The sequence below is a fragment of the Billgrantia saliphila genome, assembly GCF_002930105.1.
Taxonomy (GTDB): Bacteria; Pseudomonadota; Gammaproteobacteria; order Pseudomonadales; family Halomonadaceae; genus Halomonas; species Halomonas saliphila.
In genome coordinates this window covers 1-111714 of the sequence record NZ_PJRN01000013.1, presented here as the reverse complement: position 1 = coordinate 111714, position 111714 = coordinate 1, and the positions used below count along the sequence as shown (strand labels likewise).

General features: G+C 65.8%; 108 protein-coding genes, 1 tRNA gene and 1 pseudogene (1 of these 110 only partly in view). 59 read left to right on the top strand and 51 right to left on the bottom strand.

From position 1 onward, the window contains the following. Both secD and secF read left to right on the top strand, forming a co-directional pair. A protein-coding gene (gene secD / locus CYJ07_RS14940; protein ID WP_104204507.1) for a protein translocase subunit SecD crosses the window boundary here: on the top strand, positions 1–1777 show its 3' portion. 74 nt of this gene lie to the left of the window's left edge; only the last 1777 of its 1851 coding nucleotides appear in the window; its start codon lies off the left edge, out of view; it ends in the stop codon at positions 1775–1777. 22 nt (positions 1778–1799) lie between these two features. Beyond that, the gene (gene secF / locus CYJ07_RS14935; RefSeq protein WP_104204506.1) at positions 1800–2726 is read left to right on the top strand and encodes a protein translocase subunit SecF; all 927 of its coding nucleotides are present in this window, start codon (positions 1800–1802) and stop codon (positions 2724–2726) included. 117 nt (positions 2727–2843) lie between these two features. Here secF and CYJ07_RS14930 read toward each other — a convergent pair whose 3' ends face one another. Then, positions 2844–3638, bottom strand: coding sequence for an inositol monophosphatase family protein (locus tag CYJ07_RS14930; protein ID WP_104204505.1), 795 nt, complete (start codon positions 3636–3638; stop codon positions 2844–2846). A gap of 176 nt (positions 3639–3814) precedes the next feature. Between CYJ07_RS14930 and trmJ the strand changes: the two genes are divergently transcribed. The 15 genes from trmJ to CYJ07_RS14855 all read left to right on the top strand — a co-directional run bounded on the left by trmJ (position 3815) and on the right by CYJ07_RS14855 (position 17920). Next, positions 3815–4585, top strand: coding sequence for a tRNA (cytosine(32)/uridine(32)-2'-O)-methyltransferase TrmJ (gene trmJ / locus CYJ07_RS14925; protein WP_104204504.1), 771 nt, complete (start codon positions 3815–3817; stop codon positions 4583–4585). 80 nt (positions 4586–4665) lie between these two features. Then, complete coding sequence (gene cysE / locus CYJ07_RS20845; protein ID WP_104204503.1) at positions 4666–5547, top strand: serine O-acetyltransferase; 882 nt, start codon at positions 4666–4668, stop codon at positions 5545–5547. Between the two features lie 129 nt (positions 5548–5676). Further along, positions 5677–6147: a Fe-S cluster assembly transcriptional regulator IscR gene (gene iscR, locus CYJ07_RS14915; RefSeq protein WP_104204502.1), complete on the top strand. Its 471-nt coding sequence runs from the start codon at positions 5677–5679 to the stop codon at positions 6145–6147. Between the two features lie 40 nt (positions 6148–6187). Further along, positions 6188–7336 carry an aminotransferase class V-fold PLP-dependent enzyme gene (locus CYJ07_RS14910; protein ID WP_104204501.1) on the top strand — a complete coding sequence of 383 codons (1149 nt, stop codon included), beginning with the start codon at positions 6188–6190 and terminating at the stop codon, positions 7334–7336. Positions 7337–7384: 48 nt separating this feature from the next. Next, positions 7385–7711: a HesB/IscA family protein gene (locus CYJ07_RS14905; protein ID WP_104204500.1), complete on the top strand. Its 327-nt coding sequence runs from the start codon at positions 7385–7387 to the stop codon at positions 7709–7711. Positions 7712–7938: 227 nt separating this feature from the next. Next, the gene (gene ndk, locus CYJ07_RS14900) at positions 7939–8364 is read left to right on the top strand and encodes a nucleoside-diphosphate kinase (protein WP_104204499.1); all 426 of its coding nucleotides are present in this window, start codon (positions 7939–7941) and stop codon (positions 8362–8364) included. 77 nt (positions 8365–8441) lie between these two features. Next, a complete protein-coding gene (rlmN, locus tag CYJ07_RS14895; protein WP_104204498.1) occupies positions 8442–9566 on the top strand; it encodes a dual-specificity RNA methyltransferase RlmN in 1125 nt (374 codons plus the stop codon). A 138-nt stretch (positions 9567–9704) separates the two neighbouring features. Next, positions 9705–10430, top strand: a complete 726-nt coding sequence (pilW, locus tag CYJ07_RS14890) for a type IV pilus biogenesis/stability protein PilW (RefSeq protein WP_104204497.1) — start codon at positions 9705–9707, stop codon at positions 10428–10430. Positions 10431–10460: 30 nt separating this feature from the next. After that, on the top strand, positions 10461–11459 hold the full coding sequence (locus CYJ07_RS14885) for a RodZ domain-containing protein (protein ID WP_104204496.1): 999 nt from the start codon (positions 10461–10463) through the stop codon (positions 11457–11459). Positions 11460–11464: 5 nt separating this feature from the next. Beyond that, on the top strand, positions 11465–12580 hold the full coding sequence (gene ispG, locus CYJ07_RS14880; RefSeq protein ID WP_104204539.1) for a flavodoxin-dependent (E)-4-hydroxy-3-methylbut-2-enyl-diphosphate synthase: 1116 nt from the start codon (positions 11465–11467) through the stop codon (positions 12578–12580). A gap of 29 nt (positions 12581–12609) precedes the next feature. Continuing rightward, entirely contained in the window at positions 12610–13905 is a 1296-nt protein-coding gene (hisS, locus tag CYJ07_RS14875) for a histidine--tRNA ligase (protein WP_104204495.1), read from the top strand. A 35-nt stretch (positions 13906–13940) separates the two neighbouring features. Next, positions 13941–14600 carry a YfgM family protein gene (locus CYJ07_RS14870; protein ID WP_104204494.1) on the top strand — a complete coding sequence of 220 codons (660 nt, stop codon included), beginning with the start codon at positions 13941–13943 and terminating at the stop codon, positions 14598–14600. Next, a complete protein-coding gene (gene bamB / locus CYJ07_RS14865; RefSeq protein WP_104204493.1) occupies positions 14597–15763 on the top strand; it encodes an outer membrane protein assembly factor BamB in 1167 nt (388 codons plus the stop codon). Before CYJ07_RS14870 ends, bamB begins: the two co-directional genes overlap by 4 nt. Further along, positions 15760–17163 (top strand): ribosome biogenesis GTPase Der, encoded by a 1404-nt coding sequence (gene der, locus CYJ07_RS14860; protein WP_104204492.1) that lies wholly within the window; start codon positions 15760–15762, stop codon positions 17161–17163. The genes bamB and der overlap by 4 nt, the downstream gene beginning before the upstream one ends. A 118-nt stretch (positions 17164–17281) precedes the next feature. Beyond that, complete coding sequence (locus tag CYJ07_RS14855; protein WP_104204491.1) at positions 17282–17920, top strand: hypothetical protein; 639 nt, start codon at positions 17282–17284, stop codon at positions 17918–17920. On the opposite strand, the gene CYJ07_RS14850 is transcribed toward CYJ07_RS14855, so the two are convergent. Further along, on the bottom strand, positions 17921–18802 hold the full coding sequence (locus CYJ07_RS14850) for an ATP-binding protein (RefSeq protein ID WP_104204490.1): 882 nt from the start codon (positions 18800–18802) through the stop codon (positions 17921–17923). It lies immediately after the preceding gene. 121 nt (positions 18803–18923) lie between these two features. Between CYJ07_RS14850 and CYJ07_RS14845 the strand changes: the two genes are divergently transcribed. After that, positions 18924–19724 (top strand): M48 family metallopeptidase, encoded by an 801-nt coding sequence (locus tag CYJ07_RS14845; RefSeq protein WP_104204489.1) that lies wholly within the window; start codon positions 18924–18926, stop codon positions 19722–19724. Positions 19725–19892: 168 nt separating this feature from the next. Continuing rightward, the gene (locus CYJ07_RS14840; RefSeq protein ID WP_104204538.1) at positions 19893–20153 is read left to right on the top strand and encodes a hypothetical protein; all 261 of its coding nucleotides are present in this window, start codon (positions 19893–19895) and stop codon (positions 20151–20153) included. 9 nt (positions 20154–20162) lie between these two features. On the opposite strand, the gene aroE is transcribed toward CYJ07_RS14840, so the two are convergent. From aroE to CYJ07_RS14815, 5 genes are read right to left on the bottom strand one after another with little or no spacing between them, the layout of a single operon-like run. After that, entirely contained in the window at positions 20163–20990 is an 828-nt protein-coding gene (aroE, locus tag CYJ07_RS14835) for a shikimate dehydrogenase (protein ID WP_104204488.1), read from the bottom strand. After that, positions 20987–21916, bottom strand: coding sequence for an oxygen-dependent coproporphyrinogen oxidase (gene hemF, locus CYJ07_RS14830; RefSeq protein ID WP_104204487.1), 930 nt, complete (start codon positions 21914–21916; stop codon positions 20987–20989). The genes aroE and hemF overlap by 4 nt, the downstream gene beginning before the upstream one ends. 36 nt (positions 21917–21952) lie before the next feature. Next, positions 21953–22510 (bottom strand): L-threonylcarbamoyladenylate synthase type 1 TsaC, encoded by a 558-nt coding sequence (gene tsaC, locus CYJ07_RS14825; protein WP_104204486.1) that lies wholly within the window; start codon positions 22508–22510, stop codon positions 21953–21955. 39 nt (positions 22511–22549) lie between these two features. After that, positions 22550–23605: a DNA-processing protein DprA gene (gene dprA / locus CYJ07_RS14820; protein ID WP_104204485.1), complete on the bottom strand. Its 1056-nt coding sequence runs from the start codon at positions 23603–23605 to the stop codon at positions 22550–22552. 59 nt (positions 23606–23664) lie between these two features. Beyond that, the gene (locus CYJ07_RS14815) at positions 23665–24771 is read right to left on the bottom strand and encodes a LysM peptidoglycan-binding domain-containing protein (protein ID WP_104204484.1); all 1107 of its coding nucleotides are present in this window, start codon (positions 24769–24771) and stop codon (positions 23665–23667) included. 175 nt (positions 24772–24946) lie between these two features. Here CYJ07_RS14815 and def point away from each other — a divergent pair, with 175 nt between their 5' ends. The 8 genes from def to CYJ07_RS14775 all read left to right on the top strand — a co-directional run bounded on the left by def (position 24947) and on the right by CYJ07_RS14775 (position 33653). Then, positions 24947–25459, top strand: a complete 513-nt coding sequence (def, locus tag CYJ07_RS14810) for a peptide deformylase (protein ID WP_104204483.1) — start codon at positions 24947–24949, stop codon at positions 25457–25459. A 110-nt stretch (positions 25460–25569) separates the two neighbouring features. Then, the gene (gene fmt, locus CYJ07_RS14805) at positions 25570–26556 is read left to right on the top strand and encodes a methionyl-tRNA formyltransferase (RefSeq protein WP_104204482.1); all 987 of its coding nucleotides are present in this window, start codon (positions 25570–25572) and stop codon (positions 26554–26556) included. Continuing rightward, on the top strand, positions 26556–27947 hold the full coding sequence (rsmB, locus tag CYJ07_RS14800) for a 16S rRNA (cytosine(967)-C(5))-methyltransferase RsmB (RefSeq protein ID WP_104204481.1): 1392 nt from the start codon (positions 26556–26558) through the stop codon (positions 27945–27947). The genes fmt and rsmB overlap by 1 nt, the downstream gene beginning before the upstream one ends. After that, complete coding sequence (locus tag CYJ07_RS14795) at positions 27944–28150, top strand: dodecin (protein WP_104204480.1); 207 nt, start codon at positions 27944–27946, stop codon at positions 28148–28150. The genes rsmB and CYJ07_RS14795 overlap by 4 nt, the downstream gene beginning before the upstream one ends. Before the next feature lie 73 nt (positions 28151–28223). Next, positions 28224–29636, top strand: a complete 1413-nt coding sequence (gene trkA, locus CYJ07_RS14790; RefSeq protein WP_269320553.1) for a Trk system potassium transporter TrkA — start codon at positions 28224–28226, stop codon at positions 29634–29636. Between the two features lie 43 nt (positions 29637–29679). Next, on the top strand, positions 29680–31128 hold the full coding sequence (locus tag CYJ07_RS14785) for a TrkH family potassium uptake protein (protein ID WP_104204478.1): 1449 nt from the start codon (positions 29680–29682) through the stop codon (positions 31126–31128). Between the two features lie 79 nt (positions 31129–31207). Next, complete coding sequence (locus tag CYJ07_RS14780; protein WP_104204477.1) at positions 31208–32452, top strand: TraB/GumN family protein; 1245 nt, start codon at positions 31208–31210, stop codon at positions 32450–32452. A gap of 1 nt (position 32453) precedes the next feature. Then, entirely contained in the window at positions 32454–33653 is a 1200-nt protein-coding gene (locus CYJ07_RS14775; RefSeq protein WP_104204476.1) for an alpha-hydroxy acid oxidase, read from the top strand. On the opposite strand, the gene CYJ07_RS14770 is transcribed toward CYJ07_RS14775, so the two are convergent. Further along, positions 33650–34084 carry a transcriptional regulator gene (locus CYJ07_RS14770; protein WP_104204475.1) on the bottom strand — a complete coding sequence of 145 codons (435 nt, stop codon included), beginning with the start codon at positions 34082–34084 and terminating at the stop codon, positions 33650–33652. The two genes, CYJ07_RS14775 and CYJ07_RS14770, sit on opposite strands and share 4 nt — an antisense overlap. A gap of 173 nt (positions 34085–34257) precedes the next feature. Here CYJ07_RS14770 and CYJ07_RS14765 point away from each other — a divergent pair, with 173 nt between their 5' ends. Next, the gene (locus CYJ07_RS14765) at positions 34258–36180 is read left to right on the top strand and encodes a sensor domain-containing diguanylate cyclase (protein ID WP_104204474.1); all 1923 of its coding nucleotides are present in this window, start codon (positions 34258–34260) and stop codon (positions 36178–36180) included. Positions 36181–36185: 5 nt separating this feature from the next. Here the strand turns inward: CYJ07_RS14765 and CYJ07_RS14760 are convergent, their stop codons facing one another. The 3 genes from CYJ07_RS14760 to aceK all read right to left on the bottom strand — a co-directional run bounded on the left by CYJ07_RS14760 (position 36186) and on the right by aceK (position 39560). Then, positions 36186–36923 (bottom strand): tRNA-uridine aminocarboxypropyltransferase, encoded by a 738-nt coding sequence (locus CYJ07_RS14760; RefSeq protein WP_422666968.1) that lies wholly within the window; start codon positions 36921–36923, stop codon positions 36186–36188. A 58-nt stretch (positions 36924–36981) separates the two neighbouring features. Then, positions 36982–37716 carry an SIR2 family NAD-dependent protein deacylase gene (locus CYJ07_RS14755; protein ID WP_104204472.1) on the bottom strand — a complete coding sequence of 245 codons (735 nt, stop codon included), beginning with the start codon at positions 37714–37716 and terminating at the stop codon, positions 36982–36984. Positions 37717–37814: 98 nt separating this feature from the next. Further along, positions 37815–39560, bottom strand: a complete 1746-nt coding sequence (gene aceK / locus CYJ07_RS14750) for a bifunctional isocitrate dehydrogenase kinase/phosphatase (protein WP_104204471.1) — start codon at positions 39558–39560, stop codon at positions 37815–37817. Between the two features lie 196 nt (positions 39561–39756). Between aceK and CYJ07_RS14745 the strand changes: the two genes are divergently transcribed. Both CYJ07_RS14745 and CYJ07_RS14740 read left to right on the top strand, forming a co-directional pair. Next, positions 39757–40923: a glycosyltransferase family 4 protein gene (locus tag CYJ07_RS14745; RefSeq protein WP_104204470.1), complete on the top strand. Its 1167-nt coding sequence runs from the start codon at positions 39757–39759 to the stop codon at positions 40921–40923. Beyond that, on the top strand, positions 40895–41437 hold the full coding sequence (locus CYJ07_RS14740; RefSeq protein WP_104204469.1) for a phosphatase PAP2 family protein: 543 nt from the start codon (positions 40895–40897) through the stop codon (positions 41435–41437). Before CYJ07_RS14745 ends, CYJ07_RS14740 begins: the two co-directional genes overlap by 29 nt. 8 nt (positions 41438–41445) lie before the next feature. Here CYJ07_RS14740 and CYJ07_RS14735 read toward each other — a convergent pair whose 3' ends face one another. After that, positions 41446–42111: an SDR family oxidoreductase gene (locus CYJ07_RS14735; RefSeq protein ID WP_104204468.1), complete on the bottom strand. Its 666-nt coding sequence runs from the start codon at positions 42109–42111 to the stop codon at positions 41446–41448. Between the two features lie 208 nt (positions 42112–42319). Between CYJ07_RS14735 and CYJ07_RS14730 the strand changes: the two genes are divergently transcribed. Continuing rightward, positions 42320–43738 (top strand): hypothetical protein, encoded by a 1419-nt coding sequence (locus CYJ07_RS14730; RefSeq protein WP_104204467.1) that lies wholly within the window; start codon positions 42320–42322, stop codon positions 43736–43738. A 56-nt stretch (positions 43739–43794) separates the two neighbouring features. Here CYJ07_RS14730 and CYJ07_RS14725 read toward each other — a convergent pair whose 3' ends face one another. Further along, the gene (locus CYJ07_RS14725) at positions 43795–45534 is read right to left on the bottom strand and encodes a bifunctional diguanylate cyclase/phosphodiesterase (RefSeq protein ID WP_104204466.1); all 1740 of its coding nucleotides are present in this window, start codon (positions 45532–45534) and stop codon (positions 43795–43797) included. 150 nt (positions 45535–45684) lie between these two features. Between CYJ07_RS14725 and CYJ07_RS14720 the strand changes: the two genes are divergently transcribed. The 4 genes from CYJ07_RS14720 to CYJ07_RS14705 all read left to right on the top strand — a co-directional run bounded on the left by CYJ07_RS14720 (position 45685) and on the right by CYJ07_RS14705 (position 48924). Then, positions 45685–46983, top strand: a complete 1299-nt coding sequence (locus CYJ07_RS14720; protein WP_104204465.1) for a Glu/Leu/Phe/Val family dehydrogenase — start codon at positions 45685–45687, stop codon at positions 46981–46983. Positions 46984–47063: 80 nt separating this feature from the next. After that, a complete protein-coding gene (locus tag CYJ07_RS14715; RefSeq protein WP_104204464.1) occupies positions 47064–47831 on the top strand; it encodes a pseudouridine synthase in 768 nt (255 codons plus the stop codon). Positions 47832–47851: 20 nt separating this feature from the next. Continuing rightward, positions 47852–48685, top strand: coding sequence for a tRNA cyclic N6-threonylcarbamoyladenosine(37) synthase TcdA (gene tcdA / locus CYJ07_RS14710; protein ID WP_104204463.1), 834 nt, complete (start codon positions 47852–47854; stop codon positions 48683–48685). A gap of 14 nt (positions 48686–48699) precedes the next feature. After that, positions 48700–48924, top strand: coding sequence for a DUF1653 domain-containing protein (locus CYJ07_RS14705; RefSeq protein WP_104204462.1), 225 nt, complete (start codon positions 48700–48702; stop codon positions 48922–48924). 130 nt (positions 48925–49054) lie between these two features. Here the strand turns inward: CYJ07_RS14705 and bfr are convergent, their stop codons facing one another. From bfr to lptF, 5 genes are all read right to left on the bottom strand, one after another. Continuing rightward, on the bottom strand, positions 49055–49537 hold the full coding sequence (gene bfr / locus CYJ07_RS14700; RefSeq protein WP_104204461.1) for a bacterioferritin: 483 nt from the start codon (positions 49535–49537) through the stop codon (positions 49055–49057). 187 nt (positions 49538–49724) lie between these two features. Next, positions 49725–49931, bottom strand: a complete 207-nt coding sequence (locus tag CYJ07_RS14695) for a (2Fe-2S)-binding protein (RefSeq protein WP_104204460.1) — start codon at positions 49929–49931, stop codon at positions 49725–49727. Between the two features lie 88 nt (positions 49932–50019). Then, on the bottom strand, positions 50020–50508 hold the full coding sequence (locus CYJ07_RS14690) for an RDD family protein (protein WP_104204537.1): 489 nt from the start codon (positions 50506–50508) through the stop codon (positions 50020–50022). Positions 50509–50545: 37 nt separating this feature from the next. Next, positions 50546–51610, bottom strand: a complete 1065-nt coding sequence (gene lptG, locus CYJ07_RS14685; protein WP_104204536.1) for an LPS export ABC transporter permease LptG — start codon at positions 51608–51610, stop codon at positions 50546–50548. A gap of 2 nt (positions 51611–51612) precedes the next feature. Continuing rightward, a complete protein-coding gene (lptF, locus tag CYJ07_RS14680; protein WP_104204459.1) occupies positions 51613–52692 on the bottom strand; it encodes an LPS export ABC transporter permease LptF in 1080 nt (359 codons plus the stop codon). A gap of 117 nt (positions 52693–52809) precedes the next feature. On the opposite strand from lptF, the gene CYJ07_RS14675 reads away from it, so the two are divergent. The 5 genes from CYJ07_RS14675 to CYJ07_RS14655 all read left to right on the top strand — a co-directional run bounded on the left by CYJ07_RS14675 (position 52810) and on the right by CYJ07_RS14655 (position 60107). Continuing rightward, entirely contained in the window at positions 52810–54330 is a 1521-nt protein-coding gene (locus CYJ07_RS14675; RefSeq protein ID WP_104204458.1) for a leucyl aminopeptidase, read from the top strand. A 168-nt stretch (positions 54331–54498) separates the two neighbouring features. Next, positions 54499–55560: a branched-chain amino acid aminotransferase gene (locus tag CYJ07_RS14670; protein ID WP_104204535.1), complete on the top strand. Its 1062-nt coding sequence runs from the start codon at positions 54499–54501 to the stop codon at positions 55558–55560. A 285-nt stretch (positions 55561–55845) separates the two neighbouring features. Beyond that, complete coding sequence (locus tag CYJ07_RS14665; RefSeq protein WP_104204457.1) at positions 55846–56286, top strand: DNA polymerase III subunit chi; 441 nt, start codon at positions 55846–55848, stop codon at positions 56284–56286. Positions 56287–56397: 111 nt separating this feature from the next. Further along, complete coding sequence (locus tag CYJ07_RS14660) at positions 56398–59247, top strand: valine--tRNA ligase (RefSeq protein ID WP_104204456.1); 2850 nt, start codon at positions 56398–56400, stop codon at positions 59245–59247. A gap of 119 nt (positions 59248–59366) precedes the next feature. Continuing rightward, positions 59367–60107, top strand: a complete 741-nt coding sequence (locus tag CYJ07_RS14655) for a phosphatase PAP2 family protein (protein ID WP_231489648.1) — start codon at positions 59367–59369, stop codon at positions 60105–60107. A 137-nt stretch (positions 60108–60244) separates the two neighbouring features. On the opposite strand, the gene CYJ07_RS14650 is transcribed toward CYJ07_RS14655, so the two are convergent. The 3 genes from CYJ07_RS14650 to CYJ07_RS14640 form a co-directional block, all read right to left on the bottom strand. Next, on the bottom strand, positions 60245–60700 hold the full coding sequence (locus CYJ07_RS14650; protein ID WP_104204454.1) for an META domain-containing protein: 456 nt from the start codon (positions 60698–60700) through the stop codon (positions 60245–60247). A gap of 20 nt (positions 60701–60720) precedes the next feature. Continuing rightward, on the bottom strand, positions 60721–61161 hold the full coding sequence (gloA, locus tag CYJ07_RS14645) for a lactoylglutathione lyase (RefSeq protein WP_104204453.1): 441 nt from the start codon (positions 61159–61161) through the stop codon (positions 60721–60723). 111 nt (positions 61162–61272) lie between these two features. After that, positions 61273–61749, bottom strand: coding sequence for a DUF411 domain-containing protein (locus CYJ07_RS14640; protein WP_104204452.1), 477 nt, complete (start codon positions 61747–61749; stop codon positions 61273–61275). Between the two features lie 87 nt (positions 61750–61836). Between CYJ07_RS14640 and CYJ07_RS14635 the strand changes: the two genes are divergently transcribed. Beyond that, positions 61837–62373, top strand: a complete 537-nt coding sequence (locus CYJ07_RS14635; RefSeq protein WP_104204451.1) for a DNA-3-methyladenine glycosylase I — start codon at positions 61837–61839, stop codon at positions 62371–62373. Between the two features lie 39 nt (positions 62374–62412). Beyond that, on the top strand, positions 62413–63480 hold the full coding sequence (locus CYJ07_RS14630; RefSeq protein WP_104204450.1) for a metal-dependent hydrolase: 1068 nt from the start codon (positions 62413–62415) through the stop codon (positions 63478–63480). 29 nt (positions 63481–63509) lie between these two features. On the opposite strand, the gene CYJ07_RS14625 is transcribed toward CYJ07_RS14630, so the two are convergent. Both CYJ07_RS14625 and CYJ07_RS14620 read right to left on the bottom strand, forming a co-directional pair. Beyond that, complete coding sequence (locus CYJ07_RS14625; RefSeq protein WP_104204449.1) at positions 63510–64118, bottom strand: FMN-dependent NADH-azoreductase; 609 nt, start codon at positions 64116–64118, stop codon at positions 63510–63512. 150 nt (positions 64119–64268) lie between these two features. After that, positions 64269–64847, bottom strand: coding sequence for a superoxide dismutase (locus tag CYJ07_RS14620; RefSeq protein ID WP_104204448.1), 579 nt, complete (start codon positions 64845–64847; stop codon positions 64269–64271). Positions 64848–64975: 128 nt separating this feature from the next. Between CYJ07_RS14620 and CYJ07_RS14615 the strand changes: the two genes are divergently transcribed. Beyond that, a complete protein-coding gene (locus CYJ07_RS14615; protein ID WP_104204447.1) occupies positions 64976–65620 on the top strand; it encodes a helix-turn-helix transcriptional regulator in 645 nt (214 codons plus the stop codon). On the opposite strand, the gene CYJ07_RS14610 is transcribed toward CYJ07_RS14615, so the two are convergent. Next, positions 65617–66381 (bottom strand): MliC family protein, encoded by a 765-nt coding sequence (locus CYJ07_RS14610; RefSeq protein WP_104204446.1) that lies wholly within the window; start codon positions 66379–66381, stop codon positions 65617–65619. The genes CYJ07_RS14615 and CYJ07_RS14610 overlap by 4 nt on opposite strands. Positions 66382–66475: 94 nt before the next feature. Further along, positions 66476–68773 (bottom strand): 5-methyltetrahydropteroyltriglutamate--homocysteine S-methyltransferase, encoded by a 2298-nt coding sequence (metE, locus tag CYJ07_RS14605; protein WP_104204445.1) that lies wholly within the window; start codon positions 68771–68773, stop codon positions 66476–66478. Between the two features lie 100 nt (positions 68774–68873). On the opposite strand from metE, the gene CYJ07_RS14600 reads away from it, so the two are divergent. Next, positions 68874–69788, top strand: coding sequence for a LysR family transcriptional regulator (locus CYJ07_RS14600; RefSeq protein ID WP_104204444.1), 915 nt, complete (start codon positions 68874–68876; stop codon positions 69786–69788). Here the strand turns inward: CYJ07_RS14600 and CYJ07_RS14595 are convergent. Next, complete coding sequence (locus CYJ07_RS14595; RefSeq protein WP_104204443.1) at positions 69775–71412, bottom strand: ATP-binding protein; 1638 nt, start codon at positions 71410–71412, stop codon at positions 69775–69777. The two genes, CYJ07_RS14600 and CYJ07_RS14595, sit on opposite strands and share 14 nt — an antisense overlap. A gap of 3 nt (positions 71413–71415) precedes the next feature. After that, positions 71416–72129 (bottom strand): winged helix-turn-helix domain-containing protein, encoded by a 714-nt coding sequence (locus tag CYJ07_RS14590; protein WP_104204442.1) that lies wholly within the window; start codon positions 72127–72129, stop codon positions 71416–71418. A gap of 350 nt (positions 72130–72479) precedes the next feature. Between CYJ07_RS14590 and CYJ07_RS14585 the strand changes: the two genes are divergently transcribed. The 4 genes and pseudogenes from CYJ07_RS14585 to CYJ07_RS14570 form a co-directional block, all read left to right on the top strand. Further along, positions 72480–75431 (top strand): ribonucleoside-diphosphate reductase subunit alpha, encoded by a 2952-nt coding sequence (locus tag CYJ07_RS14585; RefSeq protein ID WP_104204441.1) that lies wholly within the window; start codon positions 72480–72482, stop codon positions 75429–75431. Positions 75432–75562: 131 nt separating this feature from the next. Next, a complete protein-coding gene (locus CYJ07_RS14580) occupies positions 75563–76810 on the top strand; it encodes a ribonucleotide-diphosphate reductase subunit beta (protein ID WP_104204440.1) in 1248 nt (415 codons plus the stop codon). Positions 76811–76972: 162 nt separating this feature from the next. After that, positions 76973–77302: a hypothetical protein gene (locus CYJ07_RS14575; protein ID WP_104204439.1), complete on the top strand. Its 330-nt coding sequence runs from the start codon at positions 76973–76975 to the stop codon at positions 77300–77302. 41 nt (positions 77303–77343) lie between these two features. Further along, a pseudogene (locus CYJ07_RS14570) lies at positions 77344–77583 on the top strand (phospholipase D-like domain-containing protein); the annotation flags it as partial. Between the two features lie 23 nt (positions 77584–77606). Here the strand turns inward: CYJ07_RS14570 and CYJ07_RS14565 are convergent. Continuing rightward, complete coding sequence (locus tag CYJ07_RS14565) at positions 77607–78848, bottom strand: cation:proton antiporter domain-containing protein (RefSeq protein WP_104204437.1); 1242 nt, start codon at positions 78846–78848, stop codon at positions 77607–77609. A gap of 146 nt (positions 78849–78994) precedes the next feature. On the opposite strand from CYJ07_RS14565, the gene CYJ07_RS20765 reads away from it, so the two are divergent. Continuing rightward, a complete protein-coding gene (locus CYJ07_RS20765) occupies positions 78995–79120 on the top strand; it encodes a hypothetical protein (protein ID WP_269320550.1) in 126 nt (41 codons plus the stop codon). A 35-nt stretch (positions 79121–79155) separates the two neighbouring features. On the opposite strand, the gene CYJ07_RS14560 is transcribed toward CYJ07_RS20765, so the two are convergent. The 17 genes from CYJ07_RS14560 to CYJ07_RS20340 form a co-directional block, all read right to left on the bottom strand. Then, the gene (locus CYJ07_RS14560; RefSeq protein WP_104204436.1) at positions 79156–80289 is read right to left on the bottom strand and encodes a pilus assembly PilX family protein; all 1134 of its coding nucleotides are present in this window, start codon (positions 80287–80289) and stop codon (positions 79156–79158) included. A gap of 28 nt (positions 80290–80317) precedes the next feature. Further along, complete coding sequence (locus tag CYJ07_RS14555) at positions 80318–80911, bottom strand: PilW family protein (RefSeq protein WP_231489647.1); 594 nt, start codon at positions 80909–80911, stop codon at positions 80318–80320. Between the two features lie 11 nt (positions 80912–80922). After that, positions 80923–81324, bottom strand: a complete 402-nt coding sequence (pilV, locus tag CYJ07_RS20760) for a type IV pilus modification protein PilV (RefSeq protein ID WP_104204434.1) — start codon at positions 81322–81324, stop codon at positions 80923–80925. Positions 81325–81333: 9 nt separating this feature from the next. Next, on the bottom strand, positions 81334–81768 hold the full coding sequence (locus tag CYJ07_RS14545; protein WP_104204433.1) for a GspH/FimT family pseudopilin: 435 nt from the start codon (positions 81766–81768) through the stop codon (positions 81334–81336). 4 nt (positions 81769–81772) lie between these two features. After that, positions 81773–82237, bottom strand: coding sequence for a type IV pilin protein (locus tag CYJ07_RS14540; RefSeq protein WP_269320549.1), 465 nt, complete (start codon positions 82235–82237; stop codon positions 81773–81775). Positions 82238–82338: 101 nt separating this feature from the next. Then, positions 82339–83316, bottom strand: coding sequence for a 4-hydroxy-3-methylbut-2-enyl diphosphate reductase (gene ispH, locus CYJ07_RS14535; protein ID WP_197038381.1), 978 nt, complete (start codon positions 83314–83316; stop codon positions 82339–82341). Between the two features lie 77 nt (positions 83317–83393). After that, a complete protein-coding gene (gene fkpB, locus CYJ07_RS14530; RefSeq protein ID WP_104204430.1) occupies positions 83394–83840 on the bottom strand; it encodes an FKBP-type peptidyl-prolyl cis-trans isomerase in 447 nt (148 codons plus the stop codon). 67 nt (positions 83841–83907) lie between these two features. Next, positions 83908–84438, bottom strand: coding sequence for a signal peptidase II (gene lspA, locus CYJ07_RS14525; protein ID WP_231489650.1), 531 nt, complete (start codon positions 84436–84438; stop codon positions 83908–83910). Then, positions 84431–87280 (bottom strand): isoleucine--tRNA ligase, encoded by a 2850-nt coding sequence (gene ileS / locus CYJ07_RS14520; RefSeq protein WP_104204429.1) that lies wholly within the window; start codon positions 87278–87280, stop codon positions 84431–84433. Before ileS ends, lspA begins: the two co-directional genes overlap by 8 nt. Positions 87281–87290: 10 nt before the next feature. Further along, positions 87291–88352: a bifunctional riboflavin kinase/FAD synthetase gene (gene ribF / locus CYJ07_RS14515; protein ID WP_104204428.1), complete on the bottom strand. Its 1062-nt coding sequence runs from the start codon at positions 88350–88352 to the stop codon at positions 87291–87293. A 92-nt stretch (positions 88353–88444) separates the two neighbouring features. Beyond that, a complete protein-coding gene (murJ, locus tag CYJ07_RS14510; protein ID WP_422666966.1) occupies positions 88445–90055 on the bottom strand; it encodes a murein biosynthesis integral membrane protein MurJ in 1611 nt (536 codons plus the stop codon). Positions 90056–90195: 140 nt separating this feature from the next. Continuing rightward, on the bottom strand, positions 90196–90462 hold the full coding sequence (rpsT, locus tag CYJ07_RS14505) for a 30S ribosomal protein S20 (protein ID WP_104204427.1): 267 nt from the start codon (positions 90460–90462) through the stop codon (positions 90196–90198). A gap of 209 nt (positions 90463–90671) precedes the next feature. Beyond that, positions 90672–91820 carry a glutamate 5-kinase gene (proB, locus tag CYJ07_RS14500; protein WP_104204426.1) on the bottom strand — a complete coding sequence of 383 codons (1149 nt, stop codon included), beginning with the start codon at positions 91818–91820 and terminating at the stop codon, positions 90672–90674. Between the two features lie 144 nt (positions 91821–91964). Next, entirely contained in the window at positions 91965–93155 is a 1191-nt protein-coding gene (gene cgtA, locus CYJ07_RS14495; protein ID WP_104204425.1) for an Obg family GTPase CgtA, read from the bottom strand. A gap of 85 nt (positions 93156–93240) precedes the next feature. Then, positions 93241–93498 carry a 50S ribosomal protein L27 gene (rpmA, locus tag CYJ07_RS14490; RefSeq protein WP_104204424.1) on the bottom strand — a complete coding sequence of 86 codons (258 nt, stop codon included), beginning with the start codon at positions 93496–93498 and terminating at the stop codon, positions 93241–93243. 32 nt (positions 93499–93530) lie between these two features. Then, positions 93531–93842: a 50S ribosomal protein L21 gene (gene rplU / locus CYJ07_RS14485; RefSeq protein WP_104204423.1), complete on the bottom strand. Its 312-nt coding sequence runs from the start codon at positions 93840–93842 to the stop codon at positions 93531–93533. Between the two features lie 139 nt (positions 93843–93981). Then, positions 93982–94131, bottom strand: coding sequence for a hypothetical protein (locus tag CYJ07_RS20340; protein ID WP_156085509.1), 150 nt, complete (start codon positions 94129–94131; stop codon positions 93982–93984). On the opposite strand from CYJ07_RS20340, the gene ispB reads away from it, so the two are divergent. Together ispB and CYJ07_RS14475 are read left to right on the top strand one after the other, a co-directional pair. Continuing rightward, the gene (ispB, locus tag CYJ07_RS14480; protein ID WP_104204422.1) at positions 94130–95137 is read left to right on the top strand and encodes an octaprenyl diphosphate synthase; all 1008 of its coding nucleotides are present in this window, start codon (positions 94130–94132) and stop codon (positions 95135–95137) included. The genes CYJ07_RS20340 and ispB overlap by 2 nt on opposite strands. 132 nt (positions 95138–95269) lie before the next feature. Further along, positions 95270–95346: transfer RNA gene (locus CYJ07_RS14475), tRNA-Pro, on the top strand. 97 nt (positions 95347–95443) lie between these two features. Here the strand turns inward: CYJ07_RS14475 and CYJ07_RS14470 are convergent. Beyond that, positions 95444–95962, bottom strand: coding sequence for a hypothetical protein (locus tag CYJ07_RS14470; RefSeq protein WP_197038380.1), 519 nt, complete (start codon positions 95960–95962; stop codon positions 95444–95446). A gap of 242 nt (positions 95963–96204) precedes the next feature. Here CYJ07_RS14470 and CYJ07_RS14465 point away from each other — a divergent pair, with 242 nt between their 5' ends. From CYJ07_RS14465 to CYJ07_RS14455, 3 genes are read left to right on the top strand one after another with little or no spacing between them, the layout of a single operon-like run. Next, positions 96205–97440, top strand: a complete 1236-nt coding sequence (locus CYJ07_RS14465) for a porin (protein WP_104204421.1) — start codon at positions 96205–96207, stop codon at positions 97438–97440. 10 nt (positions 97441–97450) lie between these two features. Further along, positions 97451–97876 carry a type 2 periplasmic-binding domain-containing protein gene (locus CYJ07_RS14460; RefSeq protein WP_104204420.1) on the top strand — a complete coding sequence of 142 codons (426 nt, stop codon included), beginning with the start codon at positions 97451–97453 and terminating at the stop codon, positions 97874–97876. Further along, the gene (locus tag CYJ07_RS14455; RefSeq protein ID WP_197038379.1) at positions 97869–100193 is read left to right on the top strand and encodes a putative bifunctional diguanylate cyclase/phosphodiesterase; all 2325 of its coding nucleotides are present in this window, start codon (positions 97869–97871) and stop codon (positions 100191–100193) included. Before CYJ07_RS14460 ends, CYJ07_RS14455 begins: the two co-directional genes overlap by 8 nt. Positions 100194–100346: 153 nt before the next feature. On the opposite strand, the gene CYJ07_RS14450 is transcribed toward CYJ07_RS14455, so the two are convergent. The 3 genes from CYJ07_RS14450 to CYJ07_RS14440 form a co-directional block, all read right to left on the bottom strand. Further along, on the bottom strand, positions 100347–100796 hold the full coding sequence (locus tag CYJ07_RS14450) for a universal stress protein (protein WP_104204418.1): 450 nt from the start codon (positions 100794–100796) through the stop codon (positions 100347–100349). Positions 100797–100891: 95 nt separating this feature from the next. After that, positions 100892–102406 (bottom strand): phospholipase D family protein, encoded by a 1515-nt coding sequence (locus tag CYJ07_RS14445; RefSeq protein WP_231489645.1) that lies wholly within the window; start codon positions 102404–102406, stop codon positions 100892–100894. A gap of 49 nt (positions 102407–102455) precedes the next feature. Further along, a complete protein-coding gene (locus CYJ07_RS14440) occupies positions 102456–102698 on the bottom strand; it encodes a hypothetical protein (RefSeq protein WP_104204417.1) in 243 nt (80 codons plus the stop codon). A gap of 133 nt (positions 102699–102831) precedes the next feature. Between CYJ07_RS14440 and CYJ07_RS14435 the strand changes: the two genes are divergently transcribed. Both CYJ07_RS14435 and rapA read left to right on the top strand, forming a co-directional pair. Next, entirely contained in the window at positions 102832–103632 is an 801-nt protein-coding gene (locus CYJ07_RS14435; protein WP_104204416.1) for a TlpA family protein disulfide reductase, read from the top strand. Between the two features lie 138 nt (positions 103633–103770). After that, on the top strand, positions 103771–106722 hold the full coding sequence (gene rapA, locus CYJ07_RS14430) for an RNA polymerase-associated protein RapA (RefSeq protein ID WP_104204531.1): 2952 nt from the start codon (positions 103771–103773) through the stop codon (positions 106720–106722). Positions 106723–106749: 27 nt separating this feature from the next. On the opposite strand, the gene CYJ07_RS14425 is transcribed toward rapA, so the two are convergent. After that, on the bottom strand, positions 106750–107661 hold the full coding sequence (locus CYJ07_RS14425; protein ID WP_104204415.1) for a TIGR01777 family oxidoreductase: 912 nt from the start codon (positions 107659–107661) through the stop codon (positions 106750–106752). 133 nt (positions 107662–107794) lie between these two features. On the opposite strand from CYJ07_RS14425, the gene CYJ07_RS14420 reads away from it, so the two are divergent. The 3 genes from CYJ07_RS14420 to phrB all read left to right on the top strand — a co-directional run bounded on the left by CYJ07_RS14420 (position 107795) and on the right by phrB (position 110654). Then, positions 107795–108175, top strand: a complete 381-nt coding sequence (locus CYJ07_RS14420) for a sirohydrochlorin chelatase (RefSeq protein ID WP_104204414.1) — start codon at positions 107795–107797, stop codon at positions 108173–108175. A 121-nt stretch (positions 108176–108296) separates the two neighbouring features. Continuing rightward, entirely contained in the window at positions 108297–109214 is a 918-nt protein-coding gene (locus CYJ07_RS14415) for a MerR family transcriptional regulator (RefSeq protein ID WP_104204413.1), read from the top strand. A 24-nt stretch (positions 109215–109238) separates the two neighbouring features. Continuing rightward, entirely contained in the window at positions 109239–110654 is a 1416-nt protein-coding gene (gene phrB / locus CYJ07_RS14410) for a deoxyribodipyrimidine photo-lyase (protein WP_104204412.1), read from the top strand. Between the two features lie 78 nt (positions 110655–110732). On the opposite strand, the gene CYJ07_RS14405 is transcribed toward phrB, so the two are convergent. Then, a partial coding sequence (locus CYJ07_RS14405; RefSeq protein WP_156085508.1) for a putative bifunctional diguanylate cyclase/phosphodiesterase occupies positions 110733–111714 on the bottom strand: 982 nt, incomplete at its 5' end.

The following is a 111714-nucleotide window of genomic DNA, read 5'->3' as shown; positions in this document are numbered from 1 at the left end:
GCCCAACCTCTTTCCCGAGGACCCGGCGGTACAGATCAGCAGCGCTCAGGGCGATTCCACCATCGATGACGCGCAACTCGACCGTCTCCAGCAGACCCTGCGCGACGCCGATATCGAGATCAAGGCCATCGAACGCGACGAGACTCGCGTCCTGATCCGCCTCGACGATCCCGATCATCAGCTGCGCACCCGCGACCTGGCGGCCGAACAGCTCGGCGACGACTACGTGGTCGCGCTCAATCTCGCCGAATCCACCCCCGACTGGCTGCAGGGGCTCTCCGCCTCGCCCATGACCCTGGGCCTGGACCTGCGCGGCGGCGTGCACTTTCTGCTCGAAGTCGACATGGAAGCGGCACTGACCCAGCGCCTCGAGGTCAACGCCAGCGCCATCCGCGAACAGCTGCGCAGCGAGCGCATCCGCTATCGCGGCACCGAGATCGAGGATCGTACGCTCTCCATCGCCTTCGGCAGCGAAGAGGATCGCGATGCCGCACGCCGGCTGATCAGCCGCGAGTTCCCCGGCTTCGAGTACGCCAGCGAGCAGCAGGGCCGCGCCGCGCTGCTGGTCATGACGCTGACCGAGCAGACGGTGAACGAGATCCAGGACTACGCCATCAACCAGAACCTGACCACCCTGCGCAACAGGGTCAACGAGCTGGGCGTGGCCGAGCCGCTGGTGCAGCGTCAGGGGCCGGATCGCATCGTGGTCGAGCTACCCGGCGTGCAGGACACCGTGGCCGCCAAGCGCGTGGTGGGCGCCACCGCCAACCTGGAATTCCGCCTCGAGGCGCGCCCCGACACGCCGGATGCCGAGACCGAGACATTCAGCTTCCGTAACACCCCCTCGCGCACCGCCGACCTGATGCGCGACGTGATCATTACCGGCGACAGCGTTTCCAGCGCCAGCCGCAGCTTCGACGAGAACGGCCGCCCCCAGGTCAACATCAACCTGGACGGCACCGGCGGCACACTGATGAACCGCGCCACGCGCACCAACATCGGCCGCAACATGGCGGTGCTGTTCATCGAGCACAAGACCCGCGACCGTACGGTGATGGAAGACGGCGAGCCGGTCATCGTGCGCGAGCCTTACACCGAGCGCGGCATCATCAGCCTGGCCACTATCCAGAGCGCGCTGGGCAACAGCTTCCGCATCACCGGACTCGACTCGCCCACCGAGGCGGCCGATCTCGCCCTGCTGCTGCGCTCCGGCTCGCTGGCCGCACCGATCTACTTCGTACAGGAGCGCACCATCGGCCCAAGCCTCGGTGCCGAGAACATCGAGCGCGGCATCCTGTCGGTACAGATCGGCCTGCTGCTCGTGGTGCTGTTCATGCTGATCCGCTACAAGGTGTTCGGCATCTTCGCCAACGTCGCCCTGGCACTGAACCTGACCCTGCTGGTGGCCGCCATGTCGCTGCTCGGCGCCACCCTGACGCTGCCCGGCATCGCCGGCATCGTGCTGACGCTGGGCATGGCGGTGGATGCCAACGTGCTGATCTTCGAGCGCATACGCGAGGAGCTGCGCGGTGGTCTCTCGGTCCAGCAAGCGATCCATGCCGGCTACGAGCGCGCCTTCAGTTCCATCGTCGACGCCAATATCACCACCCTGCTGGTGGCGGTCATTCTGTTCTCGATCGGCACCGGTCCGGTCAAGGGCTTTGCCGTGACCCTGTCGCTGGGGATCCTCACCTCGCTGTTCACCGCCCTGATGGTGACCCGCGCGATGGTGAACCTCAGCTACGGCGGCAAACCGGTCAAGAAGCTCTGGATCTAAGGCTCACCAACTTGAGGTGGTTATGAAGACCCTCGTCATCCGTCAGATCGACTTCATGGGCAAGCGCCGGATCGCCTTTGCGCTCTCCGGCCTGCTGATCCTGCTGTCGATCGCTTCGCTGTTGTTCCAGCAGCTCAACCTGGGACTGGACTTCACCGGCGGCACACTGGTCGAGGTCCGCTATGGCGTCGCGCCCTCTCTGGACGCGGTACGTCAGACCCTGGAAGCCGCCGAGTTCCGTGACGTCTCGGTACAGACCTTCGGTGCCTCCAACGAGGTGCTGATTCGCCTGCAGCAGGCCTTCGACGCCGAGGTGGGCGACCGCGTGGTCGAGCTGCTGCGCGCCGAGGGCGACGCGGTCGAGCTGGTGCGCGCCGAGTTCGTCGGCGCCCAAGTCGGCGAGCAATTGCGCGACCAGAGTGGCCTGGGCCTGCTGGTGGCACTGGGCGTGGTGATGCTCTACGTCGCCTTTCGCTTCCAGTACAAGTTCGCCATCGGCGCCCTGCTGGCGCTGATACACGACGTGATCGTCGTGGTCGGCATATTCTCGCTGTTCCAGCTGGAGTTCGACCTGACGGTGCTGGCCGCGCTGCTGGCCGTGATCGGCTACTCGCTTAACGACACCATCGTCGTCTACGATCGCATCCGCGAAACCATCCGCACCTCGCGCATCGAGGACATGCCGGCGATCTTCAACGAAGCCATTAATCTGACCCTGTCGCGCACGCTGGCGACCTCCGGCACCACGCTGCTGGTGCTGCTGGCGCTACTGGTGCTCGGCGGCGACATGATCCATTACTTCTCCATCGCCCTGATCGTCGGCATCGTGGTGGGTACCTTCTCCTCCATCTACGTGGCGGCCGCCCTGCTGCTCACCGTCAAGCTGGAGCGCAAGGACCTGATCCCGCCGAAGAAGGAGGCGGATGAAGAGGAGGAGCAGCTGCCCTGAGGAGAGCATCGTAACTTGATGCGCTCTGGAGCCTTTCCTTTCTTCTGGATTTGCAAAGCAAGACCGCCCCCGCAGCGCTGCTGCGGGGGCGGTCTTGTTTCGGGTCTAGGCTTTCGCTCAGAAATGAGGCTTGAGCTGCTGCACCAGCGCCTTGAACAGGCGCGGACCTGCGGCCATCAACTGGCCTTCGGTTTCCACCGAGGGCTGGCCGTCCGGCGTTCCCAGCAGCGCCCCGGCCTCCTTGAGCAGCAGGCTTCCGACCAGGCGATCCTGCTCTTCGAGACCCAGCACGAAAGCGGCATCCGCCCGGCCCGCGGCGAGTTCGGCCAGATCGAGCAGGCCGCTACCGGTGGCCAATTGGGCCTCGATCTGCGGGCCGAGCTGCTGGATCAGGGTCAGGTAGGCTGGCAGCAGGCGCGTACGGTAACCGCTCTCGGGCAATCCCATGGCCACGCGCGTGCCGGGGATGGCGGTCGTCTTGGATACGCGGATGCGCTTGCCGTTGTGCTGGGCGCCGCGGCCGCGGCTGGCCAGGTATTCGTCGTCGCTGAAGGGGCAGATCACCACCGCATGCTCCGGGCGACCCTTCACCAGGCAGACCACCGACAGGGCGCAGCCGCTGCCGGCCACCCCCAGACTGGAGTAGCCGTGGAAGGGCTCGATCCGCCATTCGATGTCCCGCCCTTCGCCTTCGCCGGCGCGGTGCGGGGTGAAACGGCCAATGACACCGTGCTGAGGGTAGCCACGGCTGAGCTGACGCACGATCAGCGTCTCGGCGTTACGCGCGGTATCTTCGAGCAGACGCTCGAGATTGTGTTCTTCGTGTGCGTTTTCGATGCGCTCACGAATGCGCAAGAACTGTTCGGCGGCGCTGCGCGTGGCGCGCAGCGCAAATTGGACCATCGGATGCATGATCGGGCCTTGGAGCGTCGGTGATGTTAAAGAACAGGCTAGTTCGAACGATGGAGTGGGGTCGAACGTGTCGGCGCGCATCCTAGCAGAGTCGCGCCCCCTGCGCCATCGTCGGGGTGCCGTGGTAGACTCGCCCTTTCCCATGGACACGACGGAAATCCGCGAGGCCGCCCCGCATGCTCGACCGTATTCGCATCGTGCTGATCGGCACCAGCCATCCCGGCAATATCGGCGCCACCGCTCGCGCCATGCACAATATGGGGTTGTCTGACCTGGCTCTGGTCGCGCCGCGCTGCGAACCGCTGACCAGCGACAGCATCTCGCGGGCATCAGGCGCCGATCATATCGTGCATGCCGCCCGGGTGGTCGGGAGCCTGGTGGAGGCCATCGCCGACTGCACCCTGGCGGTGGGCGCCAGCGCCCGCTCGCGCACCCTGCCGTGGCCGATGATCGCGCCGCGCGAGCTGGGCAGCCGCCTGCCGCTCGAGCTGGCCGACGCCGAGGCGCGAGTCGCCTTGGTCTTCGGCCGCGAGGACAGCGGTCTCTCCAACGCCGAGCTGCAGCGCTGCCACGCTCACGTGCACATCCCCACCAACCCGGACTTCAGCTCGCTCAACCTGGCCGCCGCGGTGCAGGTGCTGGCCTACGAATGCCGCCTGGCGTGGCTCGAAGCCGGAAGCGACGTCGACGCACAGGACGATGAGCCGCACCAGCCGTTGGCCAGTCACCGGGAGCTCGAGCACTACTTCGCTCATCTCGAGCGCACCCTGATCGCCATCGGCTTTCACGACCCAACGCAGCCGCGCCAGCTGATGGCTCGATTGCGCCGCTTCACCCTGCGCGCCCGCCCCGAGCGCATGGAGCTCAATATTCTGCGCGGCATCCTTTCAGCCACGGAGAAATGTAGCGCCACGCCGGGGAGCGAGCGGGACGAGGGAACGCCTTGAACGCGACCCGCCGCGCCCCCATATGGTGAGATTGTTCCCCCCGCCGCCCAGGCCGCTCAACCGCCACCAAGGACCGCTGCATGTTTCAACGACTGCGCGAGGACATCAACAGCGTATTCGCCCGTGACCCGGCGGCGCGCAACTTCCTGGAAGTGCTGACCAACTATCCGGGGTTGCACGCGCTGCTGCTGCATCGCCTCGCCCACTGGCTGTGGCAGCGCCATCTCAAGTGGCTGGCGCGCACCCTGTCGACCTTCTCGCGCTGGCTCACCGGCATCGAGATCCACCCCGGGGCGAGAATCGGCCGGCGCTTTTTTATCGACCACGGCATGGGCGTGGTGATAGGCGAGACCGCCGAAGTCGGTGATGACGTCACGCTCTACCAGGGCGTAACGCTGGGAGGGACGAGCTGGCACAAGGGCAAGCGTCACCCCACCCTCGAGGCCGGCGTCATCGTCGGCGCCGGGGCCAAGATCCTAGGACCGTTCACCGTCGGCGCCGGGGCCAAGGTCGGCTCCAATGCCGTGGTCACTAAGGAGGTGCCCGCCGGCGCCACGGTGGTGGGCATCCCCGGCAAGATCGTCAAGCGCGCCGAGCCGGACGCCGCCGAAGCGCTCGAGATCGATCCCGAGCGCCGCGAAGCGATGCGTCGGAAGTTCGGCTTCGATGCCTACGGTGTGAGCGAGGACATGCCCGACCCCGTGGCGCGCTCGATCCAGGCCATGCTCGATCACATGCATGCGGTCGACCAGCGTATCGAACGCATGTGCGGCACGCTGCGCAAGCTCGACGACAACTACCGCGAGGGCAAGCTGCCGGCGCTGCGCAACGAGGATTTCGCCGACGTCCTGTCCGATGTCGACTCCTGCTGCGGCCCGACTCGTGCAGCCGACACGGCCGCTTCCGAATCGGAACATGACGAGGATCAAGGTGGGCGTCCATCCTCATCCGGCAATGGTTGACCACTAAGGTCAGGCTTTACCATAATGGCGCTCTGTTGACGTGGCTCGCTGCCGATGGCGAGCCGCCGCGAACCGAAGGCCGGGATTTTCCGTGCCGGGTTTCGCCCCATCGCGTCGGATGAGCCCGCCATGCGCTTGACAACCAAGGGACGCTACGCCGTCACCGCCATGCTCGACCTGGCCCTGAACGCCGACAAGGGACCCACCTGTCTGGCCGACATCTCGCGCCGCCAGGAGATCTCGCTGCCCTATCTGGAACAGCTCTTCGCGCGCCTGCGGCGCGCCGAACTGGTCAAGAGCGTGCGCGGCCCGGGAGGAGGCTACCTGCTGGCGGCGCCCATGGGCGAGATTTCTATCTCGCGGGTGATCGATGCCGTCGACGAATCCGTGGACGCCACGCGCTGCCAGGGCCTGTCGGATTGCCAGCAAGGCGATACCTGCCTGACCCACTTTCTATGGTGCGACCTATCGGACCAGATTCGCGGTTTTCTCGACAGCATTACCCTCGCCCAACTGGTCGAGAATGGCGAGGTCCGTCGTATTGCCGCTCGCCAGCGCAGTCGCCGCGACGACGACACCATCCTGACCTCCTCGCCCTAAGCCGCCCTGCGGCGAGGCCAGACCGGAGACACCGCGAGCCATGAGCGCCCTCATCTATCTCGATTATGCCGCCACCACCCCGGTTGATCCGCGCGTCGCCGAGGCGATGAGCCGTCACCTCACCCTTGACGGCAACTTCGCCAATCCCGCCTCGCGCAGTCATATGCTGGGCTGGCAGGCGGAACAGGCCGTCGAGAGCGCACGCCGCCAGGTCGCCGACCTGATCGCAGCCGACCCGCGCGAGATCGTCTGGACCAGCGGCGCCACCGAGGCCGACAACCTGGCGCTGATCGGCTTCATGCGCGCCAACCGCGAGCGTGGGCGGCATCTGGTGACCTCCGTCATCGAGCACAAGGCAGTGGTGGACACGGCGGTAGCACTCGAGGCCGAGGGCTTCGAAGTGACCTGGCTGACTCCGGGTGCCGACGGTCGCGTCACGCCCGCCCAACTGCGCGAGGCCATGCGCCCCGACACGGTACTGGTCTCGTTGATGGCGGTGAACAACGAGTTGGGCTGCATCCACGAGCTGGCGGCCCTGGCCGAGGTGGTACACGCCGGCGGCGCCATGCTCCACGTCGATGCCGCCCAGGCAGTGGGACGCCTCGACCTCGACGTGAATCGCCTGGGCGTCGACCTGATGTCGCTCTCCGGGCACAAGGTCTACGGGCCCAAGGGCGTCGGGGCATTGTACGTCAGGCGCAGCCCGGACATTCGCCTCGAGGCACTGATTCACGGTGGCGGCCACGAGCGCGGCATGCGCTCCGGCACCCTGCCCACCCATCAGATCGTCGGCATGGGTGAGGCCTTCGCCCTGGCCGCGGCCGAAGGCGAGGCCGACCAGGCAAGAATCCTGGCACTGCGGAACCGCCTGCTCGACGGACTGTCCGATCTGGATGGCATCCACCGCAACACCGATATCTCGGTCGCGGTGCCCAACATCGTCAACCTGGCTTTCGAGGGTGTCGACGGCGAATCGCTGCTGATGGCGCTGCGCAGCATCGCCCTGTCGACCGGTTCGGCCTGCAATTCCGCTAGCGTCGAACCATCCTATGTATTGAAGGGTATCGGCGTACCACGCTCGCTGGCACTGGCCTCGCTGCGCTTCAGTTTCGGTCGCTTCACCACCGATGCCGATATCGACGCGGCGCTGGATGCGCTGCATCATGCACTTCCAGGGTTACGCCGCTAGGCTTGTGGAACCGGCCCGGCGACTCATTTTGCTGCAGGAGAACCCACCATGGCGCAACTTTCGATCACCACCACCGCCGCCGAGCAGATCCAACGGGTGCTCGAGGAGCGTGGCCACGGCCTGGGCCTGCGGGTCTCGGTCAAGCCCAGCGGCTGCTCAGGCTATAGCTACGTACTGGATTTTGCCGACGTGGCGGCCAACGACGACGTGACCTTCGAGGAACACGGCGTGACCGTCTTCGTCGCACCCGAAGCGCTGGAGATGCTCGACGGCAGCGAAGTCGACTACGTCTCGGAGGGGCTCAACCGCTTCTTCCGTTTCAACAATCCCAACGTCAAGGATCAGTGCGGGTGCGGCGAGAGCTTCTCCGTCTGAGCATGCCGGCGCGGGGCCGACGATTGTTCAACGCCCGCCGGCAGCGGTATACTCTGCGCCCACTGTTTCTTCGCCGAGGCAGCGCTGACGGCTCGACCGACCAAGCGACGCCGAACGCATCTTGAATCCGTAGCGCCGCGCCGCGCCGGCTTCCCCGGGAGCCCGGTGCGTCGTGGCGCTATCCCCATACGCATCAATCGTCAAATCAGATCAACGGGAGAGGCCCCATGGCTACCGAACGCACCCTGTCCATCATCAAGCCCGACGCCGTCGCCAAGAACGCCATCGGCGAAATCATCGCCCGCTTCGAGAAGGCCGGCCTGCAGGTCGTCGCCGCCAAGATGCTGCATCTCTCCCAGCAGCAGGCAGAAGGCTTCTACGCCGAGCACAAGGAACGCCCCTTCTTCAAGGATCTGGTAGGCTTCATGACGTCCGGCCCGGTAGTGGTGCAGGTGCTAGAAGGCGACAACGCCATCGCCAAGAACCGTGAGCTGATGGGCGCCACCAACCCCAAGGAAGCCGCCCCGGGCACCATTCGCGCCGACTTCGCCGAGACCATCGACGCCAACGCCGTGCACGGCTCCGATTCGCCGGAGTCCGCCCAGCGCGAGGTGGCCTATTTCTTCAATGCCGACGAGATCTGCCCGCGTTAAGCCGTCTTCGGCCCGCCGTGCCCTTCGCGGGGGCGCTCCAGTCCCCGCTCTCGTCCCGCCCCGACCTACGTGATGCCATGAACGCCACCACCGCCCAACGCACCAACCTGCTCGGCATGACTCGCGAGGAGATGGAAGCCTTCTTCCTCTCCATCGGCGAGAAGAAGTTCCGTGCCGCCCAGGTGATGAAGTGGATTCATCACGACGGCTGCGACGACTTCGAAGCCATGACCAACCTCTCCAAGACCTTGCGTAACCGACTGGCCGAAGTGGCCGAGATCCGCGGTCCCGGCGTGGTCTACGAAGGCACGTCCAACGACGGTACCCGCAAGTGGGTATTGGAGGTGGAGGATGGCAGCTACGTCGAGACCGTGCTGATTCCAGCCGACAACGGCAAGCGCCGCACCCTCTGCGTGTCGTCCCAGGTGGGCTGTTCGCTCGACTGCAGCTTCTGTTCGACCGGAAAGCAGGGCTTCCAGCGCAACCTTTCCGCCGCCGAGATCATCGGCCAGGTCTGGGTTGCCCAGCGCAGCGTCGGGCCACGCAAGGATACCGCCAACCGTCCGGTGACCAACGTGGTGATGATGGGCATGGGCGAGCCGCTGATGAACTACGACAACGTGGTGCCGGCGATGAAACTGATGCTCGACGATAACGGCTACGGGCTCTCCAAGCGCCGCGTGACGCTGTCGACCTCGGGGGTGGTGCCGATGCTCGACCGTCTTGGCGACGAACTCGACGTGAGCCTGGCGATCTCGCTGCACGCGGCCAACGACGAGTTGCGCAGCGAACTGGTTCCGCTCAATCGCAAGTACAACATCCGCGCCCTGCTCGATGCCTGTCAGCGCTACCTGGCAAAGTGCGACGACACGCGCATGGTGACCATCGAGTACACCCTGATCAAGGACGTCAACGATCAGCAGGAGCACGCCCGCCAACTGGCCGAGCTGCTGCGCGAGCTGCCGTGCAAGATCAACCTGATCCCCTTCAACCCCTTCCCCCATTCGGGCTACGAGAAGCCGTCGCGCAACCAGGTGATGCGCTTTCAGCAGTGGCTCTACGAACTGGGCTATACGGCGCCGGTTCGCACTACCCGCGGCGACGACATCGATGCCGCCTGCGGTCAGCTGGTCGGACGGGTGAAGGATCGCACGCGGCGCCACGAGCGCTATATCCGCTCGATCCAGATCGACGCCGACTGAGCCGGGGTCGCCTTGACTTCAACCCGTCGCGGCGCTTTGATGGACAGGCTTTTTTTGGCCCCGAGCCCGATCGGCCACGCGCCGGCTAGTGGCGTGATGGCCTGCCGCGACCGACGAGCCCCCGACCAAGAGGATGCCATGACGCGCTTCCCCATCCTGCCGAGCCGATGCATGCCGCTGTTTACGATCGTGGTCGGGTCGCTGTGGCTGGCTGGCTGCGCGGCGTCTTCGGGACTGGGTGGGAACAACGGCGAGGAGCCCACCGAGGCGCTCACCGAACTGGGCATGGCCTATCTCGAGCGCGACAATCTCCCTCGCGCCATGTCGGCGCTAAGCCGCGCCCTCGAACGGGACCCCGACGACCCAGAGGCCCTGCAGGCCATGGCCATCGTCTACCAGCGCCAGGGCGAGAACGAGCTTGCCGACGAGACGTTCCGGCGCGCGCTGGATGCCGAACCCGGCAACAGCCGGGCGCGCAATAACTATGCGGCTTTTCTCTATGACCGCGGCCAGGTGCGGCGCGCCTGCGAGCAGCTCGAGCTCGCCGCGCGCGACCCACACTACGCCAGCCGGGCCCAGCTGTTCGCCAACCTCGGGCAATGCCAGCGGGAGCTCGGCGACGTCGAACAGGCGCGCCAGAGCCTGGAGCGGGCGAAAAGCCTGGATCCGCGCAACCCGCGCAGCTATTTCACCCTGGCCGAGCTGGAACTCGACCAGGGCAACCCCCAGCGTGCCCGGCAGCAGCTGGAGATCTTCGTACGGCTGGCAGGAATGACGCCAGGCGCCCAGGCGCTGGCCGAGGAAATCGCCGCCGCCCCGAACATGTCCGTCACGCCCGGCCGGGCAAGCAGTGACGTTCCCTGATCAACGATTCATGACGAAGGATGCTCAGCCATGAGCGACAGCCACAACATCGATGCCGTCGACTTCGGGACCCAGGCCTCCCCAGGCGAGCAACTGCGCCGCGAGCGCGAGACGCAGGGCCTGTCCCGCGAGGAGGTCGCCACGGCGCTCAACCTGCGCCCCGCCGTCGTCGCCGGGCTCGAGGAGGACAGCTACGACCAGGTACCGGTGGCCACCTATCGCCGTGGGTACCTGCGCGCCTACGCCCGCCTGCTGGGCATGGACGACCGTCCCGTGCTGCAGGCCTACAGCGAGCGCTTCGCCACCCAGGAGGCCGAGCATCGCGTGACGCCGGTACAGGTGACCCGCCCCCCATCGCGTATCGGGGCCTGGCTGTTCCGGCTGGTGACCCTGCTGGTGATCGCCGGCCTGATCGGCCTGACGCTGGTCTGGTGGCAGAGCCGCGACGGCAACGAACCGCCCACGGTCGACGAGAGCGGCCCGGTGTCGGTCGATACCATCGACGGCAACACCACACTGGTCGAGGAGGCGCCGCGCGAGGAAGTCGAGGAGGCCATGCCGCCGCTGCCCGAGGAGGGCGTGGATCCGATCAGTGGCGAGGCGCCGGCCGCCCCGACGCCTTCCACCGAGGTCGATCCCACCGGCGCCGAGCTGATCGCCGCCATGAGCGAGGCGGAGAGCGTCACGCCGGAGCCGGCAGAGGAGCCGGCCCAGCCCGCCGAGTCATCGGACATCGTCGCGGAGGATGAGCCGCAGGAGCCGGCCGAGGCGCCGGCAACCGAAGACCGTCGCGTGCTGGAGCTGGCCTTCAACGAGCAGTCCTGGACCGAGATCTTCGACGCCAACGATCGGCGTGTTTTCGTCGGACTGCAGGAACCCGGCACCACGGCAACCGTCGAAGGGGAGCCCCCGTTTCGCCTGACCATCGGCAACGCCTCTGCCGTGGAGCTGAGCTGGGCCGGAGAGAGCGTCGACCTGGGCGCTCGCGCCGGGGCCAACAACGTCGCCCGTTTCACCCTGGGAGAGTAATGCATATGCATTCCCCATCGCCCATCGTTCGTCGTAAGTCGCGCCAGATCCATGTCGGCAAGGTGCCGGTGGGAGGCGATGCCCCCATTTCGGTGCAGAGCATGACCAACACCGACACCCTGGACGTGGCCGCCACCGTCGAACAGATCCAGCGCCTCGAGACAGCCGGCGCCGATATCGTGCGCGTCTCGGTGCCGAGCATGGATGCCGCCGAGGCCTTCGGACGCATCAAGCGACAGGTGAACGTGCCCTTGGTCGCCGATATCCACTTCGACTACAAGATCGCCCTGCGCGTCGCCGAGCTCGGCGTCGACTGTCTGCGTATCAACCCCGGCAACATCGGCAAGGAGGAGCGCGTTCGCGCGGTGGTCAGCGCCGCTCGCGACAACGGCATCCCGATCCGCATCGGTGTCAATGCCGGCTCGCTGGAGAAGGACCTGCAGAAGAAGTACGGCGAACCCACGCCGGAGGCACTGGTCGAATCCGCCATGCGCCACATCGATCATCTCGATCGCCTCGACTTCCCCGACTTCAAGGTCAGCGTCAAGGCCAGCGACGTATTCATGGCCGTGGCCGCCTATCGCCAGCTCGCCGCACGGATCGAGCAGCCGCTGCATCTCGGCATCACCGAAGCCGGCGGACTGCGTTCAGGCACCGTCAAGTCATCCATCGGCCTTGGCATGCTGCTGATGGACGGCATCGGCGACACCATCCGGGTCTCGCTCGCCGCCGACCCGGTCGAGGAGATCAAGGTCGGCTACGACATGCTCAAGAGCCTGCGCCTGCGCAGCAAGGGCATCAACTTCGTCGCCTGCCCCAGTTGCTCGCGTCAGAACTTCGACGTGATCGCCACCATGAACGCCCTCGAGGAGCGTCTCGAGGACATCATGACCCCGCTCGACGTCTCGGTGATCGGCTGCGTGGTCAACGGCCCCGGCGAAGCCAAGGAGAGCGAGATCGGGCTCACCGGCGGCAGTCCCGCCAACCTCGTCTACATCGACGGCAAGCCGGCCACCAAGCTGCGCAACGACCACCTGGTCGACGACCTGGAGCGAATGATTCGCGACCGGGTACGTGCGAAAGAGCAGGCCGAGAAGGACGTGATCGCCCGCGGGGAGTAAACTCGCCGGCGACCATCAAGGAGCCAGTCTTGAGCAAGAAGAAGATCCAGGCCATTCGTGGCATGAACGACCTGTTGCCGGACCAGACGGCGCGGTGGCAATACTTCGAGAGCACGGTCCAGGCGCTGATGCGCCGCTATGGCTACGCCGAGATCCGCACGCCCATCGTCGAGCAGACGGCACTGTTCGCCCGCTCCATCGGCGAGGTCACCGACATCGTCGAGAAGGAGATGTACACCTTCGATGATCGCAACGGCGATAGTCTGACACTGCGCCCCGAGGGCACGGCGAGCTGCGTGCGTGCCGCCATGGAGCACGGCCTGCTGCACAACCAGACCCAGCGGTTGTGGTACCAGGGCCCGATGTTTCGCCACGAACGACCCCAGAAGGGGCGCTACCGCCAGTTCCATCAGGTCGGCCTGGAGGCCTTCGGCCTGGAAGGGCCGGACATCGACGCCGAGGTGATCCTGCTCACGGCGCGGCTGTGGGAGGAGTTGGGCCTCATCGAGCACGTCACCCTGGAACTCAACTCGCTGGGCTCCAACGAGGCGCGCTCCGCCTACCGCGACCGGCTTGTAGCCTACTTCGAGCAGCATCGCGACCAGCTCGACGAGGACTCCCTGCGCCGGCTGTCGAGCAATCCGCTGCGCATTCTCGACTCCAAGAACCCGGACATGGCGCCCATGCTGAACGATGCGCCAAGGCTCATGGATCACCTCGACGACGACTCTCGCGAGCACTTCCAGGGCCTTACCGCCCTGCTCGAGGCCGCCGGCATCGACTACGTGATCAATCCGCGCCTGGTGCGTGGTCTCGACTACTACTGCCGCACCGTGTTCGAGTGGACCACTTCTGCCCTGGGCAGCCAGGGCACGGTGTGCGCCGGCGGCCGCTATGACGGCCTGGTCGAGCAGCTCGGCGGCAAGCCGACCCCGGCGGTGGGCTTCGCCATGGGTATCGAACGCCTGATTCTGCTGCTCGAGACGCTCGAGCTCGTACCCGAGGCCGCCCTGGACGAGCTGGATCTCTACGTGCTGCCCATGGACGATGGCGCCACCGCCGAGGCCATGCTGGTCGCCGAGCGCCTGAGAAGCGAACTGCCCACGCTGCGGCTGCAGCTGCACTGCGGTGGCGGCAGCTTCAAGAGCCGGATCAAGAAGGCCGACAGGAGCGGCGCTCGCCTGGCGCTGCTGCTTGGCGAGGACGAGCTGCGACAGAGCCGCGCGACACTGAAGTTCCTGCGTGAGGAGCGCGATCAGTTGAGTCTGTCCCAGGATGCGTTGGCCGCGACGCTCGCCCCTCTGGTGGCCGTTGGGCACACCTGAAACGAAACGGATTTAGCCGTGAAAGGAGACCGCCCGTGGCGGAGCTGAGAACCGAAGAAGAACAGCTGGAAGCCATCAAGCGCTGGTGGAAGGAGAACGGCCTTTCGCTGATCGCCGGCGTCGCCATCGCCGTCGCCGCCGTGGTGGGCTGGAACACTTGGCAGAACTATCAGGATAGCCAGGCCGAGGCGGCCTCGATGCGCTACCAGCAGCTGGTCAACATGGCCGGTGGCGATGCGCTTGTCGAGGGTGAGATCGACGAGGCCCGCGCGCTGGTCGCCGAGATCGTCGATAACCACGAGCGGTCGCTCTATGCCGACCTGGCGCGCCTGATCGAGGCGCGTCTGGCCGTGAGCCAGGGGGACCTGGGCGAGGCACGCGACATCCTCGACGGCGTTATCGCCTCCAGCAACCGCGAGTACGTCCAGGGGCTGGCAAGGCTGCGCCTGGCCCGGCTGCAGGTCGCCGACGATGACGCCGAGTCGGCACTGGACACCCTGGCCCGCGACATCCCGGCCCCGCTGGCCGCCCAGCAGGCCGACGTGCGCGGCGACGCCCTGCACGCCCTGGGGCGCGACGACGAGGCCCGCCAAGCCTGGCAGGAAGCGCTGGCGACCGCCGAGCAGCGCGACCAGCCGATTTACGGCATTCAGCTCAAGCTCGACGATCTGGGCGTAGAAGAGGCCACGCTATGAAACGCACCATGCTTCGCAAGTCTTCCCTCGCCCTCGTGGCCACCCTCTCCCTGGGCCTGATGGCCGGCTGCGCCAACAAGGCGGAGCCGCGCTATGCGCCCAAGGAACTTCAGCGCTTCGAGGCGCGCGCCGAACTCGACAGCGAGTGGCGCACGCGCGTCGGCAAGGGACTCGGCCAGGCCCAGCATCCCATCTCACCGGCGCTGGACAACGGCGTGATTTACGCCGCCGACGCAAGAGGACACGTCACGGCGGTGGACGCCGAGAGCGGTGATCGCCTGTGGCAGACCGATCTCGAAGTCGGCGCTTCCAGCGGCCTGACCGCCGTTGCCGGCCAGGTCTATCTCGGCACCCGCAACGGCGAGGTCCTGGCCCTGAACCAGGACGATGGCGAGATCGCCTGGCGGGCGCGCGTTTCCAGTGAAGTGCTCGCCCCGCCACAGCCCAACAATGCGCTGCTGGTGGTGCAGAGCGTCGATGGCGCCGTCACCGCCCTCGATCGCCGTACCGGCCAGGAGCGCTGGGTGCACACCACCACCGAGCCGTCCCTCACCCTGCGCGGCACCGGCACGCCCACGGTGATCGACCCGGTCACCTTTGCCGGCTTCGCCAACGGTCGTCTGGTCACCCTGGACAACCGCAGCGGCCAGCCGCTGTGGGAGCGTCGTATCGCCGTGCCTCGCGGGCGCAGCGAGATCGATCGGCTTGTCGACCTGGGCGGCCAGCCGGTGCTGACACCCGACGGCCGCCTCTACGTGACCAGCTACAACGGCCGTCTGGTCGCCCTGGACGCCCCCAGCGGCGAGGTCCTCTGGGAGCGCGAGCATTCCAGCTATCTGACACCCGTGCTGGTGGGTGACCGCCTGTTCACCGTCAACGAAGCCAGCCATGTCATTGCCTACGACGCCCGCAGCGGAGAAGAGGTGTGGCGCAATCGCGACCTCGAGGGTCGCTGGCTCACCGCGCCCGCCTTTGCCGACGGCAACGTGGTGGTAGGGGACTACGAAGGCTACCTGCATCTGATCGACATCCAGGACGGACGCTTTACCGCACGTACCCGAGTCGACGGTTCCGGCATCAGCGTGCGCCCGCTTACCGACTCCCGCCGCATCTATGTGCTGGCCAACGACGGCCGCCTGGAGGCCCTGGAAATCAACCGATGACACCCGTGATCGCCCTGGTCGGCCGCCCCAACGTGGGCAAGTCGACCCTGTTCAACCGCCTGACCCGCTCCCGGGACGCCCTCGTGGCCGACTTCCCGGGGCTTACCCGCGACCGCAAGTACGGTAACGGCGCGCTCGGCGGCAAGGCTTACACGGTGATCGACACCGGCGGCATCAGCGGCGACGAAGAGGGCATCGACGCCGCCATGGCCGAGCAGTCGCTGGTGGCCATCGACGAGGCCGACATCGTGCTGTTCCTGGTCGACGCCCGGGCCGGACTCCACGTGGCCGACGAAGCCATCGCCAACCACCTGCGGGTCAACCAGAAGAAGACCTGGCTGGTGGTCAACAAGACCGACGGCCTGGAGGAGCACTCGGCGATGGCCGACTTCTGGTCGCTGGGACTCGGCGACCCGCTGCCCATCGCCGCCGCCCATGGGCGCAACGTCACCGCGCTGATCGAGGAAGTGCTCGCCCCCTTCCCCGAGCGCGATCTGAGCGTGCCGGCCGACACCGGCACCAAGGGCATCCGCATCGGCGTCATCGGTCGCCCCAACGTGGGCAAGTCGACGCTGGTCAATCGCCTGCTCGGCGAGGAGCGGGTGGTGGTCTTCGACGAGGCCGGCACCACCCGCGACGCCATCGAGATTCCCTTCGAGCGGCGCGGCAAGCCCTATGTGCTGGTCGACACCGCCGGAGTGCGGCGACGCAAGAACGTGCGCGAGATCGCCGAGAAGTTCTCGATCATCAAGACCCTCGAGGCGATCAAGGAGTGCCACGTAGCGGTCATGGTGCTCGATGCACGCAGCGGCCTGGTGGAGCAGGACCTGCACCTGCTCGACTACGTACTGACCACCGGGCGCGCCCTGGTGCTGGCGGTCAACAAGTGGGACGGCCTGGAGCAGGAAGCCAAGGAGAAGATGCGTGCCGAGATCAAGCGTCGCCTGGGCTTCGCCGACTACGCCGACCTGCACTTCATCTCGGCGCTGCACGGCACCGGTGTGGGAGACCTCTATCCCTCCATCGAGCGCGCCTTCGCCTCGGCCAATAGCCACTGGTCGACCAACCGTCTCACTACCCTGCTGCAGGACGCCGTCAGTCAGCACCCGCCGCCGCTGGTCCATGGGCGACGGATCAAGCTGCGCATGGCCCACCAGGGGGGTAGCAATCCGCCGATCATCGTGGTGCACGGCAACCAGACCGAAGCGTTGCCGGAGGCTTACAAGCGCTACCTGACGAACACCTTCCGCAAGGTGCTGAAGGTGCGCGGCACGCCGATTCGCTTCGAGTTCCGCTCGGGCAAGAACCCCTACGACCCGCTCGCCGGCGCCAGCGACCGAGAGAAGGCCAAGCAGCGCGAACTGGGGCGAACCCGGGACGCCCGCAACAAGCGTCGATAACTCGTTACCAATACGTCCGGCCGCCAGGCCGGGCGCGATACGACACCCGGCATGCCGTCCTGGTCTGCCATGCCACCACCCCTACCCGTCGATCCGCTTCGTCCTACAGGAGGAACTCATGTTCCTGAGCCGCGTTACGTCGTTCGCCCTGCCGCGCCGCCGCCGGCGTCTACTCGTCCCCTTGAGTCTGGCCATGCTGCTCAGCGGCTGCCTGGCCATCCCCCAGACCGGCCTGTTCGCCTTCCGCCTGGCGGTGACGTCGCTGGGGGTGGAGGACGTTCGCATCGGCCCCTATTCGATCCAGGCCGGCCTCGACACCAGCGACATCGCCTCGCTGCTGGCCTCGAGCCTTGGCATGGGCAGCCTGCCCGTGCAGGCCACCCTGGCCATGGGCCTGTCGCTGCCGGTGGGCATGCCGGCGGTGGAGATGTCCGGCTTCCGCTGGTCGCTCGACGTCCCCGGCGCCGAGCCGGTGAGCGGCAATTACCGAGAGAACGTGACCTTGACCTCGGAGGACGATACCAAGCTGCGCCTGCCGGTCGCCTTCGACGTGCTGGCCGCCGACCGCACCCGCCTGGCGCCGATGGTCGAGCTGGCCGGCCAGCTCGCCAGCCAGGGCGAACTGCCCACGGGCAGTGAACTGGTGATCACCCCGGGCGACCTGCGCGGGCTGGGCATGACCCTGCCGGCCGGGGTATGGACGCCGACCCTGCGCTTCGCCGTCGGCGAGAACGGCGAACTGACACCACAACGCTGATCACGAATCCCGCCGGACGCTCTCGTGCAGCCGGCGGCCCCCCACCCACTGACAGGCGAATTGCCAGGCACCGCGCCCACTGCGCCCGCCGCGCAGCGTCGCGAATCGGATCGCCTCGGCGCGTGCCGCGGCGTTCCAGTCGCTAGCGCTGCCGAGCTGCGTGACCCAATGGCAGCAGGCTTCCAGGTAGGTATCCTGGTTGAAGGGATAGAACCCGAGCCACAGGCCGAAGCGGTCGGAGAGCGAGATCTTCTCCTCCACCGCATCGCCGTGGTGCAGCTCCTCCCCGACCAGCTGCGTGTCGGCGTTGTCGGCCAGCGACTCCGGCAGCAGGTGGCGCCGATTCGAGGTGGCATAAAGCAGCACGTTCTCCGGCGGACCGGTGAGGGCCCCGTCGAGCACGCTCTTGAGCGCCTTGTAAGCGTCGTCGTGTCCTTCGAAGGAGAGATCGTCGCAGTAAACCACGAAGCGCCGCGCCTGGTGACGCAACTGCTCGACCAGCATCGGCAGGCCGGCCAGGTCGTGGCGGTCGACCTGCACCAGCCGCAGTCCCTCCGGGGCCAGGCTGTTGAGCAGAGCGCGAATCAGCGACGACTTGCCGCTGCCGCGCGAGCCCCACAGCAGGGCGTGGTTGGCCGGCAGGCCCTGAAGGAACGCACGCGTGTTATCGATCAGGGCCAGTTTCTGGCGCTCGATGCCGAGCAGGTCGTCGAGCGCCAGCGCATCCCGCGGCGGCACCGGCAGCAGCCGCCCGCCCAGCGCGTGGCGCTGCCACAGCGCGGCTACGTCGCGTTCCCAGTCGACTTCCTGCGGCGCGGGGGGCAGCCAGTGCTCCACGTGATCCAATAGGCGGCTCAGGCGTCGGCTCAGTTCGGCATCCATCGGCATCTCCTCGGGACTTTCATGGTTCACGGTTGACCTTGCGGTAGTTCGGGGTATCTTGTGGCGAACCGTCAACCCCGTCCAGGGTCACAAGGGATCTGAACCGATGAGGTATCGAACGATGCGCTGGACTCGCCATCTTGCCGTGGCCACCCTGGCCCTGAGCGTCACCGCCTGCACCACCTCGCCGACCGGACGTCAGCAGCTCACGCTGATGTCGGACGCGCAACTCAACGAGATGGGCCGCGAAGCCTATTCGCAGTATCAGCAGGAGCTGCCCCCGGCCGGCCAGGCGGAGCAGCGCTACGTGCAGTGTGTCGCCGATGCGATCGTCGCGGTGCTGCCGGAGCAAGAGCGCAACCAGGACTGGCAGATCCGCGCGTTCGAATCCGAGCAGGCCAACGCCTTTGCCCTGCCCGGCGGCTACATGGGGGTGAATTCGGGCTTGCTCGACATCGCCGAGAACCAGGATCAGCTGGCCTCGGTGATCGGTCACGAAATCGGCCACGTGCTAGCCAGCCACGCCAACGAGCGGGTCTCGACCCAGACCTCGACCCAGCTCGCCCTGTCGATTCTGTCGTCGGCCTCGGGCCTGGAGGGACCCGGCGGCGAACAGCTGATGAGCGCACTCGGCCTGGGCGCCCAATACGGTATCCTGCTGCCCTTCTCGCGCCGTCACGAGAGCGAGGCCGACGTGATCGGTCTGCAGCTGATGGCCGACGCCGGTTTCGACCCGCGCGCCAGTATCGCCCTGTGGGAGAACATGAGCGCCCAGGGAGGCGGCCAACCGCCGGCGTGGATGTCCACCCACCCCAGCCATGGCCAGCGCATGGAAGGCCTGCAGGCGCGCATGGACGAAGCCATGAGCCGCTACGAACAAGCGCAGCAGGCAGGTCGTCGGCCCAACTGCCCGCGCCCCTAACGAGTTCGGTCGAAACGGCTGTGCGGGGCCATGCGCATTGCCACCAGCCTGATGTCTCATCTGGCAACCACAGGCACGTGGGAAATGCGTTGGTTCGCAGGAAACGAGACCAGCCGTGACCGTCTCCCGTCACGTTTGCAAACGTTCTTCGATCGCTATTGGAAATCCATGCTGAAACTTGGTCTGCTGCTGCTTGTCGTGCCCATCTTCGCGCTGATGGGCGTCTACTTCTGGGAGCTCGGTGACGTCCGCGAGTGCGCCCTGATCCAGGGTGGCCACTGGGATTACCTGGAAGGCGTGTGTCGCGACACGCCGCAGGCCTTCGTGCCTTGGGTGGAGCGCCAGCCCTGGCTGGTCAACGGCGGCATGCTGCTGTCGCTGGCCGGTGTGGTGCTGTGCATGGTGGGACTGATCGCCAAACGCCGCTGAGCGTCGCTCTCAAAGGGAGCGGCGCAGCTCGGCCAGCACCGGCGCGGTCTCGGGACGCTTGCCGCGCCATTGAAAGAACGACTCGGCGGCCTGCGCCACCAGCATGCCCAGGCCGTCGAGGCAGCGTGCCCCGCGCGCTGCGGCCCAGCGCAGGAAGACCGTGGGCTCGGCACCGTACATCATGTCGTAGGCGGTCGCACCATCGGCGAAGAGCGCGTCGGGCAGCGGCGGCAGGTCGCCGGCGAGGCTCGCGCTGGTGCCATTGATCACCAGGTCGAAGGGACCGCTCACCCCTTCGAAGCCGCCACCGCGGATCGCGCCGAGATCGGCGAAATCCTGTGCCAGAGCCTCGGCCTTGGCCGCCGTGCGATTGGCCACCAACAGGCTCGTCGGACTCGCCGCCAAGAGCGGCTCCAGCACGCCGCGAACTGCACCGCCCGCACCCAGCACCAGGATTCGCCGCCCTTCTAGCGCCACACCATGCTGCTTGAGATCGTGCACCAGGCCGACCCCGTCGGTGGTGTCGCCATAGACCTTGGCATCGCTGCTCTGACCGTTCTTGCCCAGCAGCAGCGTGTTGACGGCACCGGCGCGGCGCGCACGCGAGCTGAGCACGTCGCACAGCCGGTACGCCTCCTCCTTGAACGGCACGGTGACATTGGCCCCACGTCCGCCCTGGACGATGAAGGTCCGCCAGGCGTCGGCGAAGTCATCCAGCGGTGCCTCGATGGCGGTGTACTCGAGGGTCTCACCGGTTTGCGCGGCGAAGGCGGCGTGAATGGCGGGCGACTTGGAATGCCCGATGGGGTTGCCGAATACGCAGTAGCGGTCAGTCATGGGTTGGTTTCCTCTTCCCCCAGCCAGTCGCGTGGGCGCAGGTAGTCCCGGCACAGGACTTCCTCCGCGCTGCCCGGCTCGGGCTGCCAGCCATACTCCCAGCGCGCCAGCGGCGGCATCGACATCAGGATCGACTCGGTGCGTCCACCGCTCTGCAGTCCGAAGAGGGTGCCGCGATCCCACACCAGGTTGAACTCCACGTAGCGCCCGCGACGATAGAGCTGGAACTCGCGCTCACGCTCGCTCCAGGGCGTGTCGCGTCGGCGCCGTACGATGGGCAGATAGGCCTCGAGGAAAGCGTCGCCCACGGCGCGCTGAAAGGCGAAGCTGGCATCGAAGTCCCATTCGTTGAAGTCGTCGAAGAACAGACCGCCGACGCCGCGGGTCTCGTCGCGATGCTTGAGGTAGAAATATTCGTCGCACCACCCCTTGAAGCGCGGGTAGACCTCGCGGCCGAAGGGCGCGCAGGCATCGCGGGCGACCCGATGCCAGTGCAGCACGTCCTCGTGCACCGGATAGTAAGGGGTCAGGTCGAAGCCGCCGCCGAACCACCACACCGGAGGCTCGCCCTCCTTCTCGGCGATGAAGAAGCGCACGTTGCCGTGGCTGGTGGGAATATGGGGACTCTCCGGATGCAGTACCCAGGACACGCCGACTGCGTGAAAACCGCGTCCGGCGAGCTTCGGCCGGGCGGCGCTGGCCGACGGCGGCAGCCGATCGCCGTGGACGTGCGAAAAGTTGACGCCGCCCTTCTCGAAGACCCCGCCTCGCTCGATCACTCGCGAACGACCGCCGCCGCCCGCCTCGCGCTGCCAGGTTTCCTCGCGAAAGTCGCCACCGCCGTCCTCGGCTGCAAGACCGTGGCAGAGCCGGTCCTGAAGGTCGAGCAGGTAAGCCTTCACCTCATCGAGGTTGGCATGCGACATGGGGCCTCCCGATGAATCGCCGTGACCGAGCCGGCATCAGGCGCGCAGCACCTGGCCGGTACGCAGGTTGCGGATGGTGCTGGGACGCTCGAGCCCGCCCAGCTCGCCCTCGACGATGGCATCGAGCCCATTGCCGAAGGCCGCGCGCACTTCGTCGACGCTCATCGCCGGGGGCTCGCTGGCCTTGTTGGCCGAGGTCGACACCAGCGGTCCGCCGAAGGCGCGGCACAGCGCCGCCACGCCGGGATGGGCGCTGACCCGCAGGGCCACGCTGTCGTGGGCGCCGCGCACCAGCGGGTGGGTACGGCCATTGTCCGGCACCAGCCAGGTGGTGGGTCCCGGCCAGCTCGACACCAGCGGCGCGTGCAGCTCCGGCGCCAGGCGCTCGAGCCAGGGTGCGAACTGGTCGATGGACGCCGCCACCAGGATCAATCCCTTGGCAGGGTCGCGTGCCTTGAGCCGTAGCAGACGCGCCACGGCCTCGTCGTTATCGGGGTCGCAGCCCAGCCCCCATACCGCCTCGGTGGGGTAGGCGATCACTCCGCCGCCGCGCAATGCGGCAACAGCGACTTCGAGCGAATGAGCCTCGATCATGGTTCTCCTCGGACACGGGCTGAGAGTGACCTCATGCTATCACGCCCGAATGTCATCCGGCAGGCGCACCCAGCCGCCGGGCGCCTGGGCGGCGCGCCCCTCGAGTTCCAGCTCGAGCAGGCGCCGCTGACACTCGGGCACGGCCAGACCGGTCAGCGAGACCAACGCATCGAGCGGCGAGGGAGCATCGCTGAGCCAGCGCAGCAGGGGGTCGCCCCCGTCGCCGGCGCTCGGCGTGGGAGCCGGCGTGGCCAGCGCGGGCGAGGCGGCCCAGTGCGTCAGTTCCTGGAGGATGTCGTCGACATGGCGCACCAGCACCGCGCCCTGGCGGATCAGTTGCAGACAGCCGCGCGCCTGGGGGTTGTGGATCGACCCGGGCAGGGCGAAGACTTCGCGATTCTGTTCCATGGCCAGCCGCGCACTGACCAGCGAGCCGCTCTTCTCCGCGGCCTCCACCACCAGCACGCCCAGCGAGAGTCCGGTGACGATGCGGTTGCGCCGCGGAAAGAAGCCCGGCCGCGCCCGCGTGCCGGGCGGATGCTCGGCGAGAATCAGCCCGCCCCGGTCGAGCAGCTGGTGATAGAGCCGCGCATGGCGCGGCGGATAGATGACATCGGCGCCGCAGCCGAGTACCGCCACGCTGCGACCGCCGGCGTCGATGGCGGCCTGCTGGGTGGCGCCATCGACGCCCAGCGCCAGGCCGCTGACCACGCACCAGTCGCGAACGGCCAGTTCGCGGCCGAAGGCGGCGGCGTTGGCCAGTCCTTCACGGGTTGGCCGGCGCGAACCGACGATGGCCAGGGCCGGCGGCTGCAGCGCGGCGAGGTCACCCAACGCCCATAGCAGCGGCGGCGGATCGGCAATCTGTTCGAGCAGTGCCGGCCAGGCCGGATGACCCGAATGCAACAAGTGCCGCGCCGGTGCGGCGTCCAGCCAGGCCATTCCGGCTTCCACGGTCGGGGCGATCGGCGAGCGTGCCGGGTGATCGAGCCACAGGCGCAGTGCCGTGGCCGCCGAACGGGGCAGGCGCGACAGCCAGCCCTCGGGCCAGTCGGTCGTGGCGGCAACCAGCTCGGCCAGTCGCGCGGCGCCCATGCCCGGCAGGTGGTACAGCGCCAGCCAGTCGCGTGTCGTTGGCGTCCTTGCCTCTCCGTTCACCGCTGCGCCACCCCCACCCCGCGCCGGGGGTTGTGCACGCGATCGCCGACTTCGAGGGTGCGGGTGGCACGCATCACCAGGCCAAAACTCATCTTCTCGTAGGGGCGAAAGACCAGGATCAGGCCAGCATCGGTGCCTGGCAGGCGCAGGGATTCGCCGGTACGCGGATCGACCACCCGCTCGCCCTGTTGCTCGACCTGCAGCACATGGCCCGGCTCGATCCCGTCGCGCCGCCCGCGGTCCAGCGCCACCACCTGCAGCCGACCAATGAAGCGCACCCCGCCGGGTACGGCCATGATACTGCCGTCGACCTCGGCGTCCGGCGCACGCGGCACGAACTCGTTGATCAGCTCGCGCTCCTCCAGCGGCAGGACGATATCGTCGTTGCGCACCTCCTGGCTGGCGGAGAGCACCTCCAGCACCGCGATATCATCCTCGCTGCGCTCGACCCGGGCCTCGCCGACGCCAAGCAGCTCGAGGCCCAGCGTCTCGCCGCTGGCGGCATCGGTGTAGCGGTCGCCGACGCGATAGATACCGTAGCGCGGTCCGCGCTCCAGCTCGCCGCGGGCATACAGGCGATCGCCGGCGCCGCTGATGATGCGACGATCGTTGCCGGCCACCACATAGGCCAGCTCATCCAACGCCTCGGGATCGTCGGCCACGCGATAGTCGCGCAGGAAATGGCGTACCGCATCGAGGGGGATCGGTTCGATCGCCTCGCGCACCGGAATGCGGCGCACCTCGGGCGACAATCGCACCACGCCCTGGCCTCGCTCCAGACCGAGACAGGCACGACCGCCACAGTCGTAGAGGTAGATCACGTCGCCGGGATAGATCAGGTGGGGGTTGCGAATCTGCGGGTTGACCTGCCATACCTCCGGCCACTGCCATGGATGGCGCAGGAAGCGTCCCGAGATATCCCACAGAGTGTCACCACGCACCACGGTGTAGCGGTCGGGGGCGTCCCCGCGCAGCCCTTGCTCCCAGGCGAGTCCCTGCGCTTGCGCCTGGGTGCTCGCCAGCAGCAGGGCAAGACCGGCGCCGCACATGAGGCTTCTGCTCAGCGCACCGAACCGCACCTGCCACTTCGCTCTTTCGCCCATCCCGTCGTTCCCGTGCCTTCGATGCGCCCCGCTCCCGCGCCCGCCGGGAACGTATGCGTCGTGTTATAGTCTGATGTTATCGATTCGATTTGCGATCCAGCGGTTTCCCCCTGGCTCGCCGCCCCCTAGAATAGGGGCAATCCCAAGATTGCAGCATAACGGTGGTTCCAACGCCATGGCCAAATTGACCATCCTCGAATTTCCCGACGAGCGGCTGCGCACTAAGGCAGCGCCGGTCGAGACGGTTGACGACGAGGTGCGTCAGCTGGTCGACGACATGCTCGACACCATGTACGACGCTTCCGGCATCGGACTGGCCGCCACCCAGGTGGACGTGCATCGCCGCGTGATCGTGATGGACGTCAGCGAGGATCGCGCCCACCCGCTGGTGCTGATCAACCCCGAGTACACGCCGGTCGGCGACAAGCGCGAACTGCTCTCCGAAGGCTGCCTGTCGATTCCCGAATACTATGCCGAGGTACCGCGGGCGCTGAAGGTGCACCTCAAGGCGCTCGACCGCGACGGCAAGCCCTACGAGCTGGAAGCCGACGGCCTGCTCGCCCACTGCATCCAGCACGAATGCGACCACCTCGAGGGGGTACTGTTCGTCGATTACCTGTCGCCGCTCAAGCGCGACCGGGTGCTGAAGAAGATGCAGAAGCGCCATAAGCTGATGCAGACCGCCTGATACCCCTGCGTATCGACACCGAAGGCTGACGTGATCCACGTCAGCCTTCGTCGTTTCCGGCCGCCTCCGTTATGATGAGGTGACATCGCTTACTGGCAAGGCCCCGACACATGTCCCGACCCCTGCGCGTCATCTTCGCCGGCACGCCCGACTTCGCCGCCTCCAGCCTGGCCGCCCTGCTGGAGAGCCACCACCGGGTCGTGGCCGTCTACACCCAGCCCGACCGCCCCGCCGGTCGCGGCCGCAAGCTGACCGCCAGTCCGGTGAAATCGCTCGCCCTGGAACACGGGCTGCCCGTCCATCAGCCCGAAAGCCTCAAATCGCCCCAGGCCCAGGCCGAGCTTGCCGCCTTGGAAGCCGACATCATGGTCGTGGTCGCCTACGGCCTGATCCTGCCCCAGGCGGTGCTCGACATCCCACCGCTGGGATGCCTCAACGTCCACGCCTCACTGTTGCCACGCTGGCGCGGCGCCGCGCCGATTCAACGTGCCATCGAGGCGGGCGACAGCGAGAGCGGTGTGACCATCATGCAGATGGATGCCGGGCTCGATACCGGCGCCATGCTCCTCACACGCCGCACGCCGATCACGCCGACCACCACCGGCGGCGAGTTGCACGACACCCTGGCCAGCCTCGGCGGCGAGGCGATCGTGGCGGCACTGAATGCACTGGCCGGCGAAGGCCTGGCGGTCATGCCCCAGCCCGAGGAAGGCGTGACCTACGCCGCCAAGCTCTCCAAGGCCGAAGCCGAGCTCGACTTTACGCGCCCCGCGGCTGAACTCGCCGCCAAGGTTCGCGCCTTCAACCCGTGGCCGGTGGCCTGGTGCGCCTGCGGCGAGGAGCGCCTGCGCCTGCTGCTGGCCGAGACCGCCGCTCACCGCGCCGACGAGGCATCCGCCGCTCCCGGCACCCTGCTCGACCCCGACCCCGACGCCCTACGCATCGCCTGCGGTTCCCGCGGCGACGAGGTGCTGCGCGTGATCCGCGCCCAGTTGCCCGGCGGCAAGCCGCTGCCCGCACGCGACCTGCTCAATGCTCGCAGCGAACGCCTGCGCACCGGCCGCATTCTGGGCCAAGCGACCGAGGAGAGCGCCTGATGCACCGTTCCACTCCCTCTACCCGTGCCGGCAGCGCTATCCAGGACGGCGGCCAGGCGGTGCGCGCCAGCGCCGCCCGCGCCCTGGTGCCGGTGATCACCGCCAAGGGGTCGCTGAACGACCTCGATGACCATCAGGTGGTGATACGCGATCGGGCGCTGTTCAAGGCGATGTGCTACGGCGTGTGCCGCACCCTGCCACGCCTCGAGGCGCTGGCCGCCAAGCTGCTCAAGACGCCATTCAAGACGCGCGATGCCGACATCCAGGCGCTGCTGCTGCTGGGCATCTATCAGCTGCTCTATCTGCGCATTCCGGCCCACGCCGCCGTGGGCGAGACCGCAGGTGCAGCGCGTCATCTGGGCAAAGAATGGGCGACCCGGGTGCTCAACGGCTGCCTACGCCGGCTCACCCGGGAATCCGAGGCGCTGCAAGCAGAGGTCGACCAGGACCCGGCCGTGGCACTGCTGCATCCGCGCTGGTTGCTCAAGGCCCTGCGCCAGGCCTGGCCCGACGATTGGCGCGCCATCGCCGAAGCCAACAACGAACCGGGCCCCATGACGCTGCGCATCAATCGGCGCCGGGGCGATCGCGAGGCCTACCTGGCCAAACTGCTGGTCTGCGGCATCGAGGCGCGGCTATGCAACCATTCACCGGACGGGCTGGTGCTGGAAAAGCCTTGTGACGTTCAGACCCTGCCCGATTTCGCCGAAGGCGACGTCAGCGTGCAGGACGAGGCTGCGCAGCTCGCCGCCGAACTGCTCGGCCCCGCCCTCGCGCCGCGCCCCGGCGGCCGGGTGCTGGATGCCTGCTGCGCTCCCGGGGGCAAGACCGCCCATCTGCTCGAACTGTTCGACATTGAACTGCTGGCGCTTGATAGCGACGCCATGCGCCTGGCCCGGGTGGAGGAGACGCTGGAGCGCCTCGGGCTGTCCGCCACCCTGGTGCACGCCGATGCCACCCAGCGCGACTGGTGGGACAAGACGCCGTTCGACGCCATCCTGCTCGATGCGCCCTGCTCGGGTACCGGCGTGATTCGCCGCCATCCCGACATCAAGCGCCTGCGGCGCCCCGCCGATGTCGCCAAGCTGGCCGAACTGCAGGCGCGCCTGCTCGACAATCTCTGGCCGCTGCTGCGACGGGGCGGCTCGCTGCTCTACGCTACCTGCTCGGTGCTGCGCGAAGAGAACGACGAACAGATCCGCGCCTTCCTCGCACGCACGCCGGACGCCGTGGTCACCACGCCACAGGAGGTCAGCTGGGGCCGCCCGGCGGGCGCGGGTCGCCAGCTGCTGCCCGAACCGGGCGGCCATGACGGCTTCTTTTATGCCAGACTGAAAAAGCGGGATGGCAGCGATCCCGCCACTGATCACATGAGCAAGGAGCATCCATGAGCGATCACGTTTATAAACATATCGAGTTGACCGGCTCCTCGGAGAAGAGCATCGAGGACGCCATTCAGCGGGCCATCGACAAGGCTTCCCAGTCCCTGCACGGTATGCGCTGGTTCGAGGTCGTGGATACCCGTGGGCACATCGAGAACGGGCGCATCGGCCACTGGCAGGTCACCCTCAAGGTCGGCTTCACGCTGGATTGAGGCAGTGGCCGAAGACACGGCCCTGTTACCCGTACCGCGGCTGGTTTATGCTAGCCGCTGATGCTGCGGCGCCATATCGGCGTCGCAGAGTCGTTTCACGGACCCCGACAGCATGAAGATCATCATTCTGGGCGCCGGTCAGGTCGGCGGCACGCTGGCCGAACATCTGGCCCGCGAAGAGAACGACATCACGGTCGTCGATACCGATGGCGAGCGTCTGCGCGAGCTGCATACCCGGCTCGACATCCGCACCGTGGTGGGGCCGGCCTCCTACCCGGTCGTGCTGCGCCAGGCGGGCTGCGAGGACGCCGACATGTTGATCGCGGTGACCAGCGCCGACGAAGTCAACATGATTGCCTGTCAGGTCGCCCATACGCTGTTCCGTACGCCGACCAAGATCGCCCGGGTACGCGCCACCGCCTACCTGACCCGTAAGGGCCTGTTCGCCCACGAGGCAGTGCCGATCGACGTGCTGATCAGCCCCGAGCAGGTGGTCACCGACCATATTCGCCGACTGATCGAGCACCCCGGTGCGCTGCAGGTGCTCGAGTTCGCCGGCGGCCTGGTCCAGCTGGTGGCGGTCAAGGCCTACTACGGCGGGCCGCTGGTGGGCCAGGACCTGGGCTTTCTGCGCCGTCATATGCCCAGCGTCGATACTCGCGTGGCGGCCATCTATCGCCGCAACCGGCCGATCATCCCGCGTGGGGATACCGTGATCGAGGCCGACGACGAGGTATTCTTCATCGCCGCCCGCCGCGATATCCGGGCGGTGATGAGCGAGCTGCGCCGGGTCGACCGCGACTTCCGCCGGGTGATGATCGCCGGTGGCGGCAACATCGGCGAACGCCTCGCCGAGCACCTCGAGCACAGCCATCAGGTCAAGATCGTCGAGCACAACCTCGAGCGCTGCACTGTCCTCTCCGAGCGTCTCGACCGCACCGTTGTGCTCCACGGCAGCGCCACCAACAAGCGCCTGCTGGAAGAGGAGAACATCGAGGATTGCGACATCTTCTGCGCGCTGACCAACGATGACGAGGTCAACATCATGTCGTCGATGCTGGCCAAGCGCATGGGCGCCAAGAAGGTGCTGACGCTGATCAACAACGCCGCCTACGTCGACCTGGTGCAGGGCGGCGAGATCGACATCGCCATCTCACCGCAGCAGGCCACTATCGGCAGCCTGCTGACCCACGTGCGCCGCGGCGACATCGTCAACGTCCACTCGCTGCGCCGCGGCGCCGCCGAGGCGATCGAGGCCATCGCCCACGGCGACACCCAATCCTCCAAGGTGGTTGGGCGCGCCATCGGCGAGATCGATCTGCCCAAGGGCACCACCATCGGCGCTCTGGTACGCGGCAAGGAGGTCCTGATCGCACACGACGACGTCATCGTCGAATCCGGTGACCATCTGATCCTGTTCGTGATCGACAAGCGCCGTATTCGAGATGTCGAGCGCCTGTTCCAGGTCGGTCTGACGTTCTTCTGATGATCGGTGTCAGCGCACTACGCGACGCAAGGAGCGCCGCCCGATGAGCCTGCGTGTCATCCTGCGCATCCTGGGCCTGCTGCTGATGATGTTCAGCCTGACCATGGTGCCGCCGATCCTGATCTCGCTGCTGTTCGGCGATGGCGAGTGGAGCGCCTTCGTCATCGCCATTGCCATCACCGTGCTGACCGGACTGATCATCTACCTACCCAACCGACAGGCTCACAAGGAGCTGCGCACCCGCGACGGCTTCCTGATCGCGGCGCTGTTCTGGAGCGTGCTCGGGCTGTTCGGCTCGCTGCCGCTGATGTTGGCCGGCGAAGATGCCCTGGCCATCACCGATGCGGTCTTCGAATCGTTTTCGGGCCTGACCACGACCGGCGCCACGGTCGTCACCGGTATCCAACTGCTGCCCGAATCGGTGCTCTACTATCGTCAGCAGCTGCAATGGCTCGGCGGCATGGGGATCGTGGTCCTGGCGGTGGCGATCCTTCCCACCCTCGGGGTCGGCGGCATGGCGCTCTACCGCACCGAGATCCCGGGGCCGCTGAAGGATTCCAAGCTCACCCCGCGCATCACCGAGACGGCAAAGGCCCTTTGGTACATCTACGCGGCCCTGACCCTGACCTGTTTTCTGGCCTACATGGCCGCCGGCATGAGCTGGTTCGACGCCTTGGGCCACAGTTTCTCGACCGTGGCCATCGGCGGCTTCTCCACTTACGACACCAGCATCGGTCACTTCGACAGTGCCCTGATCGAGCTGATCTGCGTCGCCTTCCTGGTCGTCTCGGCGATGAGTTTCAGCCTGCACTTCCTGGCCTGGCGCGGGCGCCAGCTGCGTCACTACCTGCAGGATCCCGAGGCTCGTTTCCTTCTGCTGTTCCTCTCGGGACTCAGCTTGATCACCGTGGTGTCGCTATGGCTGACGGGTATCTACGAGACCGAATACGGCTTGCGCCACGGCTTGTTCCAGGCAGTCTCGATCGCCACCACCGCCGGCTTCGCCGTGGCCGATTTCTCGGTCTGGCCCGGGGCGCTGCCCTTCCTGCTGTTCGTGGCCGCCTTCGTCGGCGGCTGTTCCGGCTCCACCGGCGGCGGCATGAAGGTGATTCGCATCGTCCTGATTCTCAAGCAGGGCATGCGCGAGGTGATGCGACTGATCCATCCCAACGCGATCATCGCCGTCAAGGTGGGCAAGGTGAGCGTACCCGACGGCATCGCCCAGGCGGTATGGGGGTTCTTTTCAGCGTACCTGCTGCTGTTCTTCCTGATGCTGGTGGGAGTGATGGCCACCGGCGTGGATCAGGTCACCGCCTGGTCCACCGTGGCTTCCTGCCTCAACAACCTCGGCCCGGCCCTGGGCGAGGCGGCCGCCCATTACGCCGACCTGCCCGCGCTGGCAAAATGGATTCTGGTCATGGCGATGCTGCTGGGGCGTCTGGAGATCTTCACCGTGCTGGTCCTCTTCACCCCCGCCTTCTGGCGAAAGTGACGCGAGGCCGTCGTCGGGTTTGGTGCGCCGCCCGGCTTCGTGGATAATCGGCTCTTCACCCCTTGCGACCCGAGCGTTCATGACCGACTCCCAGGACTCCGTGACCGAGCCGCGCCAGGACGGCGCCTTCAGCGGCCCCCATCAAGTCGTCGAAGTGGGCGAGACCCGCTACACCCTGCTGGGTACCGCTCACGTTTCGGCCGAGAGCGCCGAAGACGTTCGCCGCCTGATTCGCTCCGGCGAGTTCGACGCCGTAGCCATCGAGCTGTGCGACGCACGCCACCATAACCTCAGTAATCCGGATGCCCTGGGCCAACTGGACCTGTTCGAGATTTTCCGCCAAGGCAAGGCCGGCATGGTGGCCGCCAACCTGGCGCTGGGGGCGTTCCAGCAGCGCGTGGCCGAACAGTCGGGCATCGAGCCCGGCGCCGAGATGCGCGCGGCCCTGGAGGAAACGCAACGGCGCGAACTGCCGCTGCTGCTGATCGACCGCGACGTAGGGATCACACTCAAGCGCATCTATCGCAACGTGCCGTGGTGGCAGCGCATGTCGCTGTTCACCGGCCTGCTCGGCAGCGTCATGTCACGCCAGGAGATCAAGCCCGAGGAGATCGAGCGGCTCAAGGAAGGTGACGTGCTGGAGTCGACCTTCAGCGAATTCGCCGCCGAGTCCGAGGCACTCTACGCGCCGCTCATCACCGAGCGCGATCGCTACATGGTGCTGCGCCTGGCGGAGCAGGCGCCGCCGGGGCGCTATCGCAACGTGCTGGTGGTGATCGGCGCCGGCCACATGAAGGGCATGGTCGAGCATTTCGGCACTCCGCTGCCCGCAGCCCCCGAACAGGAACGCCAAGCGCTGGAGCATGCCCCGCCGCCCTCCAAGCTGTGGCGCGCGATGCCCTGGCTGATCACCGCCTTGGTGATCACCGGCTTTGCGATCGGCTTTTCGCGCAACACCGAACTTGGCTGGCAGCTGGTCGCGGAGTGGTTCCTGATCAACGGCGTGCTCTCGGGAGTCGCTACCCTGGCGGCCCTGGCGCACCCGGTCACCGTGGTGGCCACGATGTTCGCCGCCCCGCTCACCTCGCTCAATCCCACCATCGGGGCCGGTTTCGTCGCCGCCGGGGTCGAGCTCTGGCTACGCAAGCCGAAGGTACGCGACTTCTCGACCCTGCGCCACGACGTCACCAAGCTAAAGGGCTGGTGGCGCAACCGGGTGTCGCGCACCTTGTTGGTATTCCTCTTTGCCACTCTGGGCTCCGCCGCCGGGACCTGGATCGCCGGCTTCCGCATCGCCGGGGCGTTGCTCGGTACCGGAGGCTGACGTGACCATCACCTGCATCGCCGATCTGCAGCGCCTGGCACGCCGCCGCGTGCCGAAGATGTTCTACGATTACGTCGACTCCGGGTCGTGGACCGAAAGCACCTATCGCGCCAACGAGGCGGACCTGGCGACCATCGGCCTGCGCCAGCGGGTCATGGTCGACATGGACAACCGCCGCCTGGCGACGCGCCTGCTCGGCGAGGAGGCCAGCATGCCGGTGGCCATCGCGCCCACCGGACTGACCGGGATGCAGCACGCCGACGGCGAGATCCTCGCCGCCCGCGCCGCCGAGCGCTTCGGCATTCCCTTCACCCTATCGACCATGAGCATCTGCTCCATCGAGGACGTCGCCGAGCACGTCTCGCGCCCGTTCTGGTTCCAGCTCTACGTGATGCGCGACCGCGATTACATCGGTCGCCTGATCGACCGCGCCCGCGCGGCGGGCTGCTCGGCACTGGTGCTCACCGCCGACCTGCAGATCCTCGGCCAGCGCCATAAGGACATTCGCAACGGGCTCTCCGTGCCGCCGAAGCCCACGCCGCGCAACCTGCTCGACCTGGCCACCAAGTGGCGCTGGTGCCTGGGCATGGCGCGCACCCGGCGGCACACCTTCGGCAATATCGCCGGCCACGTGAAGGACGCCACTAACCTGCGCGAACTCTCCGCCTGGACGGCGTCGCAGTTCGATCCCTCGCTGAGCTGGGACGACGTCAAGTGGATCAAGGAGCGCTGGGGCGGAAAGCTGGTGATCAAGGGCATCATGGAGCCGGAGGATGCCGAACTGGCGGTGGAGGCGGGCGCCGACGCCATCGTCGTTTCCAATCATGGCGGACGCCAGCTCGACGGCGCCAGCTCGTCGATCCAGGCGCTGCCTGACGTGGTCGCGGCGGTAGGGCAGCGCACCGAGGTGCACATGGATGGCGGCATCCGCTCGGGGCAGGACGTGCTCAAGGCCGTCGCCCTGGGCGCTCGCGGCGCGCATATCGGTCGCGCCTTCCTTTATGGGCTGGGCGCCATGGGCGAAGCGGGCGTCGACGAATGCCTGCGTATCATCCACAAGGAGCTCGATACCAGCCTGGCCCTGTGCGGCCTGCGCGACATCGCCGATGTGGATACCGGCGTCCTGCGCCCCGGCAGCTTCCCGACTCCGTCGCGGCCGGTCCACTCGGAGCGGCTGGCGGAAGTCGAAGTCGCGCGCTAGGGCTCCTTCGTCTTCCGGTTCCGGTCATCGCGTTCGGCCGTCGCCTCCCCGGCAAGAGCAAAGGCGTCGATGACCCGGGCTACCACCTTGCGCTCGTCGACCGGCAGCGCCAGATAACGCTGCAGCACCCGACGCTCCTCGATGCCGATCGAGGCATCCCAGCCGCTACGCGGCTCCCGTACCCGATAGCCTCCTTCATCGCCGAAGCGCAGCGACTGCGGATCGACCCCGAGCCATTCGGCAAGTACCTGCAGTTTCTCCTGCTGGGGCAACGTCTCGCCGCGCAGCCAGCGGCGCACGCCCTGCAGCGTAACGGGCTTGCCCCAGTAGCGTAGGTTGAACTCCCGCTCCAGCACGGCAGGGCGCGGTTCGTGGCCGGCGGCGCGCATGGCGGCGGCCAGCCTTTCGGCAAAGGCGGTCTTTTCGTTCATCGAGCGAATGTGCCGCGCACGCCACGCTCGCAGTTAAACCCCGGTTGAGCTAATATGGCAACCAATGGTTTACCTCTTTACGTCAGTGATCGTCTGCGTCTGTCGCCCGTCCGGTGACGATGTGAACCGAATGGCAGCCGCTCCTGCGCTGCCGCTACACGACAGGTATCCTCATGTCGGACTCGCTTCAAAAGGAACTCGATGCGAGCGTTGGTACGCTGCGGGACATCGACGATACCGGCGTCATCCAGCCCCACGGCGCCGTCGTCCTCGTCGAGCCGAATTGGCGTGCCATCTTCGCGGTCAGCGCCAATCTCGCCCGCTTCCTCGGCCTGCCACCGGCCAGGGCGCTCGAACTCACATCGCGCCAACTACTGGGAGACGCCGCCATCGACGCCTTGGCGGCTCCCCTTGCATCCCGTGCCGACTTTCGCCCGGCGATGACGCTGTCTCCCGCCGATCGCCCCGGCGCGCAAACGCGGCTGCACGTCGCGGCCCACGCCATCGACCGGGGTATCGTCCTTGAGCTGGAGCCGGTGACGCCGCCGTTCGACGATCTGCCACGAGCGGGTGTTCATTGGAGCGCGCGTATCGCCTCGGCCTCCACCGAACGCGAAGTGCTGACCGCGCTGACGCAGGCGCTGTGCTCGCTGACCGGCTTCGAGTCGATGGCGGCGTTCACGCTGGGCGGCGATGGACGGGCCAGGCGGGTCGCGCAGATCGGTGCTCCCGACATCGCCGGCGTGCCAGCGGCCTGCGCTGCGGCCGACGGGCCGGAATATGCCCATAGGGCTGGCGCGCCCCCCTGCTACCTGCTCGCCGATGCGAGCGCCGACCCCGTGCCCCTGCTGTACGTCGGAGTCGCGCCGGACCTGTCGCAGGCCTCGCTGCATCTGGCACCGGCGTTGCGTCAGCAGTGCCGGTCTCGTCACGTTCGCGCCGCCCTCACGCTGCGTCTCGACGAGGCCCGGCAATCCCTGGGGCTGGTCGTGTGCCAGGATCGCCAACCGCGCCATTTGGCGCCTGCGCTGCGTGATGTGCTGCTGCAGTTGGCCCAGGTCGCCGCGCAGCGCTGTGCACTGCTACGCGAGCGCCTATCGAGCCGGCGTCGACAGGACCTGCTCGGAGCCATGCCACGGTTCGGCCTTAGCCGCCCGTGCCGGCTGCCGATCGAGGCCATGCTCGCCGCCGGCACGGTCTGGATGCGCGAGTTCGGCGCCTGCGGTCTGGGACTAGTATATCAGGGAAAATGCCTGGGCCTCGGTCGGCGCCCTGCGGATGAGCAGCTGCAGCAAGTGGCGCGCCACCTCGACCAGCACGCGCCGGGCCGGGGCTGGGTCAGCCATACGCTCGACCGCTCGGAACTCGACGCTCTGCTGCCGCGGCCCGATGGGACCGGGAGCCTGCTGGCGGTGCCGCTGTATGGTCTCGCGGCCCCGTCCGGTTGGCTGATGTTGCTGCGGCATCGCTCCGGCCAATCCTGGTCGCAGCCCGACCTGGCGTTGGCCACCGAGCTTGGCCGGCTGCTCTCGTGCCATATCTCGGTCTGGCGGGCTCAGCGTCGCTGTCGCCGGCTCGGCGAGCGCAACGCCAGGCTTCGCCACCTGGCCAGCACCGATCCGGTAACGCGCGTGGCGAATCGCCATCGCATCGAGCAGATCCTGCACGAGCAGCTGCTTGTGGCTGAACGGAGCGGCTCGCCCTGCTCGCTGCTGCTGCTCGATATCGATCGCTTCAAGCGGATCAACGACGGCCACGGGCACGAGGTCGGCGACCGCGTGCTGCACCGGGTCGCAGAGCAGGTACAGACGCGCCTGCGCGCTTCGGATCATCTGGGGCGCTGGGGCGGCGAGGAGTTCGTGATCGTGGCGCCCGGCTGCGATCAGCCACAGGCGCTGGAACTGGCCGAGCGCCTGTGTGCCGAACTGGCTGCAACGTCCATCGCTCCCGTGGGCCGCGTCACGGCGAGCTTCGGTGTCGCGACCTGGCACTCAGGCGATACGCCGCGCCGGTTGGTGCAGCGCGGCGACCGGGCCATGTACCGCGCCAAGCAGGCCGGGCGTGCCTGCGTGCGGCTACAGGACGACGACGCCTGAGGCGCTCAGTCGGCGCGCCGTGCCAGTAGCCGCCGCATCGCCGGTGTCGGTGCCTCGAGCTTCTCGTAGCGGCGGCTGGCGGCGTAGCTGACGTTGAAGGCGTCGAAGTAATCGTCGAGCACCTGGGCCGCATGCATGTCGCCGCTCTGGCGCAGCAGCTCGGCGGCGACCTCGGCGGTGCACAGGTGTGCCTGTGAGGCGGGCTTGCGCAAGCGATATCGGGTCTGCCGCGTCGTGGCCAGCGGCAGTACCGGCAGGCGGTCGAGGTAGAGACTTTTGCGGAAAATGCGTCGCGCCTGGCGCCAGGTCCCATCGAGAAGAATGAAGACCGGCACCCTACCGGCGTGCTTCGCCGCATCGACCGTCGACATGCCGACCACACGGTCCGCATAGTCGGGCTGGTCGTCGGGAAAGATCACGAAGGGCGCGAAGCGAGGATTGTCGAGCAGGCTCAGCAAGCGCTCATCGGGGGCCGTGCGATACCAGGTGAAGACCTCTGTGTCGGGGAGCACATCGCCGATCAGACGCCCGGTATTGGTGGGCTTGTGGTGCTCGAGGGGATGCGTGATCAGCCACACCCGTGCCGCGCTCTCGGCATGCGCCTGATAGGGACAGAGACAGTTGAGCACCGGCAGGCGACACCCGGCACAACGCTCGGTGAAGCTGCCGCGCGCCTTGAACTCTCGCCGCGGCGGACGAGGATGCCCGGTGGCGGGGTCACGATCAATGAGCGTATCCGACATAGGGTCTGCCATGGGCCTGTGAAAAGCGGAAGGGGCGGCATTCTAGCACGCCGTACACTCAGCCAAGCAGCGTCTCCGGCACCCACAGCCGCCCTTCGCGTTTCCAGTGTCGAACCAGCGCCGGCACGCCCTTGCCGGCCGGCTGACTGAGGCGCGTCACCCCCGGCGGCGCCAGCGCCACCGCTTCGGGATCGACCAGCAGGCTGGGGGTTTCCAGCGGTACGCAATCGAGCAGTGAGGCGGCCGGCATCACGGCGAGCGAGGTGCCCACCACCAGCAGCAGGTCCGCCTCGGCAGCGATGTCGCAGGCCTCGGCAAAGTGCGGCACGCTCTCGCCGAACCACACCACGTCGGGGCGCAACTGGCTGCCCTTGTCGCATACGTCGCCCAGCTCGATGCCGCCGCGGGACAGGGGATAGCGCATGCGCGCGTCCACCGTGGAGCGCGCCTGGAGGATCTCGCCGTGCAGGTGCAGCACGTTGCGCGAGCCGGCGCGCTCGTGCAGGTCGTCAATGTTCTGGGTGATGATGCTGACACGAAAACCCTGGCGCTCCAGCGCCGCCAGCGCCTTGTGGGCGGCGTTGGGCCGCGCCCGGCGCACCTGCTCGCGTCGCTGGTTGTAGAATCGCAGCACCCGCTCGGGGTCGCGTCGCCAGGCCTGGGGGGTCGCCACTTCCTCGATGGGGTGCTCGGCCCACAGGCCATCGCCGGCGCGGAAGGTCTGGATACCGCTCTCGGCGCTGATACCGGAGCCGGTAAAGACCACCAGATGGGGACGCCTGTCGTCTGCCATAGGTCTCCTCACGTCATCGCGGTGCGTCCTGCCCCACCTTCGGCCCAGCCAGGAGCGCAACGCCGCGGCGCGCTCGCACCGTCGTTGCCTGGTGCCGCCTAGTAGACCAGGCCGTTCTCCTCGCCGGCACTGAAGCGCTGCTTGTTGCGATAGGGGTAGACGTCGATCACCCGCCCGTCGACGATGGCCTGCTGCAGCCCCTTCCAGTAGTCGGCATCGAACAACTCCGGGTGCAGCTCGTAGAAGAGCTTGCGCAACTTGGTGTCGGCGAACAGGAAGGGACCGAACTCCTCGGGGAAAATATCATTCGGGCCTACCGAGTACCAAGGCTCGCTCGAGAGTTCCTGCTCGGGATACATCGCCTCGGGGATATGGCGGAAATGACATTCGGTGAGGTAACACACCTCGTCGTAGTCGTAGAAGATCACCCGGCCGTGGCGGGTGACGCCGAAATTCTTCAGCAGCATGTCGCCGGGAAAGATGTTGGCCGCGGCCATCTGCTTGATGGCATTGCCGTAGTCCTTGAGCACTGCGCGGGTCTCGATGTCGCCACACTGCTCGAGGTAGAGGTTGAGCGGGGTCATCATGCGCTCGGTGTAGCAGTGCTTGATGATCACCTTGTCGCCCCTGAGCTGCACCGTGGAGGGGGCCACCTCCAGCAGGTGCTCGAGACACTCCGGCGCGAAGTGATCCTTGCGCGCGATGAAGTTGGAGAACTCCTGGGTGTCGGCCATGCGCCCGACCCGGTCGTGCCGCTTCACCAAGCGGTACTTCTCGCGCACGGTGTCGTGGCTCATCTCCTTGCTCGGATCGAAGCGGTCCTTGATGATCTTGAATACGGTGCGAAACGACGGCAACACGAACACCGCCATGACCATGCCGCGCACGCCCGGAGCGATGATGAACTGATCCTCACGCTTGGCCACCTGCCGGTTGAGAGCGCGAAAGAACTCGGTCTTGCCGTGCTTGAAGAAACCGATGGCCGAATAGAGCTCACCCGCCGGCTTGTCGGGCATGAGCTGCTGCAGGTAGTCGACGAACTCCCCCGGCACCTGTACCTCAACCTGAAAATAGGCCCGGGTGAAGGAGAAGATGATCGACACCTCGTCCGACTCGATCAGCACGGTGTCGAGATGCAGCCCCTCGCCCTGTTCGTGCAGGATCGGCAGGACCAGAGGCACCTGCTCGCCACCGCCGCGAATCCGTCCCACCAGGTAGGCGCCCTTGTTGCGATAGAACACGCTCTTGAGCAGCTCGACCTCGGCCTCCGGTGCCTCCAGGATCGCTCCAGGCAAATGCCCGCGGAGAAATTCGCCGCCCAGGCGTACGTCCCGTTCGAGATCCTCGAAGGGGGGCTCGAACGGGGCTTCGGCGAGCGCCCAGCGAATCGCCGAAGCCCAGTCGCCGGCCACCTGCCAGCGACGGCAGGGCTCGAGCCCCGAGTGGTGCGCCGCCCCGTCGCGCGAGCTGTAGACGAACATCCAGTCGTTGCGAATGTGGCGATGATGGAAGATCGAACAGAACAGCGAATTGAAATAGGTCTCGGCCAGTTCGTAGTCGAGCCGCTCGCTGATCAGCTCGGCGTAGTGATTGCGCGCCTCGCGCCAGCACTCGCAATGGGTCAGCTCGTCCTCGGACAGGGCGCGCCGGAGCCGTCCCAGCGTCTCCCCCACCTTCTCTTCGTAGAGATTGATGCGCTCGGCCGAGGCCTGCTGCGCTTCGCGCCAGGCGGCATCGCGGAAGCGCCGGCTGGCATCGGCGGTAATCTCCTTGAAACGGGTGCGATACTCGTCGAAGCCGTGCAGGATCGTGGCGGCCAGGCGGTAGGCGGGCGAATGCTTCATGTCAGGCTCCAGGCGTCGTAGACCTCAAGCTTCGCGGATTCATGCCGCCGGCGCGAGCCGACCATGGTGGAGCGTGCTGTAGTGGCACGACACGCCACCCGGCGGACATCGTCATGTTTTCATCATCGCGCTGTCGTCGGGCCGTCATGCCCGGCTGGCATCTTCGCTGCAAAGGCCCCATCGGAACGAGGATGCCATGCGAGTCTGTCTGGTCAGCGAAACCTGGTCACCCGATATCAACGGCGTCGCCCATACGCTCGACCAATTGAGCCAGGAGCTGCTGACGCGCGGCGTGGCACTGCAACTCATCCGTCCCACGCCTGCCAGGAAGACGCCAACCGCAGCACGCACACCGGGCATCCAGGCCGAGCTGCGCGTGCCCGGCTGTTCGGTGCCCGGTTATCGCGAGGTGCGCATCGGCATGCCCGCTACGCGTCGCATCCTGCATCTGTGGCGGAGGCAGCGTCCCGACGTGATCTACATCGCGACGCAGGGACCGTTGGGCTGGTCGGCACGGCGCGCGGCGCAACGTCTGTCGATACCGGTCGTGACCGGCTGGCATACCAACTTCGACCACTACTGCCGCGATTACGGCGCTCCCTGGCTGGCCCCGGCCCTGATGCGTGGCCTGCGCCACTTCCACAACGGCTGTCGGACCACACTGGTGCCCACTCGGCAGCAGGCGGCCGAACTCGCGCGCCAAGGATTCCAGCGGCTCGAGGTGATGGGCCGCGGCATCGACCATAAGCGCCTCGACCCGAGGCTTCGCAGTGCCGAGCTGCGCCGCAGTTGGGGGGTCGACGAGCACCGCCCGGTGGCGTTGCATGTCGGCCGACTGGCCGCGGAGAAGAATCTCTCGCTGCTGCGCGAGACCCTGCACGCCATGCGTGCCGCCAGGCCCGACATGGCGCAGGTGATCGTCGGCGATGGGCCGGCGCGACGCACTCTGGAGAAGGCGCTGCCCGACGTGCGCTTCACCGGTTTTATCTCGCCCGAAGCCTTGGCCCAGCACTACGCCAGCGCCGATCTATTCGTCTTTCCCTCGCTCTCCGAAACCTGGGGCAACGTGGTGCCGGAGGCCATGGCCAGCGGCCTGGCCGTGATCGCCTACCGTCATGCCGCCGCCGCCGAACTGATCGACAGCGGCGTCAACGGCGTGACCGTGCCCGCCGGTGATGCCGACGCATTTCGTGAAGCCGCGGTCGCGCTATGCCAACAGCCCGCCCGCTACGCCCAGATGGGCCGGGCCGCGCGCCAGCGCGCCCAGGCCTGCCGCTGGCCGGCCATCGCCGATACGTTCCTTTCCGTACTCGAACAGGCCCGGGAGGTGGAGCATGCGTCCACGCGCACTTGTCGTATTTGATCGGCTGGATCTACTGGAGTGGCGACTGTGCCAGCGCTTCGCCAACCTCAGTCTCTACTCGCCGTGGCTGGCGATCCTGCGCCTGGCCAGCCGCCTGGGCGACTGGCCGGTATGGGTAGCACTGATCCTCGCCCAGCCGCTGCTGCAGCCGGACACCGGCCTCGTCTACCTGATGCAGTACGCCGTGACTGGAGTAATTGCCATCGGCTTCTACCGCCTGATCAAGACCCGCCTGTGCCGGGAGCGCCCTTTCATCACCTTCGACAGTCTGATCCTGTGCGGCGAGCCGGCCCGCGACCGCTACAGCTTTCCCAGCGGGCACACCATGCACGCCGTGATGTTCTGCGTGATGACGGCGGCCCACGCTCCCTGGTTGCTGCCGTGGCTCGTGCCGCTGGCGCTGCTGATCGCCCTGTCGCGGGTCGGGCTCGGGCTGCATTACATCAGCGACGTCCTGGCCGGGGGCGCCATCGGCTACCTGTTCGGCCTGGCCAGCTTGACCCTGGCGGGTTGAAGGCGACGCTACCAGGGCAGCGCCTCGCCGTTGCTGTGCCAGAACCCGCCGCTGGTTTCCAGCGTCAGGGCCTCGATGCGTGCGGCGATACCGGCGGCGGCCTCCTCCGGCGGGATCAGCCCGCCGAAATTGACCATGCGCGTCTGCACATACCCCGGGTGCAACTGGGCCACGGCAATGCCCTTGGGCTTGAGATCCATGGCCAGCGCTTTGCCAAAGGCGTTCAGCGCCGCCTTCGAGGCCCGGTAACCATAGCGCCCGCCGGAGTCGTTGTCGGCGATGGAACCCATGCGGCTGGTGACGTTGGCGATCTTGCTGCCCGCACCGAGGTTATCCAGCAGCGCCTCGGACACGCGCAGCGGACCGTAGGCGTTGACCTCCATCTGCTCGCGAATCGAATCGAAGTCCAGTGAGCCCAGCGACTCGTCGCGCAGCAGGCCGGCATTGTTGATCAGCAGGTCCAGGCGGCGCCCCTCGAGCTGTGCGACGAGCCGGGCGACATCATCGGGCCGCGTCACGTCGACGCCCTCGATCATCTGCTCGGCGACCTCGGCGAGCTCAGGCGAGGACTCGCGACAAACCCCGATGACCCGCCAGCCCGCGTTGCGGTAATGACGCGCCAGGGCCAGGCCGATGCCGCGGTTGGCCCCCGTGATCAATACGCTGGAAGACATGTCGACTCCTCTGTCCTGGTTGGCTGTCTCGACGGTTCATCGTGTCGAAGGTTATGCACCAGTGTGGCGCTCGGCGTAGCGAGTTCAAGCGCTGATTCGGCACATATCCCTCAACGCAGCATTCGGCATATAATGGTTACCCAATGTAAACGCCCGCTCCTTCGGGCTCCTTCCCACCGATGCCCTGCCATCGAACAAGGATGCTGTAATGGCCAATCGCGCCCCTACCATCGCTCTCGTCGCCCTGGGCGGCGCCGCCGCCGGCTTCGTTGCCGGCTGGCAGTTGCCCGCCGTCATGACCGCCGACGCCGCACCGATCGACAGTGCCGTTGCGGAAGACACAGCGTACGCCACTCTGACCCTGGGCGAGCGCCTGCGCGGCGAGATCACCTCCGCCAGCGAGCTGAACGGCAAGGACGGGAGTCGCTTCGAGCGCTTCAGCCTGCCGCTCGAAGAGGGCACCCTCATCGAGATCGAACTCGGTGGCCCGCTGCAAGGTACGCTGACCCTGTACGACGATCACGAACAGATGCTCGCGACCAGCAGCGACCCGGCCTATTACGACGCGCCGAGGGCTTCGGCGCTGCGCCGGCGCATCGATGAGGGCGGCGACTATACGCTGATCGTCAGCGGCCATGACCTGCATAGCTACGGCCCCTTCACGCTGACCAGCCGTGAGATGGAGCTGATCGAAAGCGACACCCTGACCATGCCAATGCAGGCCGACGGCTGGCTGCAGGATGGCGCCGACAACTATACGGTTACCATCGAGGAAAGCGGCCTCTACCAGATCGAGATGCGCTCTAGCGATGTGGACGCCTTTCTGGTGCTGGAAGGCCCCAATGGTTACCGCCGCGAGGACGACGATAGCGCCGGCAACCTGGATGCGCGCATTGCCGACTTCCTCGAACCCGGCGAATACCGCCTGACGGCGCGCGCCGCCTACGCCGAAGGCAGCGGACTGTACACCCTCGAACTCGCCCCGCATGAATACGCCGATGCCGACGCGCTGCGCAACAGCGGCGAGCTGCGGCTCGACGAACCGCTGCAGGGCTGGCTGAGCGGCGACGCTCTGGTGTATCAGCTCGAGCTCGAGACCCGTTCGGCGGTCACCCTGGAGATGCTCTCCGACGACTTCGATTCCGTACTCGAACTGCAAGGCAACAACGTCTTCGCCAGCGACGACGATGGCGGTGAAGGGCTCAATGCGCGGCTCTACTACCCGCTGGAACCCGGCAGCTATACCGTGACGGCGCGCCACCACGGCGACGGCGGCAGTGGCCTGTTCGAGCTGCGGGCCAGCGCCGTCGAGATCGACGAGTTGCCGGAGAACGGCCAACTCGAGGTGGACCATCCCATCAGCGCCAGTCTGTTGCCGGGCGGCAGATCGATCTATGAGTTCCAGGTCGAACAGGCGGGCAACTATCACCTGGAAATGCGCTCCAACGACGTCGACTCCTACCTGGAGCTCGAGGGTGAAGGGGTCTTCCTCAGCGATGACGACAGCGCCGGTGATCTGAACGCGCGCATCAGTACCCACCTGGAACCCGGCGTCTACCGCGCCACCGCCCGCTCTTACGGCGGTAGCGACAGCGGCGCCTATACGCTGAGCCTGAGCAGCGAATAAACCTCCGACACTTGCTGGTTAACGTTCCGTTCCTGCACGGAGTCGCGGGAACGGTTTCAGCCGCGCCGCTGCCGGCGGTCGACGAACAGGCTGTTGCCGGAGTGGCGCTTCGCCTGCTGCTTGAGCTCGGAGAGGTCCTCGGCGATGGCCAGCGGATCGCCGCCCTGGCCATTCGCCACCGGGCGAGCCGCAAGCGACAGGCTGACGAAGGGATGGAAGGTCATGCGCCCCCGCCGGTTCTCGATGCGCACGCCGCCGGCACGCCGATCCGAGGCATCATAGAAACCCGGCGCCATGGCGCCGAACGCGTCGAGCACGTGGTGGCACACCCGCTCCCAGTCATGCCCCGCGAGAAGCAGCATAAAATCGTCGCCACCGATATGGCCGACGAAATCCCCCCGTCCCGTTTCCTCACCGAGCAACTGCGCTAGCGCCACGATCATGCGATCGCCACGGGCGTAGCCATAGGCGTCGTTGTAGGCCTTGAAATTGTCCAGGTCGCAATAGACGGCCGTGAACGCCGCACCGCTCTCCAACCATTCGCCAAGCGTCTCGTTGATCAACAGGTTGCCGGGCAGCCCGGTCAAGGGATTGGCGTGCCGCGCCTGGCGAACCTGGATCGCGGTGATCTCGCGCAACAGGTCGACGATGGTACCCATGCCCTGGTAGCGCCCATCGCGGTCGACGATCACGAAATCCTCCTGCTGCACGTCCCGGCTATCGGTCACCTGCTGACTGAGCGTGGCCAGCGGCGTCTCGTCGACGGCAATCAGCATCGCCTCGTCGACCAGTTCGTGTACCCGGCGCCTGGCGAAGAGGGCATGGCTGTAGGGGTTGGTGAACAGCGTCAGGAAAGCGTTGCGACGCACCACGCCCAACGGACGTCCCTCGTCGACCACCGCCACGCAGCGCAGCGCCGGATCGGCCCGAAAGCGCTCCGCCAGGTTGAGCACCGGCAGTTCCGGCGCTATCGGCGGCAAGGGCCGAAGAATGGCGCGGGCGCTGCGCATCGCTTCGTGACGCAGCGGTGCGCCGCTGGGCAGGAGGCGTTCTACGACCCGCGGCGGTGCCAGGCTCGGCCGGGCGAAATAATAGCCCTGCAGCAGCGCCAGGCTGCGATCCAGCTCCCACAGGCAGCGATATTCCTCGACAGTCTCGATACCTTCGGCGATGAGCTGACAACCCAGGCTGCGCGCGACATCGAGGATCGAGCGCAGGAACTCACGCTTGCCGGGCTCACGGTCGATACTCGACACGAAGTGACGATCCAGCTTGACGAAATCGGGGCGCAGCTCGGCCCAGTGACGCAGGCTGGAATGGCCGGCCCCCAGGTCGTCCAGCGCCACCTGAAAGCCCATGTCGCGATAGTGCGCGACCGCCTGACGCATCAACGCATAATCCTGGATCGGCACGTGCTCGGTCAGCTCAATCACTACCCGGTTGGGCGTCAGTCCGAACTCGCTCAGGAAACCCAACGTCAAGCCTTCGCGAAAGTCGCGCTCGACGATGGTCGATGGCATCACGTTGAGGAACAGTCGGCCGGGCAGGTCGAGCTGCGTGAAGGCCCGAATCGCCAGGCGTCGACACAGCAGGTCGAGCTCCACCAGCCGTCCCGCCGCCATGGCCACGTCGAACAGACGACGCGGCGAGTGTAGTGACGAATCCGCCGGACCGCGGATCAACGCCTCGTAGCCATGCACGCGCTGTCGCGCCACATCGATGATCGGCTGGAAATAGGGCGTGAGACTTTCATTCTCGATGATCGTCCTGAGCTCTTGCGCCTCCTGGGAGGTCATGATGATTCCTTCGATTCCCGTTACAGGGGTAACAATGCGACATCCTCGTGACAACGGCGTGACACGTCGCACCAGGCCCGGCCGGCCTGTCCGGCTGCTGGGCTGCTACGCTGTGACAGGAATCGGATCGTCAACCATCAGGAGGAAGTCATGTCTCGGCAAACGGATCATGCCAATCTGTTCGATGATGCCCGCTCGCGCCTGGAAGCCGTCTTCGAGGCTCTCGACGTGCCGGCGGATGCGCGCGAGCGGTTGATGCAGCCCAACCTATCGCTGCAGGTCAGCGTTCCGGTGCGCATGGACGACGGTCGGCTGAAAGTCTTCCCGGGCTGGCGCGTGCAGTACAACGACACGCTGGGCCCGGCCAAGGGCGGCATTCGTTTCCATCCCAACGTCACTCAGGAAGAGGTCACCACACTGAGCTTCTGGATGGCGGTGAAGTGCGCCGTGGTCGATCTGCCCTACGGCGGCGGCAAGGGCGGCGTCCAGGTCGACCCCAAGGCGCTGTCGCGCCTCGAGCTGGAGCGCCTCGCCCGCAGCTATGTGCGCTCCATTGCCGATGTCATGGGACCCGACCGCGACATTCCCGCGCCCGACGTCAACACCAATGCCATGGTCATGGGTTGGATGGCCGACGAATTCGACCATCTGGCCCGCGGCAAGGTGCCGGCGGCCATCACCGGTAAGCCGCCGGCGTTGGGAGGTTCGCTGGGTCGCGTCGCCGCCACGGGGCGCGGCGCCCTGCACGTGCTGGATCTCTGGGCCGCGCGCGCGGAACGCCGCACGGAGGACGTGACGGTGGCGGTCCAGGGCTTCGGCAATGCCGCCTACCATTTCGCCCGCCTGGCCCACGCGCGAGGCTATCGAATCGTCGCCGTCTCTGATTCCAAAGGCGCCATCTACAGCGAGGAGGGGCTCGACCCCGACCCGATCATGGTTCAGAAGCGTCGCAATCAGCGATTGCACGACATGGTCTATTGCAACGACTCGGTGTGCATCGCCGAGAACGTGGAGAAGCTCGACCGCGATGACCTGCTCACGCTGGAGGTGGACGTGCTGGCGCTGGCGGCACTGGAGAATCAGATCCACGAGGACAACGTCGACCAGGTGCGGGCGAAGGCGCTGCTCGAGATCGCCAACGGGCCGGTCACCAGCGCGGCCGACGCGCGGCTCGAGGAGCGCGGCGTGCCGGTAATCCCCGACGTGCTGGCCAATACCGGCGGCGTGATCGTCAGCTACTACGAATGGGTGCAAAACCGCACCGGCGAACGCTGGGCCGAAGAGGAGGTCAACGCACGCCTCGCCGAGCGCATCGAGCGGCAGAGCCGGCTGGTGCTCGAGCGCGCCGAACGGGAGTCGGTCTCGAATCGCCAGGCGGCCTACCGCCAGGGCATCGAACGAATCGCCAACGGCATCCTGAAGCGGGGCAACTGCCAGGATAGCGACTGAGCTTCCGTGCCCCGCCACGGGGTGACAATTCAGGGGCCGACGGCGACAATGTCGCCCTTGTCGAACGGACCCGGAACGCCATGCCGCAAGCGCTGAGAATTCTGCATCGTGATGACCACCTGGTGGCGGTGCACAAACCCGCCGGCCTGCTGGTGCATCGCACAGCGCTGGCACACGGCGAGCGTGAGTTCCTGTTGCAGCGTCTGCGCGATCAATTGGGCCGGCGTGTCTACCCGGTACATCGCCTTGATCGCCCCACTTCCGGGGTGATGATCTTTGCCCTCGATCCAGCCTCGGCGGCCCGGCTGGCCGAGGCTTTCGCCCAGCGCCAGACGCACAAGCGCTATCTGGCCGTGGTGCGAGGTATCGGCCCCGAGCACGAATGGCTCGACTATGCCCTGCGTGAGGAGGACGGCAGTCGCCCCAAGGCAGAAATGCCAGCGCTGGAGGCGTCGACCGAAATCCGCCGGCTCGACAGCGTGGAGTTGCCCGTGCAGGTGGATCGCTACCCCACCAGCCGTTACTCGCTGCTGGAGGTGCATCCGCTGACCGGTCGGCGCCACCAGATCCGTCGTCATCTCTCCCGTCGCGGCTATCCGATCATCGGTGATGCCAAGCACGGCAAGGGCAAGCACAACCGCTTCTTCGCCGAGCGCCTGGATTGTCCGCGGCTGCTGCTGGCGGCGGTGGGCCTGGCCTTCGCGCACCCGGTCGACGGCCACCGCCTCGAGCTGAGCTGCGCCCTCGACGCCGGCATGACAGCACTGCTGGAGCATTTCGGCTGGGCTTCCCATCTCCCCCTCGACGGCGTGCGGGAAGCGGCGCGCCATCCTTCCCTCCCCGCCTGATTCGGAGGCCCATTGTCCCCATGACCGCTGCGCCCATCCCCCAGGATGACTACGACTTTCGCTTCGGCGGCATTCGTCGGCTTTACGGCAGCCGCGCCCTCACCCGTTTTCGCACCGCCCATGTGGTCGTGGTGGGCGTGGGTGGCGTCGGCAGCTGGGCAGTGGAGGCCCTGGCGCGCTCGGGCATCGGCCGGCTCACGCTGATCGATCTCGACGACGTCTGCGTCTCCAACGTCAATCGCCAGTTGCCCGCCCTCGACGGCCATATCGGCCGACCCAAGGTGGATGTGCTCGCGGAACGCTGCCGGGCCATCCAGCCCGGCATCGAAGTCGCCGCCGACCCGGCCTTCGTCACACCGACCAACCTGGCCGACCGCATTCCCGCAGACGCCGACTATGTGGTCGATGCCATCGACAGCGTGGTGGCCAAGGCGGCGCTGATCCATTGGTGCCGGCGGCGCAAGCTGCCGATCGTCGTGGCGGGCGCCGCCGGCGGACAGACCGACCCCACCCGCATCCGGGTGGCGGACCTGGCGCGCACCGAGCACGATCCACTGCTGGCCAAAGTGCGCGCCCGTCTGCGACGCGACTACGGTTTTTCACGCAACCCCAAGCGCCGCTTTTCGGTCGAATGTGTCTACTCCGACGAGCAACTGATCTACCCTGGCGCTGATGGCGAAGTCTGCCTGCAGAAGCCCGGCGCAGGTGAATCGACGCGACTGGACTGTGCCTCCGGTGTGGGTGCGGCGACGTTCGTCACGGGCGGCTTCGGCTTCATCGCCGCCTCGCGAGTGCTCGCACGCTTGGCCAAGCAGGCCGCCAGGGAGGCGGTCGACGCCAACACCTATTGTTGACCTGGAGCCCAGAGATGTCCCACCCCTACCCCGTTCCCGGCATCTACAGCCACTACAAGGGCAACCGCTACGAGGTGCTCGGCGTGGCCCACCACAGCGAGACCGAGGAGCCCATGGTGGTCTATCGGGCGCTCTACGGCGATTACGGCCTGTGGGTACGACCGCTCGCCATGTTCACCGAGACCGTTGAGGTCCGCGGTGAACCCGTCCCTCGCTTCGATCTGGAGAAAGCGTTCTGACCCGGCCAGCCTGACCGCACCGCTCACTTCTCTACCGGGCCGCGCTTTTTTCGTTTGACCGCTCCTGACACAAGACCGGCGCCCTTGAGGCGCCGGTCTGCAGCATCGCTGTACGTGTGAAACTCGGCGATTATTCGTCCCCGGCCTCCTGCATCTGGCGCAGCATGTAATTCTCGATACCGACCTTGTCGATCAGGCCGAGTTCGGTCTCGATATGATCGATATGCTCTTCCTCGTCGGCGAGAATATCGCGGAACATATCGCGGGTGACGTAATCCTTGACCTGCTCGCAGTAGGCGATGGCCTCGATATAGCCGTCACGTCCCTCATGCTCGATCTTGAGGTCGCATTCGAGCATTTCACGCACGTTCTCGCCGATGTGCAGCTTGCCGAGATCCTGCAGGTTGGGCATGCCTTCGAGAAAGAGGATACGCTCGATCAACCGGTCGGCGTGCTTCATCTCGTCGATGGACTCGTCATACTCCCACTTGGCCAACGCCTTCAGGCCCCAGTCCTTGTACATCTTGGCGTGCAGGAAGTACTGGTTGATCGCTACCAGCTCGTTGCCAAGCGCGGCGTTCAGGTATTCGATGACCTTGGCATCGCCTTTCATTGCTGCTCTCCCTCTCGTAGACCTCAGGGCCTAGCCCTCGTTGTTGCGGTAACTGAGTTGACCATCTCAGTCAGTATCAGACAATAAAAGCAAAAAATCCAACCGGGACAACCGGTTGGATTAATATCAACAATAATGAGAGAGATTGGCATCGACTGGCTCGTTCGCCGGATGCCCCTCGGCCAGCCTAGACAGCGTAGGCGAGATCGTTGGCCGAGGCCATCAGCTCGGACTTGATCGCCTCGCGCGTAATCGTCTTTGCCACACAGGCGCACTTGCCGCATTGGGTACCGCAGCCGGTCTCCTGCTGCACTTCCCGCCAGCTCCGCGCACCGCCCTCGACGCTCTCGCGGAGTTTGCGGTCCGACACGCCCTTGCAAAGACATACGTACATCGACATCACCTCGCTGTGCTTACGAGGGGTAATGTAAATGATTCGCATAGGCTATCGCAAGAGGGAATCGCCCATTTTTTGACCGGCGTCAGGTTCGGCGCCGTCGGTCGGGCTTGGGCAGTACGACGACCTGCGTCCCCGATGCGATGTCGGGCCAACTGCGGCGCTCGGCATCGAACAGTACCCAGAGATACCCCAGGCCGAAGGCGAGCAGCGACAGCCAGGCCGCCACGTAGCGCACCAGACTCTGACGCAAGGTGAGCGAATGACCGCTGCGGGTCTGGACGCGCAGGCGCCAGGCCTGCATGCCCAGGGTCATGCCGCCGCGCATCCAGAAGAAGGCAAAGAACACAAACGCCCCGGTCAGCAGCGCCAGTTGCAGCGTCACGCGCTGCAGCGCTCCCTGGCCCACCTGCTCGGGATCCAGCCCCAGGATCAGGCGCACGAAGGCCACGTGCAGCACGCCGATCAGGACCCAGATGGCCGCAACCAGGAAGGCATCGTAGAGCAAGGCGCCCAGGCGGCGCCCCAGGCCGGCCGGCCATACATCGTCGAGCTGATCGAATCGTCGTTGCATCATTGTCTCTTCTTCAGGTTCATGCCGGCCGGCGTCGCTAACCCGAGCGACGCAGCAGATAAAGCCCCAGGGCGGCGCAGAGCAGAGTCGGCGCCAACACCGCCCAGGCCGGTGAAAAGCCGAACACGGTGGAGGCCGGCGCCAGCAGATCCTGCAAATACTTGAACGACAACCCGACGACAACGCCGTAGAACACCCGCGTGCCGGCAGCCACGGTGCGCAGCGGGCCGAACACGAACGATGCCGCCACCAGCACCAGCGATGCCATGGTCAGCGGCAGCAGCATCTTCTGCCAGAAGTACAGCAAGGGCTGCGTGGCCTGCTGCCCTTGGGACAACAGGTAGCGCGAATAGGCCCACAGTTCGCTGGGCGCTTGACTATTGATGTCACGCAGCAGGCGATTGAGCTGATCGGGAATGAGCGTCGTCTGCCACTCCAGCCGATCGTGCGCCTCGGCCTCGGTACGGTCATCGGCGAAGCGCGTGATTCGCACGTCCTCGAGCATCCAGCGATCGCCCTCCCAGGCCGCACGCGCCGCCTGCACGGCTTCGCGCAGTCGCTTGCCCTCGAAGACGTAGCGGGTCAGGTCGAGCACAGTGTCGTCGGCACGAATGGCACCGAAGCGGTAGATACTGTTGCCTTCACGCTGCCAGCCGCCGCTTTGCGTGAGCAGCGCGCCTTCGCCCTGCATCTGCTCCAGGCGCCAAGCGCTGGCGTACTGCTCGGTACGCGGACTGACGAACTCGGCGATCAGCAGCAGTATGGCCACCACCAGGACGATCGGTTTCATCACGCCCCACAGGATGCGCGCCAGCGACCGACCGGCCGCGCGCATCACCGTCAACTCGTTGCTCGACGCCATGCTGCCGAGCCCGATCAGCGCCCCGATCAGCACCCCCACCGGGGCATATTGATAGAAACGCCAGGGCAGGCGCATCAGCAGGAAGAGCAACACCTCGAAGGCACCGTAGCTGCCTTCCACGTCATCCAAGTCATTGATGTAGCTGATCACCAGATCGAGCCCCAGCAATACCACCTGGACGACGATGATCGCGCCCAGCACGTTGCGGGCGATGTAGCGGTCGAGACGGTCGGTCACCAGCATCAGCGCATCCCCCGACGCTGGTTGTGAAACAGCAGGCCCAGCCCGAGCGCCAGAAAGAGCAAGTGGATGGGCCACATGCCGATCGTCGCCGGCAGCGAGCCACGCCCCACGGCATCGAGCGCCGCCAGCAGCAGGCTCAGATAGCAGATGTGCAGAAAGATGGCCGGCAACAGCTTGGCGAAACGCCCCTGACGCGGATTGACCCGGGACAGCGGCATCGCCAGCAGGGTCAGGATGAAGACCATCAACGGCAGCGACAGCCGCCACTGCAACTGGGCCTGCGCCGGGTCGGAGTCATCGCCGAGCAACGCCGCCGTAGGGGCGTACTCCGCCGAATCCAGCTCGCGCTGTTCGCTGCCGAGCGAGAGCCGCACGGCATAGGTTTCGAACTCGAGCCGCTCGGCCTCGTGACGCCCCGGGTCGACGCTGTAGCGTTCGCCGTCGGTCAGTACCAGGAAGCGGCTGCCGGTCTGCTCATCCACGGTCTGGTAGCCGCTGCCCGCTCGGGTCACGGCGGTATCGGGCGTACCGTCACGGCGTCGCTGGCGTTCGCTGATGAAAACCTCCTGCATGCGCCGCCCATCGTCGCTGAAGCTCTCGGTGTAGGCGGTGCGCCCGCCGCCGAAATCCTGGAAGCGTCCCGGCGCCAGCGCCGAAAAATCGAGCCGGCTGCGCTGCTCCTCGAGCATGACTGCGTTGTGTAGTGCGCCGGCGGGCGTCAACCACAGGCTGCACACCCCTACCAGCAACGCTACCAGAGTGGCTGGCACCAGGCTCACCTGAAGCAGCCGTACGGGGCTGATGCCGCAGGCCACCAGCACGGTGATCTCGCTGTTGAGATAGAGCTGACCATAGGCCAACAGGATGCCGAGAAAGAATGCCAGCGGCAGGATCAGCTCGAGAAATCCCGGCAGGTGAAACAGCATCAGGTTGCCCAGGATGGTGGCGGGAATGTCGCCTTCGGCAGCATCGGTGAAGTAGCGAATGAACCGGCTGCCCATGATGACCAGCAGCAGCACACCGGCGACGGCGGCCATGGTCAGCAGGATCTCGCGTGTCAGGTAACGAAAAATGATCATGCGGCGGTCTTCCATGCAATGGCGCCATGCCTTGAGTACACTGGGGTGATTCGGCAGTGGCCCGGAGCCGTGCCGGCATTATCCAGAATCCCCCATCGCTTGTCTTGTGGAGTCACCATGGAATTCCCAGTTCAGACGGCCAATCCCGCCAAGGCCGAAACGGCCTGCCTCGTGGTACCGGTGTTCAAGGATGGCGATCTGCTGCCCGCCGCCGCCAAGCTCGACGACGCCAGCGAGCGGCTGATCGGCCAGCTGATCGAGCGCGGCGACTTCGATGCCAAGCTGGGCAGCGTGCAGCTGATCCCCTTCGCGCCCGGGCTCGGCGCCGATCGTCTGCTGCTGGTGGGTCTGGGCGAACGCAACAAATGTCAGGAACGCGCCTTCATCAAGGCCCTGGACGCCGCCTTTGCCGCGGTGGCCGGCCTGCCGGCCGAGGACGTCGCCGTGGCCTTCACCGACGTGCCGCTCGGCGATCGCAGCGTCGCATGGAAGGCGCGCATGACCGCGGAGGCCGCCCACCGCGCCGTCTATCGCTTCGACGAATTCAAGTCGGAGAAGGCGCCCCGGCCGCGGCTGGAGAAAGTCACCCTGCTGCTCAGCGACGGCGACACCGTCGAAGCCGTCCGCGAGGGGGCACGCATCGGCGATGCGGTGGGCCAGGGAGTAGCTTACACCCGCACCTTGGGCAACCTGCCCGGCAACATCTGCACGCCGAGCTACCTGGCCGAGCAGGCCGAACAGCTGGGCCGCGAGTCGGGCGGCGCGCTCACGGTCGAGATCCTCGACGAGGCCGCGCTGGAGGAGCTCGGCGCCCATAGCCTGCTCTCGGTGGGCCGCGGCAGCGAACAGCCTTCGCGGCTGATCGTCATGCAATACCGGGGCGCCGAGAAGGCCGACGAGGCGCCCCACGTGCTGGTGGGCAAGGGCATTACCTTCGATACCGGCGGCATTTCGCTCAAGCCGGGCGAGGCGATGGACGAGATGAAGTTCGACATGTGCGGGGCCGCCAGCGTGTTCGGCACCGCCAAGGCGGTGCTGGGTATCCAGCCCAAGCTCAACCTGGTGTTCGTCGTCGCCGCCGCGGAGAACATGCCCGACGGCCGCGCCACCAAGCCCGGTGACATCATCAAGACGCTCAAGGGGCTCACGGTGGAAGTGCTCAACACCGACGCCGAGGGCCGCCTGGTATTGTGCGACGCGCTGACCTACGCCGAACGCTTCGAGCCCGCCAGCGTGGTTGATATCGCCACCCTGACGGGCGCGGCGATCATTGCCCTGGGCCACCACGCCACCGGTCTGCTCTCCAACGACGATGATCTGGCGCTGGACCTGCTCGACGCCGGCGAAGCCGCCTGGGACCGGGCCTGGCACCTGCCGCTGTGGGACGAGTACAGGGAGCAGCTCGACTCCAACTTCGCCGACATGGCCAATATCGGCGGTCGCCCGGCCGGCACCATCACTGCGGCCTGCTTCCTCTCACGCTTCGCCGACAAGTTCCCCTGGGCGCACCTGGACATCGCCGGGACCGCCTGGCACTCCGGCAAGCAGAAGGGAGCCTCCGGCCGTCCGGTGGGTCTGCTGACCCAGTACCTGCTCGACCGCGAAGAGGAAGCGCGCCAGGTCGAAAACGACGCCTGACGTTGCCAAGGTTGCCAACGCAGGCGACAACCGTTACATCTGACGCATTGTGTGCTCCGGGTCGGCCGACCCGGAGCGCCTAAGAAGCCCAAGAAAACGCCGGTATCCCGGCATAGCGGAGACTTTTTTGCCGTGCCCAACGCAACCTTCGAGATACTGCCCAGCGCCATGCCCACGGCAGCCAACATTCGCGACGACATCCTTGCCAGCCCCGGCTTCGGCCAATACTTCAGCGATCACATGGCTCACGTGCGCTGGACAGCCGATGCCGGCTGGCACGGTCACGAAGTACGCCCCTACGGGCCGCTGACCCTCGACCCGGCCGCCGCCGTGCTGCACTACGGCCAGGAAATCTTCGAGGGCATCAAGGCCTACCGCCACGCCGACGGCTCGGTATGGTCGTTCCGCCCCGAGAAGAACGCCGAGCGCTTTCGCCGCAGTGCGCGCCGCCTGGCATTGCCCGAGCTCAGCGACGAGGACTTCGTCGGCTCGCTCAGGGCCCTGCTCGAGCAGGACCAGGAGTGGGTGCCAACGCCCAGCAGCGAGGCCGACGAATCGAGCCTCTACCTGCGCCCGTTCATGATCGCCAGTGAGAAGTTCCTCGGCGTGCGCCCCGCCAAGGAAGTCGACTACTACGTCATCGCCTCACCCGCCGGCGCTTACTTCAAGGGCGGTATCGCACCCGTATCCATCTGGCTCTCCTCGCACTACAAGCGCGCCGCCCCCGGCGGCACCGGCTTCGCCAAGTGCGGCGGCAATTATGCCGCATCGCTTGCCGCGCAGAAGGAGGCCGAGAAGCACGGCTGCGGCCAGGTTGCCTTCCTCGACGCCGCCGAGAACAAGTGGGTTGAGGAGCTGGGCGGCATGAACCTGTTCTTCGTCTACAAGGACGGTAGCCTGGTAACGCCGCGCCTGACCGACACCATCCTCGAGGGTGTGACCCGTGACTCGGTGCTGACGCTTGCCCGCGACGAAGGGTTCACCCCCGAGGAGCGCGCCATCAGCATCGACGAGTGGCGTGACGGCGTGGCCTCCGGCGAGATCACCGAGGTCTTCGCCTGCGGTACCGCCGCGGTGATCACCCCGGTGGGCCAGTTGATCAGCGAGGACGACACCATTCGCATGCCCGACGAAGGCAACGAGGTGGCCAAGCGCCTGCGCACCAAACTGCTCGACATGCAGTATGGCCGCGCCGAAGATAAACACGGCTGGTTGACCAAGCTGGTCTGACGCCTTACGAATCCCGCTATGCCACGAGCCGGCCAACGCCGCGCGAGGCGGCCGGCAGCAGGCCCGATGCCATGGATGGCATCGGTAGCGCCCAACGATGGGTTCACAGTCTCGATGCCATCCGCTCGCCTGAGCTTGCGCAAGCTCTGAGATAAAACGCGGCGAGCGATGGCCAGACAAGGCAAAAATTGGCGAAATAGCGGTGTTTACAAGTCGTGAATTAGCATATTGAGCCAATTTTTTAACGCCGTATGGCCGAGCGCAGCCCATTTTAGACAGAGCGTCATGACCCAGGTTGACTTCTATATCTTGCCCGACACCACGCTGGAAGCACGGCTCGACTTCGCCTGCCGCCTGGCCGAGACCATCGCAGGCAAGGGCTTCCGGCTGCACCTGCATGCCGAGGACGAGGCAATGGCCTCCGATCTCGACGAGCGGCTGTGGACCTTTCGCCCCGAGGCCTACCTGCCCCACACCCTCCTCGACAGCGACATGGCCGACAGCGTGGCGGTGACCATCGGCTGGGAGCAGCCACCCGAGCCGAGCCCCGAAGCACCCATGGCGCTGCTCAACCTCGCCCCGGGCATTCCCGAGTGGTTCTCGCGCTTCGAGCGGGTCGCCGAGATCATCAACCAGCACCAGCAGGTGCTCGTCGCCAAGCGCGAGTGCTGGCAGACCTACAAGCAGCGTGGCTATCCCGTCAAGGCGCATCAGCTACGCGGCTGACGCCAACTCCCCCATCGCGCTATAATCGAGCCCATTTTTCGAACCCTCTTCGCGAATACCAGCCGTCCGGGCCTCACCCGGCGGCGATCATTTCTGGACCCGGAACGCCCCATGGACAAGACCTACCAACCCGAGCAGATCGAATCCCGCTGGTACGAGCGCTGGGAGGCCGACAGCCGCTTCGCCCCCTCGGGCGCGGGCGAACCCTACTCGATCATGATCCCGCCGCCCAACGTCACCGGCAGCCTGCACATGGGCCACGCGTTCCAGGACACCATCATGGACACGCTGATTCGCTGGCGACGCATGCAGGGCCACAACACCCTGTGGCAGGTAGGCACCGACCACGCCGGCATCGCCACGCAAATGCTGGTCGAGCGCAAGGTCGCCGCCGAAGAGGGCAAGAGCCGCCACGACCTGGGGCGCGAGGCGTTTATCGACAGGGTCTGGGAGTGGAAGCATAAGTCGGGCGGGCATATCACCCGCCAACTGCGCCGCATGGGGGCGAGCGTCGACTGGAGCCGCGAGCGATTCACCATGGACGACGGCTTCTACAGGGCGGTCCAGGAAGTCTTCGTGCGCCTCTTCGACGAGGGCCTGATCTACCGCGGCAAGCGCCTGGTCAACTGGGACCCGACCCTGCATACCGCGATCTCCGATCTCGAAGTGGAGAACCGCGACCAGCAAGGCCAGTTCTGGCACTTCCGCTATCCGCTGGCGGACGGCGTGACCACTGACGCCGGCCTCGACCATCTCGTCGTCGCCACCACCCGCCCCGAGACCCTGCTCGGCGACACAGGCGTGGCGGTCAACCCCGAGGACCCGCGTTACGCCTCGCTGGTGGGCAAGTTCGTCGAACTGCCGCTGGTCGGACGGCGTATCCCCATCGTCGCCGACGAACACGCCGACATGGAGAAGGGCTCAGGCTGCGTGAAGATCACCCCGGCCCACGACTTCAACGATTACGAGGTGGGCCGCCGCCACGGCCTGCCGCTGATCAATGTCTTTACCAAGGACGCCGCGATCCTGCCCCAGGCGGAAGCCTTTGACATCCAGGGGCGCCCACTGCCCGAGATCGACCCCAGCCTGCCCGAGAAATACGCCGGACTCGACCGCTTCGAGGCGCGCAAGCAAATCGTCACCGACATGGAGGCCGCCGGCCTGCTCGAGCAGGTCGAGACGGTCAGCAACACCCTACCCTTCGGCGACCGCAGCGGCGACGTCATCGAGCCGCTGCTCACGGATCAGTGGTTCGTCGCCGTGGAGAGCCTGGCCAAGCCCGCCATCGAGGCGGTGGAGAACGGCGACATCCAGTTCGTGCCCAGGAACTACGAGAACATGTACTTCTCGTGGATGCGCGACCTGCAGGACTGGTGCATCTCGCGCCAGCTGTGGTGGGGTCACCGCATTCCCGCCTGGTACGACGCCGAGGGCAACGTCTATGTCGCCCGCACCGAGGCCGAAGCACGCGACAAGCACGGCCTTGATGCCGACGTGGCCCTGACCCAGGACGAGGACGTGCTCGATACCTGGTTCAGCTCGGGGCTGTGGACCTTCGGCACCCTGGGCTGGCCGGAGAAGACCCCGGAGCTCGAGACCTTCCACCCTTCGAGTGTGCTGGTCACCGGCTTCGACATCATCTTCTTCTGGGTCGCACGCATGATCATGCTGACGCTGAAGTTCATGGACGAGGTGCCGTTCAAGACGGTCTACGTGCATGGCCTGGTGCGCGACGGCCAGGGCCAGAAGATGTCCAAGTCCAAGGGTAACGTGCTCGACCCCATCGACCTGATCGACGGCATCCGGCTCGACGAGCTGCTGGAGAAGCGCACCGGCAACATGATGCAGCCGCAGAAGGCCAAGACCATCGCCAAGGCCACGCGTGACGAGTTTCCCGAGGGCATCGAGCCCCACGGCACCGACGCGCTGCGCTTCACCTTCCTGTCGCAGGCCACCACCGGGCGCGACATCAAGTTCGACATGGGCCGCCTGGATGGCTACCGCAACTTCTGCAACAAGCTGTGGAACGCCTCGCGTTACGTGCTGATGAATGCCGAGGGCGAAGATTGCGGGGCAGACGGTGGCCACGTCGAGCTGTCGCTGGCCGACCGCTGGATCGTCTCGCGCCTGCAGCAGACCGAGGCCCAGGTGACCAAGGCGATGGAGGAGTTCCGCTTCGACCACGCGTCGCAAGCGCTCTACGAGTTCGTCTGGAACGAGTACTGCGACTGGTACCTGGAACTCTCCAAGCCGGTGCTGTGGGACGACAACGCCTCGCCTGCCGCCAAGCGCGGCACCCGCCGCACCCTGGTGCGTGTACTGGAAGCCATCCTGCGCCTGGCCCACCCGATGATGCCGTTCATCACCGAGGAGATCTGGCAGCGCGTGGCGCCGCTGGCGGGCAAGGCCACCGGAGATGGCAGCGAGTCGATAATGAACCAGCCCTGGCCCATGGCCGAGCAGGAGAAGATCGACGTGCAGGCCACCCGCAACATCGAATGGCTCAAAGGCGTGATCGTCGCAGTGCGCAATATCCGCGCCGAGATGAACATTGCCCCCGGCAAGCCGCTGGAGGCACTGCTGACCAAGGGCAGCGACGCCGACCGCCAGCGCCTGGAGGCCAACCGACCGTTCCTGGCCAAGCTGGCCAAGCTCGAGAGCGCCACCTGGCTCGACGACCCGGCCCAGGCGCCGCTCTCGGCCACCCAGTTGGTCGGCGACATGGAGGTGCTGGTACCCATGGCCGACCTGATCGACAAGGAGGCGGAGCTCGCCCGCCTGGCCAAGGAGATCGACAAGCAGGACAAGCTGATCGGCGGCATCGAGAAGAAGCTCGGCAACGAAAGCTTCGTCGCCAAGGCGCCGGAGGCAGTGGTCGAGAAGGAGCGCGGCAAGCTCAAGGAGTACCAGGCGGCCCGCACCCTGCTCGTCGAGCAGCGCAACAAGATCGCCGCACTCTAGAGGCCCTGGCAGGCCAGTTACGGCTGGTATGTGCAAAGTAACAGCAAGTTAAAGAACGCTGTTCCGTTACGTTCTCTTACGCTAAAATGGGGCATCGCCATCCACCTCGTGCATGCCCCATGTCACACTTCGAACCCTCCCTCGCGCTTGGCCGCGTCCTGCTGTTCAACCTTCTCGGCGCCCTGCTGGTCTGGTCCTGGCTCTCGCCCAGTCTGCTGTTCTGGACCGAGCTGGACGATGCCGTCTTCTTCACCACCAATGCTTGGCTCCGCGAGGACAATGCGGCGTGGGTGCTGTTAGTGGCGCTGGTCAACAATCGACTGTTCGACGTGGCAAGCCTGCTGGTCCTGCTGGGCCTCTTCGTCTGGGCCATGCGGCGCGATACGCCTCACCCATACCGCCTGCTGCGCTGGGGCGGCATCGGACTCACCATGCTCCTGACGGCGGTATTCATCGCTCAAGGCGTCAGCATGGCGGTGCCTTATACCCACCCCAGCCCCACACTGGTCTACGAGAACGTCAACCTGGTCACGCAGATGGTCGAGTTCCCCACCAAGGACAGTTCGGCGAGCAGCTTCCCAGGGAACCACGGCCTCAACCTGTTCCTGTTCACCGCCTTCATGTGGCGCTTCGCCGGCGTCCGGGTGGCGCTGGTCAGCGCTGCGGCTGGAGTGTTCCTGAGCGCCCCGCGCATCCTCAGCGGCGCCCACTGGTTCAGTGACATCTACTTCGCCGCTCTGGCGATCAACCTGATCGTCACGCCGTGGATCCTGCTGACACCGCTGGGTCCACGCCTGGTCCACTCCATCGCCAGTGGGCTGGCCAAGGTGCGCAGCGTCCTGCTGCCTCAGGTGGCTTAGGCTTAGTCCGAAAGCTGGCTGCGCTTGGTCAGGCAGCGTTTAAAGACAGCTCAAAGCACTCGTTTACACACCGTAAACTCCGTCTTTTCGCTGTCTTTGCTTGTCTGGCCGATACTCACCGTCTTTCAGACGGAACCCTAGTTCGCTCTGCGCCAGCCGCCCAGCACGCGCTGATCGGGGCCGAAGAAGACCAGCCGATCATGGTCGATCAAGTAGCGATAGGCGTCTTCCATCATGCCGGTGATGCGGCGAGCGTCATCGAGCTGTGGACAGCCTCGACGGGTCGTCGACAGTTCGCTGAACTCGATGCGGTTGCCGTCGCCCAATCGGGCCCGGCCGTTGAGTTCGTTGCAGCCATCGCTACCACTCACACGCCCGTCGGCGGCGATAACGAAATGCGGCGTATTCGGCATCGAAAGCCGTTCGTCGGTTCCCAGCAGCAGCAGATTCCAGCGCTGCCCCACTACGGGATTATCGGCATCGATGACGTACGCGTCGTCACGCGTCACTTCCGCGGGACGGCTGCTGCAGGCCGCGAGGGTCAGCGCTATCAATGCCAGCGTCAGCACGTGGCCAATGCGTGTCTTGCTCATCGGGTTGCGTTCCTCGTCGCCTACCAGGTGCCGGTGTTTTCCATCGACGCCCAGGGTTCGCGTGGCGGCAACGGATCGCCCTTCTGCAGCAGTTCGACGGAGATGCCGTCGGGACTGCGCACGAAAGCCATGTGACCGTCGCGCGGTGGTCGGTTGATGGTGACGCCGCCCGCCTGCAGTCGCTCGCAGAGGGCGTAGATGTCATCGACACGATAGGCCAGATGGCCGAAGTTGCGACCGCCCGTGTACGCTTCCGGATCCCAGTTGTAGGTCAGCTCCAGCTCGGGCGACTTGAGTTCGGCGGAGCGCGCCTCGTCTTCCGGCGCGGCCAGGAATACCAGCGTGAAACGCCCTTTCTCGTTCTCCTTGCGGCGCACCTCTTTCAGCCCCAGCAGATCGCAATAAAAGTGCAGCGACGCATCCAGGTCGCCGACGCGGACCATGGTGTGCAGGTATTGCATGCTTCCTCCTTGTCATCCCAGCCACTGTGGGCGAAAACAGCGAACCACTGAACGGATCGACGAGCGAGACGACGCAGCGACTCGCTCGCGCCGGCCCTGCGCAGTGTTCTCCTAGTCGTGAGTGTACTCGTTGAAGATCGCCGGTGTCCGGTCCTCGCGCTGCCAGGCCAGCACGGCGTAGTCGTCTTGGCGCCCCGTTTCCATTCCCGGGGTGCCGTGCGGCATGCCCGGTACCGCGAGGCCCGCCACGTCGGGCCTTTCTGCCAGAAGGCGCTTGATGTCGCCGGCCGGCACGTGACCCTCGATCACGTAGCCCTCGACCACGGCCGTGTGACACGAGGCGATCTCGGACGTGACGCCGTGTTCCATCTTCACCGCCCGAATATCGGGCGTCTTGTGCTGGCGTACCTCGAAGCCTTCCGCCTCGAGATGCTCGGCCCAGGCCGAGCAGCAGCCGCAGTTGGGGTCTTGATACACTTCGATGACGGCTTCGGCCCAGGCGGAAGTGGCGAACAGGGCGAGCAGCGCAGCGGTCAGCGCGGAGCGGAGCGGCTTCCTGCTGCTGCCGTTTACCGTTAGGATCTTCATGCTGACGGTTCCTGATGGTGAGTAATGAACGAATCGTGACAAGCCGGGGAGGGCTTGCCAATACCCTGGCCGGGAGAGTGAGCGAAAATGACGCACTATTGCGATATTGCCCCGGGGCATCCTTACCACGGCCCCTACCACGACGCCGAATACGGCTTCCCGGTCGAGGATGATGAGCGGCTGTTCGAGCGCCTCGTGCTCGAGATCAACCAGGCCGGCCTGTCGTGGCTGACCGTGCTGAAGAAGCGCGACGCCTTCCGCCTGGCCTACGACGACTTCCGGATCGATCGGGTGGCCGCCTTCGGCGACGCCGAGCGGGCACGTCTGCTCGGCGATGCTGGCATCATCCGCAACCGGCTCAAGGTGGAGGCCGTCATCCACAACGCCGGCATGATCCAGGAATTGCAGCGCGAGCATGGCAGTTTTCGCGCCTGGCTCGAGCATCATCATCCGCTGCCCCTGGCCGAGTGGGTGAAGCTGTTTCGGCGTACCTTTCGCTTCACCGGTCCGGAGATCGTCGGCGAGTTCCTGATGAGTACCGGCTACCTGCCGGGGGCTCACCGCGACGACTGTCCCGTCCATCAGCGCATTCTCGCCGCCGGTCCGGCCTGGCACAGCGCCTGAGCCGGGCGCCCGCGCTCGCGACGACAAGGAGCCCGATGGATGGACACGCTGACGCAGGCCGCGCTGGGAGCCGCGGTAGGGGGGGCCGTGCTGGGCCGACGCCTAGGCCGTCGAGCGGTACTGATCGGCGCGGCACTGGGCACCCTGCCCGACCTCGATGTCTTCATCGACTACGGCGATGCCGTGGCCAATATCACCGAGCACCGCGGTTTCAGTCATTCGCTGTTCGTGCTGAGCGGCCTCGCTACGCTGCTGGCGCTTCTCGCCAGGCGTTTCTTCCCGGCCCGCGACATCTCCTTCGGCCACTGGTGGGCCTTCTTCCTGCTGTGCCTCGTCACTCATCCTCTGCTCGACGCTCTGACCACCTACGGCACCCAGATCTGGTGGCCGTTCGACGTTCGGCCCAGTGCCTGGCCCGTGGTGTTCATCATCGATCCGCTCTACACCCTGCCGCTACTGGTCGGTGTCGGCGCGTCGCTCGTCACCGGCGACGGGCACCGCGGCCCTGCCTGGGGGCTGGGACTCTCCTGTGCCTACCTGCTCTTCGCCATGGGCGCCAAGGGGCTGATCGAGCATCGCCTGACGCCCCTGCTCGCCGAGCACGGGCTCGATGACGCACCACGCCTGGTGCAGCCCAGCCCCTTCAATACACTGCTGTGGCGGGTCACGGTCATGGAGGGGGATCTTCAGCACGAAATCTTGATCGGGTTGTTCGACGGCGACCGGCCGCCGTTGCTGGAAACCTATCGCCGCGGGAGCGAGCTCGAGTCGGTGGCTCTGGCCACGCCACAGGGTCGGCGACTCGACTGGTTCGCCGGACCCTTCCTGCGTTACGCGGTACGTGAGCACAAGGGGGAATCGCTGCTGGTAGCGACCGACCTTCGGCTTGGCTTTCCCGGCTTCTATGCCTTCAGCTTCAGCCTGGCGCGGTACGAGAAAGCCGGCTGGCAGCCGCTCGAGGTCAGCGAGACGATTCCGGCTCCCTCTCGGGCCGACCGAGATGTCCTGAGGCGGCTCGGCCAGCGGCTATTCGCTGCCGAGCCGCCCTTCTGCACCAGCGAGTTCGTCGCCGAGCGCTGGGTGGTCGACGTTCCGGAGGCCTGTTGAGCCAGGCCTCGACACGCCAGGCAAGCGGATCAGAGCGCCTCGACCAGCCCGTCGATGGCCTGTCTGGCCTCCTTGAGCGCGGCTTCGCGACGCCCATCGCCCATGGCGAGCCCCTCGGCATGGATCACCGACACGTCGGTGATGCCGATCATGCCCAGCATCGCCTTCAGGTGCGGCGTCTGGGTGTCCAGCTCGGTACCGGCGTACTCCCCACCGCGTGCGGCCAGGATGACCGCTCGCTTGCCGGTCACCAGCCCCTCGGGCCCCTGCTCGGTGTAACGGAAGGTGGTGCCCGCGCGCATCACCCGATCGAACCAGGCCTTGAGTTGAGACGGAATGCCGAAGTTGTACATCGGCACCGCCAGTACCAGCACCTCGTGAGCTCGCAGCTCGTCGATCAGGCTATCGGAGCGCTGAGCCAGCACCTGCTGCTCGGCGGAGCACCCTTCGGCCGCGACCTGCCAGCTGGAAAGCTCCTCGAACCCCAGGTGCGGCAACGACTCGACGGCCAGGTCCCGGTGAGTGACGGTGAGATCGTCACGTCCGGCGACGCGGTCGAGTAGGTGGCCCGCCAAGGCATTGGACTGGCCATGCTCGCCGAGAATGGATGAGGTGATGAGAAGTATACGGGTCGCCATGACGATCTCCCTTTGAGTGGGCGTGGTATTGATCGTCATGTTACGTGTATTTTTTTGCACTAAAAGCGCATTGTTTTGCGCATACCGTTCGATAAATACGAACTTTGCCTCGGCAATAGGCCCTGCCTAACGGAAGGGCCTACCCGTGCCTTAGCTGAAGTTCTGGGTAACGAAATCCCAGTTCAGCACCTTCCAGACGTTTTCGAGATACTTGGGACGCGCGTTGCGATAGTCAATGTAGTAAGCGTGTTCCCATACATCGATAGTCATCAGCGGCGTCTGGCCGTGGGCGATGGGCGTGTCGGCGTTGCTGGTGTTGACGATGTCGACGCCGCCGTCGGCGGTCTTGATCAACCAGGTCCAGCCGGAGCCGAAGTTGGCCACGGCATTGGCGTTGAAGGTTTCCTTGAACTTGTCGAAGGAGCCGAACTTGGCGTTGATCGCCTCGGCCAGCGCGCCGCTCGGCTCACCACCACCGCTGGGGGACAGGCAGTGCCAATAGAAGGTGTGGTTCCACACCTGGGCCGCCTGGTTGAACAGACCGCCGGAGGAGGACTTGATGATCTCCTCGAGCGATTTGTTGGCGTCGTCGGTGCCTTCGGTCAGCTCGTTGAGCTTGTTGACATAGGCCTGATGATGCTTGCCATAGTGGTAGTCGAGGGTCTCGGCGGAGATATGCGGCTCGAGGGCGTTCTTGTCGAAGGGCAGTGCAGGCAATTCGAATGCCATTGTTGTGGCTCCTTGCTTTTCACGGTGGAAAGGCGGGACATCCTGTGTCGCTCAGCAGCTCCCACTTGCTTCCGGGACGCCCCGCCGCTATTTTCCAATGAAACACTAGGTTAATTCCAGCCGCCGTTATGTCAAGCAATACCGATGGAAGCTCCACGAGCGATACCGCCGAGCGCCTGCTGCATCTGCTGAAGGTGCGCGGCCCCCTCTCTGCCGCTGCGCTGGGCGAAATGCTCGGTACCAGCGGCGAGAATGCCCGGCAACAGCTCACCAAGCTGGCCCGCCAGGGGCTGGTGGACCAGCGCCCCCGTCCCGGCGGGGTCGGCAGGCCGACCGCCGAATGGCGACTCAGCGAGGCCGGCCACGCTCGCTTTCCCGATGGCCATGCCGAGCTGGCTTCCCGATTGATCGTCAGTGTCCGGGACACCCTGGGCGACGAAGCGCTGGCGCGACTGGTCGAGGCGCGGCAGGGAGAAACCCTGGCGCTCTACCGCGAGGCGCTGGCCGACGCCACGAGCCTCGAGGCCCGCGTCGAGCGCCTGGCCGAGATCCGCACCCGCGAAGGCTACATGGCAGAATGGCAACGCGAGGAGGATGGCAGCCTGCTGCTGATCGAGAACCACTGCCCGATCTGCCAGACCGCCCGCACCTGCCCCGACTTCTGTCGCGCCGAGCTGGAGGTCTTTCGCGCCGTACTGGACGTACCCGTCGAGCGCACCGACCATGTACTGGCCGGCGCGCGGCGCTGCGTCTACCGCATTAGAAAGGGTTAGGGCGCGATGCCTTGACCGCATCCCCGATACGTCTGCCCGTCTATCGTCAGCGTTACCCGGGCCGGAAACGGCTCGCCGCTCATGTCGTCGAAACAGGCGCGCGCCTCCAGGCGCAATTCGAAGGAGCGGTCGGCCTGGCCGCTGGCCAGCGCGACTCTGCCCTCGGCGTTGTCCATCTCGGTGACCCGGTAGGGCAGCGATAGCTCACGCTCGCCGTAGTCGAGCAGCAGCGTCACCCGCGGAGCGTCATGGGCCAGGTTGACGACCCAGCCGGGTTCGTTGCCGCGGGCGTGGAACATCACCCCCGGGCGCTCCTGACGGGTCAGGGTTTCCCGCTCGACCTTGGCTCGGCAATCGAGCCGACCGTTGGCACTCTCGACCATGGCCTCGTCACCCTTGACCCAGACGCTGAGATCCCCCTGCTGGTAGCGCGCGCCACTGGCGACTACCGCCGGAGGCAGGCGGTAAGCGCCATGCGCCGACCAGAGCCGCAGCTCGCGCTCGCCCACGGCTGTGACCATGTCCTGGTCAGACGTGCAGCGCCAGGCCTGGAAGCTCGCCGCCCCGCCGGCGAACAGCATGGAAGGCAACAGCGGCGCGGCGGGAGCGACAGCGCCGCGCGCTTGAGGCAGCGCGCTGGAAGCGGAATCGCTGACATCGGGGCGCGGCGTCTCGTTCGGGGCGATGGCACAGCCCCCCACTGCCAGGCCGGCGCCGAGTAGCGAGAGACGAGCGAAAAACGAAACAAAAGGGAACGGCATGCGGACTCCTCGAAGCGGACGGACGCGCACAGGATACCAGGCACCGCCGTCGACGGGCCCGGCTGGCGTTCCACGCCCCACGAACGCTCCGTCGTCACGCATGACGTTGGCGCAGCTCACGTGCCGCCTCGACCATGTTGGCCAGCGCCGGCTCCACCTCGCTCCAGCCGCGGGTCTTCAGGCCGCAGTCGGGATTGACCCACAGCCGTTCGACGGGAATGCGCTCGGCCGCCTTCTCCATCAGCTGCACCATCCACGCCACATCAGGCACGTTGGGCGAGTGGATGTCGTAGACACCCGGCCCGATCTCGTTGGGGTAGGCGAAATCCTGGAAGGCGTCGAGCAGCTCCATGTTCGAGCGCGAGGTCTCGATGGTGATGACGTCGGCATCCAGCGCCGCGATGGCGGCGATGATGTCGTTGAACTCCGAATAGCACATATGGGTGTGGATCTGGGTGGCGTCGCGCGCCACCGCCGCGGTGAGGCGAAAGCATGCCACCGCCCAGTCGAGATAGCCCTGCCACTCGGCCTGGCGCAGCGGTAGCCCTTCGCGAAGCGCCGGTTCGTCGATCTGAATCGCTGGGATACCGGCGGCCTGCAGGTCGGCGACCTCGTCGCGCAGGGCCAGGGCGATTTGCCGGCAGGTGACCTCGCGCGGCTGGTCATCGCGCACGAAGGACCATTGCAGCATGGTCACCGGACCGGTCAGCATGCCCTTCATCGGTCGCTTCGTCAGCGATTGTGCATACCGACTCCAGCGCACCGTCATGGCCTCGGGCCGGACCACGTCGCCGACGATAATAGGTGGCTTGACGCAGCGCGAGCCGTAGCTCTGCACCCAGCCGTGGCGGGTGAAGACGAAGCCGTCGAGCTGCTCGCCGAAGTACTCCACCATGTCGTTGCGCTCGGCCTCGCCGTGCACCAGCATGTCGAGCCCCAGCGCCTCCTGGCGTTGCACGGCGTCGGCGATGGCGGCGCGCATCTGCGCCTCGTAGGCTTCGCGCCCCAGCTCGCCGCTACGGTAGGCGCGACGCGCGGCGCGAATCTCGCCGGTCTGCGGGAAGGAGCCGATGGTGGTGGTGGGGAACAGCGGCAGGTCCAGGGCGCGACGCTGATCACGGGCCCGTACCGGGAAAGGGTTGTCGCGGGAGAGCTCGGCATCGGAAAGACTCGCCAAACGCTCGGCCACCGCCGCTCGATGCAGGCGCGGCGAGGCGCGACGCACATCGAGTGCCGCCGTGGCGGCGGCGACCCGGCCCCGATCCTCGTCATTGCCCCGGTTGCCGAGCAGCCGCGCCAGGGTCACGGTCTCGTCGAGCTTCTGACGGGCGAAGGCGAGCCAGCTCTTGAGTTCCTCGTCGAGTTCGCTCTCGGCGGCGAGATCCACCGGCACGTGGAGCAGCGAGCAGGAGGGAGCCAGCCACAGCCGTTCACCGAGACGCATGCGGGCGCTGGCGAGTCGTTCATGCAGCGCCGCCAGGTCGGCCCGCCAGACGTTGCGCCCGTCGATGGCGCCCACCGAGAGCACCTTGTAGCCGGGCAGGTTGTCGATCACCGGGGTCAATTGATCGGGTGCGCGCACTGCGTCGATATGCAGGCCGTCCACCGGCAGACCCACCGCCAGCTGCAGGTTGTCCCCCAAGCCACCGAAGTAGGTCGCCACCATCAGCTTGACCGGCACCGAGCGCAGGGCGTTGTAGGCCGATTCGAAGGCCTGCTTCCACGCCACGGGCAGGTCTTGCACCAGCGCCGGCTCGTCGAGTTGCACCCACTCCACTCCCTGCGCGGCCAGGCGGGTGAGAATCTCGCCGTATACCGGCAGCACCGCCTCGAGCAGGCTCAGGCGATCGAATTCGGCTTCGCCCCCCTTGCCCAGCCACAGCCAGGTCAGCGGTCCCGTCAACGCCACCTTGACCGGATGCCCCGCCTCGCGCGCCTCGGCCACTTCGTCGAACAGGCGTGAGCTGGCCAGATGAAAGCGTTGCCCCTCCTGCAGCTCGGGGACCAGGTAGTGGTAATTGGTATCGAAGTACTTGGTCATCTCGCAGGCGGCGGCGGGCGTCCCGCTGGGGGCCCGTCCACGGGCCATGCGGAACTGCGTGTCCAGGTCCACTTCGCCACGGGCGATTTCGTCAGTGGCTCCGAAACGCGACGGCACGGCGCCCAGCAGCGCGGTGACATTGAGCACCTGATCGTAGAAGGCGAAGTCGCCCACGGTGACGTAATCGAGGCCCGCGTCGCGCTGGGCCTGCCAGTGGCGCTTGCGCAGCTCACGTCCGGTGGCTTCCAACGCCTCGCGGTCGACTTCGCCGCGCCAGTAGGCCTCTACGGCTCGCTTGAGCTCACGGTTCGCGCCGATTCGCGGATAGCCAAGCACATGAGCTGATGTCATGATGTTTCCCTCTACGCATGAATGTTGCCGTAGAGTCTCGCCACAGGGAGAGGGTGAATCAAACTAAATATATTAACTGTGAACTTGAAGAAATCTCATCATGATCGAACTTCGCCACCTGCGTACCCTGGTTGCCTTGCGTGACGCCGGCTCGCTGGTCGAGGCTGCCGAACGGGTTCACCTGACCCAGTCGGCACTGTCGCATCAGATCAAGGATCTCGAGGAACGCCTGGGCAGCCCGCTGTTCGTGCGCAAGACACGCCCGGTGGAGTTCACCCGCGCCGGGCAGCGTCTGCTCACCCTGGCCGAGCAAGTGCTGCCGCTGGTGCGTATGGCCGAGCGCGACGTGGCCCGGCTGATCGGCCACGAGCCGGGGCGTCTGCACATGGCCATTGAATGTCATAGCTGCTTTCAGTGGCTGATGCCCACCATCGACCGTTTCCGCGATCACTGGCCCGAGGTGGAGATCGACATCCCCGGTGGGCATCACTTCGATCCGCTGCCGTCACTGGCGCGAGAGCAGCTCGATCTCGTCATCACCGCCGACCCGCAGCCGCTGCCCGGGGTCCACTACGAGCCGCTGTTCCGCTATCAGGGGCTGCTGGCGGTCGCGCGACAGCATCCCCTCGCCGAGCGCGATTTCGTCATGCCCCGGGACCTGGCCGAAGAGACGTTGATCACCTACCCCGTGGAGCACGCCCGTCTCGACGTGTTCACTCAGTTCCTCGACCCTGCCGGGGTGCGGCCCCAAGAGACCCGTACCGCCGAACTCACGGTCATGATGATGCAACTGGTGGCCAGTGGACGAGGTGTCTGCGCGCTGCCCAACTGGGCATTGACCGAATATCTGGAGCGCGACTACGTCAAGGCGGTAGGCCTGGGCGAGACGGGGATGTGGAGCACCCTGTACGCCGCCATTCGCGAAGAGAGCCGCGACCAGCCCTGGATGGAGGATTTTCTGCGCACCGCGCGCGAGACCTCGTTCGCGGTGCTCGAGGGAATCAAGCCCGCTTAGCGGGCAGCGACGGCCGCTTGCTCGGCTGGGTGGGCAGCAGCAGCGAGAAGCGCGCGCCGCCCAGTTGCGGGCTGTCGTCGACTACCACGCTGCCGCCGTGCCAGGCCATGATCTTCTGTACGATGGAGAGACCCAGCCCGTAACCGCCGGAGCGCCGGGTGCGGCTGTCGTCGAGCCGCGCGAAGGGCTTGAAGATCGTCTGGCGTTCCCCGGCCGGCACCCCCGGCCCATCGTCCTCGATATCCAGCCGCACCAGACGTGACTCTTGTGCGAGCCGCACCAACACTCGCGACTGCGCATGACGGCAGGCGTTGGCGACCAGGTTCTGCAGCGCTCGCTGCAGGTAGCGCGGATCGGCCGTTACCTCGAATTCCGGCCCGGGTGCCAGCTCCAGGCGCAGGTGGGCGTGCAGCGGCGCCAGCGTGTCGATCACGCGCTCGGCGATCGCCCGGCAGTCGACCTGGGTGCGCTCGAGCTCGGCGCCATTGACCATGCCGCTGTCGAGCCGGGCGTAGGTGAGGATCTCATCGATCAACTGATCGAGCTCCTCGATATCGCTGTCGATGCCGTGCAGCTGACGGCGTATCGCCGGGTTGTCGGTCATGTCCTCGACCATCTGCATGGCGAAGCGAATGCGTGCCACCGGCGTGCGCAGCTCGTGCGATACCGCGCGGATCATCTCCTGCTGCGAGCGCAGCAGCGACTGCACCTGGGCCGCCATGGCATTGAAGGCCATTCCGACCCGACCGATGAAACCACCGCCATCGACCTTGACCCGCGTATCGAGACGCCCGCTGGCGATGCGTCCCGCGGCCAGTTCCAGGCGAGCCAGGCGCGCCTCGACCCCACGCACGATCAGGTAGATGATCGCCGCCAGCACGCCGAGCATGATCACCAGCACCAGCAGCAACAATGAGATGGGGGTAGGCTCGAGCGCCGAGACCGGGCCGATCGAGAGCCATTGGCGCGAACCGTCGGCAGCGGGCACGGCGAGATGGACCGTCAGCGCCCAGTGGCCCGGCAGCAGGCGGATGACCAGCTCGCCGTCGCGCAGCCGCGTCAGCTGATGGCTGTCGAGCCCCTCGGGGGCGAGATCGCGAAGCTGCACGGGCAAGGCTGCGCTGGTCACGCTCGCCAGCCGCCGCCGGCGTGCGTCGCCTTCCACCTCGGCCAGCCAATCGCCCAGCAATTGCGCCAGGCCGCGCAGCTGACGCTCGTTGAGGCCGGAAAGGCGCGCTTCGAGGATGCGGGCTTCACGCGGCACGCGTCGGTAGAGCCGCCAGTTCTCCTCATCCTCCATCTTGACCAGGACCCGGCCGCGCTCCAGTCGACGACGTTCGAACCAGCTGAGTTCGGCGACATCCGGGTCGCGCAGGGCGAGACGCATATTGAGCATGTCGGCCTGCTGGGTCAGCCAGTCGCCGCGCTGGTTGGCCGGCATCGCCGCTATCCGCCAGGTCAGTAGCTGCAGCGGCGCTTCCGCCAATTGCTCGCGATACTGCTCTATTCGCACCCGATCGACCAGGGCCAGCCCCATCAGGGCCAGGCCGAAGGTCAACAGCAGAGCCAGGGCCAGGGCGAGATAGACGCGCAGGAAGGAGCCATCGGCGAGAAACCGCTGCATGGCTCAGGCATCCTTGACGAAGAGGTAACCCTTGCTGCGTACCGTCTTGATGCGGTGCGGATGGTTGGGATCGTCACCGATCTTGGGCCGTATCCGCGACACACGTACGTCGATGGAACGATCCTGGCCGTCGTACTTGATGCCGCGCAGGTCGCTGAAGATCTCTTCGCGAGTGAGCACACGACCGGCATTGCTGGCCAGCAGCCACAGCAGGTCGAATTCGGCGCTGGTCAGGTCGATTCGTTCCCCTTCCAGCCAGGCCTCCCGCGTGGCGCTGTCGATCTCCAGGTTGCCGAAGGTGAGGCGCGCCTCGCCCGTCTGCTCCGTCGCGTCGGCACGCCGCAGCAGAGCGCGCATGCGCGCCAGCAGCACCCTCGGCTGGACCGGCTTGGGCACGTAGTCGTCGGCCCCCATCTCCAGCCCCAGCACCTGATCCATGTCATCGGTGCGCGCGGTCAGCATCAGGATCGGCCCGGCATAATCGGGCCTGGCCCGGCGACAGATCGACAATCCGTCCTCACCGGGCAGCATCAGATCGAGAATCACCAGATCCGGCTGCAAGCTCTGAATCTGCTCGACGCCGCGCGAGCCCTCGGACTCAACGGTCACCCGGAAGCCGTTCGACTCGAGGTAATCGCGAGTGAGATCAGCCAGACGCACGTCATCCTCGATAATCAGCACGTGTTCCATGTCGTTACTTTCCAGGTTGTCATCCATCCTAGTCATCCCCGTGCTGGGCTAGTTGTGTCATCGGGACACCCTGTCCCGCCATTTACTTGTCAAGGATACCCGAAATGGTGCATTTCGCCTGCCTATCGTTTGCATTTCGTATCCTTGTAACGTGCCAGCGAAGCATAGCCCGGAGCGTAGCCACACCCCAAAGGATACCCCCCGAAGAGTCACAGCTCGCCCACAGGTTTTCCACTTGATAGCGGCACAAAAGCACTCTATCTTGTGCTCAGCTCCAACAAAGACACAACATGATGTGCCTCTAGCAAGCCGGCGCCTGGCTGTCAATGCCTTCGTCGCCCTGACCATCGTCCTCACGAAGAAGGGATCTTCGGCCCATGCAACTCCAGACCCCCGACCCCAGCGAACTCGCGATCACTGCTCCTCGAACCCTGCGCGTGATCAAGCGCACCGGCGATGTCGTCGCCTTCGATGTGAGCAAGGTCGCCGTCGCCATGACCAAGGCGTTCATCGCCGTGGAAGGCGACAACGCCGCCAGCTCCTCGCGCATTCGCGATCTCGTGGCCCAGGCCAGCCAGTCCATCGCCAGCGCCTTCCAGCGTCGCATGCCCGACGGCGGCACCGTCCACATCGAGGACATCCAGGACCAGGTCGAACTGGCGCTGATGCGTGCCGGCGAGCAGAAGGTCGCGCGCGCCTACGTCCTCTATCGAGAGGAGCACGCTCGCGCTCGTGCCGAGGCGGGCGGCGAGATCGAGAAGCCGCATCCGACGCTCAACGTGACCCTGGCCGATGGCAGCCGTCGCCCGCTGGACCTAGGCCGCATCGAGACGCTGGTGTTCGACGCCTGCGCTGACCTCGAGAACGTCGACCCCAACCGCATCGTCGAGGAGTCGCTGAAGAACCTCTACGACGGCGTCTCGGTGGATGGCGTGTCCCAGGCTCTGACGATGACGGCACGCACCCTGGTCGAGAAAGAGCCGAACTACACCTATGTCACCGCGCGGCTGCTGCAGGACAACCTGCGCCGCGAGGCGCTGGCGTTCCTCGGCATCGCCGAAGAAGCCACCTTCGGCGACATGGCCGAGCTTTACAAGCCGGCCTTCCTTGCCTATGTGGGCAAGGGTATCGAATTCGAGCAGCTCGACCCGGCCCTTGCCGAGTTCGATCTCGAGCGGCTCGGTGACGCGCTCGATCATAACCGCGACAACGCCTTCACCTACCTGGGCCTGCAGACGCTCTACGATCGCTACTTCATCCACCGCGACGACGTGCGCTACGAACTGCCCCAGGTCATGTTCATGCGCGTGGCCATGGGCCTGGCGCTCAACGAGGACGACCGCGAAGCGCGCGCCATCGAGTTCTACGAACTGCTCTCCAGCTTCGACTACATGGCTTCCACGCCGACGCTGTTCAACGCGGGCACCGTGCGCAGCCAGCTCTCCAGCTGCTACCTCACCACCGTGCCCGACGAGCTCGATGGCATCTACAGCGCGATTCGCGACAACGCCCTGCTCTCCAAGTGGGCCGGGGGCTTGGGCAACGACTGGACCCCGGTACGCGCACTGGGCTCCTACATCAAGGGCACCAACGGCAAGAGCCAGGGCGTGGTGCCGTTCCTCAAGGTGGTCAACGACACCGCGGTGGCGGTGAACCAGGGCGGCAAGCGCAAGGGCGCGGTATGCGCCTACCTCGAGACCTGGCACCTCGACGTCGAGGAGTTCCTGGAGCTGCGCAAGAATACCGGCGACGACCGTCGCCGTACCCACGACATGAACACCGCCAACTGGGTGCCCGACCTGTTCATGAAGCGGGTGTTCGACGACAAGGAGTGGACGCTGTTCTCGCCTTCCACCTGCCCGGACCTGCACGACCTCTACGGCGCCGCTTTCGAACAGCGCTACGAAGAGTACGAGGCGATGACCCGCAGCGGTCAGCTCAAGCTGTTCAAGCGCGCACGCGCCAAGGACCTGTGGCGCAAGATGCTCTCGATGCTGTTCGAGACCGGCCACCCCTGGATCACCTTCAAGGACCCGTGCAACCTGAGAAGCCCCCAGCAGCACGCCGGCGTGGTGCACTCCTCCAACCTATGCACCGAGATCACCCTGAACACCAGCGTCGACGAGATCGCGGTGTGCAACCTGGGCTCGGTGAACCTGGCCCAGCATGTCGTCGATGGCAAACTCGATGCCGACAAGCTGAAGAGGACCGTACGCACCGCCGTTCGCATGCTCGATAACGTCATCGACATCAACTATTACGCGGTGCCCCAGGCCAGGAACTCCAACTTCAAGCATCGCCCGGTGGGGCTCGGTATCATGGGCTTCCAGGACGCGCTCTACGCCCAGGACATCGCCTACGCCAGTGAGGCCGCGGTGGAGTTCGCCGACCTCTCCATGGAGCTGGTCAGCTACCACGCCATCGAGGCCTCCTCGGATCTCGCCGCCGAACGCGGCCGCTACGAGAGCTTCGAGGGCTCACTATGGAGCCAGGGCATCCTGCCCATCGACTCCATCGACAAGCTGAAGGCCGAGCGTGGCGAGAAGTACCTCGAGATCGACACCGATGCCACCCAGGACTGGGATCGCATCCGCCGTAAGATCGCCGAGCAGGGCATGCGCAACTCCAACGTGATGGCCATCGCCCCCACCGCGACGATCTCCAACATCTGTGGCGTGTCGCAGTCGATCGAGCCCACGTATCAGAACCTCTACGTGAAGTCGAACCTCTCCGGCGAGTTTACCGTGGTCAACGCCTCTTTGGTGGGCGACCTCAAGGAACGCGGCCTGTGGGACGAGGTGATGATCAACGACCTCAAGTACTACGACGGCAGCGTGCAGCCCATCGATCGCGTGCCCGAGGACCTCAAGGCCAAGTACGCCACCGCCTTCGAGGTGGAGCCCAAGTGGCTGGTCGAGGCCGCGGCACGGCGCCAGAAGTGGATCGACCAGGCCCAGTCGCTGAACCTCTACATCAAAGGGGTTTCCGGCAAGAAACTCGACGTGACCTATCGCATGGCCTGGTTCCGCGGCCTCAAGACCACCTATTACCTACGCGCCCTGGGCGCCACTTCGGTGGAGAAATCCACGGTCGAGCGCGGCACGCTCAACGCGGTGAGCAATCAGGCGCCCGCCTTGGGCGGCTCTACGCCGCCGGCCTCCAAGGCCGGAGAGCCCTCAGCGAATGGAGAGCCCTCAGCGAATAGAGGGCCCTCAGCGAACAGAGAACCCCGCGGCGTGGAGGATTTTCTCACCGGCAAGACGGGCAGCGGTTCGCGTGCGCCGAGCGCAGGAGAGATAGACGACCTGGGCTGCGAGGCCTGCCAGTAACGACCAAGAGCGAAGAAGGAAGACGGCGCTGCGCGCCGATGAAGAGGGAAGAACATGGCGATACGCCCCTCTTCCGCCCGATGGGCGCTTCCTTCTCATGTCTTCCATCTATTCCGAGGAACGAGGACAACATGCTGAACTGGGACGAATTCCACGAGGACGAGACTTCCGTCGCCGAGCAGCCGGCCCTGGCCGCGCCGGCACCCGCTGCCGAGCCGCAGCCCGAGGCCGCCCCGAGCGATGAGGTGCAGGAAAGCAGCGGCAGCTACAAGGTGGCCGACAGTGATCGCCTGGTACGCGCGCGCAAGTCGCTGGAAGAGCTCGACGTGGCCGCCGGCCTCGAGGAGCTGGAAATGGGCGCGGCGCGCATCGAGGTCGACGACAAGCAGATGATCAACGCCCGCGCCGACCTCAACCAACTCGTACCCTTCAAGTACGAGTGGGCGTGGCAGAAGTACCTGGACGGCAGCGCCAACCACTGGATGCCCCAGGAAGTGAACATGAACGCCGACATCGCGCTGTGGAAGAGCCAGGACGGCCTGACCGCGGACGAGCGGCGCATCGTCGAGCGCAGCCTGGGCTACTTTTCCACCGCCGACTCGCTGGTCGCCAACAACCTGGTGCTGGCTCTCTACCGCCTGATCACCAACCCCGAGTGCCGCCAGTACCTGCTGCGCCAGGCCTTCGAGGAGGCGATCCACACCCACGCCTACCAGTACTGCGTGGAGTCGCTGGGCATGGATGAGGGCGAAGTCTTCAACATGTACCGTGAGGTGCCGTCGGTTGCCGCCAAGTCGGCCTGGAGCCTCAAGCACACCCAGTCGCTGGCGCGCCCGGACTTCAATACTGGTACTCCCGAGACCGACCAGGAGCTGCTGCGCAACCTGGTGGCCTTCTACTGCGTCACCGAGGGCATCTTCTTCTACTGCGGTTTCAGCCAGATCCTCTCCATGGGCCGCCGCAACAAGATGACCGGCGTCGCCGAGCAGTTCCAGTACATCCTGCGCGACGAGTCGATGCACCTGAACTTCGGGGTCGACATGATCAATCAGATCAAGATCGAGAACCCGCACCTGTGGACGCCCGAGTTCCAGGACGAGGTCACCCAGATGATCCTCGAAGGCACCGAGCTCGAGATCGCCTATGCACGGGATACCATGCCCCGCGGCGTGTTGGGCATGAACGCGGCGATCATGGAAGAGTACCTGCACTTCATCTGCAACCGCCGCCTGGCCCAGATCGGCCTCAAGGAGCAGTTCCCCGGGGCGCGAAACCCCTTCCCGTGGATGAGCGAGATCATCGATCTGCGCAAGGAGAAGAACTTCTTCGAGACCCGCGTCACCGAGTATCAAGTCGGCGGCGCGCTGAGCTGGGATTGAATGATACGTTTCGCATGGCCCCACTCCCCAGGGGGTGGGGCAACCGTCAATCGACGAAGGAGGCAAGCGTCCCGAGTAGTTTCCCATAGCCAGCCAGGAGGCGTCGCATAGAACCGACATGCCTGGCCGGACCTTCAACACTTTGAAGTGAGGTAAGACGTCATGGGCAGTTACTACGCAAGTATCGACACGCAACCCGGTGGGGCGTTTGCCTCCCGCGACTCCCGCGCCTGGCAGCACGCTCTTGCTCAGGCTCTGGCCGCGCATCACAGCGAGGATGCCCTCGCCCTCTATCCGTATGTCGCCTTCGCCTTTCCCTCGGCATCGCCCAACCCCTACAGCCGCGAATATCCGCTGCTCGATTATCGCGAACTCAAGGAGTGGGCGATTTCACATGGCTGGCGGGTACGTCCCGCTCCCGAGCTTGTTCTAGCCGAAGAGAAGTACAGCCCACCGGTACGTTTCACGCGCCTGCCGAGCCGCTATCACTGAACCGGCAGTTATGACGTTAACCTCCACGACGCGGCAAGGAGGCCCGTCATGGACACCACCCCACCGTGCGCTTGGCGGGCCAGCGCCACTATGATTCGCTGCTTGAGGCAGGGATCAGGATTTACGAGTATCAGCCCCGCTTCACCCATGCCAAATTCTGTATTATCGACGACTGGGTGACTGTAGGATCGTGCAACTTCGATCCAAGGCGATCACGATCCCAGCGCTACCGCGAACGGCTTTCAGCACTGGTGAGCGCCTGGCTTGCCGGGCTGCGCTGAAACGCCTCGCTCGCTGCGGTTCATCACTTCGCACGCGCTTCCTGCTGGCGCTGCCAATTTCCGTACAGGTTGGCGAACGGTGTCGCCGTGGTGCCATGCACGGCTATCGAGGCCATGACGATAAGGCTACCGGCGGTCCATGCGATATCGTAGCCCGTGCGGCTCGATATTAGCGTCGCGTAGTAGAGCGCCGACACACCGATCGGCCCGAACCAGCCCATGATCAGGAGGATCGGCCTGTCGCGCAGCGAGGGGAGCCATGGACGCAACAGCAGGATCACTGGCAGGCGGCGCAGCAACAGTACCAGCAGCACCAGAGCCAGCCCCTCCACGCCCAGCGCCCACCATTCGGCCCAGGGCGCAATCAGCCCGAACAGCACGAATACCGGCAGCGTCAGCATGATGTTGACCGCTTCCTGCACATTGTCCTCCTCGCTGCGGTCCTTGCCCCCCACCTCCTGGTCGAAAGCCAGGCCGGCGACAAATACGCCAAGGATGCTGTTGGTGCCCAGCAGCGAGCCCACGCCGAGCACGAAGATCGTCAGCGCCACGGTGATCGAGAGAAAGGAGGGCTGATCGAGATAGCCGCGCGCTTCCGACCAACGCAGCGCACGCCCCGCCGCCCAGCCCAGCGCAATACCGGCCAACACGCCACCGCCTACCTCCCATAGCCAGACGCGGCCGAACCAGTCGAGCCAGGCGTCATCGGTGGGCGTGGTCAACAGCAGGATCGGCAGCAGGACCAGCGGATAGGCCAAACCATCGTTGGCGCCGGATTCACTGGAAAGGAGGTAGCGAAATGACTCGGGCAGGTTCTCCTTGGCCACGCCGCCGGTGACGATGGAGGACGCCACTACCGGATCGGTAGCGCAGACAGTGCCGCCCACCAGCAGTGCCATCAACAACGGCAGACCCAGAACCCAATGCGTGAGCATGGCGCTGATGAGAAACATCGCGGGCATGCCGATGGCCAACAGCGCCAACAACGAGCGCCTATGCGCGAAGGGGTAATCGGGAGGAAGCCGCAAGGCGATGCCCATCAGGCTGATCCCCAGCGTGATGCGGGCCGTCTCCTCCAGCAACTTCTTGCTATCGCCCCAAGCGCTGGGATCGAGAAGATCCGCCGCCTCCGGCCCCAACATCACACCCAGCAGGAAGGCGAACAGGGGCGCCGACAGCCAGGAGCGGTCCAGCGGGCTCGATAACAGGCCAACGAACAGTACCAGGCCACCCACCACCGCCATGGCGAGATTGAGGTCCTGCATGCCGACTCCCTCCGGTCACTGCAATCCTCTTTACCCTAGGCAACCGAAAGCCAACGGTAAACCGCACGCATCGGATCGGGGGAATTGCACGTCGCATCGGGCCGAGCTAAGGTAGGCACAGACATGAACCGGACAAGGAGTCAATCATGGCAAATGGCGGTTCTCGCAAAAGCGTCATCAAGCGCATCTACGTTCCCACTTACGTGCGCCAGCTCCCCAACGGCGAGCGAGTCACCGTTCCCGGCCACTACCGTAAGCCTACCAACACCTGACAGGACACGGTCTCGGCGATGAGACGCAAGGGCATTCACTGCCAGGCGACAATACGAGGATTCGCCGGTACGAAGGTATCCGGGTTGGTCACGTTATCCAGGCTGATGAAATCGATGCCGCCGTTGCTGCGGATGTAGGTACCCGAGACGATCGCACCATACAGGCTAGAGTTGCCGTTCTGGCGCACATAGCCCCCGGCCCAGAACACGCCGTAGTTGTCGGTGCTGCCGTTGAATTCGATATCCTGCCCGGCGATGACGAAGAGTCCGACCTCGCTCTCGGCACCACCGCTCGATGTGGCACCGTTCATGGTAATGTTCCCGGTCGCCACCAGGGTCACTCGCTGGCTCTCGATGGAACCACCATCCACGACCAAGTCTCCCGCGCAGAAGACCGTATCGCCATCGTTCAGCATGTCGATATCGATGCTGCAGTCATTGATGACCCCTTCTCTGGCCTGGTATTCGGCAAAGACGGAAGAATCGTAGCTCTTGTAACAATACGCGGGTGGCGAGGCATCGTCGCAGGCGCTCATGTCCTCGCCTTCGGGTCTTGTCCCCGGCAAGGGCACCTCCACCATGCCATCCGATCCGTCGGTCACCGATGCCTCCGATCCGTCCCTCAGGCTGATATCCACGGTCCCGTTCGAGTGGACATTGCCGTGAACGGTGGACTGTCCCGTCACCCAGATATAGTCGGCGCTCAGCAGACCGTTGGTGAACAAGGGGTTAGGACCGGGCGTGAATTCCACGCGGGCGAAGACCGGCTGGCTGACGGCCGCCACGTTGCCTTCGCTGACCACCGCGCCCCTGCCGGCAATGAAGAAATCGCTGCCTTCCTGCAGCAGATAGTAGTGGCAGACGATATTGCCACTGCAGGCATTGGTCGAGATGTCGCTCAGCCCCGAGAACTCCGTCCAGCTGTAGGTCTCTACCTCGGAGCGTGAGCGAGTGGCATCGAAATCGCTGGCGCTCACCCCGCTGCCGCTTGCCCCCCAGCCGGTCGAGATGGCCTTTTCCGCCCCCATCTGGGCTTCGGTCGCTGCCTTGTAATTGCCGGCCAGGCGCTCGTCGATCAGCGAGGACTGGATGCCCGAGAGCCCCAGCATCATGGAACCGGTCAGCATCGAGAGGACGACGACCAGCGCAGCACCGCGTTGTTGTTTCATGGCCCCTCCTGCCCCTTCGAGGGCCGGGCTACTCAATGGCATTGTTCCGGTTGACGGCGTGAAACGCGAAGTCGTCGGTGTCGCCCTCCTGGCTAGATATCAGCGAAAACGTAAGGACCCAGACGCCATTGGCTTCATCCGTATTCGCTTCATCGCGACCGAAGCCGTTTTCGGCGAAGGACGTCACGAGCGGTTCGAAATCCGAACCGACAGGATCGCTGTCACACTGCTGCCCCATGTCCAATGACCAGCCTTCGCTGGGACTGACGGCAGCACTACTCAGACGGTAGACGCGCACCACCCTCTGTCCGTCGCTACAGCTCGCGCTGCTCATGTCGCCGTTGTTGGGAAATTCCACCTTCAGCTCGCCGACAGCACTGTCGAAAGTCAACGCATCCGCTCGTCGAATGTCGCGAACCAGCGTCTCCGTGGCGAAGGTCAACGCCGCCTGCTTGTTGCTCAGCAACTCGATCTGCCGAAATGTCTGGAACCCCATCAGGAACAACTGGCCCGCGCCCAGGATGACGATCAGGCCGATCAGCAGCGCCACCATCAGTTCGACCAGGGTGAACCCCGTCTGGCGCCGCGCGTCAGGCGGAGGGGAAGGCGGCAGGTGCGCCACGCGGGGCCCTCTCATAGCTCGGGCAGCCGGAACTGGTAGGTGAACGCCGTGCCGCTCTCGCCGGTGGCGTAGCGATCCTCCCGCCAATCCAGCGTCACGCTGTAGGTACAGTTGTTCCCGGACAGGGAACTACCCGCATCGATCAGAATGCCGTTGAACCAGTGGCTTAACCAGGCGCTCTCGAAGGTAGTGGTGTCGGGGCAGGCATGCGGTGAGGACTGGGATAGCCCTGCCCAGGCGCGCTCCTGGGCATCGATCGCCGCCAGGCTCACTACGGCGCGCTGATATCCCATGTGGGCACTCTGCAACGCCTTGAGCTGCATTGCCGCTACGCCGAGCAGACCGATGGAGAGCACCAGTACGGCGACCAGGGCCTCGACCAAAGTGAATCCTGACTGGGCTGACTGTCTCATTCCCACATCTCAACTGGTTGGCTTGGCGATACGCCCGGTCGTGCTGACCTGCATGTCACGGCTGTCGCCATTGCTATGGTCGACCGTGACGCTGCAACCGGACGAACAGCTCTCCCTGCGACCAAGCGCATTGAAGGTAATGCTGGTTGCGGTAAGGCTGACCCGATCGTCGCGTGCCTGGCGTATGGCGATGTCGGTACCGTCGGCCAGGGTGATGCGATACACCCAAGGGCTGGCCTGCGTGACTTGAAAGGCGACGTTCTCCCGCCGCTTGATCGCCTCGCTACGCGCCAAGTTGAGCCCCGTCAGCACCTCGTTGTAATCCGCTGCCAGACGGTTGCCGGCCAGCATGGTCTGGAACCCCGGCACGGCGATCGTCGCCACGATGGCCAACACGGCGATGGTAATCAGCAGTTCGATTAGGGTGAAACCGCGCGCTTTCATTGCATCACCAGCAGTTCGCGTTGGGGCCGCGCTCGCCGCGATGATTGAGCGTCAGGTCGCCGGAACAGCGATCCTCCTGGCTAGTGCTGGCCGTCAGGGTATATCCCGAGCCGCTGCCGGTCAGATTCAGCGAAATGGAATAAATACCGTCGGGCGAGGATGTCGGCAACGAGGAGCAGCCGGAATAGGTGCTATTGACGGTATAACAGCGCTCCAGCTGCTGAGCCGCCTGCATCAGGCCGGCATGCGCATCGGTGCGACGACTGCCCTCCACATAACGTTGATAGCTCGGCACGGCGATCGACGCCAGGATACCGATCACGGCGACGGCGATGAGCAGCTCGAGCAGCGTGAAGCCGGCTGCGCTACGGCCGCGCACCCGCTGAAAACGATGTCGCGCTGGACGGGCCTGCATCGTCACTCTGACGCCTCCCAAGGCTTCGTTACGTTTGGTTTCAGTATGTATCATGACACTTTCCCCTGCCAGGTGCGTCATGAAAAAAGCCGGGCAATGCCCGGCTTTTCAGCCTTGCGTCGCTTGATCGTTCTGATACTCAAGGTATGGGAATTCTAGACACTCTTGACCGTGGATGGCGAGTCGCTGGCAATCATACGCTCGCGCAGCTCGCGCGGCATCGAGAAGGTGATGGTCTCCTCGCGGCCGGACAATTCCTGCGGCGCCTGGGCGCCCAGCCCCTGGAGACGTTCGATCACCCCCTTGACCAGCACCTCGGGAGCGCTGGCGCCGGCGGTGATACCCACCGCTCCGACCCCCTTCAACCAAGCCGGCTCGATCTGGCTGGCGTCGTCGATCAGGTAAGCCGGCGTACCGACCCGCTCGGCCAGTTCCCGCAGTCGATTGGAGTTCGAACTGTTGGGACTGCCCACCACCAGCAGCAAGTCGCAGCCGGCGGCAAGCTCCCGCACCGCATCCTGGCGATTCTGGGTGGCATAGCAGATGTCGTTCTTGCGCGGCCCTTGGATCTCGGGAAACTTCGCCCGCAGCGCATCGATCACCCGAGCGGTATCGTCCATGGAGAGCGTGGTCTGGGTGACGAAGGCAAGCCTTGCCGGATCCTTCACCTCGAGGCGCTCGACGTCGGCCTCGTCCTCGACCAGGTAGATGGCGCCGCCGTGGGACACGTCGTAGCGCCCCATAGTGCCTTCTACCTCCGGATGGCCGGCATGGCCGATCAGGATGCACTCCTGGCCGCGCCTGGCATAGCGAAGTACCTCCATATGCACCTTGGTGACCAGCGGGCAGGTGGCATCGAAGACCTTGAGGCCGCGCCGTTCGGCGTCCTCCTGTACGGCGCGCGATACGCCGTGGGCGGAGAAGATCACGATGACGTCGTCGGGCACCTCATCGAGCTCCTCGACGAAGATGGCCCCGCGCTCACGCAGCGTGTCGACCACGAAGCGATTGTGCACGACCTCGTGGCGCACGTAGATGGGAGGACCGAAGACATCCAGCGCCCGGTTGACGATCTCGATGGCGCGGTCGACGCCGGCACAGAAGCCGCGCGGGTTGGCCAGCTTTATTTGCATGGGAGTGCTGCTTTGCATGAGGGCCTTGCCTTGATGCGTCAGGGCATCTACCGGTGAAAAGCGGTGAGCGCCGATTTTCAGTGAGTTTGGGCGGGCTTCACGTCGATCACCTCGACCTCGAAGGTCAGGGTACGCCCCGCGAGCGGATGGTTGAAGTCCACTTCCACCTGGCGCTCGCCTACGGCGGTAATGACGCCAGGCAGCTCGCCGCCGGCGGGATCGGCAAAGGACATTACCGTTCCCACTTCGGGTTCGATCTCGTCGAAATCGTCGCGGCTGAGCATCTGCACGTTCTGCGGGTTGTGCTGACCGAAGCCATGCTCCGGCGTGATCTCAAAGCTGCCGCTCTCGCCGTCGGTCATGCCCTTCAACGGGTACTCGAAGCCGGGCGGCAGGTTGCCGTCGCCCACCTGGAAGGTGGCCGGGGCCTTATCGCGGGTGGAGTCGACTACGGTGCCGTCTTCCAGCTTGAGGGTGAAGTGCAGCGTGACTTCCATGCCCTCGTCGATGCGAAATTCGCTCATCGTTACTCTCGCTCGTTCGGTCGTGCGCGTGTCGGATCGGTTCCTGCCAGCAGCATAGCAGGCAGGCTCAGCCTCGCCGCCCTGCCTGCTTGCGGCCTTCGAAGAGGGATTCCCAGATCAGGCCGATGGCGCCCAGCGTGATGCCGATATCGGCCACGTTGAAGGCCGGGTAGTACCAGCCGGCCACATGGAAGGACAGAAAGTCGACTACATAGCCGTGAACCAGCCGATCATAGAGATTGCCCAGCGCTCCGCCGATGACCAGCGCCAGGGAAGCGCCGAGCAGCTTCTCGTCGGCCTTGAGGCGACTCATCCAGATCGTCAGGCCGATGCAGGCGCCGATGCCGACCAGGGCGAAGAACCAGCGCTGCCAGCCGGGGTGACCGGCAAGAAAGCTGAAAGCGGCGCCGGTATTGTGCAGCAGCGTGAGATTGAAGAACGGCAGCACTTCCACCGGCTGGCCGTAGCTCAGCAGGCTGGACATCAGCGCCTTGGTGGCCAGGTCCAGCGCCACCACCGCAGCCGCCAGCCACAGCCAGCGCAGCGGTCGACGCATCGGCGCCGCCGCGGCGGTGTCGCTTCGGCCGTTGTCACGCATAGTGGCGAATCTCACCGGGACCCTCCGGTAGGTTGCTGATGCAGCGACCGCACAGGTCGGGGTGGTCGGCGTGGCGGCCGACGTCCTCGCGATGGTGCCAGCAGCGCTCGCACTTCTGGTGCGGGCTCGCCGCCACGGCCACCTTCAGGCCGTCGAGCTCGGTGGCCTCGGCGCCCTGCCCCTCGAGCCGTTTGCTTTCGGACAGGGGCGCCAGGCGCACTTCGCTGGTCAGCATCACGAAACGCAGCTCTTCGCCCAGCTTGGCCAGGGTGGCCTGCAGCGACTCATCCACGTAGAGCGTCACTTCGGCGGCCAGGCTGCCCTTGATGACCTTGGCGTTGCGCGCGTCCTCGAGGCACTTGTTGACGGCCTGCTTGACCTCGAGCACCTGCTCCCAGAACTCGCGCCCCATCTCGGCATCCGACCCCAGCGTGGATAGCCCCTGGTAATAGCTCTCGAGCAGCACGCTGTCGCGGCGTGCGCCGGGGATGTGCTCGTAGATCTCCTCGGCGGTGAAGGAGAGGATCGGCGCCACCCAGCGCGCCAGTGCCTCGACCACCTGGTACAGCGCCGTCTGCGCGCTGCGCCGGGCCAGGGAGTCGGCCTGGGTGGTGTACTGGCGATCCTTGATCACGTCGAGATAGAAGCCGCCGAGTTCGCGCGAGCAGAAACTGTGCACCTGCTGGTAGACGTCGAGGAAACGGTACTCCTCATAGGCCTTCTCGATGCGCGCCTGAAGCTGGGCGGCGCGATCCACCACCCACTGGTCCAGCGCCAGCATGTCGCCGAAGGCGACGCTGTCGCGGGCCGGATCGAAGCCGCTGAGGTTGGCCAGCAGGAAGCGCGCGGTATTGCGGATGCGGCGGTAGACGTCGGCGGTGCGCTTGAGGATCTCGTCGGAGACCGCCATCTCGCCCGAATAATCGGTGGAGGCGACCCACAGGCGCAGGATGTCGGCGCCGAGTTTGTCCATCACCTCTTGCGGCGCCACCACGTTGCCCAGCGACTTGGACTGCTTGCGCCCTTGAGCATCCACGGTGAACCCGTGCGTCAGCAGTTGCCGATACGGCGGATGGCCATCGATGGCCGAGCCGGTCAGCAGCGAGGAGTGGAACCAGCCGCGGTGCTGGTCCGAGCCCTCAAGATACAGGTCGGCGCGCGGGCCCGCCTCGTGACCATGGGGATGCGAGCCGCGCAGCACGTGACGGTGGGTGGTGCCGGAATCGAACCACACATCCAGTGTATCGGTGACCTTGTCGTACTCGGCGGCTTCCTCGCCCAGCAGCTCGGCCGGGTCGAGGCGGAACCAGGCGTCGATGCCCTCTTTCTCCACCCGCTTGGCGGCCTCCTCCATCAGCTCGACGGTGCGCGGATGCAGTTCACCGCTGGCCTTGTGCAGGAAGAAGGGAATCGGCACGCCCCAGTTACGCTGGCGCGAGATGCACCAGTCGGGGCGATTGGCGATCATGCTGTGTAGGCGCGCCTTGCCCCAGGCCGGAGTGAAGCGGGTCGCCTCGATACCCTCGAGTGCCCGCTCGCGCAGGGTGCGGCCGTCCTTGCCCTGAATATCCATGCCCACGAACCACTGCGCGGTGGCGCGGTAGATCACCGGGGTCTTGTGTCGCCAGCAGTGCATGTAGCTGTGGGTGATGACCTTGTGCGCCAGCAGCGCGTCGACTTCACGCAGCTTGTCGACGATCTGCGGGTTGGCTTTCCAGATCATCTGGCCGCCGAAGAACGGCAGGCCGTCGGCGTAGACGCCGTTACCCTGCACCGGGCTCTTGATCTCCTCGAACGCCATGCCGTGGGCGCGGCAGGTGACGAAGTCGTCGACGCCGTAGGCCGGCGCTGAGTGAACGATGCCCGTACTGCCCACCTCGGATTCGACGTAGTCGGCGAGATAGACCGGCGAGACGCGGTCGTAGAACGGGTGGCGGAACTCGATCAGATCGAGCGCCGCGCCCTGGGTGGTGGCGATCACCTCACCGGTGAGTTCATAGCGCTCCAGGCACGACTCCACCAGTTCCTCGGCCAGCACCAGCAGGCGGCTGCCGGTATCGACCAGGGCGTAGGTGAACTCGGGATGTACGTTGAGCGCCTGGTTGGCCGGCACGGTCCAGGGCGTGGTGGTCCAGATCACGATGGCGGCGGGTTTGGGCAGCGACTCCAGGCCAAAGGCGGCCGCCAACTTCGCCTCGTCGGCGGCCGGGAAGGCCACGTCGATGGCGTCGGACTTCTTGTCCTGATACTCCACCTCGGCCTCGGCCAGAGCCGAACCGCAGTCGAAGCACCAGTTGACCGGCTTGAGCCCCTTGAACACGTAGCCTGCGGCGACCATGTCGGCCAGCGCACGGATCTCGCCGGCCTCGTTGGCATAGTCCATCGAACGATAGGGGTTGTCCCAGTCGCCGATTACGCCCAGGCGCACGAAGTCGGCGAGCTGAGTCTCGATCTGAGCAGTGGCGTACTCGCGACACAGCGCGCGGGCCTGCTCGGGCTCGAGGTGCTTGCCGTGGGTGGTCTCCACCTTGTGCTCGATGGGCAGGCCGTGGCAGTCCCAGCCGGGCACGTAGGGCGCATCGAAGCCGGCCAGGTTCTTCGACTTGACGATGATGTCCTTGAGAATCTTGTTGAGGGCGTGACCGATGTGGATGCTGCCGTTGGCATAGGGAGGGCCGTCGTGAAGCACGAACACTTCGCGACCGCGGCGCTCTTCACGCAGGCGCTGGTAAAGCTTCATGTCCTGCCATTGCGACACCCTGCCAGGCTCACGCTTGGGCAGGTTGCCGCGCATGGGAAAGTCGGTTTCGGGCAGGTTCAGTGTGTGCTTGTAGTCGCTCATATCCTGGGAGTCAGCCGTCGTCTTGGTCGGCGGAACGACCCGCCGAGGATTCGAAAGTCGCGGTCTCGCGCGCCAGCGGCGCCGAGGCCAAGGGAAGAGAACCGTCCGTCAGGTCAGGCGCGCCGGCCGTGCGACAGCGCTCGCCGAAGAAGCGCCGGGCCTGATCCTGATCGTTCATGATTTGCTGCTTGAGGGCATCGAAGTCGTCGAACTTCACCTCGCCGCGCAGTCTGGCGCAGGGAAATACCACCAGGCGCTGGCCGTATAGGTCGCCGTCGAAGTCGAACAGATGCACCTCGAGCACCGGCCGATCGCTGCCCACCGTGGGCCGCCAACCAATGTTGGCCACGCCGATATGGCGCTGGCCGCCTGGCAGCTCGACTACCACCGCATAGACCCCGCGCAGCGCCAGCGGTAGGCGCGGCAGCGGCAGGTTGGCGGTAGGCACGCCGATGGTGCGTCCGCGCTGCTGGTCGGCCACGACGCGGCCCTCGAGCCGGAAGGGCCGTCCCAGCATGCGTGCCGCCTGGGCGAAATTGCCGCTCGCCAACAGGGTACGCACCCGGGTGCTGGAAACCCGTTCGTCATCGAGGGCGAAAGTGCGGGTATGTTCGACGCTGAACCCTTCGGGGCCGCGCCGCTCGCCCTCCTCCGCCAGCAGGTTGAAGTCGCCGCTGCGGTCACAGCCGAAGCGGAAATCGTCGCCGACCACCAGATGGCGCACACCCAAGCCTTCGACCAGCACACGATCGATGAATTCCACCGCGGTCAGGCTTCTCAGACGCTCGTTGAACGGCAGACAGAGCACGTAATCCACGCCGCTCTCGCCCAGCAGGCGCACCTTCTCGCGCAGCCGGGTCAGCCGCGGAGGCGCCTGGTCGCCGGCGAAGAATTCACGCGGCTGAGGCTCGAACACGACGACCGTCACCGGCAGGCGCAGCTTCGAGGCCTGCTCGCGGCACTGGTCGAGAATCGCCTGATGGCCGCGGTGCACCCCATCGAAGTTGCCGATGGTGGCCACGCAGCCGCGATGCTCGTCGCGCAGGTTGTGCAGTCCTCGAATGACTTCCATGAAACCGCCGCCGTCCGATAAGAGATTGAAACGTGTAAAGGCATCGATTATAGCGAACGTCCGTCCCCTTGACAGCCGCTCGCCTCTCGGTATCAACCGCGCATACGGAACTGGCGCAGGCGCACGCCCAGGGCGGCCAGCCAGGCGAAATAGACCGCCGCGCCGACCACGACGAGCAGCGCCAGCCACTGCACCCGGGTCCAGACGCCCCAGCCGAGCCATTGCTGCCAGTCAGGCGACAACCAGGCCAGTCCTACGCTCATCACCACGCAACCGCCAATCAGCTGTACCGCATAGCGCCCCCAGCCGGGCTGGAACACCAGCACGCCCTGCTTGACCAGCAGCCAGCCGAGCAGTCCCGCGTTGAGGAAGGCCGACATCGCCGTGGCCAACGCCAGGCCAGCGTGCGCCAACGGCCAGATCAGGATCAAATTGAAGACCATGTTGGCGACCATAGCGATGATACCGATCTTCACCGGCGTCTTGGTGTCCTGACGCGCGAAGAAGCCCGGCGCCAGCACCTTGATCAGCATGAAGGCGACCAGCCCGAAGGCATAGGCGCGCAAACTCATGGCCGCCATGGCGATGTCGTGCTCGGTCATGGCACCGTAGTGGAACAGCGAGATCAGCAGCGGCTCGGCCAGCAGCGCCAGCGCCAGCGCTGCCGGCAGCCCCAGCAGCAGCACGCCGCGCACCGCCCAGTCGAGCATGGCGGCGAAGTGCTCCCCGGCCTGTTCGGCATGACGTTTGGAGAGCGCCGGCAGGATCACGGTGCCGATGGCGATGCCGAACACGCCCAGCGGCAGCTCCACCAGACGATCCGAATAGTAGAGCCAGGAGACGCTGCCGGGCGCCAGTAGCGAGGCCAACACGGTATCCAGCAGCAGATTGATCTGCGAAACCGACACGCCGAACAGGGCCGGCGCCATCAGCGCCAGGATGCGCTTTACGCCGCTATGGTCGAAGTCGGGCCAGGGCCGCGGCATCAACCCCAGGCGCACCAGGAACGGTACCTGGAAAGCGAGCTGGGCCACGCCGGCGATCAGTACCCCCCACGCCAGCGCCATGGCCGGTTCACGCATTAGCGGCGTGAGCAATAGCGCCGCGCCGATCAGCGACAGGTTGAGCAGTACCGGGGTGAAGGCCGGCACGGCGAAGCGGTTCCAGGTGTTCAGCACGCTGCCGGCAAAGGCCGTGAGCGAGACCAGCAGCAGGTAGGGAAAGGTCAACCGCAGCATGTCGGCGGTCAGCGCCAGCTTGGCCGGGTCGCGACCGAAGCCGGGGGCGAAGACCCACACCAGCCAGGGCGCGGCCAGCATGGCCAGCGCTGTGATCAGCGCCAGCACGGCGGTGAGGCTACCGGCCACCGCATCGAGCAGCTTACGCACCTCGCGCTTGCTGCCGCGCGTGGCGTACTCGGAGAGCACCGGCACGAAGGCCTGATTGAAGGCGCCCTCGGCAAACAGCCGACGCATGAAGTTGGGAATCTTGAAGGCGACGAAGAACGCATCGGCGCCGCTGCCGGCACCGAATAGGGTCGCCACCACCACGTCGCGCAGCAGCCCCATGACCCGCGACAGCATGGTCATGGCACCGACCACCAGGCCGGAGCGCATCAGGCCGCCGGCCTTGGGCGCGACGGCACGATCGTCCTTCGGCGGGGCTGTTCGTGCAGGCTCGGGTAGCTGTTCGCGGTCCGTCACCGTCTCCCTTCCTCGGCAGTTTCGATCAACGCGGGTTCCCTCTTGCAGGCACAAAAAAACCGGCCGCAGCCGGTTTTTCGCGAGCGTCGTGGAACGTGGCCCGGGGCCAATGGCGTTCGCGACGTCTCCAGGCGTCCGGCTTACGCAGCCAGTGCCTTAATTCGCTTGTTCAGGCGGCTCTTCAGGCGCGCGGCCTTCTTCTTGGAGAGCACGTCCTTGTCGGCGATGCGGTCGATGACCGGCTGCGCCTTGTGGAACTCGGTCATCGCGGAGGCATGGTCGCCGCCGTTGATGGCCTTGATGACGCGCTTCACATAAGTGCGCACCATGGCGCGCTGGCTCGCCTTCAGAACACGACGACCTTCCGCCTGACGGGCACGCTTGCGGGCTTGCTTGCTGTTTGCCACTGACTATCTCCTGAAAACTTTAACGCCGCCCGACTCGGGGCGGCATCGATAACTTTTTGTCCGGCCTGGAAAATTCATCTTCCTGCCGGCCTGGCCATTTCGCCAACGCGAAGGTTGTCGACGGGCCGTGTCTGAGAGGATGGCGTATACTAGCACACCGACCCAGGTCCTTGCCACAGGTGGATGCAAGCGAGCGAAGTCGCCGTCGATCACAGCACGACGAGATTGTCCCGATGAATCAGCTCGGGCGCTTCCATGTAGCCCAGGATCGCCTCGATCTGGTGGCTCGGTTGACCCAAGATGCGGCGCGCCTCGTCGGCACCGTAGTTCACCAGTCCCTTGGCGACCCGCTCGCCCTGCTCGTCGACGCACAGCACCATGTCACCGCGCACGAAGTCGCCGGAGAGCGCCTTGACCCCCACCGCCAGCAGGCTCGAGCCGCTACCGCGAAGCACCTTCACCGCCCCGGCATCTAGCGTCAGGCTGCCGCGCACCTGAAGCTGTCCCGCCAGCCAGCGCTTGCGCGCTGCGATCGGCGCCTCTTCGGGACACAGCAGCGTCCCCAGGCGCTCTCCGTCGATCAGCCGCGTGAGCACCTCGGGCTGACGTCCGCTGGCGATCGCCGTGACCGCACCGGAGCGCGCCGCCAGCCGCGCGGCCTGCACCTTGGTGGTCATGCCGCCGCGCCCCAGGGCGCCACCGCCACCGGCCATCGCCGCCAGTCGCGGGTCGCCGGCACGCCCTTCGCGGATCAATGACGCCGTCGGGTTGTGCCGCGGGTCGGCGTCGAACAACCCCTCCTGGTCGGTGAGGATCACCAGCGCATCGACCTCGAGCAGATTGGCCACCAGCGCCCCGAGCGTGTCGTTGTCACCGAAGCGGATCTCGTCGGTCACCACGGTGTCGTTCTCGTTGACCACCGGGACCACGCGCAGATCGACCAGGGTGCGCAGCGCCGAGCGTGCGTTGAGGTAGCGCTTGCGGTTGGATAGATCGTCGTGGGTCAGCAGCACCTGGGCCGTCAGCAGCTTGTGACGCGCGAAATGATGCTCGTAGCACTGCGTCAGACCGTTCTGGCCCACTGCGGCAGCGGCCTGCAGTTCGTGTACCGCCGAGGGGCGCACCTGCCAACCCAGCCGGACCATGCCGGCGGCCACAGCGCCCGAGGACACCAGCACCACCTCGATGCCACGGCGATGCAGCGCGGCGATCTGGTCGACCCAGCCGCCGATGGCCGGCTCATCGAGGCCACGGCCGTCGTTGGTCAGCAGCGCACTGCCGATCTTCACCACCACCCGGCGTGCGCCACGCAGCGCATCGCGACCCGGTACCTGCTCGTTCACACCCTGCTCTCCCATCCAGCAAAACAGCCACGTCAGCGCACCTGGGCGAGCGAAGGCCAGACAAGGCAAAAATGACAAAGAAACGGAGCTTACAAGCTGTAAATGAATATTCTAAGTCAATTTTTAACGCCATATGGCCGATCGCAGCCAGTTTTGGCTCTAAGGGGCATATTCGACTTCGACGTCATAATCATCATCATCGAAATCGTCATCGTCGTCCTGTCCGCTGCGCTTGCGGCTGCGGCCCAGCCGCGCCTCGGTGCGTGCCACCGCCTCGGCCTCCATGCGTTCGCGCATCTCCCGCTCGCGTTCGGCCGCCTCTTCGTCTTCATGCTCCAGCCGGCGCTGTTCGGTGAGCCAACGATGGGCCGCCTGCACCAGGGCATCGGTGCCTTCGCCGCTGATCGCCGAGATGCGAAACACCGGACCCTCCCAGGCTAGTCCCTCGACGATCTCCTGCACGCGCCCCTCGCGCTCCTCCTCGGGCACCAGGTCGAGTTTGTTGAGGACCAGCCAGCGCGGCCGCTCGGACAGCGTCGGTGAGAACTGCTCGAGCTCGTGGGCGATGGCGCGCGCCGCCTCCACCGGATCGGATTCGTCGAAAGGCGCCACATCGACAACATGGAACAGCAGCCGGGTGCGAGTCAGGTGCTTGAGAAAGCGCAACCCCAGCCCGGCGCCATCCGACGCCCCCTCGATCAGCCCCGGCACGTCGGCCATCACGAAATGCTCGTGCATGCCCAGCTTCACCACGCCGAGGTTGGGCACCAGGGTGGTGAAGGGGTAATCGGCCACCTTGGGCTTGGCGGCGGAGACCGAGCGGATCAGGGTCGACTTGCCGGCGTTGGGCATACCCAGCAGCCCCACGTCGGCCATCACCTTCATCTCCAGGCGCAGGTTGCGCCGCTCGCCATCAGTGCCGGGCGTGGTCTTGCGCGGCGCGCGATTGGTCGACGATTTGAAGTGAATGTTGCCAAGGCCGCGGCGCCCACCCTGGGCCACCAACACCTGCTGGCCGATCTCGGTGATATCGGCGATCACCTCGAGGGTGTCCTCGTCGATCACCGTGGTGCCCACGGGCACCTTGACCACTAGGTCGCCGCCGGCCCGGCCGCTCATCTGGCGCCCCTGTCCTGGGCGTCCGCTCTCGGCCTGGTAGAAGCGCTGATACTTGAAGTCGATCAGGGTGTTGAGGGCGTCGTCACCCACCAGGTAGACGCTGCCACCATGCCCGCCGTCGCCGCCATCGGGACCACCCTTGGGCACGTATTTTTCGCGGCGGAAGCTCAGGCAGCCGTTGCCCCCTCTGCCGGCCTCCACGATGATCGAGGCTTCGTCGACGAACTGCATTGTGACTCTCCCGACGGTTTCTACCGTCATGATACAAGAAGGCCCCGCCTGAGCGGGGCCTCCTGCTACCGGTTCGTGCGGTCTCTCAGGCAGAGACGACGCTGACGAACTTGCGGTTCTTCGGACCCTTGGTCTCGAACTTGATCACCCCGTCGCTCAGGGCGAACAGAGTGTGGTCGCGGCCGATGCCCACGCCGGTACCGGCATGGAAGCGGGTGCCACGCTGACGCACGATGATGTTGCCAGCGGTGACGGCCTGGCCGCCGAACAGCTTGACACCAAGGCGTTTGGATTCTGAATCGCGGCCGTTACGGGTAGAACCGGCTGCCTTCTTATGAGCCATTGCAAAGTCCTCGCTCGTTAAGGGGAAGCCGCTTAGGCGGAAATCCCGGTGATTTTGACTTCAGTGAACCACTGACGGTGACCCTGACGCTTCATGTGATGCTTGCGACGACGGAACTTGATGATGCGAATCTTCTCGCCACGGCCGTGGGAGACGATCTCGGCGGCCACCTTGGCACCGTCGACCAGCGGAGCGCCAACTGTCACGTTGTCGCCATCGGCAACCAGCAGTACCTGGTCGAACTCGACGGTTTCGCCGGTCGGAATCTCCAGTTTCTCGAGCTTGAGAGTCTGGCCTTCCTGAACTCGGTACTGCTTGCCACCGCTCTTGATTACTGCGTACATGTGTATCTCTCCAGAACTCATCGGGGTTGGCTCTTCGTCGGCCTGCTTCGAGTGGCGCCCCTTCCGGCAGCCATCTGACAGGGAGCATGATGAGTGGGCCGCGTATTATAACCGCGGCCGACGGGGCGTTCAAGCCGCCCTATACTTTCCCTGCAATGCCCATGACCGGCCCCGCCGGCGTCTCGCGGCATGGCTTGACGCCCCCATGGGGTGCCCATAGCATGAGCCGCAACCCCAGGCCACTGCCAATGCCCGGCATGCCGGCCCACAGCCCGATGACGATGCCCATGCCATCCAACGCTCCTTCCAGCCCTGCCGCCAGTCACGCCAACGCTTCGTCGGCCCACGCCGCCGTCGCCGACGACTTCGCCGCGGTCAACCGCACCATCGCAGAGCAGCTGGCTTCGCGCGTACCGCTGGTGGAAACCATCGGCCAGTACATCATCGCCAGCGGCGGCAAACGGCTGCGCCCGCTATTGGTGCTGCTGGCCGCACGCGCCTTGGACTATCGTGGCGACCAGCATATCTCGCTGGCCGCGCTGATCGAGTTCATGCACACCTCGACGCTGCTGCACGACGACGTGGTGGATGAGTCGCACATGCGCCGCGGCAAGGCCACCGCCAACAACGCCTGGGGCAACGCCCCCTCGGTGCTGGTGGGCGACTACCTCTATTCCCGCTCCTTCCAGATGATGGTGGAAATCGGCTCGCTGCGAATCATGAACGTGCTCTCCAGCGCCACCTGCGTCATCGCTGAAGGTGAAGTGCAGCAGCTGACCAACGTGGGCAACCCCGATATCGACGAGGCGACCTACTTCGATACCATCCAGGGCAAGACCGCCATGCTGTTCGAAGCGGCCACGCACAGCGGTGCGATCCTCGCCGAGGCCAGCCCGCAGCAGGAGGCTGCCCTGCAGTATTACGGTCGCTATCTGGGCCTGGCCTTTCAGCTTGTCGATGACTTGCTCGACTACCAGGGCGATGCCCAGGCCATGGGCAAGAACGTGGGAGACGACCTAGCCGAGGGCAAGCCGACCCTGCCGCTCATCCAGGCCATGGCTGCCGGCACGCCGGACCAGGCCAGGACGATTCGCCAGGCGATCCGCCAGGGTGGGCTCGATCACCTCGACGAGGTACTGACCATCGTGCGCGACACAGGGGCCCTGGACTATACCCGCGCTCGCGCCGAGGAGATGGCGGCCAAGGCGCAGGAGCAGCTCGACCTGCTGCCTCCCAGCCGCTATCGCGACGCCCTGGCCGACCTGGCTCGCATGGCGGTGGAACGCCAGACCTGAGCTCTCGGCAGCGACCGCCGACAGGCTTGCAACACCGAACGTTTTGCGTATAATGCCCATCCGTCGGACCCGCATGGTCCGGCTGCCAGCATCCCTAAAAGTCTCTTGAAAGAGGCGCTGGCATGGGAAAAACGGAGTATAGCTCAGCTTGGTAGAGCGCTGCCTTCGGGAGGCAGAGGTCGTAGGTTCGAATCCTGCTACTCCGACCAAAGAATCCAGTCAAAACCGCCACTTACGGGCCACGCCGGGTGGCGGTTTTGCGTTGGCACCTGGCTGTCACGACGGATCCTCAAATGGAAGCGGCGTCTACGGTGCGTCGTGAAATGCCTCGAGCCGAGTGCCGGCTCGCTTGCTGTCCTGAATGTCATCCTGCCGATTCGCCAGGCGCTCACCGATCCATACGGTGCCGGCTCCCCAGACCAGATGAACGGCAATCATCAGCCGCCGCCGCTGGGTCGGATGGCGGTTTGGCGGTGCGAGAATGTTCAGCGCAGGAATCCAGCCGAAATAACTCGCTGCCCATACCGCCACGCCATAGCCGCTGCCATACGCGAGCGGATGAGCGACTTCGCGGCAGAAGACCGGATAGAGCGCTCCGCTGAGAGCGCCGTAGCCGAAGTGGCTGACGAGACTCAGCTCGGCATAGCGCTCATCCTCGAGCGTCGCGCCTGGTGCCGCCTTGTGCATGATGTTCTGCGTGATTTCGCGGGGCGGCAAGGGGTAGCGCTCCTCGCGAGGCAGGCGCCGATACAGCGCCTCCATGGCCAAGGTCATGGGGACGGTGGCCAGCAGGCCGCCGATGGCACCGGCCAGGTAACGATTCATGGCTTCCTCCTTGAGGCCAGGGTTTGTGCAATTACCATAGTTGAGCCAGCCCGGAGGACTCCAGCGCTTACCTCAACCTCCCCTATGGAGGGAAACCTATCCTCAAGCTTTCCTTCGCCCTGCCGATAGCTGACTTAGGCCTCGACACGCAAGCCATCTTTCTCGCGCAGCAATGGTCGTCACAACCGCTCGGCTTTCGTGAGGCAGATGCCCAACGACCATCGCCAACTCCATGCAGCCCTATGTCGAAAAAGCAGAGCTTCTCCGTTCTTGTCTCGCTAATCCTGATGTGGGGCTACACCACGGCTGTGCATGCAGGCACGCCTTCGCTGTCGCTGAACGGCTTCGGTACCCTTGGTGTCGTGCACTCCGATGAAGATCAGGCAGCCTTCGTTTCCAACATCTTCGCCCCGCGCGGGGCCGGGCACAGCAGCGACTGGAGCGCCGAAGTCGACAGCCGGCTCGGTCTGCAGCTTACCGCCGATTTCACCCCGCGCTTCTCAAGCGTCGTTCAGCTCGTCACCGAGCAGCGGTACGACGGGTCATACGAGCCGACCATCGAATGGGCCAACGTCAGGTTCGATGCCACGCCGGATTTCAGCTTGCGCGCCGGCCGGGTGGTTTTGCCCATCTTCATGAATGCAGAGTATCGCAAGGTCGGATATGCCCTTCCTTGGGTGCGCCCGCCGCAGGAGGTTTACAAAACCATCCCTGTGTCCAACATCGACGGCATCGACATCAGCTATCGGCACCGATTCGGTGAAATCGTGAATACGCTTCGAGCCACCTACGGCCAGACCCATGCCGAGTTTCCTTACAGAGACTTAAACGGTGACCTGACTTCAGGCGATTCCGAATCCCGCGAGGGAGTCACGATCGGCAACAATGTGGAGTGGGGCGATCTCAGACTGTTTGCCGCTTACAGCCAGTTCCGCCTGACCATCGAGGAATTCAACCCGTTTTTCGATATCTATCGCTTTTACGGCCCGCGAGGCGAAGCCATTGCCGACCGCTACGATGTGGACGACAAGCGTTTCGAGGTCGTGAGCCTTGGCGCCAGCTTCGACAGGGGCGACTGGTTCGTCATGGGCGAATGGACACAAACCGAAAGTCGCACTTTCCTGGCGGATAGCCGTGGCTGGTATGTGACCGGCGGGTATCGGGCGGGAGCCATAACGCCATATATCACCTATGCCAAGCAACACATACAGAGCAGCACGTCGTCTCCCGGCCTAGCGCAGCCGGGCACTGAGGAACTGGACGCTATCCTCAACTCTTTCCTGAGCCACCAACCACAGCAGACGAGCCTGTCTCTCGGCGCACGCTGGGACGTCGCACCCAACCTTGCTCTCAAGGCGCAGCTCGATCATATAGACCACGAGGATGGCTCTCACGGCTATCTGGTCAACCCGCAGCCAGGCTTCGAGCCCGGCGGCTCGGTCAACCTGTTCAGCCTCGCGCTCGACTTCGTGTTCTGAGGAGACAAGGATGCCTTCACGACTCAAGCGGATCGGTTGCAGCCTGCTTCTCTGCCTGGTCTCGAGCGTCGCCCTGGCCGAGGTCGTGGTAGTGGTTTCCGCGCAGAATCCGCTCGCCAAGCTCACCCGCAGCGAACTGGCCGACCTCTACCTGGGCCGCACCAGTCGCTTCCCTAACGGCCAGCCTGCCACACCGGTAGACCACAGGGAGAATTCCCCCGCTTACCTCGCCTTCTATCGTGAGTACCTGGGGCAGACTCCCGCCCAGGTCAAGATGCATTGGTCGCGCCTGATCTTTACCGGTCGCGGCCAGCCACCACACAGCCTGCCGGACAGCAAGGCCTTGGCCGATTTCGTGGGCGAGAATGCCAGTGCCATTGGCTATCTCGACGATGCCCACCTCGACGAACGCTTGCGGGTGGTGGCCATTGATTGATCGCACCGCTCCTGCCAACGCCGAGACGGACCGCACCACCTCCAAGCGGAGCTGGTCGCATCACCTCGTCGAGCCAGTCGTCCTGTTCACGGGCCTCGCCTTGCTGGCCCTGGCGGCCATCTGGCTGGTAACCCTGAACCTGGTCGAACGGGAGCGGCTGGCTGCCGACCGCCGCGCAGCCCTGCTGGCGGTCGACATGGCCGAAACCTACGAGGCCCAGATCGTGCGGGCGCTGCGCGAGATAGATACCACCCTGAAGCTCGTGCGCTACAGTCTCGACGATCGGCCACCACATGAAACCCTGGAAGACTTGCGTCAGCGGGGCATGCTTCCCCCCGCCCTGCTGTTCGAGGTCCGTATCAGCGACGCCTCAGGCAGCATCGTGACCAGCACGCACGATACGATACCCGAGCAAGACGCTTCCCCGGCCTTCGAACAAGATGGCATGGCCATTGGCCTGGACCACCAGGAAGCGTCGGGGGAGGACAACAGGCTCGCCTTCAGTCGCCAGCTGGCGGATGACGAGCAGGACGAATCGGGACGGGCAACCCTGCTGGTCGACGCCTCCTATTTCGTCAGCGGCTACGAGCAGGAAACGCTGGGGGAGCAAGGCGTCCTGGCCCTGCTGGGAGCCAACGGCACCTTTCTCGTTCGTCGCAGCGGCGACACGGTTCGTACAGGGGAGCAGGTCGACCACGACGCCCTGCTGGACGGTAATAGCGCGCTCGACGAACCTGCCCGGGTGAGAGTCAGCGAATGGGACGGCGTGCGCCGCTATACGGTGGCCAGGCCGCTGTTCGAGTTTCCGGTCGCCATCGTTCTCGGACTCTCCGAGGCCGAACAGATGGGAGCGGTCGAAGCACTGGAGCAAACCTATTTCCGACGAGCCGCGCTTACCAGCCTCATCGCTCTCTGCGTACTGGCACTGCTCGGCCGGCTGAGCTGGAAGTTGCGCAGGACCCAGGCCAGGATCCTCGAGGAGCGCTTGAGCCACGCGCGCCGCGCCGAGTACCTGGCCTTCCACGACAACCTGACCGGACTGCCCAACCGGGCCTTCTTCAGCCATTTGCTGACGAACCACATGCAGCAGGCACGACGCTACGACAAACCGCTGGCTCTGCTCTTCCTCGATCTGGATCGATTCAAGGCGATCAACGATTCGCTGGGCCACGACGCGGGCGACGAGCTGCTCCAGGAGGTTAGCCGGCGTCTTGGCCAGGCCGTGCGCGAAAGCGACACGGTCGCCCGCCTGGGGGGCGATGAATTCGTGATTCTACTTCCCGAAACCTCGGGGCCTAGCCAGATCACTCAGGTGGCCAACAAGATCCTGGCAGCAGTCGGCACGCCCTTCACCCTGGTGGGCCAGGAGTTTCGTATCACGGTCAGTATCGGCATCGCCCGCTACCCTGCAGATGGAGAGGATGAGCAGACCCTGATGAAGCATGCCGACGTGGCGATGTATCACGCCAAGGAAGAGGGCAAGAACAACGCACAGTTCTACTCGGAACAGCTGAAATCGGACTCCCTCGAGCGCCTGGCTCTCGAATCGAGCCTGCGCAAGGCCCTGGAACGGCAGGAGTTCATGCTTTATTACCAGTCCAAGCTGGACATGCAGACTGGCCGAATCATTGGCATGGAAGCGCTGCTCCGCTGGCAGCATCCTGAGCTCGGCCTGGTCCTGCCCAAGCATTTCATTTCGCTGGCGGAAGAGAACGGCCTGATCGTGCCCATCGGTCGCTGGGTTCTCTACACTGCCTGCCGCCAGAACGTCGCCTGGCAGAAGGCCGGCTTCCCGGCGCTGAGCATGGCGGTGAACCTCTCGGCGCGTCAATTTCTGGAAGATGGCCTACTGAGGGATATCGAAGGGGCGCTCCGAGCCACCGGCATGGCGCCGGAGCTGCTGGAGGTGGAAATCACCGAGAGCATGATGATGCTGGACATGCCAAGAGCCGTCGGCATTCTGCATGAGCTGCGTAAACTGGGCGTACGCATTGCGATCGACGATTTCGGCACCGGCTACTCCTCGCTCTCCAAGCTCAAGGCATTTCCCCTCGACACCATCAAGATCGACGGCTCGTTCATCACCGATCTCGTCGGTAGCGCCAGCGACAGAAGCCTGACGGAAGCCATCATCGACTTGGGCAGAAACCTGGGCCTGACCGTCGTTGCCGAAGGCGTCGAGTCGGCGGCACAGGTGGACTATCTGCGTCGGAAGGCTTGCGACCAGATTCAGGGTTTCTACATGCACGAGCCTCAGCCGGCGGACGAGGCCGCGCTTTCGATGCGGCGGCGCATTGACGGCGCCTTCCCGCCCTAGCGGACCTCTCGGTTCATGTGCCCCCTCCTTTAGCCTGACGCAGCCAACTTTGGCGTGAACGTGCCGCGAAAAGAAAAGACGATATGCGCCAGGCCAAGCGCGCCGGGCGTAATCGCGTGGCCATCGCGAGGCGGACGGTTGACCCGGCCGACGTCAGGTTACCGTGATCACGGTACAGGCGGCGGAATGCGCTACCTTGTGGGAAACGCTGCCCACCGCCATGCCCTTGAGATCGCTCATCCCCCGGCTACCCATGACGATGGCATCGACGCCAATGGCTTCGGCTTCGCGCAGGATCGTGTCGGCAGGCTTGCCCTCGCGAACGACTTCCTTCACGTCCAGGCCGGAGAGCTCGACGGCCTGTCGAGCCCTGTCCAGGATGCCGCGCGCCTGGGTCCCGTCCGTATCGGCCAGCTCGCGCCGGCGCGCCTCGGTCAGTGGTTGGCCGGTAGTGCCGGCCAGCATGCCGACATCGTCCGGCAGTTCGGTAACGTTCAGCAGATGCAGTGTCGCCGACGAGGCACGCGCCAACTGCGCCGCGATCGAAAGCGCCTTCTCGGCATGCGACGAGCCGTCGACGGGAACCAGAATGGTATGAAGCATGACAAGCCCTCGCAGTTGGGCCCAAGGGAACGAAACGGTCGAGGACCGCTCACTCCTTTCAGCCTAGCCACTCAGGCATGGGGAACAACCTGGCTTTATAGCCAAGGCTCCAGACCCACCAATCTTGTCAGCCAGGCGCCGAGATGGCGCCACCGGTCACCGGGCTCGCGGTACAGCCGCAGGTGTTCGCCGTCTCGCACCGTCACCCACGCCAGTCGCCCGTTCGGCTCACGCTCGACGCGATAGCTGAGGGTGGGACGCTTGCCGAGCTCAATCAGTGCATCCAGCTCGGCGGCCAATTCTTCGCTGCGAACCAGGACCCCGACTTCCGTGTTCCACCAGATCGAGCGCGGATCGGCATTGGCCGACCCCACGAAGAGCCGGTCGTCATCGATGGCAAGCGCCTTGATGTGCAAGGCGGAAGTCGACGAACCGACGCCGCGTCCGTTGGTTTGGCCGAGCTCCTGGTCGGGGCGCATCTCGTACAGCGCCACGCCGCTTTCGAGCAGTGCGCCGCGATACGGTTGGTAAGCACCGTGGGCGAACGGCACGTCTGAGGCTTCCAGCGAATTGGTGAAGACCTCGACGTCGACGCCCGATTCGGCGAGCTCGCGTATCAGCCGCGTTCCCACGTCTCCCGGAACGAAATACGCGGTGATCACCACCAGGCGTTCGATCGGCCTGCCTACGGCCGCCATCAGCTCACCGGCCATGGTGCGTCGCAATGGCGGACGGCCACGCCAGGCCGGCTTGCCAGGTGGGTCCCACAGCGCCACGCCTTCGCCCCAATGGAGCCTGCCGATCAGTGGCCCCTGGTCCGCATCGGCATAGCGTTGCCGCAAGTGGGTGAAATAAGGCGAATCGGCGTGCTCCTGGAACCAGTCGGAAAGCGACGCTCGCAGCTCGCGCCAGGCCTCCCCGTCCACGTTGTGGTAACGCTCGATCGGCTGTGCCAGGCCGTGATTCCAGTAGAGATAGAAACTTTGCGAGAGCTGCGGCACGACCGGCCCGATCGCCACTAGATCGAGATCGGTCAGGTTGCGATCGCTGGCGCTGTAGTACTCGTCGCCCAGGTTGCGCCCGCCGACGATGGCCAGCGTTCCGTCGGCGATCCAGAGCTTGTTGTGCATGCGGCGCTGTTGCCGCGTCGCGACCGGCAGCGACGCCAGCACCCTGGCCGTCAGGCTGCCCCGACCGACAGGCAGGGCGTTGTAGACGCGAATTTCGATATGGGGGTGGCTGGACAGCGCCGCCAGCCGATCGCCCTGCCCGACCGTTGCCAAATCGTCGATCAGCAAACGTATCGTCACGCCTCGCTCCGCGGCGTCCAGCAGCCGCAGCAGCAATGTGCGAGTGGTCAGCCCATCCCCCATGAGATAGGTCTGGATATCGAGGCGTCGATCGGCCTGTTCGCTGAGCAGCATGCGCAGGCTGAAGGCGTCCTGGCCACTGGAGAGCAGGGCGAAACCGCTCTGCGCGACATGCGGAGCCGCGCTCAGCGCCGACCACTGCCCCAGCCAGGTAGTCTCGGCTTCGGCCGGCGGCAGCGGCGCGCCATGCTCGCGCGAGACCGGGGCACCGGCACAGCCGGACAGCAGCAGTGCCAGCATCGGCAGGAACCACCTCACCCACCCACGACGCCGAGTCGTCCGGCAGGCCTCAGGGTTCGTCATCGTTGTCGACCAGGCGTCGTTCCATCCGTTTGCGCGCCTTGTTGCGGCGATAATGGCGTGCCAGCGCAAGCCCCAGGGCGAAGAGCACCATGGCGCCCAGGGTCAGCCCCTGCCAGGGGCGGGCGGCATCGCCGCCCATCACCGTTTCCAGAGTGATGATCAGAATGAAGCCCAGTGCCTGGCTGGCGATGGCCAGGGCACGCAGGGTGTCGAAGGACTGATTCGCCATGAAGGCTCCTGCCGGGTGACAGTGCGACGCTCGCACAGTAGGCTCTTGCTCAGCCGGTCGCTGCGAGGCAAGCAAGTGTAGGATTCTAACCGCTCCTGCCGCCGACGCCGACCCCGTTCTCGGAGCTGTTGCCATGGACGCCTTCGCCCTGGGCCCCGTGCTGATCTCGATTCCACGCCTCTATGCGCTCGGTTGCGCCCTGCTGTTGCTGATAGCGGCCTGGGCCCTGTTGGGCCTTCCCGGCCCCGCGCGTGCGCGCTGGTTCAACGGCCTGCTGCTGGCCTGGCTGGTCGGAGCCCGCCTGGGACACGTGGGCATGAATCTCGATGCCTATGCCGCGGCTCCGCTCGACGTATTCAAGCTGTGGCAACCGGGGTACCACGGCGTATGGGGGCTGCTCGCGGCACTGGTATGGACCGCCTGGACGCTACGCGACCACCTGCTACGTATGATCGGCGCCATGGCATTGACGATCGGCGTGTCGGCACTGTGGCTGGTACTGGTCACCCTGGTCCCGCTGAGCGGCGGCACCGCGATGGGCGAATTGCCCGACATCACCCTGGAGAACCTCGACGGCGAACCGGTCGATCTGCAGACGCTTCGCGGCGAGCGGGTCGTGATCAACCTGTGGGCCACCTGGTGCCCGCCCTGCCTGCGCGAGATGCCACTGCTGGCCGAAGCCGACGCCCGCGAAGACGTGACCGTGGTGGTGATCAATCAGGGCGAGGAGCTGCTGCAGGTGGTGCGCTACCTGGACGAGCAGGGGCTTTCTTTCCGCTACCCGCTGCTCGATCCCCAACAGGAGATGATGAGGACGGTCGAATCCCCGGGGCTGCCCACCACACTGCTGTTCGATGACCGCGGCCGTGCGGTGGAGCGCCATGTGGGCGAGCTCTCACGCGCCCAACTCGCCTCCTGGCTCGAGCGGCACTGATCCGCGCTCTACCACTTCCCGCAGCTCGCCACCACCCTTAAGCCGTGGCCAGCTTTGCGTTAGAATCCCCCGCCCTGTCGTCGCCGGAGACCTCTTCGCGGCGGCATGCGCACCGTATTCAGCATCGACCGAGGCATCATGAGCGACTTTTCACCCGGCCAGCGCTGGATCAGCGACGGCGAGGCCGACCTGGGCCTGGGCACCATTCTCAGCTGCGATCACCGTAGCGTCACCGTGCTGTTCGGCGCCAGCCAGGAGACCCGCACCTACAGCAGTCGTCAGTCGCCCCTCACCCGGGTCGCCTTCGGCAGCGGCGACCGCATCCAGTCCGCCGAGGGCTGGAGCCTTACCGTCGAGGACAGCAAGGAAGTCGACGGCCTCATCGTCTACATCGGCGAGGACGACCAGGGCGAGCTGCGCGAGCTGCCCGAGGCCCGCCTGGCCGATACCATGCAGTTCGACCAGGCCCGCGACCGCCTGCTCACCGGACAGGTCGACCGCAATGACTGGTTCGACCTGCGTTTCCGAACCCTGCACCATTATCACCGCATCGAACAGAACCCCGCGCTGGGCCTGGCGGGGCCGCGCATCGACCTGATTCCGCACCAGCTCTACATCGCCGACGAAGTCGCCCGCCGCCACGCCCCGCGCGTGCTGCTGGCCGACGAAGTGGGGCTGGGCAAGACCATCGAGGCCGGCCTGATCCTGCATAGGCTATTGCTCACCGGCCGCGCCGAGCGGGCGTTGATCCTGGTGCCGGCGAGTCTCGTGCACCAATGGCTGGTAGAGCTGCTGCGCCGCTTCGCCCTCGAGGTTACGTTACTCGACGAGCAGCAGAGCCTGGCCCAGGCCGAGAGCAATCCCTTCGAATCCGGCCAGCTGATTCTGGCCAGCCAGGAGTGGCTGTTCGCCAACCTCCATCGCCAGGAACAGGCCACGGCCTGCGATTGGGATCTGCTGATCGTCGACGAGGCGCACCATCTCGACTGGAGTACCGAGCAGGTCGGCCCGGGCTATACCTGCGTGGAGCGACTGGCAGCGGTGGTACCAGGCGTACTGCTGCTGACCGCCACCCCCGAGCAGATGGGGCTCGAAAGCCACTTCGCCCGCCTGCGCCTGCTCGATCCCGATCGCTACCACAGTCTCGACGCCTTCCGCGAGGAGGAGGAGCACTACGTGGAGGTGGCCCAGGCGATCGATGCCCTGGAGCGCCTGCCCATCGGCGGCGACGCCGACCGCGACGCGGTGGTCGCGGTGATCAGCGAACCCGACAGCCTGGCTCTGCTGGGCACCCTGGCCAATCCCGAAACCGGCGAGAGGCAACAGGCCAGCGCCCGCGACCAGCTCCGCGAGCAGCTGCTCGATCGCCACGGTACCGGCCGGGTAATGTTCCGCAATAGCCGCCGCCACGTGGGCGGGTTTCCCGAGCGTCACCTGCACCTGGCGTCGCTACCGCTGCCTTCGGCCTATCGTCGTGTGCTGCGCAAGCTCGAACGCGACGAGGACTATCTCGACGAACTGCTGATCGAGACCGGGCTCGACCATCCCGATGTGCTGATCTACCCCGATGCCACCTACCGCGAGCTGTCGGACGACCCACTCAACGCCGAGCCCTGGTGGCAGATCGACCCTAGAGTAAGTTGGCTGCTGGAGCGCCTCGCAGACGAAGGCGAGCAGGGTTTCGCCAACGACAAGGTGCTGGTGATCGCCCACCAGCGCGAGACCGCCCAGGGAGTTGCCGAAGGACTGCGCGTGCTGGGCGGCGTCCACGCCCCGGTGTTCCACGAGGGACTCACCCTGGTGGAGCGCGACCGCGCCGCGGCGGCCTTCGCCGACGAGGAGGAGGGCAGCCAGGTACTGGTGTGTTCGGAGATCGGCTCCGAGGGGCGCAACTTCCAGTTCTGCCGTCACCTGGTGATGTTCGATCTGCCGCAGCATCCCGATCAGCTCGAGCAGCGCATCGGCCGGCTCGATCGCATCGGCCAGCGTCACGCCATCGAGATTCACGTGCCGCTATTCGAGGCCAGCCCCGGCGAGCGGCTGCTGCGCTGGTTCCGCGAGGGCATGGACGCGTTCGATGCCCCGCACGGCGTTGGCAACGAGCTGTTCGACGCCTTCGGCGATGCACTGTCCGAGACTCTGCTCGATGACGAGGCGCTGGGTGAGGTGATCGCCGAGACGCGCGCCCTGTTCGAAAATCGCCTGGCCCAGCGCAACGCCGGTCGCAATCGCCTGCTGGAACTCAACGCCTGCCGCCCGGTGCGGGCCGGAGAAGTGGCCGCGGCGATCCGCGAACTCGACGACGATCCGGCGCTGCCGCGCTACCTAGACCAGGCGCTGGATATCTTCGGGGTCGACGGCCAGGAGCTCGGTGGCGACCTGCTGCTGCTGCAGCCGAGCCCGCAGATGCTCGACGGCCTGCCCGGGCTGGCCAAGGGCGAAGAGGGCTTCACTGCCACCCTGTCGCGCTCGCGCGCCCTGGCCCGCGACGACGTGCAGCGCCTCTCCTGGGAGCATCCGCTGCTGCGCGAAATGATGGGACGCATCCTCGACGGCACCATGGGCAATACTGCGCTGGCGCTGCTCAAGCATCCGGCGATTCCCGCCGGGCGGCTGATGGTCGAATTGGTCTTTCGTACCTACTGCCCGGCGCCGAAGCGGCTGCACGTCAACCGCTTCCTGCCGCCTACCGCGGTGCGGGTGCTGCTCGACGAATCCGGGGCCGTGCTGACCGACAAGGTCTCGTTTACCGGCCTGTCGAAGAACCTGCAGAAGGTCAAGAAGGCGATGGCGCGCGACCTGATCCGCAGCCGCCATGATCAGCTGCGGGATCTGCTGACCCAGGGCGAAGGGGAGGCCGAGCGCGAGCTGCCGAGCATCGTCGAGTCCGCCCAGGTCCGCATGCGTCAAGCTCTCGACGCCGAACTTGCCCGCCTGGAAGCGCTGGCCCGGCTCAACCCGGCGGTGCGCGAGGAGGAGCTCGACGCCCTGCGCCGCGAGCGGGATGAGCTCGATGCGGCCATTGACGGCACGCGGTTGCGCCTGGATGCAGTGCGGGTGATCGTCACGGTGGGAGAAGAGAGCCGCTGAACCTGCGGCCGGCAAGCACCGTGCGCGTCAGTGCTTGCCGAGAATATTGGCCAAGGCCTGCTCCAGGGTCGGGTAACGAAAATCGAAGCCGGCCTCGAGCAGGCGCGCCGGACGCATGTCGGCACCTGTCAGCAACAGACGCGCCATCTCGCCTAACGTCGTCTCGAGCACGAGCGCGGGCACCGGAAACGGGGCCGGCCGATGCAGCTGATGTGCCAGGGTTCGGGCGAATTCGGCGTTGGTCACTGGCTTGGGCGCGCTGCCGTTGAACGGCCCCTCGAGGTCGTCGCGTTCGAGCAGGAAAAGGATCGCCCGCACCAGGTCCTCGCGGTGGATCCAGGGCATGAATTGACTGCCGTCGCCGAAGCGCCCGCCGAGCCCCAGCTTGAACGGAGTCAGCATCTTTTCGAGGCTGCCGCCGCCTGCATCCAGCACCAGCCCGGTGCGAAGCAGTACCACCCGAGTGCCGAAGTCGGCCGCCTCCCTGGCGGCGTCCTCCCAGCGCTTGCATAGGCGATGAGCGAACTCGTCGTGGGGCGGGGTCTCCTCGGTGACCTCGCGGTCGCCCTGGTCCCCGTAGTAGCCCATGGCCGACCCCGAGACCATGACGCGGGGCGGCACACCGCTGGCCTGTGCCAGCTGTTCGCAAAGAATCACCAGGTCACGGGTGACGTTGACCCGCGAGTCGATCAACCGCTGCTTCTGGCTGGCGGTCCAGCGATGCGCGGCAATCGGCTCGCCGGCCAGATTGACGATGGCCTGGGGCGAAGCGTCGACGAAGTCCAGCACCGAGCGGCGTATGTCGACGCCGGCGGGCAGCTTGGGCCTGGCGGCGTCCGGTTCGCGTGAAACGACCTGGAGCCGATGCCCCGCTTCCTTGAGCCGTTGACACAGCCGCTGCCCGACGAAACCGCTGCCCCCGGTAATGAGTACGCGCATTGTTGAATTCCCCTTTCTCGACTGCCGATTCGCCTGGTTATACAATCTTTGTACATCTTTGCTATTCTAGCGGAAACATGGCGCTCTTGCGCTGCTTGCCACTCGCACGGCCCCTGCCCATGGAGGGATGCTCATGTCCTATGGCCTGATTCTGCTGGCGCACGGTTCCAGCGATCCCAAATGGCGCGCTCCCTTTGCGCAGCTCCACGAAGCGCTGGCCACACGTCTGCAGACTCCGCTGAAGCTGGCCTACATGGAACTCAGCGAGCCTTCGCTAGAGACAGCCGTGGCCGAGCTTGCGGCTTCCGGCATCCGGCGCGCTGAGATTCTGCCGCTGTTCTTCGCCGCCGGTCGTCACTTGCGCCATGACGTACCCGCCCAGGTGGAAGCGCTGCATGCCGCTCACCCCCGCATGGAACTGGCGCTGCTGCCGCCGGTCGGCGAGCATCCCGCCTTCGTCGACGCCCTGGCCGCCGTGATCGCCGAGCAGGCCGGCGACGCATCGTCGATTTGACGTGACCGCCATCAGTTGTACATGGCTCGTTTAGCGTACAATATTTCCCCGCGACGAGCCTGCGCAGGCCGTCGCTCCCCCGCTGCGGAAGAGCCACGACCAACAAGAGGCAGAGGCGAGCATGACCGACAAGGCGACGACCCACCCGGCCGACACACCGCTCTATCCGATCCGCGAGGTGTCACGTATCACCGGGGTCAACTCGGTCACGCTGCGCGCCTGGGAGCGCCGCTACGGCCTGATCCGCCCCCAGCGCACCCCCAAAGGGCACCGGTTGTATGCTCGCGAGGACATCGAGCGCGTCGAGCGCATCCTACAATGGCTCGGGCGTGGGGTGCCGGTCAGCCAGGTCAAGGAATTGCTCGACCAGCCCGAAGCGGCTCCCATGCCCGAACCCGCCAGCGGCGACTGGCCCAGCCAGCAACGTCAACTCATCGCCGCCGTCGAGGCGCTGGATCTGGGTCAGCTGGAAGTTCTGTTCAATCAGAGCCTGGCGCTGTATCCGGTGTCCGTCTGCCTGACGGAGCTATGGCAACCCGCCGTGCGAGAACTCGAGGAGCATTGGGCGGATCAGCTCGGCGCAGCGCTGCAGCGCCGCTGCCTGGAAGCGTTCCTGCGTACACGCATCGGTATTCGGCTCCACCATGCCAACCAGGCCCTCAAGGGGCCGACGCTGTTGATCGCCCCGCTGCCCGACGATCCGGGCCCGCTGTGGCTGCTGCTGGCGGCTCTGGCCGCCAGCGATGCTGGCTATCGCATCCAGCTGCTGGACGCTGCGCTGCCATTCGGCGAGCTGCCGCTGGCGGTGGAGCGGCTCGGCGCCGGCGCCCTGCTGCTGGTCAGTGGCCGCGCCGAGCGGGCCGACCTGGTGCGCCGCCAACTCCCCAGGCTGGCGGAACAGCTCGATGCCCCCCTCGGCCTGTGCGGGCCGGTAGCGCGCATTCGCGGCAATGATCTGGCCGACAGCCTGGTGGAGCTGTTGGGCGACGACCTGCCCCTGGCCATGGCCCGATTGCGCTCCCTGATTCACGGCGCCTGACCGCTTCCGTCACGAGGCCTCCACATGCCTACGCTGATGTGGTTTCGCAGCGACCTGCGTATTCAGGACAACACGGCGCTTGCCGCCGCGGCGCGCCAAGGAACGGTCATCGCCGTGTTCCTGCGCAGCGCGATGCACTGGCAACGTCATGGCCACGGCGTCAATAAGCTCGACTTCTGGCATCGCGGCGTCATCGCGCTGGGCGAAGCGCTGGATGCACTTGGCATTCCGCTCCTGCATCGCGACATCGCCGGATTCGACCAGGCATCCCAGGTGCTGCTGGCCATCGCCCGCGAGGTGGGCGCCGAGACGCTGCACTTCAATCGCGAATACCCTCTCGATGAAGCGCGTCGAGACCAGGACGTCATCACCACTTTCAACCGCCATGGGCTTGCCGCCACCGGGCATCATGACGCGCTGACCTTCGCTCCCGGCGAGCTGCTTACCGCCAAGGGCGATCCCTACGCGGTCTTCACTCCCTTCTCACGCGCCTGGCATCGTACGCTGACGGCTGCGCGACTGGCGCTGCGCGACTCCCCGCCACGCCAGACCAGGCCTGCGGTTGCCAGCGATCGCATTCCGCCCCTGCCCTCGCTCGGGGAGGCCCCGGTAGCCGCCCAGCGTTGGCCGGCCGGCGAATCCGCCGCCGCCGACCGCCTAGAACGTTTCCTGCGCTTTCGCGCCCGACATTATGCGCGGCGGCGCGACTTTCCCGCCGAGCAAGGCACCAGTGAACTCTCACCCTACCTGGCGCTGGGCATGATCTCCCATCGCCAGTGCCTGCAGGCCGCGCTGAGCATGAACGGCGGCAGCTTGGCGGAAGGCGATGCCGGCATCGTCGGCTGGGTCAGCGAGCTGGTCTGGCGCGAGTTCTACCTCCACGTGGCGGCGGGCTTTCCGCGGGTCTGTCGTCATCGAGCCTTTCAGCTTCACACTGAGGCGTTGCCCTGGCGCAATGACGAGACCGGCTTTCGTGCCTGGTGCGAGGGTCGTACGGGTTATCCCATCGTCGATGCCGCCATGCGGCAGCTGGTCCACACCGGCTGGATGCACAACCGTCTGCGCATGATTGTCGCCATGTTCTTGAGCAAGCATCTGCTGATCGACTGGCGCCGCGGCGAGGCGTTCTTTCTGCGTCATCTGGTGGACGGCGAATTCTGCGCCAACAATGGCGGCTGGCAATGGGCGGCATCGACAGGCACCGATGCGGCGCCCTACTTCCGACTGTTCAACCCCACCACCCAGTCGCGCCGCTTCGATCCGGATGGCCGCTTCATCGCCGAGTACGTTCCCGAGTTGTCCTCGCTAGAGCCCCGGGACCGGCATGACCCCAGCGAACGCCAGCGCGTCAGCCTCGGTTACCCGCCCCCCATCGTCGACCATCGGGCCGCACGCGCACGCGCTCTGGACGCCTTCAAGTCCTTGGCGTCGGCGCGCTAGGCCTGCAGGCACTGCCGCGCCTCGCAAAAACGTTCCCATGGGATCTGTCGCTCGCCGGGTACGGACCGCTGCGGTCCGTCATGCCGAGGGTTCAGGCCGCATCACCAGACCCGGCTGCCCCGACACCTGCGCCTGCCACTGCGCCTCGATCACCTCGGCCGGCCCCGGTCGCGCATAGAGGAAGCCCTGCACCAGCCGGCAGCCGGCCTGTTGCAGGAAATCCAGCTGTCCTTGGGTCTCCACCCCTTCGGCCACCACGTCCAGCCCCAGCCCGCGCGCCATCGCCAGCACGGCGCTGACGATGGCGGCGTCGGCCGCGTCGTCGGGCAGTGAGCGGATGAAGGCGCGGTCTAGCTTGAGCTTGTCTAGCGGCAGGTTCTTCAGGTAGCTGAGCGACGAATAGCCCATGCCGAAGTCGTCGATGGCGATGCGATGGCCGCGCGCACGAAGCGCCTCGAGGCGTGGCACGATATCGCCGGCACGCTCGTCGAGCAGCACTGACTCAGTCAATTCAAGGCCGAGCTGGACGGGAGCGATGCTGTGTCGCGCCAGACCCGCCGAGAGCGCCGATTCCAATTCGCCCTGAAACATCTGGATCGCCGAGATGTTGATCCATACCGGCAGGGTCGGCATGCCCAGTTCACGCCAGCGTGACATCTGCGCCAGCGCCTCGTCGATCACCCAGTTGCCCAGCGGCCCCATCAGGCCATGCCGCTCCGCCAGGGGAATGAAGTCGCCGGGCGATACCATGCCGTGTTCCGGATGGCGCCAGCGCAGCAGTGCCTCCATGCCGACCACGGCGCCATCGCTGATGCGATGCTGGGTCTGGTAATGGAGCTCCAACTGATCCCCGTTGGCCAGCGCATCGCGCAGGCCGTAAACCAGCGTCATGTGCGGGCTGTTTTGTACGTCGAGCGCCGGACGGAAGCGCTGGCTGACATTGCGCCCATGGCGCTTGGCCGAATAGAGCGCCGACTCCAGTCGCTGGAACAGCACGCCTGAATCCTGGCCGTCCTCGGGCGCCCGGCAGCTGCCGATGGAGAGGCCCAGGCGCAGCGGC

What these genes read in the sequence shown, in the direction of transcription:
- CYJ07_RS14660 (WP_104204456.1), top strand. Translation starts at nt 56,398, where the DNA reads ATGGACAAGACCTACCAACCCGAGCAGATCGAATCCCGCTGGTACGAG.
- CYJ07_RS14595 (WP_104204443.1), bottom strand. Translation starts at nt 71,412, where the DNA reads ATGCAGCGGTTTCTCGCCGATGGCTCCTTCCTGCGCGTCTATCTCGCC.
- CYJ07_RS20765 (WP_269320550.1), top strand. Translation starts at nt 78,995, where the DNA reads ATGGCAAATGGCGGTTCTCGCAAAAGCGTCATCAAGCGCATCTACGTT.
- CYJ07_RS14740 (WP_104204469.1), top strand. Translation starts at nt 40,895, where the DNA reads ATGCGTCCACGCGCACTTGTCGTATTTGATCGGCTGGATCTACTGGAG.
- CYJ07_RS20340 (WP_156085509.1), bottom strand. Translation starts at nt 94,131, where the DNA reads ATGGGCATCGTCATCGGGCTGTGGGCCGGCATGCCGGGCATTGGCAGT.
- CYJ07_RS14630 (WP_104204450.1), top strand. Translation starts at nt 62,413, where the DNA reads ATGGACACGCTGACGCAGGCCGCGCTGGGAGCCGCGGTAGGGGGGGCC.
- CYJ07_RS14760 (WP_422666968.1), bottom strand. Translation starts at nt 36,923, where the DNA reads ATGTCGGATACGCTCATTGATCGTGACCCCGCCACCGGGCATCCTCGT.
- CYJ07_RS14885 (WP_104204496.1), top strand. Translation starts at nt 10,461, where the DNA reads ATGAGCGACAGCCACAACATCGATGCCGTCGACTTCGGGACCCAGGCC.
- CYJ07_RS14930 (WP_104204505.1), bottom strand. Translation starts at nt 3,638, where the DNA reads ATGCATCCGATGGTCCAATTTGCGCTGCGCGCCACGCGCAGCGCCGCC.
- CYJ07_RS14795 (WP_104204480.1), top strand. Translation starts at nt 27,944, where the DNA reads ATGAGCGATCACGTTTATAAACATATCGAGTTGACCGGCTCCTCGGAG.
- CYJ07_RS14765 (WP_104204474.1), top strand. Translation starts at nt 34,258, where the DNA reads ATGTCGGACTCGCTTCAAAAGGAACTCGATGCGAGCGTTGGTACGCTG.
- CYJ07_RS14675 (WP_104204458.1), top strand. Translation starts at nt 52,810, where the DNA reads ATGGAATTCCCAGTTCAGACGGCCAATCCCGCCAAGGCCGAAACGGCC.
- hemF (WP_104204487.1), bottom strand. Translation starts at nt 21,916, where the DNA reads ATGTCGCATGCCAACCTCGATGAGGTGAAGGCTTACCTGCTCGACCTT.
- ispH (WP_197038381.1), bottom strand. Translation starts at nt 83,316, where the DNA reads ATGCAAATAAAGCTGGCCAACCCGCGCGGCTTCTGTGCCGGCGTCGAC.
- pilV (WP_104204434.1), bottom strand. Translation starts at nt 81,324, where the DNA reads ATGAGACAGTCAGCCCAGTCAGGATTCACTTTGGTCGAGGCCCTGGTC.
- cgtA (WP_104204425.1), bottom strand. Translation starts at nt 93,155, where the DNA reads ATGCAGTTCGTCGACGAAGCCTCGATCATCGTGGAGGCCGGCAGAGGG.
- ispB (WP_104204422.1), top strand. Translation starts at nt 94,130, where the DNA reads ATGCCATCCAACGCTCCTTCCAGCCCTGCCGCCAGTCACGCCAACGCT.
- CYJ07_RS14560 (WP_104204436.1), bottom strand. Translation starts at nt 80,289, where the DNA reads ATGAAACAACAACGCGGTGCTGCGCTGGTCGTCGTCCTCTCGATGCTG.
- CYJ07_RS14625 (WP_104204449.1), bottom strand. Translation starts at nt 64,118, where the DNA reads ATGGCGACCCGTATACTTCTCATCACCTCATCCATTCTCGGCGAGCAT.
- CYJ07_RS14420 (WP_104204414.1), top strand. Translation starts at nt 107,795, where the DNA reads ATGTCCTATGGCCTGATTCTGCTGGCGCACGGTTCCAGCGATCCCAAA.
- CYJ07_RS14610 (WP_104204446.1), bottom strand. Translation starts at nt 66,381, where the DNA reads ATGCCGTTCCCTTTTGTTTCGTTTTTCGCTCGTCTCTCGCTACTCGGC.
- cysE (WP_104204503.1), top strand. Translation starts at nt 4,666, where the DNA reads ATGTTTCAACGACTGCGCGAGGACATCAACAGCGTATTCGCCCGTGAC.
- CYJ07_RS14460 (WP_104204420.1), top strand. Translation starts at nt 97,451, where the DNA reads ATGCCTTCACGACTCAAGCGGATCGGTTGCAGCCTGCTTCTCTGCCTG.
- rpmA (WP_104204424.1), bottom strand. Translation starts at nt 93,498, where the DNA reads ATGGCTCATAAGAAGGCAGCCGGTTCTACCCGTAACGGCCGCGATTCA.
- dprA (WP_104204485.1), bottom strand. Translation starts at nt 23,605, where the DNA reads ATGGGCGCCGCGCGACTGGCCGAGCTGGTTGCCGCCACGACCGACTGG.
- CYJ07_RS14910 (WP_104204501.1), top strand. Translation starts at nt 6,188, where the DNA reads ATGAGCGCCCTCATCTATCTCGATTATGCCGCCACCACCCCGGTTGAT.
- CYJ07_RS14580 (WP_104204440.1), top strand. Translation starts at nt 75,563, where the DNA reads ATGCTGAACTGGGACGAATTCCACGAGGACGAGACTTCCGTCGCCGAG.
- tsaC (WP_104204486.1), bottom strand. Translation starts at nt 22,510, where the DNA reads ATGATCGAGGCTCATTCGCTCGAAGTCGCTGTTGCCGCATTGCGCGGC.
- secF (WP_104204506.1), top strand. Translation starts at nt 1,800, where the DNA reads ATGAAGACCCTCGTCATCCGTCAGATCGACTTCATGGGCAAGCGCCGG.
- fkpB (WP_104204430.1), bottom strand. Translation starts at nt 83,840, where the DNA reads ATGAGCGAATTTCGCATCGACGAGGGCATGGAAGTCACGCTGCACTTC.
- trmJ (WP_104204504.1), top strand. Translation starts at nt 3,815, where the DNA reads ATGCTCGACCGTATTCGCATCGTGCTGATCGGCACCAGCCATCCCGGC.
- fmt (WP_104204482.1), top strand. Translation starts at nt 25,570, where the DNA reads ATGTCCCGACCCCTGCGCGTCATCTTCGCCGGCACGCCCGACTTCGCC.
- rlmN (WP_104204498.1), top strand. Translation starts at nt 8,442, where the DNA reads ATGAACGCCACCACCGCCCAACGCACCAACCTGCTCGGCATGACTCGC.
- lptF (WP_104204459.1), bottom strand. Translation starts at nt 52,692, where the DNA reads ATGATCATTTTTCGTTACCTGACACGCGAGATCCTGCTGACCATGGCC.
- CYJ07_RS14445 (WP_231489645.1), bottom strand. Translation starts at nt 102,406, where the DNA reads ATGCTGGCACTGCTGCTGTCCGGCTGTGCCGGTGCCCCGGTCTCGCGC.
- proB (WP_104204426.1), bottom strand. Translation starts at nt 91,820, where the DNA reads ATGGGAGAGCAGGGTGTGAACGAGCAGGTACCGGGTCGCGATGCGCTG.
- ispG (WP_104204539.1), top strand. Translation starts at nt 11,465, where the DNA reads ATGCATTCCCCATCGCCCATCGTTCGTCGTAAGTCGCGCCAGATCCAT.
- CYJ07_RS14755 (WP_104204472.1), bottom strand. Translation starts at nt 37,716, where the DNA reads ATGGCAGACGACAGGCGTCCCCATCTGGTGGTCTTTACCGGCTCCGGT.
- def (WP_104204483.1), top strand. Translation starts at nt 24,947, where the DNA reads ATGGCCAAATTGACCATCCTCGAATTTCCCGACGAGCGGCTGCGCACT.
- CYJ07_RS14745 (WP_104204470.1), top strand. Translation starts at nt 39,757, where the DNA reads ATGCGAGTCTGTCTGGTCAGCGAAACCTGGTCACCCGATATCAACGGC.
- CYJ07_RS14415 (WP_104204413.1), top strand. Translation starts at nt 108,297, where the DNA reads ATGACCGACAAGGCGACGACCCACCCGGCCGACACACCGCTCTATCCG.
- CYJ07_RS14470 (WP_197038380.1), bottom strand. Translation starts at nt 95,962, where the DNA reads ATGAATCGTTACCTGGCCGGTGCCATCGGCGGCCTGCTGGCCACCGTC.
- CYJ07_RS14730 (WP_104204467.1), top strand. Translation starts at nt 42,320, where the DNA reads ATGGCCAATCGCGCCCCTACCATCGCTCTCGTCGCCCTGGGCGGCGCC.
- CYJ07_RS14670 (WP_104204535.1), top strand. Translation starts at nt 54,499, where the DNA reads ATGCCCACGGCAGCCAACATTCGCGACGACATCCTTGCCAGCCCCGGC.
- phrB (WP_104204412.1), top strand. Translation starts at nt 109,239, where the DNA reads ATGCCTACGCTGATGTGGTTTCGCAGCGACCTGCGTATTCAGGACAAC.
- CYJ07_RS14850 (WP_104204490.1), bottom strand. Translation starts at nt 18,802, where the DNA reads ATGGATGCCGAACTGAGCCGACGCCTGAGCCGCCTATTGGATCACGTG.
- rplU (WP_104204423.1), bottom strand. Translation starts at nt 93,842, where the DNA reads ATGTACGCAGTAATCAAGAGCGGTGGCAAGCAGTACCGAGTTCAGGAA.
- CYJ07_RS14725 (WP_104204466.1), bottom strand. Translation starts at nt 45,534, where the DNA reads ATGACCTCCCAGGAGGCGCAAGAGCTCAGGACGATCATCGAGAATGAA.
- CYJ07_RS14720 (WP_104204465.1), top strand. Translation starts at nt 45,685, where the DNA reads ATGTCTCGGCAAACGGATCATGCCAATCTGTTCGATGATGCCCGCTCG.
- CYJ07_RS14635 (WP_104204451.1), top strand. Translation starts at nt 61,837, where the DNA reads ATGACGCACTATTGCGATATTGCCCCGGGGCATCCTTACCACGGCCCC.
- metE (WP_104204445.1), bottom strand. Translation starts at nt 68,773, where the DNA reads ATGACATCAGCTCATGTGCTTGGCTATCCGCGAATCGGCGCGAACCGT.
- der (WP_104204492.1), top strand. Translation starts at nt 15,760, where the DNA reads ATGACACCCGTGATCGCCCTGGTCGGCCGCCCCAACGTGGGCAAGTCG.
- CYJ07_RS14770 (WP_104204475.1), bottom strand. Translation starts at nt 34,084, where the DNA reads ATGAACGAAAAGACCGCCTTTGCCGAAAGGCTGGCCGCCGCCATGCGC.
- CYJ07_RS14815 (WP_104204484.1), bottom strand. Translation starts at nt 24,771, where the DNA reads ATGGGCGAAAGAGCGAAGTGGCAGGTGCGGTTCGGTGCGCTGAGCAGA.
- CYJ07_RS14690 (WP_104204537.1), bottom strand. Translation starts at nt 50,508, where the DNA reads ATGCAACGACGATTCGATCAGCTCGACGATGTATGGCCGGCCGGCCTG.
- rsmB (WP_104204481.1), top strand. Translation starts at nt 26,556, where the DNA reads ATGCACCGTTCCACTCCCTCTACCCGTGCCGGCAGCGCTATCCAGGAC.
- CYJ07_RS14855 (WP_104204491.1), top strand. Translation starts at nt 17,282, where the DNA reads ATGTTCCTGAGCCGCGTTACGTCGTTCGCCCTGCCGCGCCGCCGCCGG.
- CYJ07_RS14435 (WP_104204416.1), top strand. Translation starts at nt 102,832, where the DNA reads ATGGACGCCTTCGCCCTGGGCCCCGTGCTGATCTCGATTCCACGCCTC.
- pilW (WP_104204497.1), top strand. Translation starts at nt 9,705, where the DNA reads ATGACGCGCTTCCCCATCCTGCCGAGCCGATGCATGCCGCTGTTTACG.
- ndk (WP_104204499.1), top strand. Translation starts at nt 7,939, where the DNA reads ATGGCTACCGAACGCACCCTGTCCATCATCAAGCCCGACGCCGTCGCC.
- ileS (WP_104204429.1), bottom strand. Translation starts at nt 87,280, where the DNA reads ATGAGCGACTACAAGCACACACTGAACCTGCCCGAAACCGACTTTCCC.
- aroE (WP_104204488.1), bottom strand. Translation starts at nt 20,990, where the DNA reads ATGACTGACCGCTACTGCGTATTCGGCAACCCCATCGGGCATTCCAAG.
- CYJ07_RS14840 (WP_104204538.1), top strand. Translation starts at nt 19,893, where the DNA reads ATGCTGAAACTTGGTCTGCTGCTGCTTGTCGTGCCCATCTTCGCGCTG.
- CYJ07_RS14440 (WP_104204417.1), bottom strand. Translation starts at nt 102,698, where the DNA reads ATGGCGAATCAGTCCTTCGACACCCTGCGTGCCCTGGCCATCGCCAGC.
- CYJ07_RS14640 (WP_104204452.1), bottom strand. Translation starts at nt 61,749, where the DNA reads ATGAAGATCCTAACGGTAAACGGCAGCAGCAGGAAGCCGCTCCGCTCC.
- CYJ07_RS14735 (WP_104204468.1), bottom strand. Translation starts at nt 42,111, where the DNA reads ATGTCTTCCAGCGTATTGATCACGGGGGCCAACCGCGGCATCGGCCTG.
- CYJ07_RS14785 (WP_104204478.1), top strand. Translation starts at nt 29,680, where the DNA reads ATGAGCCTGCGTGTCATCCTGCGCATCCTGGGCCTGCTGCTGATGATG.
- CYJ07_RS14600 (WP_104204444.1), top strand. Translation starts at nt 68,874, where the DNA reads ATGATCGAACTTCGCCACCTGCGTACCCTGGTTGCCTTGCGTGACGCC.
- CYJ07_RS14450 (WP_104204418.1), bottom strand. Translation starts at nt 100,796, where the DNA reads ATGCTTCATACCATTCTGGTTCCCGTCGACGGCTCGTCGCATGCCGAG.
- CYJ07_RS14565 (WP_104204437.1), bottom strand. Translation starts at nt 78,848, where the DNA reads ATGCAGGACCTCAATCTCGCCATGGCGGTGGTGGGTGGCCTGGTACTG.
- CYJ07_RS14905 (WP_104204500.1), top strand. Translation starts at nt 7,385, where the DNA reads ATGGCGCAACTTTCGATCACCACCACCGCCGCCGAGCAGATCCAACGG.
- CYJ07_RS14425 (WP_104204415.1), bottom strand. Translation starts at nt 107,661, where the DNA reads ATGCGCGTACTCATTACCGGGGGCAGCGGTTTCGTCGGGCAGCGGCTG.
- CYJ07_RS14465 (WP_104204421.1), top strand. Translation starts at nt 96,205, where the DNA reads ATGTCGAAAAAGCAGAGCTTCTCCGTTCTTGTCTCGCTAATCCTGATG.
- bamB (WP_104204493.1), top strand. Translation starts at nt 14,597, where the DNA reads ATGAAACGCACCATGCTTCGCAAGTCTTCCCTCGCCCTCGTGGCCACC.
- ribF (WP_104204428.1), bottom strand. Translation starts at nt 88,352, where the DNA reads ATGGAAGTCATTCGAGGACTGCACAACCTGCGCGACGAGCATCGCGGC.
- CYJ07_RS14545 (WP_104204433.1), bottom strand. Translation starts at nt 81,768, where the DNA reads ATGAAAGCGCGCGGTTTCACCCTAATCGAACTGCTGATTACCATCGCC.
- lspA (WP_231489650.1), bottom strand. Translation starts at nt 84,438, where the DNA reads ATGCGTGACAACGGCCGAAGCGACACCGCCGCGGCGGCGCCGATGCGT.
- CYJ07_RS14585 (WP_104204441.1), top strand. Translation starts at nt 72,480, where the DNA reads ATGCAACTCCAGACCCCCGACCCCAGCGAACTCGCGATCACTGCTCCT.
- CYJ07_RS14540 (WP_269320549.1), bottom strand. Translation starts at nt 82,237, where the DNA reads ATGATACATACTGAAACCAAACGTAACGAAGCCTTGGGAGGCGTCAGA.
- CYJ07_RS14695 (WP_104204460.1), bottom strand. Translation starts at nt 49,931, where the DNA reads ATGTACGTATGTCTTTGCAAGGGCGTGTCGGACCGCAAACTCCGCGAG.
- CYJ07_RS14650 (WP_104204454.1), bottom strand. Translation starts at nt 60,700, where the DNA reads ATGAGCAAGACACGCATTGGCCACGTGCTGACGCTGGCATTGATAGCG.
- CYJ07_RS14705 (WP_104204462.1), top strand. Translation starts at nt 48,700, where the DNA reads ATGTCCCACCCCTACCCCGTTCCCGGCATCTACAGCCACTACAAGGGC.
- CYJ07_RS14620 (WP_104204448.1), bottom strand. Translation starts at nt 64,847, where the DNA reads ATGGCATTCGAATTGCCTGCACTGCCCTTCGACAAGAACGCCCTCGAG.
- CYJ07_RS14590 (WP_104204442.1), bottom strand. Translation starts at nt 72,129, where the DNA reads ATGGATGACAACCTGGAAAGTAACGACATGGAACACGTGCTGATTATC.
- aceK (WP_104204471.1), bottom strand. Translation starts at nt 39,560, where the DNA reads ATGAAGCATTCGCCCGCCTACCGCCTGGCCGCCACGATCCTGCACGGC.
- rapA (WP_104204531.1), top strand. Translation starts at nt 103,771, where the DNA reads ATGAGCGACTTTTCACCCGGCCAGCGCTGGATCAGCGACGGCGAGGCC.
- bfr (WP_104204461.1), bottom strand. Translation starts at nt 49,537, where the DNA reads ATGAAAGGCGATGCCAAGGTCATCGAATACCTGAACGCCGCGCTTGGC.
- gloA (WP_104204453.1), bottom strand. Translation starts at nt 61,161, where the DNA reads ATGCAATACCTGCACACCATGGTCCGCGTCGGCGACCTGGATGCGTCG.
- CYJ07_RS14715 (WP_104204464.1), top strand. Translation starts at nt 47,064, where the DNA reads ATGCCGCAAGCGCTGAGAATTCTGCATCGTGATGACCACCTGGTGGCG.
- CYJ07_RS14845 (WP_104204489.1), top strand. Translation starts at nt 18,924, where the DNA reads ATGCGCTGGACTCGCCATCTTGCCGTGGCCACCCTGGCCCTGAGCGTC.
- iscR (WP_104204502.1), top strand. Translation starts at nt 5,677, where the DNA reads ATGCGCTTGACAACCAAGGGACGCTACGCCGTCACCGCCATGCTCGAC.
- CYJ07_RS14615 (WP_104204447.1), top strand. Translation starts at nt 64,976, where the DNA reads ATGTCAAGCAATACCGATGGAAGCTCCACGAGCGATACCGCCGAGCGC.
- CYJ07_RS14665 (WP_104204457.1), top strand. Translation starts at nt 55,846, where the DNA reads ATGACCCAGGTTGACTTCTATATCTTGCCCGACACCACGCTGGAAGCA.
- CYJ07_RS14780 (WP_104204477.1), top strand. Translation starts at nt 31,208, where the DNA reads ATGACCGACTCCCAGGACTCCGTGACCGAGCCGCGCCAGGACGGCGCC.
- tcdA (WP_104204463.1), top strand. Translation starts at nt 47,852, where the DNA reads ATGACCGCTGCGCCCATCCCCCAGGATGACTACGACTTTCGCTTCGGC.
- CYJ07_RS14655 (WP_231489648.1), top strand. Translation starts at nt 59,367, where the DNA reads ATGTCACACTTCGAACCCTCCCTCGCGCTTGGCCGCGTCCTGCTGTTC.
- CYJ07_RS14575 (WP_104204439.1), top strand. Translation starts at nt 76,973, where the DNA reads ATGGGCAGTTACTACGCAAGTATCGACACGCAACCCGGTGGGGCGTTT.